Consider the following 114172-nt stretch of genomic DNA (forward strand, 5'->3'; position numbering starts at 1 on the left):
TTCACTGTCGGCGAAGGTAAGTTGATGACTCATGATGAACCCTGTTCCATGGCTACAGATGACAAACATGATCTCATATCAGGGACTTGTTCGCACCTTCCCTAAAGAAAAATGGACTTCATCCGCCATCATTTCCCAGCCTGATGCGGCGCAAATTGCCACCTATGCAAACGCGTTGAACATCCTTTATGGCGGTGCCGCACCTTCTATGCTGGACATTCAGAATCGCGCCATTGGCCGTTTCAACTCTTCCTTCTCCGCATTAGCGCAGGCACTTGATAATCAGGAAGATCCGGAGAAACTTACTATCGAACCGACCGTGAAAGGCCAGGCATTACCCTTAACCGTTAGCTATCAGGGTGAATCGGCTGAGGCAGCACAGAAGCAGCTGGCGCAGTATATTCAGCAGATCGATGAGCAAACGGCTAAAGAACTGGCGCTTGACCTCAGAGACAACCTCAAGCAGCAGATTATTACATTGAACGATTCCCTCAAAAATGAGGAGAAAGTCGTACAGGAGCAAAAAGATCTGCGTATCAAGCAGATTTCAGAGGCGCTTAAAAACGCAGAAGCCGCAAAAATTAGCACACCGCAGCTTCAGCAAACTCAGGATGTGACCCAGGAAACGATGTTTCTGTTAGGTACTGTTGCCCTCAAATCAATGGTTGATAACGAAGCATCTCGCCCGCTGGTGTTCTCGGGCTCTTACTATCAGACCAAAAAGAATTTACTGGATATTCAGAACCTCAACGTTAATCCTGATACCATTCATGTCTATCGTTACGTTATGAAACCGGACCTTCCTTTCCGCCGTGATAGTCCTAAAAAGGCCGTAACCCTCATCCTCGCGATACTGCTTGGTGGTGTTATCGGTTCTGCTGTCGTCCTTGGCCGCAACGCGCTGAGAAACTACAAACCAAGAGCCTGATTTACAAAAAAAAGACCGGGTCGTCCCTAATACCGATCATTTAAGGATCGGTTGACCGATCCAGTGGCTGGTGTAAAAAGGGTTCATGTCTCTTCATGGACCCTTTTTAAATGGAACTTTCTCAGGCTCCCGGCATTATTCATCTCAGCGCACCGGAACATGCCTGTTCCCTTTCCGAACTCATCCACGCAGAACTTATCCGGTAAGCCTTCAGGCTGACCGATACCGTGACGCTCCGTAAACGTAAACCACCCTTGAATCAATGACATGGCTTATTGTCGGCATATCTGTTTTCTGTGACAGGCCGATGACCAATTTTGTTAATCTCATGGATATCACTGACCGTTCGGGCGCGCCATTCACCGCACGAAGCGCCATTATCCAGCGCGGCAAAAAGCTCGGCGAGGGGGCTGTCCGGGAGCTTTTTGATATCACAGCAATACTGGAAGCAGCAGGCGTCACACCCGCAATGGCACGGACTGAACCTGTTTGCGGTGGATGGTGTGGTCTGGAGAACGCCTGATATGCGGGAGAACAGCGAAGCGTTCAGCAAACACGGCAACCAGCACAGCGAAGGCAACTATCCGCAGGTGCGCATGGTCTGTCTGATGGAGCTCAGCAGCCATCTGATTAACGCCAGCGCTTTCGACAGTGAGAGCGTCAGCGAAATGCGTCTGGCGGCACAGTTAACGGACCGGGTACCGGACAACAGTATCCCCCTGTTCGACAAGGGATATTACTCCCCGGGGCTGCTGCATCACTGGCAGCACGCCGAATAGAACCGGCACTGGCTGCTGCCCCTGATAAAGAATACGGAGTATAAGGTCGTGTGCCGTCTGGGGCGGGGTGACGAGCGGGTGAAGCTGAAAACGAGCCCGCAGGCCCGGAAACAATGGCCTGGACTGCCGGAAGAGGTCGCTGCCAGACTTCTGAGCCGGAAAGTGGACGGAAAGGAGAGGAAAGTCCTCACGTCTCTGGAAGACCCCTGTCGTTATCCGGCGGGTGCGGCGAGCGAGCTGTACCGTCACCGTACGAACAGGCGAGATGGCTGGTATTACCGGGAAGACAGGAGCGAAGTTACCCGAGAGAGCTCAGGGTGAAGGGCAAGAAATACCCGGATAAAAAAACTGCTGGTCACCTTAAGTGACCAGCATTAGGGTTTCCCCGGTCTTTTTTTATTTATGCCGTTTCCGCAAATTCTCAATCACCGTCGTTAAATCCAGCTCCTGATCCTGAAGCAGCACCAGCAGGTGATACATTAAATCCGACGCTTCGTTCGTCAGCTCCTCCCGATCCTGCACGGTGGCCGCCAGCGCCGTTTCAACGCCTTCCTCACCCACTTTCTGCGCAATCCGTTTGGTGCCGCTGGCGTACAGCTTCGCCGTGTACGAGCTCTCGGGATCCGCTGATTTACGCTCTGCCAGCAGCTGTTCCAGCTGATAGAGGAACAGCCACTGGTGGCTCGCCTCGCCGAAGCAGCTGCTGGTGCCTTTGTGGCAGGTCGGCCCAATCGGGTTGACCAGCACCAGCAGGGTGTCGTTGTCGCAGTCTGGCGTAATGCTGACCACATTCAGGAAGTGACCCGAAGTTTCCCCTTTCGTCCACAGGCGCTGTTTGGTGCGCGAGAAAAACGTCACCTTGCCGCTGTCGAGCGTTTTTGCCAGTGCCTCCTGGTTCATGTATCCCAGCATCAGCACTTCGCCTGAAACGGCATGCTGTACAACCACCGGCAGTAATCCGTCAGTTTTTTCCCAGTCCAGCTGCGCCTGTTGTTGCTCTGTTAACATACCCTGATCTCCACGCCCTGGTCGGCCAGGTACGTTTTTAACTCACCAATATTGATAATCTGTTTGTGGAACACGGAAGCGGCCAGCGCGCCGTCTACGTTCGCATCGCGGAAGGCTTCAAGGAAGTGTTCCATGGTGCCTGCGCCGCCGGAGGCAATCAGCGGAACCTGGCACACCGCGCGCACTTTTTTCAGCTGCTCGAGGTCGTAACCGTTGCGTACGCCGTCCTGGTTCATCATGTTCAGCACGATTTCACCTGCACCGCGTTTTTGTACTTCCTGCACCCAGTCCAGCGTCTCCCATTGGGTGACGCGCGTGCGGCTTTCATCGCCGGTGTACTGGTTAACGTGATATTTGCCCGTCGCGGTATCAAACCAGGTGTCGATCCCCACGACAATGCACTGCACGCCAAAGCGGTCCGCCAGACGCGTAATCAGCTCCGGATCTGCGAGTGCAGGGGAGTTAATCGAAATTTTGTCCGCACCGAAAGAGAGAATCTTCGCCGCATCGTCAGCAGATTTAATCCCGCCCGCCACGCAGAAGGGAATATCAATCACCTCTGCCACGCGCGCCACCCAGCTTTTGTCCACCACGCGGCCATCGCTGGAGGCGGTGATATCGTAAAATACCAGTTCGTCTGCGCCTTCTTCGGCATAGCGTTTAGCCAGGGGAACGATGTCGCCAATGATCTCGTGGTTGCGGAACTGCACGCCTTTTACAACCTGACCATCACGCACGTCCAGGCAGGGAATTATCCGTTTTGCCAGCATTGAATCGCCTCCTTCACCGTAAATTTGCCTTCAAGCAGCGCGCGACCCACGATCACGCCGCGTACACCGGTTCCGCGCAGAGCGGCGATATCCGCCAGGTCGCCGATACCGCCAGAGGACTGAAACGCCACCTGCGGATAACGCGCGCAAACCTCTTCATACAGCGAGACGTTAGAGCCTGCGAGCGTACCATCGCGTGAAATATCCGTGCACAGCACATGCTTCAGCCCTACGGGGAGATACATCCCGACCAGCTCTTCCAGCGTTACGCCGGAGTTTTCCTGCCAGCCGCTGACCGCGACCTGCTTGTTACCTTGCGCGTCAATGCGCACATCCAGCGCCAGCACCAGCGCATCCGCACCGAAGCGGCGGAACCAGCCCTTGACACTCTCAGGATCTTTCACAGCGGTCGAACCGACTACCACGCGCGCCACGCCCGCGTCCAGTAAGGCGGCAACATCGGCTTCCGTACGCACGCCGCCGCCCACCTGCACCGGGACGTCCACGCCAGCCACCAGTGTTTTAAGCAGCGGGATCTGGCGTTTGGCCGGATCTTTCGCGCCGGTCAGATCGACCAGATGCAACACCTCAGCGCCCTCGGCGGCGTAAGCCTGTAACCGCGGCAGCGGGTCGTTGCCGTAGTCGCGCTGCTGTCCGTAATCGCCCTGGTGGAGACGAACAACCGTGCCGTCAATTAAATCTAAAGCGGGAATTATCATCACATCTCCAGGAAATTTTTCAGCAGTTGCGCACCGGCGGCGCCGGAGCGTTCCGGGTGAAACTGCACGCCGTAAAAGTTATCTTTCTGCACGGCGGCGGTGAACGCCTCGCCGTAATTGCACTGGGCGATGGTGTAGGCATTCACGGGCATGGCGTAGCTGTGGACGAAATAGAAGTACGCGCCGTCTTCAATACCCTGGAACAGCCTGTTGCCCGCCTTCGGATAAACGCGGTTCCAGCCCATGTGCGGCAGCGGCAGGCCGTGGTCGGTCATTTTCGGCACGTCTTCTTCAATAATGCCCAGCAGATCAACGCCGTTGCTCTCTTCGCTGCGGCGGCCAAGCAGCTGCATGCCGAGGCAAATGCCCAGCACCGGCTGAGTACAGGCTTTGATGAGATCTACCAGCTCGCGCTCATGGATCTGATCCATCGCCGCCTGGGCGGTGCCAACGCCCGGCAGAAAGAGTTTATCCGCACGCAGCACCACGTCCGGGTCGCGGCTCACTACCGGCTCGTAGCCGTGGCGCATAATCGCCGACTGTACGGAGTTCAGGTTGGCGCATCCGGTGTCCAGAATCACCACGTTCATTACAGCACTCCTTTCGACGAGGGCAGGGCGTCACCTTCCACGCGGATCGCCTGGCGCAGGGTACGGCCAAAGGCTTTGAACAGGCTCTCGACGCGGTGGTGATCGTTTTTGCCTTTGGTTTTCAGGTGCAGCGTCAGGCCCATGGTGTAAGAAAGCGAGCGGAAGAAGTGTTCCACCATCTCGGTGCTGAGATCGCCCACGCGCTGGTAGGTAAAGTCGGCTTTGTATTCCAGGTGCGGACGCCCGGAGATATCCATCGCGCAGCGCGCCAGGCACTCGTCCATAGGCAGAACAAAGCCGAAGCGGTTGATGCCGCGCTTGTCGCCGAGCGCCAGCTTCAGGGCTTCGCCCAGCGCCAGGCCGGTATCTTCCACGGTGTGGTGATCGTCGATATACAGGTCGCCCTTAACGGTGATCTCCATGCGGAAGCCGCCGTGCGTGGCGATTTGATCCAGCATGTGGTCAAAGAAACCGACACCGGTGTGGATCTTGCTGCCGCCTTCGCGGTCGAGCCAGACCTTCACGTCGATCTGCGTCTCTTTGGTGTTGCGTTCAACGTGGGAATAGCGGTCGCGTCGGGTGAGCTGCTCGCCAATCATCTCCCAGTTTAGCGTGTCGCGGTTATAGCGCAGGCCCGCAATGCCCATGTTGTCCGCCAGCGTGATATCCGTGACGCGATCGCCGATCACATAGCTGTTGGCTTTATCCAGCGCCTCTTCCGCCAGATAACGTTCAACAAGCTTCACTTTTGGCTTGCGGCAGTCGCACTCGTCGGCAGGCATATGCGGGCAGATCAGCACTTCGTCGAAGGCGATGCCCTGCGAGGTCAGCACCTGCATCATCAGGTTGTGCGGGCCGTCAAAGTCTACCTGCGGGAAGCTGTCGGTGCCCAGACCGTCCTGGTTGGTGATCATCACCAGCTTATAGCCTGCTTTCTGAAGCTTCAGCAGCACCGGGACCACGTCGGGTTCAAACGCCAGCTTGTCGAAACGATCGACCTGAAAATCGCTGGGTGGCTCCGAGATGATGGTGCCGTCACGATCGATAAAGAGATACTTCTGACTCATACTTTCTCCGCTTTCAGGGCGTCAATCACGCGCTGGCTCTCTGCACGGGTGCCGACGGTAATACGCAGGCAGCCGCTCAGGGTAGGTTGTTTATTCTGGTCTCGTAAGATAATGCCCTGATCCCACAACGATTTAAATATCGCGCTTGAGGCGGTGAAGCGCACCAGGATGTAGTTGGTTTCCGAGTCGAACACCTGCTCCACGCACGGAATCGTTTTAAGGGCATCAACAAGATACTGACGCTCTTCCAGGATCTGCGCCACACGCTCGCGCATCGCGCTGATGCCCTGCGGGGCCAGCGCCTGTGCCGCAATATCGGCAACCGGCGTTGAGAGCGGATACGGGGCAATCACTTTCAGCAGCAGGTCGATAACCGCTTTATTCGCCAGCGTAAATCCACAGCGAAGGCCAGCGAGGGCGAAGGCTTTGGAAAGGGTACGCAGCACAACGAGATGCGGATACTCCTCAAGCCAGCCTGTCAGCGTCGCCTGCGGGCAGAACTCAATGTAGGCTTCATCAGCGACGACCAGCGCCTTGCCGCGCGTCATCTCCAGCAGGGTGCGGATATCCTGCGGATGAATAATCTGCCCGGTGGGGTTATTCGGGCTACAGACAAACACCACCTTCACGCCGTCTAGGTTATCGGCGATGCCCTGCAAATCCAGCTGCCAGTTGTCGAGCGCCTGCACGTTGCGGCAGGCCACGCCAAAGGTTTCGGCGCTCACGCTGTACATCCCGTAGGTGGGCTGGCAGTACATCACCGCGTCTTTACCCGGTTCGCAGAACGCGCGGATCAGCAGCTCAATCCCTTCATCCGCCCCACGGCTGACCAGCACCTGCTCAGGCTTCACGCCTGCATACTGGGCATAGTTCTCGATCACCGCTTTCGGCTGACACTCCGGGTAGCGGTTCAGCGTCTGCTGCAAAAGCTCAAAGGCCACCGCCGTGGGATATTCGTTGGCATTCAGCCAGACGTCGCCGTTCCCGCCCAGACGACGCGCAGACTGATAGGGCGTCAGGCGACGGACATTTTCGCGGGCTAATTCTTCGATGTTCATGCTTGCTCCTTCAGGGCGGCAACGCGCAGCGTCACGGCATTTTTGTGGGCAGTCAGGCGCTCGGCGGCGGCAAGGGTTTCAATGGTCGACGCCAGCGAGGCAAATCCCTCGCGGGAGAGTTCCTGCACGGTCATGCGCTTCTGGAAATCCGCCAGCCCCAGGCTGGAGCAGGTTGAGGTATAGCCATACGTCGGCAGCACGTGGTTGGTGCCGGAGGCGTAATCCCCGGCGGATTCCGGTGACCAGTCGCCGAGGAACACCGAACCTGCGTTGGTTATGCTGTCGACCAGATCGCGCGCATTGCGGGTCTGAATAATCAGGTGCTCAGGACCGTACTGGTTGGAGATGGCGATGCACTGGTCAAGATCGCGGGCCACAATCAGGCGGCTGGCGGATAGCGCCTGACGCGCCGTTTCCGCCCGCGGCAGGTCAGCCAGCTGACGCTCAACGGCGTCGCCCACGCGTTTTGCCATGTCGGCATCTGGCGTCAGTAAAATCACCTGCGAATCAGGGCCGTGTTCGGCCTGCGATAGCAGGTCAGAGGCCACGAAATCCGGGGTAGCGCCGCTGTCGGCAATCACCAGCACTTCAGACGGACCGGCAGGCATATCAATCGCCGCGCCGTCCAGACGCTGGCTGACCTGGCGTTTCGCCTCGGTCACGTAGGCATTGCCCGGGCCAAAGATTTTGTCGACCTTCGGAATGGATCCCGTCCCGAACGCCAGGGCAGAAATCGCCTGCGCACCGCCCACTTTATAGATCGCCTGCACGCCGCACAGCTTCGCCGCATACAGGATCTCGTCGGCGATCGGTGGCGGAGAGCAGAGCACCACCTTCTGACAACCGGCAATACGCGCCGGGGTGGCCAGCATCAGGACGGTCGAAAACAGCGGGGCAGAGCCGCCAGGAATATAGAGGCCGACGGACGCCACCGGGCGCGTCACCTGCTGGCAGCGTACGCCGGGCAGGGTTTCCACATCCACCGCCTGCAATTTCTGCGCGGTGTGGAAGGTATCAATATTCTTCACCGCGACGGCCATCGCCTGTTTGATGTCATCACCCAGACGATTGCTGGCATCAATAATTTCCTGCCCGGTAACCTGTAAAGCGCCGACTTCCGTCTTGTCAAACTTCGCGCTGTACTCGCGCAGCGCGTCGTCCCCGCGGGCTTTGACGTTATCGAGGATCTCCGCCACGGTGCGGGTGATGCTCTCCGAGGCGGAAATTGCCGGGCGCATCAGCAGCTCACGCTGTTGCGCGTCGCTACAGGTATTCCAGTCGATGATTGTGTTAAAGCTCATGGTCGTTACTCCATCATCTTCTCAATTGGCAGCACCAGAATGGAGCTTGCGCCCAGCGCCTTCAGTTTTTCCATCGTTTCCCAGAACAGGGTTTCGCTGCTGACCATGTGCATCGCCACGCGCTGCTGGTCGCCCGCCAGCGGCAGAATGGTTGGGCGCTCAGCGCCCGGCAGCAGGGCAATCACTTCGTCCAGACGCTCGGTTGGCGCATGCATCATGATGTATTTGGATTCACGCGCCTGAATCACGCCCTGAATGCGGGTCAGCAGTTTGTCGATGAGCTGCTGTTTGGCGTCGGCCATCTCGCCGTCGCGCTGGATAAGGCACGCTTTGGAGCGGTAGATCACCTCCACTTCGCGCAGGCCGTTCGCTTCCAGCGTGGCGCCGGTGGAGACGAGGTCACAGATGGCATCGGCCAGGCCCGCACGCGGCGCCACTTCAACAGAGCCATTCAGCAGACAGGATTTAAACTGCACGCCTTTTTGATCGAGGTAACGCTTCAGCAGGTGAGGGTAAGAGGTGGCGATACGTTTGCCGTTCAGCGCGGCCGGGCCGTCCCAGGCTTCATCGACCGGCGTGGCCAGCGACAGGCGGCAGCCGCCGAAGTCCAGACGACGCAGGGTAAAGTAGCGCGGATCTTCGCCCTGCGCGCGGCGGGTTAACAACTCTTCTTCCAGTACGTTTTCGCCGATGATGCCAAGGTCAACGACGCCATCCATCACCAGGCCCGGGATATCGTCATCACGTACGCGCAGAATGTCGATCGGCATATTTTCAGCCAGGGCGATCAGGCGTTGGGTGTGCAGGTTGATTTTAATCCCGCAGCGGGCCAGCAGTTCGCGTGAATCGTCGCTTAAACGCCCTGATTTTTGAATAGCTATGCGTAAACGTGAGTTATCTAACATTCTGTGTTCCTCGTTAACCTGTTTTAACCTGTCTGAATGCGGTCCAAAAAAAAGCCCCCGGAAGAAGATCTTCCGGGGGCTTTTTCATGCGTTCATGCACCACTGGAAGATCCAAACGTCTTCCAGCACACATCGCCTGAAAGACTAGTCAGGATGATGGTGATGATGGTGGTTTTTAAAAGGAACGCGGGTCATATAAATTCTCGTTGAATGCTTATGCATTTGATGTCTTTTAACCTAAACCAGTTGTACGCCATAAAGCAAGGGCTTTTTTTGATCATTAATTCATTTCATATTGATGGTATGAATTGTGCGTTCCACCAGGCTGGCGTAGCCTTATAACAAGCGTCGTTAAGCGGAGAATGTCATGAAAAAGGTCGCGATTGTCGGGTTAGGGTGGTTAGGAATGCCACTGGCGATGTCATTAGCCGCGAAAGGCTGGCAGGTGACAGGGAGTAAGACCACCCGGGATGGGGTTGAAGCGGCACGCATGTGCGGCATTGATGGTGTCGAGCTGCGTCTCGAACCCGAGCTTATCTGCGATACCGACGAGCTGGATGAACTGATGAATGTGGACGCGCTGGTCATTACCTTACCGGCGCGGCGCAGCGGCCCGGGTGAGTCTTTTTACTTGCAGGCGGTGCAGGAGATCGTCGACAGCGCCCTGGCGCACCATATCCCGCGTATCATTTTCACCAGCTCCACCTCCGTCTATGGCGATATCGACGGTACGGCGAAAGAAAACACCGAGCGCCGTCCGGTGACCGCCAGCGGCCGGGTGCTGAAAGAGCTGGAAGACTGGCTGCACAATCTGCCTGGTACGCAGGTGGATATCTTACGTCTGGCCGGGCTGGTGGGGCCGGGCCGTCATCCGGGGCGCTTCTTTGCCGGTAAATCCGCGCCGGATGGCCAGCACGGGGTTAATCTTGTGCATCTTGAGGATGTTATCGGCGCCATAGAACTGCTTTTGCAGGCTCCGAAAGGGGGGCACATCTATAATATATGTGCGCCTTCGCATCCGCCGCGCAGTACCTTTTATCCGCTGATGGCGCGCCAGCTGGGTCTGGCGCCGCCGGTATTCAGTGAGGCGCAGGGGGAACGCAAAGGCAAAATTATTGATGGCAATCGTATTTGCCATGAACTGGGATTTGAATATCAGTATCCCGATCCGCTGGTTATGCCCATGGAATAATTGCGCCGGCGGAGACAATCGCACACCGCAAGGGGGCGAAGATGAAACCGCTGCTGGATGTTCTTGTTATTCTGGATGCGCTGGAAAAAGAGGGGAGCTTTGCCGCCGCCTCGGCGAAGCTCTATAAAACCCCTTCGGCTCTGAGCTACACCGTGCAAAAGCTCGAGAGCGATCTTAATATCCAAATCCTTGACCGCACCGGGCATCGCGCGCGTTTCACCCGCACAGGGCAGATGCTGCTGGAAAAAGGGCGTGACGTGCTGCATACGGTTCGCGAGCTGGAAAAACAGGCCGTCAAACTTCACCAGGGCTGGGAAAATGAGCTGGTGATTGGGGTTGATGATACTTTCCCTTTCTCCCTGCTTACTCCGCTTATTGAGGCGTTCTATCAGCGCCATAGCGTCACGCGGCTGGTTTTTATTAATGGCGTGCTGGGCGGTTCCTGGGAGGCCCTGACGCAGGGCAGGGCGGATATCATCGTTGGGGCGCTGCATGAGCCTCCCCAGTTAAGTGAATTTGGTTTTGCGCGGCTGGGCGTTCTGGAGCAGGTTTTTGCCGTTGCGCCTCATCACCCGCTGGCGAATGAACCGGAGCCTGTTACCCGACGCGTCATTAAAAACTATCGTGCCATTGTGGTTGGAGACAGTTCTCGCCCCGAATGCGGCATTTCATCGCAGCTGCTGGATGAGCAGGAGGCCATCACCGTTTTTGATTTTAAAACCAAGCTGGAGCTGCAAATAAGCGGCCTGGGGTGCGGTTACCTTCCCCGTTATTTAGCGCAGCGGTTTATTGACAGCGGAGCGCTGGTGGAAAAACAGGTTTTAGCGCAGAGCAGTAACGAATCGGTATGGGTGGGCTGGAATGAACAGACCGCCGGGCTTGCCAGCGCCTGGTGGCGAGACGAAATTTTAGCAAATAGTGCTATCGCTACAGTTTACACTCAGGCAGGTGATGGGAAATCAATCAGTTAGTAAAATTAATTTATGGGCAGGTTTCTCAATGTATTGCCTTTTGTATCTGGAATAGGGCAAAATGCCGCCGCTGCAAACAAATGAATAATCGACGATATAAAAGGCGTCGGTTATTTTTTTTTGCATGTACGAAACGAAACTAAAAACCAAGAGGCCGGGCTTCGTACCGGATAGATATTTACTAAAATCCGACAGTTGTTGTCGCTGAGGAAGAAAGAAATGGGGCAATTTTTCGCTTACGTGGCGGTTATTACCGTAAAGGAGAATAACTATGTCGCATAACGCAACTCCAAACACCTCTCGCGTGGAATTACGTAAAACGCTTACGTTGATTCCGGTTGTTATGATGGGCCTTGCCTATATGCAACCGATGACGCTGTTCGATACATTCGGTATCGTATCAGGCCTTACTGACGGTCACGTTGCAACGGCGTACGCCTTTGCGCTGGTCGCCATCCTCTTTACAGCGCTGAGCTACGGTAAACTGGTTCGCCGTTTCCCGTCCGCAGGCTCTGCGTATACCTATGCTCAGAAATCCATTAGCCCGGCGGTTGGCTTTATGGTGGGCTGGTCATCACTGCTGGACTACCTGTTCATGCCGATGATCAACATTCTGCTGGCAAAAATTTACTTCGAAGCGCTGGTACCTTCCGTGCCGTCGTGGATCTTCGTTGTGGCGCTGGTGGCCTTTATGACCATCTCTAACCTGCGCAGCATCAAGACCGTGGCTAACTTCAACACCCTGATTGTGATCCTTCAGATGGGGATTGTTGCGGTTATCGTTGGCCTGATCATCTACGGCGTTTCCCACGGTGAAGGCGCAGGTACGCTGACCAGCACCCGTCCGTTCTGGTCTGAAGGCGCGCACGTAGTGCCGATGATCACCGGTGCGACTATCCTTTGCTTCTCGTTCCTGGGCTTCGACGGTATCTCTTCTCTGTCTGAAGAGACCAAAGACGCTGAGCGCGTGATCCCGAAAGCGATTTTCCTGACCGCGCTGATTGGCGGCCTGATCTTCATCGGTGCGTCTTACTTCTTACAGCTGTACTTCCCGGATATCTCTCGCTTTAAAGATCCGGATGCATCACAGCCTGAAATTATGCTGTACGTGGCGGGTAAAACCTTCCAGTGGGGCGTGCTGATCTTCTCCAGCGTCACCGTACTGGCTTCCGGTATGGCAGCGCACGCGGGCGTTTCTCGTCTGATGTACGTGATGGGCCGTGACGGTGTGTTCCCAACCCGCTTCTTCGGTTACGTGCATCCTAAATGGCGTACCCCGGCGTGGAACGTGCTGCTGGTGGGTGCTATTGCCCTGCTGGCGATTAAATTCGACCTGGTAACGGCCACTGCGCTGATTAACTTTGGTGCGCTGGTGGCGTTCACCTTCGTTAACCTCTCCGTGATTTCGCAGTTCTGGATCCGTGAGAAGCGCAACAAGACGCTGAAGGACCACATCAACTATCTGGTGCTGCCAGTGTGTGGTGCCCTGACGGTGGGCGCCCTGTGGATCAACCTGGAAGAGAGCTCAATGGTTCTGGGTCTGATCTGGGGTGCAATCGGCCTGATTTACCTGGCTTGCGTGACCAGAAGCTTCCGCAACCCGGTTCCTCAGTACGAAGACGTCGCGTAAGACTGTGTCGGGTGGCGGCTATGCTCAACCCGACCAACAGTTTCGTAGGCCGGGTAAGCGTTAGCGCCACCCGGCAAAAAAAGCCGGAGACATCGCCTCCGGCTTTTTTGTACCCGCTATTCAGACAATCTCTTGCGCATACTGGAACAGCGCTTTCAGCAGCGCCTGCTTCTCAGCATTCCCTTCATACTGACCGTAAAGCATCTCCAGCTCCTGGGCGTAGCTATTAAGAAACTCCGGCGTAAACACGTTGCGCCGATGCTGTAACCAGCGTTCCTGCTCTGCTTCATCCAGCGTGCCGGGATAGTTACGCGCGCGATAATTAAATATCAGCTTCTCAATGCGCTTATCTGCGAAGGTGATATCCAGCGCGGGCAGGTTACGCGGGTCGGTTTGCAGCACGATGTTCATCGCCGCGCGATCGGCATCGCTGAAGAAGCCGTTATAAAGCTGCGCATCCACATTCTCAGACGGCACGAACGGCTCTGCTTCGGCAAAAATGGCGACGACTTTCTCGCGCACCTGCGGGTTGTCGCGCAGCACTTTCAGGTTGTCGAGGCAGTGCTGACGGTTAACCCCCAGCCGGTCGGCGTCTTCCGGGCGCAGCGTGTTGGCCTGCGCCAGTACCGGGCACTTATTGATGTGCACCAGTTTTACCGGTACGGCTGGCAGGTCACCCAGCGCCTCTTTCGGGGTATAGAGCCGTTCACGTAAGGTGTCGCTGTCAAGCTCAAGCAGCGGCGAGATATCCCCGGCGAGATCCACCATGATGACGGCGTTACGGTTGTCCGGATGCCAGGCAAGCGGCGCCACCCAGCTTGTGTTCCCGCGCCACGCTCCAAACATCCCTGAAATATGCACCAGCGGTTTCATCTGCGGCACGTCAATCAGCGTCATCAGCTTTTGCTTACTGCGATGGCTCAACAGATACTCAAACAGGCGCGGCTGCGCGGTTTTTACAAGTTTCGCCATAGCGATGGTCGCGTAAACGTCTGCCATCGCGTCATGGGCGTTGCTGTGCTCGATGCCGTTGGCCCGCGTCAGGTGCTCGAGCCTGAAGCTCGGCAAGCCGTCGTCGTTCTCCGGCCAGTTAATCCCCTCCGGGCGCAGCGCATAGCAGGCGCGCATGATATCCAGCAAATCCCAGCGTGAATTACGGTTCTGCCAGCTCCATGCATACGGATCGTAGAAGTTGCGGTAGAAGATATTGCGCGTCACTTCATCGTCAAAACGGATGTTGTTGTAACCCACCACGCAGGTATTGGGCACCGTGAACAGGTCGTGGATGCGACGGGCAAATTCTGCTTCGCTAACGCCTTTATCCCGCGCTTCCTGAGGCGTGATGCCCGTCACCATCACCGCGCCCGGCTGCGGCAGATAGTCATCGGCGGGCTTACAGTAAAACACCTCGGGTTCACCGATGACGTCAAATTCGTCATCGGTACGGATAGCCGCAAACTGCGCCGGTCGGTCCAGCGCCGGATGGGTGCCAAAGGTTTCGTAATCGTGGAACAAAAAAGTCGGGCGCGCGGCAGAGTCAGACACCAGTAATCTCATCCTGTTAAAAATTGACTTCTCTATGGTAAACGATTGGGGTGAGCAGTCCGAATAAAAAGCACGGTCAGGCAAGAAATTTGCGAGATTTGTTCCGAAAAAATCTGCGCGTTGTCACATTTTTTTGCAATTAAGGCAGGTAACGACATCAGAACTCCCGTAAAAAGGTCATCGATTTTTACTGACCTGAGGATATACCGTTGAAACGCCGTCTGTTTATTGCTGTTTCTTTACTCGCTTCGAGTATTTCATCCGCGCTGGCTGCCGAGCCGCTGGATTTTTCACCTCAGCCGCCTGCCATCCAGGCTGGCTCCTGGGTATTGATGGATTACACCACGGGTCAAATCTTAACGGCGGGCAACGAACATCAGCAGCGTAATCCGGCGAGCCTGACCAAACTGATGACGGGGTACGTTGTCGATCGTGCCATTGATAGCCACCGCATCAGCCCCGATGACATTGTGACGGTCGGACGTGACGCCTGGGCAAAAGGCAATCCGGTCTTTGACGGTTCGTCGCTGATGTTTCTGAAGGAGGGCGATCGGGTTTCCGTGCGCGATCTCAGCCGCGGCCTGATTGTTGATTCCGGCAATGACGCCTGCGTGGCGCTGGCGGATCACGTGGCGGGCGGTCAGCCGCAGTTCGTCAGGATGATGAATGACTACGTTGAAAAGCTGAACCTGCGCGATACCCACTTCGAAACCGTACACGGGCTGGATGCACCGGGTCAGCACAGCTCCGCTTACGATCTCGCCGTGCTTTCCCGGGCCATCATTCACGGCGAGCCTGAGTTCTACCACATGTACAGCGAAAAGAGCCTGACCTGGAACGGCATCACCCAGCAGAACCGCAACGGCCTGCTGTGGGATAAGACCATGAACGTGGATGGCCTGAAAACGGGACACACCTCGGGCGCGGGCTTTAACCTGATTGCCTCTGCGGTGGACGGTCAGCGTCGACTGATTGCGGTGGTGATGGGGGCAGACAGCCCGAAAGGACGTGAAGATCAGGCGCGCAAGCTGCTGCACTGGGGACAGCAAAATTTTGATACGGTGCAGATCCTGCATAACGGTAAAAAAGTGGGAACCGAGCGCATCTGGTACGGCGATAAAGAGCAGATCGCGCTGGGCACGGATCAGGACTTCTGGCTGGCATTACCCAAATCGGAAGTGCCGAACATCAAGGCGAAATACGTGATGGATAAAAAAGAGCTGGAAGCGCCGATCGCCGCGCATCAGCGGGTAGGGGAGATCCAGCTGTACGATCGTGACAAGGTGGTCGCGCACTGGCCATTGGTTACGCTGGAAAGCGTTGAAAAGGGCGGCCTTTTCTCCCGCCTCGGCGATTATCTGCATCATAAGCTCTGACCTTTTTGGGCAGACTGGCAGTGTTGCGAGTCTGCTCACATAATAAACACTCCTGGTTTGCCGATAATCTCGATTCTGCTTTATAGTGTATATATATACAGTAATGAACGGAGGCAGCATGGACTACAGCATCAGGCAGCAACAGAAACGTACGATCGCTGGCTTTCATCTCGTGGGGCCGTGGGAAAAGACGGTCAAGCAGGGATTCGAACAGCTGGTCATGTGGGTAGACGGGCGTCATATTCAGCCGCAGGAGTGGGTGGCCGTTTATTATGACAATCCGGATGACGTTCCGGCAGAAAAGCTCCGCTGCGTTACCGCCGTAACGGTAGCGGACGATTTCACTATCCCTGAGAACAGTGAAGGGGTGATGATAACCGAAATTGCTGCCGGAGAGTACGCTATTGCCGCCGCGCGCGTTGAAAATCATGATTTCGCCACTCCGTGGTATCAGTTCTTCAACTCCCTGCTGGAAGACAGCAAATTCCAGATCGCGGCAAAACCCTGCTTCGAACGCTATCTGAACGATGGCAATGCTGACGGCTACTGGGATATTGAGATGTTTGTACCGGTAGAGCACAAAGTGAGATAATCCTGCGGAATGCAGGGTTTTTCAGCCGGGCGCGATCCACCCGGCTGAAAACACAGTACAATTGTGGTTTGCCGTAGAGCTGGAGACGGGTGTGCGCCCCGACAAGTCATTAACCCCTTTTGAAATTCGGTTATACAAACATTATCGCGTGGTGCACGGTTGCCGCATTGCGCTGGCGTTTGTGTTGACCTTCGTACTGGTTCGTCTGCTGGATATCCCGGAAGGGACGTGGCCGCTGATCACGCTGGTGGTGGTGATGGGGCCGATCTCATTCTGGGGGAACGTGGTCCCGCGCGCTTTCGAACGCATAGGCGGCACCGTTTTAGGCTCAGCGCTTGGGCTTATCGCCCTGAAGCTGGAGCTGATCTCGTTTCCGGTCATGTTGCTGTGGTGCGCGGTGGCGATGTTTCTTTGCGGGTGGCTGGCCCTCGGCAAGAAACCGTATCAGGCGCTGCTGATTGGCATTACGCTCGCGGTTGTGGTCGGCGCACCGGCGGGCGATATGACCACCGCATTGTGGCGAAGCGGGGACGTGATCCTCGGCTCGTTGCTCGCCATGCTGTTTACCGGCATCTGGCCGCAGCGTGCCTTCCTGCACTGGCGCATTCAGATGGCAAACTACGTCACGGCATTTAATCGGGTCTACCAGGCCGGGTTTTCGCCGAATCTGATTGAGCGCCCGCGGCTGGAAAAGCACCTGCAAAAAATCCTCAATGATGTGGTCAAAATGCGTGGGTTAATTACGCCAGCAAGCAAAGAAACCCATATCCAGAAAGCCATTTTTGAAGCTATTCAGACGGTCAGCCGTAATCTGGTCTGTATGCTTGAACTGCAAATCAATGCCCACTGGGCCTCACGTCCCAGCCATCTTCTGATGCTCAACGCGCATACGCTGAAAGAGACGCAGCAGATGACGCAACAGACCCTGCTGACCATCGCTCATGCGCTCTATGAAGGTAACCCGCAGCCGATACGGGCGAACAGCGAGCGGCTGAACGAAATCGTCGCCGAGCTCAAACAGCTGATGAATGAGCGCCAGGGCGACAATGTGGCGGAAACGCCCATCCACGGTTATGTCTGGCTGAGTATGGAGCTGGCGCGACAGCTGGAGTTGTTATCGCAGCTGATTTGCCGGGCACTGCGCAAATAAAAAGCGTATGTGATGCCTGCTGCTTCGATTCAGCAACAATTAGGGTTATGATGGTTTTAAACGATATACTCATTGTCATTCGCAGCCGCTGTCTGTTAAAACGGTTGCTTTAACGAATCCGAATCTCACATTATCAGGGGTGTAAAAATGGAAACTACCAAGCCTTCGTTCCAGGATGTTCTGGAGTTCGTCCGCCTGTTCCGCCGCAAAAACAAGCTACAGCGCGAAATCCAGGACGTAGAGAAGAAGATCCGTGACAACCAGAAACGTGTCCTGCTGCTGGACAACCTGAGCGACTACATCAAGCCTGGCATGAGCGTTGAAGCTATTCAGGGCATCATCGCCAGCATGAAGAGCGATTATGAAGATCGCGTTGATGACTACATCATCAAAAACGCTGAGCTGTCCAAAGAGCGTCGCGACATCTCCAAGAAGCTGAAAGTGATGGGCGAAATCAAAAACGTCGACGCTAAAGGCGAGTAATCGCACACTCTGTTGCCCGGTGGCGCTGCGCTTACCGGGTCTACAGGACTGTTATCACGTAGGTCGGGTAAGGCGAAGCCGCCACCCGACAATTTTACCGAACGCAGAAAAGCAAAAAGCCTGCTCTAAAAGCAGGCTTTTTAAATTTGGCTCCTCTGACTGGACTCGAACCAGTGACATACGGATTAACAGTCCGCCGTTCTACCGACTGAACTACAGAGGAATCATTGTGGAGGCTTATCTTAGCGGCGAAAAAACTTTTGTCAAACCTGATCTCAGGCAAAAGCGTTTGTTTGATGATTCTGTCGTCATTTTGTTGTAAATCCAAACATAATTTTATGGAAAATACTTTGCAGGATACGCATTTCTGCCCCATCATTTGAAATGGAGTTTCAACTTTCTCGCTAAGGTCCATTTTGAACGTCACCGCACCCCTACGCCAGGCGATTATGCGCACGCCCTGGTATGCAAAACGTAAGAGTTATCGAGTTCTCTTCTGGCGTGAAATCACCCCCCTTGCCGTGCCTATTTTCCTGGAGAATACCTGTGTCCTGTTGATGGGCGTGCTGAGCACCTTTCTGGTGAGCTGGCTCGGTAAAGAAGCCATGGCCGGGGTAGGGCTGGCGGACAGTTTCAATATGGTGGTGATGTCCTTCTTTGCCGCTATCGATCTCGGTACGACGGTGGTGGTGGCGTTTAGCCTGGGCAAGCTCGATCCGAAGCGTGCCCGCGAAGCGGCCAGACAGTCGCTGATGATCATGACCCTCTTTTCGATCATCCTTGCGGCGGTTATCCATTATTACGGCAAAGAAATTATCGATTTTGTCGCGGGAGAAGCGACCAGTGAAGTGAAGGATCTGGCTCTCACCTACCTGGAAATGACGGTGCTGAGTTATCCGGCGGCTGCCATCGCGCTGATTGGTAGCGGTGCGCTTCGTGGTGCAGGGAATACCAAAATCCCGCTGCTGATCAACGGCGGCATGAACATCCTGAACATCATTATCAGCAGCGTTTTGATTTACGGCGTCTTTTCCTGGGAGGGGCTGGGCTTTGTCGGCGCGGGTTTAGGGCTGACCATTTCCCGCTATATTGGTGCGGCGGCGATAATCGGCGTACTGATGGCGGGAATTACGCCATCGCTGCGCCTGACGCTGAAAAGCTATTTCCGTCCGCTTAACTTCGCCATTATCTGGGAAGTGATGGGGATTGGGATCCCGGCCAGCATCGAATCCGTGTTGTTTAACGGTGGGAAACTGCTGACGCAGATGTTTGTTGCCGGGATGGGAACAGACGTCATCGCCGGCAACTTTATTGCCTTCTCCATCGCCTCACTCATTAACCTGCCGGGAAACGCGCTGGGGTCGGCGTCGACGATCATCACCGGCAGACGTCTCGGAAAGGGGCAGATAGGGCAGGCGGAACGGCAGCTTCGGCATGTCTTCTGGCTTTCAACCATTGGGCTGACGGCGATTGCGTGGGGAACTGCGCCTTTTGCCGGGCTGATGGCCTCGTTTTATACGCATGAAAATGACGTGAAAGAGGTCGTGAAGGTGCTCATTTGGCTCAACGCGGCGTTTATGCCAATTTGGGCCGCGTCCTGGGTACTTCCTGCCGGATTGAAAGGGGCGCGCGATGCCCGGTTTGCGATGTGGGTCTCCATGCTCGGCATGTGGGGCTGTCGCGTCGTGGCGGGCTACACGCTGGGGGTAATGTTAGGTATGGGCGTTGTCGGCGTCTGGCTGGGGATGTTCCTTGACTGGGCCGTGCGCGGGGCGCTGTTCTACTGGCGCATGGTGAGCGGGCGCTGGCTGTGGAAATATCCGCGGAAAAAACCGGAGCAGGAGGTTTCGGAAACGGCAAGTGCCTGACAAATGTGCGAAGTGGAGAATAAATCGGCAAACGATTGAAAATCTGCATTCACCCTTTGACATCCTCAGGGCGCATCGATAATATGCGCCCCGTTCACACGATTCCTCTGTAGTTCAGTCGGTAGAACGGCGGACTGTTAATCCGTATGTCACTGGTTCGAGTCCAGTCAGAGGAGCCAAATTTAAAAAGCCTGCTTTTAAAGCAGGCTTTTTGCTTTTCTGCGTTCGTGAAATTGTCGGGTGGCGCTCCGCTTACCCGACCTACGGAATCCCAGGCCGGGTGAGTGGTGTGCGTGATGTGTCCTTGTTATCAGCGGAACGGTGGCTCATTAAAGGTGCGCAGCTTGCGGGAATGCAGTTTGTCGCCCTCTGCACGCAGTAAATCGATGGCGCGAATACCAATCTGAAGATGCTCTGAGATCGCCCCTTCGTAAAAACGGTTCGCCTGGCCCGGCAGTTTGATCTCGCCGTGCAGCGGTTTATCGGACACGCACAGCAGCGTGCCGTAAGGGACGCGGAAGCGGTAGCCCTGGGCGGCAATGGTGGCGCTTTCCATATCGATTGCGACCGCACGGCTGAGATTGAAACGCAGGGCGGAGGCGGAATAGCGCAGCTCCCAGTTACGATCGTCGGTGGTGACGACCGTACCGGTACGCAGGCGCTGCTTCACCTCTTCACCCGGCATGCCGCTCACCTCTTTAGTGGCGTCGTACAGAGCGCGCTGCACTTCCGCGATACTCGGGATAGGAATATCCGGCGGCAGAACCGCGTCAAGGACATGGTCGTCACGCAGATAAGCGTGGGCGAGGACGTAATCGCCAATCAGCTGGCTTTCACGAAGGCCGCCGCAGTGGCCGATCATCAGCCAGACGTCCGGGCGCAGTACCGCCAGATGGTCGCAGATGGTTTTCGCATTCGACGGGCCAACGCCGATGTTAATCAGCGTAATGCCCTGACCGTCGGCGGTGATCAGGTGCCAGGCTGGCATCTGGTGCTTTTTCCACGCCAGGTCGGAGATGGCTTCTTCCGGTGCTTCGGTTTCGGCGGTGATCCAGATCCCGCCCGCGCAGGAGAGGGCGATGTAAGGGCTGTCCGGATCGAGGATCTGGCTACAGCCCCAGCGGACAAATTCGTCTACGTAGCGGGTGTAATTGGTAAACAGCACGAACGGCTGGAAATGTTCGGCAGGGGTGCCGGTGTAGTGACGCAGGCGTGCCAGCGAGAAATCGACACGGCGGGCATCAAAGTGCGACAGCGGTGAAAACTCTGCCGGGTGATAGATCCCGTCCGCCGTCTCATCGCCAATCTGCGACAGCTCAGTGGTCGGGAAATGGCGGGTCAGTCCCGCGCTCATGGAGCGATCCAGCGTCAGCGCCGAGCCGTCTATCACGTACGGATAAGGGATCTCATGCAGGGACGGCTCAACGCTGATATGCGCGCCGTAATCCTGATACAGCAGGGTAAGCTGCTCTTCCAGATAGGGGCGGAACAGCGCAGGTCGCGTGATGGTCGTGCTGTAACAGCCGGAGTGGGTGAAACGCGCATAGGCGCGGGTTTTTGGATTGCTGCTGGCGCTGCCGTCCCAGGTGACAGAGAGCGATGGATAAACAAAAAGGCCCTGGGTTCTGGCCTTTTCATCGGGAAGTTTCCCTGTTTCGATATAGTCACTGATGGCGCTGCGCAGTGCATTGACGGACTGTTCATACAGCGCGTCGAGTTTTTCCAGCGCCTGAGCCGGGGTCAGGCTGGAGCCCTTATTATTCATGTCTGTCTCCTTGTTCCACAGGTGTGCGGCTATACCCGATAGTATGTCACACGCCTGTGAAACAAAAGTGAGGAGATCAGCTGTGCGCGGTTTCCTTCATCAACAGGGCGGTGGCGGCAGAAAGCAGGCAACCCGCCAGCAGATAAATCGCCACGCTGTGCCAGTTACCGCCCGAGAACGTCACCAGCGCGGCGGCGATAAACGGCGTAAACCCGCCGCCGACCACGCTCGCCACCTGATATCCCACGCCCGCGCCGCTGTAGCGGTAGCTTGCGCCAAACAGCTCGGTGAACATTGGCTGCTGCACGCAGACCACCATATCGTGAGCGATGTTCGCAAGCATGATCGCGAAGAAGACAATCCAGAAGACCGACTGTGCCTCCAGCGCCATAAAGAACGGCCAGGCGCTGAGTGTGCCGATGAGCGCCCCGGTGATATACACCCGTCGACGGCCAAAGCGATCCGCCAGCCAGGCGAAGCAGGGGATGGTCAGGCAGCTGATCCCGCCCACTACCAGGCCAATATTCAGGAACAATTCCCGCGGCAGGCCGAGGTTTTGCGTGGAATAGTTCAGGGCAAAGGCGGTGACGATATACATCGTCAGCAGTTCGCACAGGCGCAGGGCGATGATTTTCAGAAAAGCGCCAGGGTGCTGCACCAGCGCTTCCATCACCGGCAGCCGTTTTTTCGCGACCGGTTTTTCGCGCTGCTGTCGTTCAAACTCAGCTGACTCTTCCATGCCGTTACGGATCCACTGGGCCACCACGACCAGCACAATGCTGAAGATAAACGGAATACGCCAGCCCCAGCTCAGGAACTGCTCGTCTGTCGTGAGCTGGCTTATTAGCGACACCAGGCCCGTGGAGAGCAGCAGACCCACGCCATAACCCACCTGCACGCCGCTGCTGTAAAACGCTTTCTTGTTCTTCGGCGCGCTTTCCACGGACAGCAATGCCGCACCGCCCCATTCACCGCCGACGGCAAAGCCCTGAATGGCGCGCAGCGTCACCAGCAACACCGGAGCCCACCAGCCAATCGAGGCAAAGGAGGGCAAAATACCGATCAGCGCGGTGGCAATGCCCATCATCCAGACGGTGAGCATCAGCATACGTTTCCGGCCAAGGCGGTCACCGAAGTGGCCGAAAATTACCCCACCCAGCGGACGAAACAGAAAACCGACGCCGAAGGTGGCAAACGCAGCAAGCGTGCCCATGGCGGGGCTGATCTGTGGAAAGAATTCACGGTTAAAGACCAGCGCAGCGGTTATACCGTAGAGCAGAAAGTCATACCAGTCGACGACGGCGCCTGCGAAGCTACCTAAAGCGGCGCGGCGGGCGCGGTTAAGCGAAGGTGTCTCCTCGTTGCGGCGAGCGGAGATAAGGGTGGAGTCCATAGTTGTCCTGTCTGTACTGATTTTTAATTATTGGTATAAGAAAAGGTCACTCACATCGCGGCCGTCATATTGACGGAATGTATGAGACTACCGCGACAGGCGGCCTGAGAAAACGTTTTTATCTTTCCTGAAAGCGCTAAATAAATATATTTCATCTTACCCCGCCCCAACATAAATCAGCCTGTTTGGCTCCGGTTAGGTCTGGATGGTTTACAGTAATAACGATCGCAACGTGACGTAAGCTGAGGGAATAACCATGCAACGCCTCTTTCCTGCACTCTGGGTCGTTCTGTTTTTAGTGGTTTCGCCGCTGCATGCGGAGCCTAAAGTTTATGGCGAGCAGCGCATTCACCGCTGGTGGGACGCGCTGACGGACGATATTTCTCAGACCTGGGAGCAGCCGGAGCGTTACGATCTCTATCTGCCGTTTCTGAGCTGGCACGCTCGCTTTATGTACGATAAAGAAAAAACGGACAATTACAACGAAATGCCGTGGGGCGGGGGGCTGGGCATATCTCGCTACAGCGACGAGGGCAACTGGAGCGCGCTCTTTGCCATGATGTTTAAAGATTCCCACAACGAGTGGCAGCCCGCGATGGGCTACGGCTGGGAAAAAGGGTGGTATCTCGATAACGCGAAAGATTTCCGCCTGGGGCTGGGCGCCGCGGCGGGCATCACGGCCCGCGACGACTTTGCTAACTATGTTCCGCTTCCGTTTATCTTTCCCCTGTTCTCCGCCGGGTACAAGCGCGTTACCGTTCAGTTCACCTATATTCCCGGAACCTACAACAACGGCAACGTGCTGTTTGCCTGGCTGCGGCTGGGCTTTTAAAGGGTGATCACTTTTTTAGCCACCGCGTTGGAGAGGATCAGCAGAGAAAACAGGACCGACGTTATAAAGGTGAGCACGATCAGGGCAAGCTTGATGCTCAGCGAGGTCACCGGAATAAGGGCCGTCAGCAGGTGAAACACCGAGTAGTGCATAATATATACCCCGGTCATCGTTTTGCTGATGGCGGCCAGCACGGACTCCTTAAACTCCGCATTGCGGCGAAAGCGTACGCCATTTGCCGCAATCACCAGCGCGATAATCAGAATGTAGATTTGCGATCCGGTGAGAATAAAGGCGTTTCTGTCTGCTTTAAATAGCGCAAAAAAGAAGTGCCGCTCGTAAAACCACGTGAAGAGATAAATAAACGGTATGGCAATCACCGCGGTCCTGACCACATTTTTGCGGCCGATCCACGCCGCGATCTGCGGATCGCAAAAGAGCTGCCCCGTCAGATAAAACAGCAGCCACGTCCACAGGCGATACTGCGGCGACAATGAAAGGACGTGGGCATCAGGATAGAGGGCTGACAGCAAATCGTACCCGTATGAGAAAAGCAGCAGGGCGGCAATAACCCCGCAAAAGAGCGTTCGTCGCTGGCTGAGCCACTCCACCACCGGGTGAAACGTGTAAATCACGATAAACGCGAACACGAACCAGGGCTGGATCAGATATCCGCGCTGATAGGGCTCCCACAGGTAGTAAATCGTTACCCAGAACAGAAAGACGATCACCAGGCTTTTGATCTTATCCAGCTGCCAGCGCGTGCCGTGTCGGGATTGCCCGTCCAGATACCCTGCAACCACAAAAAATAACGGCGTGGCGATGGTCGAAATGAAGGTTAAAAAACCGAGGATCCAGTGATAGTCATAATCGTAATGATCCCAGGTGTTGTAGATGGTGAAAAAGGTGACCGCCGTCATACAGCCCAGCGTCTTGATGATATTCAGCCCTGTCGCATTCATTGTTGTTCAGCTTTGTCCTTACGATGGAAACACGCGTAAATTACGGGGAGTACCAGCAGCGTCAGGATTGTAGCAAACCCAAGCCCAAACATAATCACAACGGCCATGCTCTGGAAGAACACATCCAGCAGCAGAGGGGCGAGGCCGAGTACGGTCGTAAAGGCGGTGAGCAGGATGGGACGCAGGCGCGACGTGGCGGCGTACACGATAGCACTGTGCTGATCCTGCTGCGCTTTCTGCTGTTCTATCTCTTCCACCAACACAATGCCGTTGCGGATCAGCATCCCGCTCAGGCTCAACAGGCCAATCAACGCCATAAAGCCAAAGGGGATGCCGGTAATTAAAAACCCCGGCGTCACGCCGATCAGCGCCAGCGGCACGGTCAGCCAGATAGCGACGGCGTTTTTCACCGAACTGAACATCAGCACCGTGATCACAAACATCACCAGATACCCGAGCGGCAGCGTGGTAAATAGCCCCTGCTGCGCTTCGCTGGAGTTCTCCGCGTCCCCGCCCCACTCAATGCTGTAGCCGTGAGGCAGGGGCAGGGCATCTATTTGCGGCTTCACGCGGGCGAGAATATCGCCGGAGGTTTGCTGGCTCAACGGGTCAGGGTCGGTCTGCACGGTCAGCACGCGCGAGCGGTCACGGCGCAGGATCAGCGGATCTTCCCACTCCAGCGCGAAGCCGCTGACGACGTTGCTCAGCGGAATATACTGCTGCCGGGTCTGGCTCCAGACCAGGACGTTGTTCAGGTGGTTGGCGTCCAGCCGCTCGCTTTCCGGCGGGCGCACTACCACGGGCAGCAGATCGCTTCCTTCACGGTACAGTCCTGCCCGGCTGCCGGAGAAATTCATCTCCAGTGCGTTATCGACGTCCTGCTTATCCACGCCAAGCTCACGTCCGAGCGCGGTGACGTACTGCGGGCGGATCACTTTGCTGCGGTTTTGCCAGTCGTTCCTGACGCTGTCCGTCGCCGGATCGCGCGTAAGAATGTTGTCTACCTGGCTGGCGATCAGACGCAACCTGTCGGGATCGGGGCCTTTAATACGTATTTCAATGGCGCTGTCGCCGGAGGGGCCAAACATCACCCGCTTCGTGCTGGCGTTAACCTGCGGATAGTTCCGTGCGATGTACTCATCAACGTGGCGAGTCAGGGCGGGGATGTTACGCTGGTCGTCCATTCTCACCATGATTTGCGCATAGTTGCTGTACTGCCGCTGTCCGCTGTAGGTCAAAATAAATCGCATACTTCCCTGACCAATCGTCGAGACCGTGGTTTCCACGCCAGGCTGGCCGTTAATGGTTTTCTCGATATCACCGGTCATCTTCTCGGTCCAGTTAATGTCGGTACCGTAAGGGAGCCAGAGGTCGACAAAGAAAATTGGCGTACTGGAGGAGGGGAAGAAGTTCTGCCGCACCGAGCCAAAGCCCCAGATGGCGGCGGCCAGCAGTGCGGCCATCACTACCAGCGTTGGCGCTTTACGCCGTAACAGCGCGTTGAGTACCCCCTGATAGATCCGATAGATGCGTTTGTCATAGGGATCTGTTTCGTCGGCCTTTGGCGGTGCAGCATCTCGTTTAAACAGCCACCAATTAATCAGCACTGGCGTAATCGTGAGGGCTGAGAACCAGCTCAGCATGAGCGAAATCAGCAGAACCTGAAACAGCGACTTACAGTATTCGCCGGTGGAATCCTGCGACAGCCCGACGGGCGCAAAGGCCAGGATGGCAATGACCGTCGCTCCCAGCAGCGGCAGCGCAGAACGGCGAATAATGTCGCTAATGGCGTTCATCAGGGACGAGCCCTGCTGCCGGGCTACCAGTACCCCTTCGACAATAACAATGGCATTGTCGACCAGCATGCTGAGGGCGATGATCAGCGCACCCAGTGAAATGCGCTGTAGTTCAATACCCCAGAGATACATGATCAGCAGCGTGCCCAGCACGTTGAGGGCGAGGGAAAAGGCGATAATGATCCCGCTGCGTAAGCCCATAAAGATCAACAACACACCGATGACAATCGCCAGCGCCATCAGGAAGTTAATGATAAATCCGTTAACGGAATGCCCGACCTCTGCCGCCTGATCGTAAAACAGGTCGATGTGGATACCTGCCGGTTTCTCGGCTGACATCTGCTCTAGCTTCGCCTCCAGGGCATGTCCCACGTCGATCACGTTAACGCCGGGGATAAAGGAGACGCCCATGGTAACGGCTTTTCTGCCGTTGGCATGGTAGATGCTGGCAGGGGAGGCATCCAGCCCGCGTGACAGGGTGGCAATATCCCGTAAGCGGGTAGCCGCCCCAACGCCCGGCGGGGTCACGATGAGATCGGCCAGCTCGTCAATACTTTCGAATTCACCGGTAGGATGCAGGCGAATTGACTCAGTACCGGAGGGGATCTCTCCCGCGCTGGAGACCACGTTCAGCCTGCTGAGCTGGGCAGAAAGCTGGTTCAGCGTTATCCCGCGTGCGGCCATTTTGCTCAGAGAAATGTCCACGTTAATCTGCTGGGTGAGGGCTCCGCCGATGGCCACTTTGCCCACGCCTGGCACGAGGACCAACTCCCGGCGCAGCTGCTCGGCATAGCGAACCAGTTCCGGATTGCTGAATTCATCTCCGGAAATGGCAAAGAAAAAGCCGAACACATCGCCAAAATCGTCATTCACAAACGGGGTCACTACGCCGGGTGGAAACTGTCGGGCGGCATCTCCCACCCGGCGACGCAGTTCATCCCAGATTTGCGGCAGTGCATTTGAGTGGTAGCGCGAGGCTATGTTGACGGTGATCTGCGACAGGCCGTTGGAGGAGATGGAGCTGACGTTATCCAGGTAAGGTAACTGCTGAAGCGCGTTTTCCAGCGGCAGGGTGACCTCTTCCTCAACCTGCTGTGCCGACGCGCCCGGATAATGGGTGATCACCACCGCCGTTTTGATGGTAAACGCCGGATCTTCCAGTCTGCCGATGTTCAACAGGGCAATAATGCCGCCTACGCCCAGCAGCAAAATCGTCAGCCAGACGCGAACCGGGTTGCTGATAAACTGACGAGAGATATCCATTACAGTCCCCGTTCACGCGTCCAGATACGTACCGGCTGGTTGGGATGTAACTCCCCAACGCCTGCGGCCACCACGCGTTCACCCGCCTTAAGCCCACCGACGATGACGACGCCCTCAGCGCTGACTTGCCCCACGCTAACCTTACGATCTTCAAGGTGCAACGTATCGCCTTCGCCCGTCACCACCCAGACATGTGGCTCATTGCGCGGGCGGTTATCCGGGTTAAAGACCGCTTCAACCGGCACTACCAGCGCCTCACTGCCCACGCCAGCCGGAAGGTTGGTTAAATTGATGGTGACCGTTCCGCTGACGCCGCCCACGACGGGAAAATCATCCGGGCGGGGCATGGTTAAAATCACCTGCCAGGTCAATGTGTTGCTGTCGCTACTGCCTGAGTGCTCTTTGTACACAGCGGTAAACTCGCGACCGGGCAGGGCGTTGATCCTCACTACCGGTTTGTACTGCGCATTGCGGATATCGAAGGTGTTAAACAGGTTCTCTGGAAGGCTGAACACCACGTCCAGCAGGTCGGTACGGGTCAAAGTGACGACGGGCTGGCCGGCGGAGACGACCTGATGATTTCGCACATGTACGCTGGCCGCTGTCCCGCTAAAGGGGGCGACGAGCGTCATCTGGCTTAATTCTTCGCGCGCAATCTGTAGCGCGGCGTTTGCTGAATCGCGGTTGGCGCGCTGGACATCCATCTCGGCTTTCGACACGGCCTGGCGTCCCGCCAGGGTCTGGAAGCGGTCGAATTGCCGCTGAGCCAGGGTCGCCGCCGTTTGCCTGTCGTTCAGGCGCTGCCGGGCTTCACGGGCGTTGAGGCTGGCGAGTCGTTGCCCCTGTTTGACAATGGCACCCTGGCGAATGTCCAGGGTCTCAATCTGCCCGGCACGTTTGAACGCGAGATCCGTGGCGTCGCCGGATTCGATACGGGCGGGGAAGACGCGCTGCTGCGCGTTGCCAGCCTTCACCACCTCTGCGACTTTTACCATTTTCGGCAGGGGCGCGGCGCGGTCGGATTTCGGATCGCACGCCGTCAGCAGCAATAAAACAACAGGCAGAAGAGAGAGGTAGCGCTTCACAGTATTCCCCTGATAATAATTGTTTTATTTATTTCGTCATCAATGCTGGGGTGGCGCTATTCTGCCAGGGCCGAGACGACCACATAGGTAAATAAACCGATTGCTGTGCTGGCGATAATGGCGAGCGCAATAAACAAACCAAGGCGAATCAGGCTTAAACCGTACATGCATTCCTCCATGAGGTTGAAGGTGGCGCGGGATAAAGAGAATGAACGTGTTGCATGCCTGACTATGAGCATAGTCGGTGAATAAATAAATGTTAAATAACCATTATTAGTGGCGTGACATACTCAGGCGAAACAAGCGTTACGATAGCGTATCTCCTTTGAATAACATCCTGATATTCCTGTGCTACGTTTAATAGCATCCATTCCTTTTTTCCGTAAAAGGCATTCGCGCCTGTACCCATGGGGTTGATGCGATCTCTCCTGATTCACTCACTGTTGTGTTGGTTATAAAAAAGGATGCTTGATATGTATAAAACGATTCTGGTGCCGGTGGACGTATACGAAACAGCGTTGTCTGACAAAGCGCTACAGCATGCCCAATTCCTGGCGCAAAGCGCATCGGGTGATGTCCATCTGCTGTACGTTATGCCAAAGTTCTCGGCAGAACTGACCCGCGGTTTTATTGCAGACGCGAGAAAGATGGATGAATATATGATTAATAATGCTAAAGAAAAACTGGCTGCGCTGGTAAAAAAAATCAACCTGCCGGAAGCGAATGTCCATCTTCATGTTCGCAGCGGGAATATACGTGATGAGGTAATCAAACTGGCGGATGAACTTAACGTCGGTGCGATTATTGTGGGATCGCGTAATCCCAATATTCAAACCCATTTATTAGGGTCAGAGGCGGCGAGTATCGTTCGTTATGCGCATGTTCCTGTTTTCGTTATTCGTTAATGACATGAAAGCAAGGTGATTTCTGAAAAGAACCTGAGGAAGGAACGATGATAACAGAAAAGCCTCACCGCCCGTATTATCAACAGACCGTTGATGAAACCCTGACAAATATCCAATCCAGCCTCGACGGACTCAGCAGTACAGAAGCGACCGCCAGGCTGGAAAAATACGGCGAAAATGCCTTACCGCAAAAACCGGGTAAACCTGGCTGGCTGCGCTTTCTGGCCCATTTCAACGATGTCCTTATTTACGTTCTTCTGGCGGCAGCGCTGCTGAAGCTGATTATGGGACACTGGGTGGATATGTTTGTCATTCTTGGGGTAGCCATCATTAACGCCCTGATTGGCCATATTCAGGAGAGCAATGCGGAGAAATCGCTGCAAAGCATTCGCAATATGCTCTCCAGCGAGGCTGTGGTCATCCGGCAGGGCAACCATGAAACTATCCCGACGACAGCGCTGGTGCCCGGAGATATCGTCGTGATACGCGCCGGGGATCGCATTCCTGCCGATCTTCGCGTGACAGAGGCGCACAACCTGCGGGTGGAAGAAGCTATTCTCACCGGCGAATCCACGGTAGTGGAGAAAAGCAGCGATGCGCTCCACGGGGAGTTGCCGTTAGGCGACCGTTACAACCTGCTTTATTCTGGCACCACCGTCAGCTCCGGCGGAGGAAAAGGGCTGGTGGTGGCGACCGGTGGGGAGACTGAACTCGGCCATATCAACCAGATGATGTCAGACATTGAAAAACACCGTACCCCGTTGATGGTGCAAATGGACAAGCTCGGCAAGACCATTTTTATCACCATTCTGGTAATGATGCTGGCGCTGTTCGTTTTCAGTCTTATCTTCCGTGATATGCCCGTATCAGAGCTGGTGCTGTCGCTGATTAGCCTTGCGGTAGCGGCGGTGCCGGAAGGATTACCGGCCATTATCTCGATCATCCTCTCGCTGGGCGTGCAGGCGATGGCGCGTCGTAAGGCGATTATTCGCAAGCTGCCTACCGTGGAAACGCTGGGGGCGATGACGGTTATCTGCTCGGATAAAACCGGCACCCTGACCATGAATGAGATGACGGTAAAAGCGGTGATTACCGCGGACGCCACCTACCGCGTGGAGGGAGACAGCTACGAGCCGGTGGGCGCGATTCACCCCGTTGACGATCCGACACCGGTCACCGTGACCCAGGGATCTGTGCTGGAGCGCTATCTGCGCACCGTCGATCTATGTAATGACAGCCAGCTGATCAAAGATGAGCAGGGGCTGTGGAAAATCACCGGTGGGCCAACTGAAGGCGCGCTGAAGGTGCTGGCCGCCAAAATCCCGCTTCCGGCAATTGACGCCGAACTGCGCAGTAAAATCCCATTCGATTCGCAATATAAATACATGTCCACCCTCTATCGCCTGGGTGACGAAGAGGTGATGTTAATCACCGGTGCGCCGGACGTCCTTTTCCGTCTTTGCCAGCACCAGCAGACCCAAAACGGGCTGGAGCCGTTCAACCTGCACTACTGGGAAGAGAAGATTGAAGAGTATGCGCGCGAAGGATTGCGCATGGTGGCTGCGGCCTGGAAACCGGCCGCCAGCGGGCAGCGCGAGCTGACGCATGCGGATCTGCAAGAGGGGGTCATCCTGCTCGGCATTGCGGGCATGATGGATCCCCCGCGCCCGGAAGCCATTTCGGCCATTGCCGACTGCTTGCAGGCGGGCATTCGCGTGAAAATGATTACCGGGGATCATCCACAAACGGCGATGAGCATTGGGCAGATGCTGGGTATTGGCAACGCGGCGAGCGCCATTACCGGGCGCGAGCTGGAGGCGATGGACGACCATCAGTTGAGCGAGGCGGCGCAAAAATACGATATCTTTGCCAGAACCAGCCCGGAAGATAAATTCCGCCTGGTGCAGGCGCTGCAAAGTAAGCAGGAAGTGGTCGGGATGACCGGGGACGGGGTGAACGATGCGCCGGCGCTGAAGCGGGCGGATGTCGGCATCGCGATGGGGATCAAAGGTACTGAAGTCACCAAAGAAGCCGCCGATATGGTGTTAACGGATGATAACTTTGCCACCATTGCCCGGGCGGTCCATGAAGGGCGTCGGGTCTACGACAACCTGAAAAAGACCATTTTGTTCGTTATCCCGAGCAACATCGCCCAGGCCTTGCTGATCATAATTGCCCTGCTGGCGGGAAACCTGATCCCATTAACACCGGTACTGATCCTGTGGATGAACATGGCAACCTCGGCAACGCTGTCGTTTGGCCTGGCGTTTGAAGCGGGTGAGAAGGACATCATGAACCGGCCGCCGCGTAAGTCTAACCTGCATGTGATGGACGGTTATGCCATCTGGCGAGTGGTGTTTGTCGGCCTGATGATTGCCATCAGCGCCTTTGTGCTGGAGGCCTGGCTGCAACCTCGCGGCTACTCTCCGGAGTTCATCCGCACCGTGTTGCTGCAAACGCTGGTCACCGCCCAGTGGTTTTACATGCTCAACTGCCGCGTCACCGACGGCTTCTCCCTGAGTAAAGGTCTGCTGGCTAACAAGGGGATATGGATCGTGAGCGGCGTGCTGCTGGCCCTTCAGCTTCTGATCATCTATGCGCCGTTCATGCAAATGCTGTTCGGTACCGAAGCGCTACCGTTCCGCTACTGGATCATCACCTTCCTGATTGGGTTTGCGATGTTCATGATTGTTGAAGCAGAAAAAGTCCTTACCCGGAGATGGCGCACGACGAAAAGATGACTGAATGAGCAGGCTAAGCCTGCCCACCGGCAGGCTTTCTCTTTGACTGAGTACAGAACACTATGATTCGATTTGCCTCGTTCGTTTTTACGCTTGGTATTCTGGTTCCCGCTGCATCTGCTGTAACCTACCCCCTCCCTCCCGAGGGCAGCCGCCTGGTGGGGGCGCCAGTCACCATCACCGTGCTTGAGGGCAATACCCTGCCGCTCGAAGCGTTTGCAGCGCAGCACGGGCAGGGGTTGAGCAATATGCTGGAAGCCAACCCGGGGGTAGATCCGTTTTTACCGCGAGCCGGAACACAGCTGGTGGTGCCGCAGCAGCTTATTCTGCCGCCAACGGTACGCGAGGGGATTGTGGTGAACGTCGCGGAAATGCGACTTTACTATTATCCACCCGGCAGCAACACGGTTGAGGTGCTGCCTATTGGCATCGGCCAGGCCGGGCGCGAAACGCCGCGTAACTGGGTAACCGCCGTTGAGCGCAAACAGGAAGGCCCAACCTGGTCACCCACGCCAAATACGCGACGCGCTTACGCGAAAGAGGGGAAAATGTTGCCCGCGTTCGTTCCCGCCGGGCCGGATAACCCGATGGGGTTGTATGCCCTCTATATCGGCAGGCTGTACGCGATCCACGGTACCAACTCAAATTTCGGCATTGGTCTGCGCGTCAGCCAGGGCTGCATTCGCCTGCGTAATAACGATATCAAATACCTGTTCGATAACGTTTCGGTGGGGACGCGGGTACAGCTTATCGATCAGCCCGTAAAAGTGACCACCGAGCCGGACGGTAGCCGCTGGGTAGAGATTCATGAGCCGCTTTCACGCAATCGCGCGGAATTTGAATCGACAAATAAGGTGCCGCTGCCCATTTCAGCCACGCAAAGGACGCAGCTGATAAGTGAAGGGGCGGGCGCTGAGCTGGAACGGCGGTCGGGGATGCCGGTGAAACTTGCTATGTCTGGTAGTGCCTCGCTTACCGGGCCTTGAGTACCGTAGGTCGGGTAAGCGCAGCGCCACCCGACAAACTGACCGAACGCAGAAAAGCAAAAAGCCTGCTTTAAAAGCAGGCTTTTCAAATTTGGCTCCTCTGACTGGACTCGAACCAGTGACATACGGATTAACAGTCCGCCGTTCTACCGACTGAACTACAGAGGAATCGTGTGAACGGGGCGCATATTATCGACCTGCGTACGCCTTGTCAAAGGATGGATCGCCGACTTTGCACTGTTTGCTGACAAAACCAGCAAAGTGACGTTTTTGCCAACGGAATGCACCATAATTGTGCAGATATACCCCGAATGGGGCAGATCGGAAACCGTTGTCCCCGTCTCAAAACAGGCATCAGTGATTGGCTTTCCTTATTTTCAGCCGCTTAGCAAAGACATACACCCGCTGCAAAAAACTGGCATCCATATTGCAAAACCTGTTTAACAACACAGCCGTTACCGGCACGCTATTTTCGAACAGGGGGCAACATGAACTTAAGACGACTGAAATACTTCGTAAAAATCGTCGATATCGGCAGCCTGACCCAGGCGGCTGAAGTGCTGCATATCGCGCAGCCTGCGCTGAGCCAGCAGGTCGCGACTCTGGAAGGCGAAATGGACCAGCAACTGTTGATCCGCACCAAGCGCGGCGTAACGCCTACCGAAGCGGGAAAAATTTTATATACCCATGCCCGCACGATCCTGCGTCAGTGTGAACAGGCGCAGCTGGCCGTGCACAATGTGGGGCAGACCCTGAGTGGCCATGTCTCCATCGGCCTGGCGCCGGGAACGGCTGCATCGTCGGTAACCATGCCGCTGCTACAGGCGGTGCGCGCGGAGCTACCGGAAGTGCTGGTTTATCTGCATGAGAACAGTGGTTCCGTGCTCAATGACAAACTGCTCAGCGGTCAGCTGGATATGGCGGTGTTGTACGATCGCTCCCCGGTTGCCGGGATCACCAGCCAGCCGCTGCTGAAGGAAGATCTTTACCTGGTCGGTACCCGTGATTGCCCCGGTCAGAGCATTGATTTAACCGCTGTGGCAGAGATGAACCTGTTCCTGCCGCGTGACTACAGTGCCGTGCGCGTGCGCGTTGACGAAGCGTTCTCGCTGCGTCGTCTGACGGCCAAAATTATCGGCGAGATTGATTCTATTTCCACGCTGACTGCCGCCATTGCCAGCGGCATGGGGGTAACGGTTCTGCCCGAGTCTGCCGCACGTTCACTGTGCAGCGCGGCGAACGGCTGGATGGCCCGCATCACCACGCCATCCATGAGCTTACCGCTGTCGTTGAATATGTCTGCGCGCGGCTCCCTGTCACCGCAGGCGCAGGCGGTGAAGGAGATCCTGATGTCTCTGGTCAGTAAGCCGTCGCTGGAAAATCGCGAGCTGCAACTCGTCAGCTGATATTCCAAATAAGCATAAGATGCTGGTTTTTATTATTTGTTCTCCAGCCCGGCTGACTCTAACAATAGTCTTATGTCAGATGCGCCGGAGTGAATTGTGAATTTCCAGCAACTTAAAATTATTCGTGAGGCGGCCAGGCGGGATTACAACCTGACCGAAGTCGCCAATATGCTTTACACCTCTCAGTCGGGCGTCAGCCGACATATCCGCGAGCTGGAGGAGGAGTTAGGCATTGAGATTTTTATCCGTCGCGGCAAGCGCCTGTTGGGTATGACCGAGCCAGGCAAGGCATTGCTGACCATCGCTGAGCGCATTCTCAACGAGGCCAGCAACGTTCGTCGGCTGGCGGATCTCTTTACCAACGATGCTTCGGGTGTGCTGACTATCGCCACCACCCATACGCAGGCGCGTTACAGCCTTCCGACGGTTATCAAAGCATTTCGTGAGATCTTCCCGGACGTACGTCTCGAACTGATCCAGGGCACGCCTCAGGAAATTGAAGTGCTGCTGCATAACGGCGGGGCCGATATCGGTATCGCCAGTGAACGGCTGAGCAACGACCCGCTGCTGGTGGCGTTCCCGTGGTTCCGCTGGCACCACAGCCTGCTGTTACCCGCCGATCACCCGCTGAATCAGGTTTCGCCGTTGACGCTGGAAGAGATCGTCAAATGGCCGCTTATCACCTACCGGCAGGGCATTACCGGACGTTCGCGCATTGATGAAGCATTCAAGCGTAAAGGGCTCACCCCGGACGTGGTGCTGAGCGCGCAGGACTCCGACGTGATCAAAACCTACGTCGAGTTAGGACTGGGGATTGGCCTGGTGGCCGAGCAGTCTGGCGGCGAATATGAAGCCGGAAATCTGGTGCGTCTGGATACGCGTCACCTGTTCGATGCGAATACCGTCTGGCTGGGGCTAAAGCGCGGGCAGCTTCAGCGTAACTACGTGTGGCGTTTCATCGAGCTGTGCAATGCGGGGCTCTCCGTGGATGAGATCAAACGCCAGGTGATGGAGCCGGAAGAAGTGGCGATTGATTATCAGATTTAGTCGTTAATCATTAGGCCGGGTAAGGCGCAGTCGCCACCCGGCAAATTTACCGAACCCACAAAAGCAAAAAGCCTGCTTTAAAAGCAGGCTTTTCAAATTTGGCTCCTCTGACTGGACTCGAACCAGTGACATACGGATTAACAGTCCGCCGTTCTACCGACTGAACTACAGAGGAATCGTGTGAACGAGGCGCATATTATCGACCTGCGTGCGCCTTGTCAAAGGGGAAAACACCGTTTTTATTCGTTTGCCGACAATTTCAGCAAACCGATGATTTAATAGCAAATTTGCTTTCAAATTGCACAGCAAATCGCGCCGCCCGCAAGCAGGCGGCGCGCAGGATCAGAACAGTACGGAGTAGTTCAGACCAAAGGTACGTCCACGGCCTTTATACGTATAAAGACCCGGTGCGCCGTAGGTTGGGCTATACAGCCCCGGTGCGCGCTGGCCCCAGGCGGTGGTGTAGTCTTTGTCCAGCAGGTTTTCCACGCTGAAGCTGACTTTCCCCACCGGCAGGGCGTAGCTGCCCAGGAAATCAACGGTGTTATAGCCATCAATCTTCTTACCGTCGGCGTCAGACACGTCGAAGGTTTGTGTGCTCTGCACGCGCAGGGCCCAGTCGCCCGGCGCCCAGTTGACCCATGCGCTGGCTTTAGACGGGCTGGCGCTGTCGACCGTCAGCTTCTCCCATTTCCCGTTTTCACGCGTTTCGGACTTGATGGCGTTAAAGTTCGCCCCAGTGCTCCAGTCGCTGTCGGTGAAGAAATAGTCCACCTGGCCTTCAACCCCGTAGATACGACGTTTGTCGTCCTCCAGGTTGATGGTCATGTCGCTCTTGTTGATGGTGATGATTTTATCAGAGAGCGAGTAGTAGGCCGCCACCTGGGTACGCAGGTTATCGCCGGTGAAGCGCCAGCCCAGCTCGTAAGCATTGACCTTAATACCGTCCAGCGTTGAGTCGTTCACGTTGACGCTGTTTTGCAGGCGATAGTGACCATCGACCAGCTGATAGGTGCCGGAGCCGTAGTACTTCGCCAGGTCCGGGATCTCGAAGCCCTGGGAGAAGTTAAACCACAGCTGCTGCTGTTCGGTAAGACGTCCAAGGATCCCGGCGTTAAACAGGAAGTTGTTGTAGTCGGTTTTCCCGCCCGGCACCGCGTCAGCGGAGGTCGCTTTGCCGGTTGCGATTGCCTGCTGCTGGGCGTAGCCGACAAAATCGTCCACCTTGTTTTCGGTGTACTGGTAACGCACGCCGCCGCTCAGGGTGATGGCGTCAATGTCATAGCTGGCTTGCAGGAACGGCGCGAGGTTGGTAATGCTGTAACCCGGATAACGGCCCACGTTGTAGGCGTTATCCAGCTCCATGCCGCCGCTCGCCGCCGCTTTGCTTAAGTCGAAGAACTGCTGGTTGGCATCGAACGTTTCATGGTCGGCGTCTACACCCCAGGTGAGGGTCAGGTCGTCCATCGGCTTGCTGTTCAGCGTCAGCTTGCCGCCGTAAAAATCGGTTTTCTGCTGGGAAGCGCCAATGCTGGTCACCGCGCCTTTGCTCAGCGTCGGGAACGGGTAGTAGGTCAGGCTCTCGTCACGGTAGTAAATCTGCGCAACCAGATCCTGGCCCCAGAAATCGGTGTTCGAGTATTGCAGGTTAATCAGGTGACGCTCTGTGCCCGGGATACGGTCAGAGTTCAGGTTGTCTTTGTTGTAGGCTTTGGCATCGCCCGTGACCGCAGCGAAATTCTCCCCAAGGAACAGGCCGTGCTTGCCGTCGGATTCGCTCTTGTAGTACTGCGTGGTTAACTGGAGCTGCTGATGATCGTCGATGTTGATGGTGCCTGTCCCCATCACGTCGATACGGTCGGAATACTGCAAGCCGGTCTGGGTGTTATCGATAATCACCTCGTCGCCGTTGCCGTCATACCAGCCGCCGTAGCGCTGATAGGAGATCGACAGACGACCAGAGGCGTTGTCATTGCCGCCGCTCACGGCTGCCGATACGTTCTCATCATGGTCGTTATGGCTGTTAAACCCGCTTTTTGCCCCGGTCTGGAACTCCACTTCGGTCTCCGGCTGGCCTTTTTTGGTGACGATGTTCACCAGCCCGCCGGTACTGCCGCCGCCGTACAGCGAGGTGGCGCCGGAAATGACTTCGATACGGTCAATGTTGAACGGATCGATAGAGTCGAGCTGGCGGCTGTCGCTGCGGGACGAGTTCAGACGTACGCCGTCCACCATCACCATCATGGAGCGCCCGCGCAGGTTCATGCCGTAGTTGGTACGTCCCTGGCTGCTGACGTCCATGCCGGGGATCAGCTGGGCCAGCACGTCTTTAATCTCTTTCCCGCCCTGAACCTGCTGCTCAATTTCCGCCCGCTCAATAACCCAGGTGGTTTGCGCCATCTCTGCCACGCTGCGATGTGCCCGGCTGGCGGAGACCACAATATCTTCTTCCTTTTGTTCTTCCGCCCACGCAGAGGTAGAAAGCATGGCAAGCAAGCACGGATTTAAAACCCAAAGATGAGAACGTTTCATTGTTATGTTGATCCTGAATGTGTGTGTCAGTACTCGGTGGTCTTCATTAATGATTTAAAAACCTGGCTGCTCTCCGGGCTGGTGGTGCTCCGCCAGTGGATCACGCCGGGGGTGGTTGCCAGCTCAAACGGCTCGTCATCGTGAGCGCGATTCAAAATTCGCGCCGCGCGCCAGGCCATCAGGCTGAGCTGGGGTTCGGCAATACCGAGACGGTGCATCCCGGCATTGACGGCAAACAGGCGGTTGCTCTGCGGGCCGTCCCATTCAAGGGTGAAATCGTTGTTGATGCAGAAGGCTTCATCCTCATCCAGACGCAGTCGGGAAGAGAGCGGGGCGAGAAACGCGGGCTGCACGGCGCTGTAGCCGGTGGCGAAAATCACCACGTCGCTCTCCAGCTGTTCGCGCCCGCCGTCCAGGTGATGCTGGATGCTGAGGCGATGTCCGGTTTCCTGGCGCGTCAGCGCCGTCACCGAGCGGGACGGCAACAGATGCGCCCAGGGTTTTTCGCGCAGCACTTCGAAGCGGTGATACATGGCGCGATAGATGGCCAGCAGCGACTCCGTGGTGATCCCGTCGGAGGTCATCTTCTGCTCCTGCAACATCTGACGTCGGGCGTCGTCACCAAGGGTCGAGAAGCTGTCCACGTACTCCGGCGTGAAATACTCGTTAGCAAACGCGGCTTCATCCAGCGCGTTGTAGTTGTTGCGGCGCGACACCCAGTTGAGGCTCAGTGGCTGTCCCCATTCCCCACGGAAGATATTTAAAAACAGATCCGCACCGCTCTGGCCGCCGCCGACGACGGTGACGCGCTTGCCCGCTAAATCCGGCGTGCGCAGCATCATTTCGCTGGCGTGGAAGCAGGTATCGTCCTGCGCGGTGACGCAGTCTGGGAGATTGATCTGCTTCCCAATCCCCACGCAGACGTGGCGCGCCAGGAAGCGATCCCGCTGGGTCACGACCTCAAACAGACCGTTTTGCTCATCAAAGCTGACCTGCTGTACCTGCTGGCTGAAGGCCAGGTTAGTGAGGTTATCCGCCGCCCAGCACAGGTAGTCGGCAAACTCCTCGCGCGAGACGGTGCGCTGCTCGGTAGTGAGGAAACGGTAGAACTTTTTGCGCTGTACCAGGTAGTTCAGGAAGCTGTGGCGGTTGGTTGGCTCCACGGCGCTCACCAGATCCTTCAGAAAGCTGGTCTGCATATGGCAGTCCGGCACCATCATCCCCGGGTGCCAGGAGAAGTGCGGCTTGCGTTCAAGAAACAGCGAGCTAAAACCGTCCAGCTCCTCTGCCAGCGCGGCAATACTGAGGTTGAACGGACCGATACCAATGCCGATGAAATCATAGGTTTTCATTGCGCTGACTCCTGGGAGACCAGAAAAAGAGGGTTATCAAGATCGCAGACGTAGTTCGGCAGCATGCGGCTACCGCCGTCGTGTTCAGAGAAGGTCAGTTTGACGGGGTTGAGGATCACGCGAATAATCTGCGGCTTAAACAGGTCGAACTTCGCGAAGCGCGCTGCAAGATCCGGATGGGCGGCCATATAGCGACGTAACACCAGCGCCAGGATCTGATAGAAGCGGGTTTCGCTCACGCCGCATTGCAGGGTGAGGCGGGATATAAAGCGCAGTACCGTGACAAAGTTGCCGGTTTGCAGGTCGTGGATGATGTAATCCGCGCTGAGGCGCGCCGTCACCGCTTTTACCTGCTCCGGCAGGCTCTGCATCTGCGGGAAATTTTCATCCACCAGGCGCATGTCGCCCTGGAAATCCTTCAGCAAAATGCGCTGCGGAACGTAATCTTTCATCACCAGCGTGACGTTCTGGCCGTGGGCGATGAGCGCCACCCCGTAGCGACAGAGCAGGTGGTAGAAGGGGATCACCGTCGCCTCAAACAGCTTTTCCAGCCATGCGTCAGGGGTTAACCCCGAGCGTTTGATCCACGCGTCAATCAGCGGGCGCCCCTGGTTATCGGTTTCCATCAGCGCCGCCATCAGCACCGCCTGTTCGCCATCCTGTAAATAGCAGGATGGGTTCTCGCGCCAGATCACCCCCAGCATCTCCTGATAGCGGTACGGCGCCTCAGGCAAAGCGGCATAACCCGGATGCGACAGATATCCGGCAGCGGGTTCGCCAAGCACCTGCGCCCCGGAGCGAATCAGCGTGGCATCGCTGGCGAACTGCTGCTGTAGCCAGCGCGAGGCCAGCGGACCGGCGGCGATATATTTGCCCGGAATACCGCGATAGCAGGAGGTGTTGTAGATAGTCAGCGGCAGCTTGATGTCATACGGCGCGCGACGGCTGGCGTTGGTCAGCGTGCGCAGGGACTGCTGCGCCAGATACTCATCGCCGAACTCACCCAGCTCCACCATCTCACCGCGCGCGAGCTGCGCCAGGAAATGAATGGCAATTTTTTGCTGCCACTGCCACGGGTGCAGCGGCACCGGCAGCCAGCTGTCGTCCAGCTCCAGCTCCTGCCAGCGGGCGTTGAACCGTTCGCGCTCGGCATCGTCCATGGCGCTGGCGAGCAGGGCGTTAATATCGCAATCGGCGTCGCTGCTCCAGACCAGACGCTCGCGCTGCACGGCGACCCAGTGCAGGCGAAAACGCCCGCGATATTCCGGCGCGTACCGGCGCAGGGCATCCAGCCCCCAGCCGCGGCGTCCCTTGTTGAAAATAAACTTCGGGTGACCGCGCATCAGGCACTGTAGTTCGTCCGGGTCAAGGTGGATCAGTGCATCGGCATCCAGCGTTTCACGCGCCTGCAACAGCTGCATATCACCCCGCAGCGTGGCGTAGAGATCTTCCATGTGCTCCGCCGTTTGCGCGTCGCTCATCTCCAGCACGCTGGCCAGTTGCAGCAGCGCGTTTTCCGCTTCAACCGCCGCGCCGCTGGTGGTGGTCAGGGTATCAGGGTCAATATGCAGCCAGCCCCAGATCCCACGCGTGGCGCGGAACTGCCAGCAGGCGTTGCCCATGGTGATGCGCCAGTGGTCCGCTGAAACCGGCTCGGCGCGCAGGGTGCGTTCATATTCCAGTTCGGCGAGGATCTTCGCCACCATCTCGCGGTTCACTTTCTGCCAGAGTGCGTTCACAGTTCCACCTCGTGGAAGAAGCGATGACGCTCGCTCATGATGAGACGGGAGCGTTTGTGCGGGAAGTCGAACTCTTTCACCGTATCGAAACCAGCGGACGCCAGATGGCGGAACAGACGCTGGTTGTCGAAGCGCGGCTCGGCCACAATGCGCGCCGTGCGCGGTTCATCGAGATACAGATAGTGGCTGAGGCCACGCAGCCAGCTGCGGATATACTGCGCCCCGCGCCAGTTCTCTTCGCCCACCAGCATGTGCAGCCCACGGTCAAAGGGCTGCCAGCGGTAGTGGCGGCCAATGCGGTCTTCTGCCGCCCAGTAGAGTTCAAAATAGCCGAACGGCTGATCGTCAAAGCAGCCGATCACCGGATAACAATAAGTCGAGTCGAGCTGGCGACGCAGGTAGTTCTCCTGCTCGGCCTGCGGACCGGCCATCTCCCAGAAGGCATTTACGCGCGGGTTGTTCATCCAGCGGGTAAAACGCTCGCCGTCCAGCGCCACGTCCGCCACGCGGAAGCTCAGGGTGCGCTTAATCTGCGGATCGTAACGGCGGTACACCTCGCCCTGCGGGCGGTGAGGGCGCAGCGGGAAGTACAGCTGACGGCTTTCGTCAAACTGCATTCCGCCGCTCGCCTGCGGACGTTCGCCTTTCAGCCACAGCGGCAGCTGCCAGAAAATTTCACGCGCCAGATAATCCCCGCTTACGAGGCTAAACAGCGCCTGCGCCTGAGGTTCATCCTGCCAGGCAGCCCACGGCAGGGTTATGCCTGTCAGGGCGGGCGCGGCAACAAACAGCTGGTCGAGGGCGTCCACCAGCCAGCCGTCCGGGAGCCCGGTCAGCCGCTCCAGCACCGCGCTGCCGTCAAGACCCAGCGTCAGCGGCAGGTTTTGTTCCGTGACCGTGCAGCGAAAGCCGTAGCCGGAATGGACGATATTCGCGTTTGCCATCACGCCTTCTCCTTATAAAACGGGTTGCTAAAGTCGAAATAGATCACCGCCGGATCGACGATGGTGTTTTCGTTGCGATCGTGCAGGTAGCAGAAGAAGTTGCCTTTGCAGTTCCAGGTCGGGCTGTCGAGCACATAATCAAGGCAGCGGGTCTGCTTCGCCGTCGTGCGCAGTTCGGCCAGCGCGTCACGCACGCGGGACATCAGGTTCTCTTCGCTGTCGAAACCGGCAGCGGCGAGCGCGGCGGTGACGGCAAGGGTAGAGTTCAGCAGCAGGTAATAAGGGAAGTAGCGCAGCAGCTGGCTCTCACCGAAGCGGTTTTCCACCTCGGTTTCACCTGCCTCTTTCAGCCACGCGTCGGCCCCTTCGGTCCAGGCGCTGCCCTGGCAGTCGCGGTAGATCAGCCCGACGGGGAAATCCTGCTGCATCTCAACGAGGATATTTTGCTGGTGCGCCAGCAGGACCAGACCGTAGTCCGCCTCGGCGCTGAACAGCGGCAGCAATACCCGGTCGCAGTAGGCGTCCAGCCAGCAGCGCGCGGCCTGGGCGAGCGGGAGATCCAGACGCTGGCTCAGACGACGGACCGCCGCGGCGAGCAGGCTGTCGCCGCCGTCCGGCGCGGCCTGGGTCAGGCTCACCAGCACGTTGGTTTGCGTATCAGGGGTATCGAACAGCAGGTTGACGCGCAGGGCCATCAGGCTCTCTTCCTGAACGACGCCGTGCTCATCGCGCAGCCCCGCCCAGCCATCCTCCTGCATCACGCGCATGGTCGGGTAGCGCGCCTGAAGTTCCTGCCAGCGTGCCGTTTTCGCCAGCCGTGCCAGGCGCATGCCGCGCTTAACCTCTTTCACCGACAGCGTGCGCACGGAGTTGGTCAGCCGCACGCTCAGGGAAAACTTAATCATGTCGCTGTTGGTTTCGCTGTACAGCGAGCGGGAAGAGCTGGTGGGCAGCCATTGCGCACCCGCTTCGCCCAGATCGCGCAGGGCGCCTTTTTCTACCAGACGCTGGCACCAGTCCTGCTCCAGCAGATAGTCGGCCTGCCACGGGTGCATCGGCAGCAGCCAGCAGGTGTCGGTGAAGTGACCGAGAAGGGCCGGTGCGCTCTGTGCGGCGAAGCGCAGCAGACGCTCGCGCAGGGAGACATTCAGGCTGTCGCCGGTAACCAGCTCATGCTCAACCGCAAACCAGCGCAGCGGGAAGCGGGAGGCGAAATCCGGCAGATAGCGGCGCGCCTCGGCCTCGTTAAACGGCTCGTGCGACTTTGGGGCAGGATGAAAAGCATGGCCGACCAGCAGCGCCTGTTCCGCTTCGGCAAAGGTCAGCGGCTTATCGCGCAGGTTTGCCCAGTTGTGGCGTAAATCAATGGCCTGCCAGGTATGCGTATGGCTTTCCAGGACGCGCTGCTTAAAGCGAGCCAGCGTATCGGCATCCAGAGCGCCTTTTACTGTTTCTTTTTCAAGAATTAAATCAATCAGTTGATGGAATGTGACCGTGTCACCGCCGTCGCTGTCGGCCTGAATCAGCGTTGCCGGAAAACGATACTGGTGATGCTGCGTGGGGGAGAAATAGCGTACCGGAACCCGAATGGCCTGGGTTGGGGAGAGCGGGATATGAATCTGTGATAACTCATCCGCACGGGTTGCGGGAAGATAGTGCCAGTCCTTCGTTTCGCGCAGCAGCGCGTTCAAAAAACACTGGGCCGCAACATCTGTACCGGCGGAGCGGGGCAGAGTACGCATAGTTGTACCTCATTCCATGACTGATAATAATTCTCGTTATGATATTCATTCTGTTTACAGTGGCAACTATTTTTGCAATATTTGTTTTCATAAACTTCATAATTTCCACACATTTATTGACATTATCTTCACAATTTTATGCGCACCCGTACTGAGAATCTCACTGACGTTGCGGCCCCCAAAACTAACTGGCCCCTGGCATTGGGCGCCGGTTTATTAGGTATTGGGCAAAACGGTTTGCTGGTCATGCTGCCGCAGCTGGTCTCCATGACCGGACTGTCGCTCTCCGTCTGGGCCGGGCTGCTGATGTTCGGCTCGATGCTCTTTTTACCCGCATCGCCCTGGTGGGGACGCCAGAGCGAGCGGCACGGCTGTAAGATCGTTATGCTGGCCTCGCTGGGCGGCTATCTGGCGAGCTTCGTCGTGATGGCGCTGGTGGTCTGGGCGATGGCGAACGGCGCGCTGAATGCCCTCTGGGGAATGGCGGGCCTGGTGCTGTCGCGCATGCTGTACGGCCTGACGGTATCAGGGCTGGTGCCTGCGGCCCAGACGTGGGCCATTCAACGCGCGGGGCTGGATAAAAGGATGGCGGCGCTGGCGACGATAAGCTCTGGCCTGAGCTGCGGGCGTCTGCTGGGACCGCCTCTGGCCGCGCTGATGCTCAGCGTCAGCCCGGTCGCACCGCTCTGGCTGATGGCGCTGGCGCCGTTGATCGCGCTGCTGCTGGTGCTGCGCGAAGCCGCCGATCCCCCGCTGCCGCCGGTGGCGCAGCAGTCGACGCGGTTACAGGCCTCCATGCTGCCTTTCCTGGTGCTGGCGCTGCTGCTGGCGGCGCTGGTCAGCCTGATGCAGCTTGGTTTATCGCCACATCTTCACCCGTTATTTAATGGCGATGCCGTGCAAATCAGCCATCATGTCGCGCTGCTACTAAGTTTGGCCGCGCTGACGACCCTGGCGGCGCAGTTTCTGGTGGTACGCCCGCAGCATTTTACCCCGAGAGTGTTACTCTTGATTGCCGCAGTACTGATGGTGGCGGGTCTTGGGCTGATGTGTTTCGCCAGTTTAGCCCTGTTCTACGTGGGCATTGTCATCACTTCGCTGGGGGCCGCCATGGCAACGCCGGGATACCAGCTTTTGCTCAACGATCGGCTGACGACGGGCAAAGGCGCAGGGGTGATCGCCACCAGCCATACGCTGGGGTACGGGGCCAGCGCGCTGCTGGTACCCGTGGTGACGCGCGTTTACGGTGAGCAGTTTTTGATTACTGCCGCATGGGGAATGGCGCTGCTGTTTCTTGCGGTGAGCGTGTGGGTACGATCGACCGATCGTACCCCTTAAACATCAGTGGAACGGATGAGAGGAGGTGCTGGCTGCGTCCTCACTTTGCCGCAGACGCTGGAGCGGATCCTGCTGATAAAACTGGCAAAAACGCTGCCACAGCGCCGGGAAGCGCGGGGCGAAAAGCTCAGGTGCGCTAAAGAAATACTCGGACAGCACCGCAAAGCACTCGGCGGGATCGGTCGCGGCATAGGCATCAATGCTGGCCGCGCTTTCACCCACCAGGTCTATCTCATCCTGAATGTTTTCCATCGCCGCGTGCAGGTCGTGCTCCCATCCCGCGACTTCACGCAGCGGGATCAGCGGCACGCCGCTGGCGCGATCGCCGTTGCGGGTATCCAGCTTGTGCGCCACTTCGTGAATGATCAGGTTGAAGCCCGAGGCATCGAACGAGTCCTGAATATCCAGCCAGTTGAGGATGATTGGCCCTTGCTGCCAGCTCTGCCCGGACTGCACCATACGCTGGTTGTGCACCAGCCCGATGTCATCCTCCCACTCATCATCGACGATAAACGGCGCCGGGTAGATCAGCACTTCGTGGAAGCCATCCAGCCATTCGATACCCAGCTCCAGCACCGGCAAGCAGAAGAGCAGGGCGATGCGGGAATTTTTAAGCGGATCCAGTTCGAAGCCCTGTAGCGGCACCAGCCGTTTTTGCTGTAAAAAACGCTCGGCCAGCTGAATCAGCTTTGATTGCTCTTCAGGCAAGAGATTCGCCAGCACGGGGATCGCCAGAGCCTCATCCCAGGGCAGCGCCATATTTCGACCAGCGTCGTTCGTTTTCCAGGGCCACTTAATCATCGCTTTGCTCGTTACTCGCACGTGAACAAAATGGAAAGGTCAGGGGCTGTTAGCATGCCAACATACTCTGTTAAGCAGTATGACACTCCTCTTCGGCTGCATGCAGACTGGCAGCCTGTTTAAGAGGGATCCAGCCCGCATAAACTATCACTATGTGCCGTCAGGTTGATAGCGCTTTAGGGGTATCCCCTTCATTTTGTGAAGTATGTCGTGCGCGACTATGATAAATCTCTTCTTACCCTACCGTGCTTAAGGATCCCGTCAGTATGCCCGTCAATTTTGACCTCAACGATCTCTATGCCTTCCGCGCTTTACTGGAATACGGCAATTTCCGTCTTGCGGCGGAGTCTATCTGCCTTTCCCAGTCGGCGTTGAGTCGCAGGATTGAAAAGCTGGAGGCGGCACTGGGGACAAAACTGTTCGACAGAACCACCCGGCGCGTCACGCTGACCCTGTATGGACAGACCTTTGCCGACCGGTGCGGACAGCTGCTTGCTGATGTGGAGTCCATGCTTTCGGATATCGATAAGGCCAGCGAGGAGCGTACGGGGCTGATCACCGTGGCGACGGTGCCGTCCGCCGCCTGTTACTTTATGCCGGATGTGATCCGCCGCTTTCAGTCCCGTTACCCCCGCGTGCGCATAAAACTGATCGACAGCAGCGCCGGAAATGTTATCGAGGCCGTCACCCGCGGACAGGCGGATTTTGGTATCTGCTTTGCACGGAGCTTGCAGCCCGACATCGAGTTTGTCCCGCTGGTGGAGGATGTCTACGTGGCCGCCTGCCGACGCGACAGCCCGCTTGCAAAAAGAAAAAGCCTGACGTGGCAGGCTTTTTATCAGCAGGATTATATCGGTCTGGATAAGACCTCCGGCAACCGCAATCTTCTCGACCAGCGGGTCGGGCATATTCGGCCTGAGCGCCCCAGCATCTGCGAAACGCGGCACGTGACGACCATGCTGGGGATGGTTGAAGCCGGGATCGGTATTGCGGCCGTTCCCGCCATGTCAATGCCCCGCGCCGAGCATTCGCTGCTGACGTCGGTGCCTTTAACCGAGCCTGAAGTCAGGCGAACCGTGGGGCTGATCCGCCGCCGCGGGCGGATCCAGTCCTATATTGCTGCCGAACTCGAAACGTTGATTACCGAGCAGTATCGCGAGGTGCACTGACGGGCGTTAAGCCCGTTGCCGTAATGACGCTGGCGGCCTGTGGCGAGGCGAGAAAAGTCAGCAGCGCTTTTCCCTGTTCGGGATGGTCGGCCTTCTGCGTGACGGCTCCGGCGAAACGGGTAATGTACTGCATGTCGTCAGGCAACTTACCGACAAACGTCACCCCCGGGACCGGCAGAAGCTCGCTCACCTGCTGAAAGCCGAGATCGTATTTCCCTTTTGCCACTTCAGACGCCACCGGGATACGCTCAACCCGGTGCGCTTTATCGTGAACCTGGCCGTCGATACCCAGCTTACGGAACAGCTGGCTCTCAACATACCGGCCGCTGGCGCTGTCGGAATAAGCCATGGAGTGCGCCTTCAGCAGCGTTTGCCGCAGGGCAGGCACCGTACTGATATCCGGCACCGGCGCGCCCGCTTTGACGACCATCCCGACGGGCGAATCCGCCAGCTCCACGCGGGAGCCTGGCGCGGTCCTGCGATCCTGTTCCAGTTTCGCCAGCGCATCGCCCACCATAATCACCACGTCCGCTTTTTCGCCCCGGGCGAGCCGGGCCGGAATGGCCTGCGGCGTTTTGCCCATCGACGGGCCGGAGATCACAATGAGCCTGTCGCCGCTTTGCGCTTCGTACTGCGGCGTCAGCTTCTCCAGCGCCGCTTTGAAGCCGCCAGAAATCATCACCGTCACATCCTGCGCAAGCGCGCCCGCGCTGAGGGTGGCGAAGGTCAGGGCGGCAATCACCGTTCTGAATGTAAGCATGAGGGATCACTCCTTAACGGCAGTTTGCAGGATTAACGTGCGACGACGATAGAGATAAAGCGTTGCCAGCAGGGCGCACACGGCGGCAAAGCTCATCCAGTAGCCCGGGGAGGCTTTGTCGCCGGTGTACTCAATTAAGGCGGTCGAAATCACCGGCGTGAAACCGCCAAAGACCGCCGTTGCCAGGCTGTAAGCCAGCGAGAAGCCCGCCACGCGCACCTCTGCTGGCATGATCTCCGTCAGGGCCGGGATCATCGCGCCGTTATACAGGCCGTAGAGGAAAGAGAGCCACAGCAGCACGGTCAGCATCATTGAGAAGCTCGGGGCTGCGGCCAGCATCGTCAGCGCCGGATAGCTGGTCGCCAGCGCCAGCAGCGTCATGGCGATCAGCACCGGTTTACGCCCGAAGCGATCCGACAGCGCGCCGCCCACCGGCAGCCAGATGAAGTTGGACACCGCCACCAGCAGCGTGACCAGAAGACTGTCCGACGCGCTGAGCATCAGGACTTTTTTACCGAAGGTCGGTGCATAAACGGTGATCAGGTAAAACGCGGTGGTGGTCATCGCCACCATCAGCATGCCCGCGACGACTACCGGCCAGTTGGCGAGCAGTGTTGTGAAGACCTGACGCATCGCCAGATGGTGGCGACGGGCGCTGAATTCCTCGGTCTCTTCCAGCTTGCGGCGCAGGAAAAAGATAAACGGCACAATCAGACAGCCAAACAGGAACGGAATACGCCACCCCCATTCGCGAATGGCACTCTCCTCCAGCACCACATTCAGCGCAAAGCCCATCGCCGCCGCGATCATAATGGCGACCTGCTGGCTACCCGACTGCCAGCTGGTGTAGAAACCCTTGCGGCCCGGCGTGGCGATCTCCGCCAGATAAACCGAAACCCCGCCCAGCTCGGCGCCTGCCGAAAAACCCTGCAACAGGCGGCCGGTCAGCACCAGCAGCGGCGCCCACAGGCCAATGCTCTGATAAGACGGGATCAGCACGATCAGGAACGTTCCGGCGGCCATAATCGACAGGGTGACGATCAGCCCTTTACGGCGACCCACTTTATCAATGTAAGCCCCCAGCACAATGGCTCCGATCGGACGCATCAGGAAGCCCGCGCCAAAGACGGCGAAGGTCATCATCAGTGACGCAAATTCACTGCTTGCCGGGAAAAAAGTATGGGCGATGTAGGTGGCATAAAAGCCGAACAGAAAGAAGTCGAATTGCTCAAGAAAGTTGCCCGACGTGACGCGGAAAATCGCGCCCGCTTTGGCACGAACCGTTGCAGGTGAGGTTGAGGAAACCATGATTATCTCCAGTTTTATAGTGACGTTATGCTCGTCTGTTTCTGAAAACTGGATCAGGATCTGGAAATTAATAAGCGCAAATAGCGCATGAACTGATGCGCGTGGTGCATTAATGACAAAGCGTTGACCAGTATTTACATACTCAACAATAACTTAACATTTCAGTGATCTTTTATTTACTCGATTTCGCTAAGTTGCTGATATATCAGTTTTGTGACATCGCGCAGGTGAGAAGCCAGGCGGGGCCTGGCTCGGGATTATCAGCGCAGCGCGTTCGCAATCGCGCTAAACATCAGCGACGCTTCCAGCGGCTGGGCGCTGAATGACGGCTCTGCCTGCGGCCAGGTGGACCACTGGACGATAACCAGATTTTCTTTCTGATTAACCATGATCATCTGACCAAAAATACCCAGCGCCCACAGGGAATCCTTCAGCGAATTTTCGACTTTCGGCTCCACGTGTGTGGCGGTGGCTGGCACTTCGTTGTTCCACCACTGGTAGCCGTACAACCCCTTCGGATGCGCGTCGGACACCGATCCTTTGGCCTGTGTCCAGGCTGAGGACTGTTTCACCCAGCCCTCGGGGAGGATCTGTTTTCCGTCCGGCAGCGTACCGTTATGCAGGATAAACTCCCCGAAACGCCCCCAGTCTTCCAGCGTGGCGTTAAACCCATGCGCACCCACGTCGTGCTGGCCTTTGCTGTAGGCATGCCACACGCCGTCGCTCGCCATGCCGTACGGCTGCCAGATGCTTTTCTCCAGATACGCCGCGAGCGTCATGCCGGTGGCGCGCTCAAGCACATCGCCTAACAGCCAGGCGCCACCCGAGGAATAGGACCAGTTTTCGCCCGCCGGGTGTTCACGGTGTAACCCCTTGACCAGGGTGCGCACGCAGTCGTAGGTGCCCGGCTTCGCTTCGCATTCGGTAAGCCGGGCGAAGTCAGATTGCGGGTTGGTGTAATCTTCGTTCCACGCCACGCCAGAGGTGTGGGTGATGAGCTGTTTCAGCGTTACGCCCTCCCAGGCGGTGCCTTTTAAATCCGGTTCGTATTGGGTGACAAGGTCGTCCAGGGAGTGGATTTTCCCTTCTTTAATTGCAACACCCACCAGCGCGGAGACCACCGATTTGCCCACGGAGCGCGACGTCCAGAACGTGGAGTCGGTATTGCCTTCTCCCAGGTATTTATAGGCCACTTTGCCGTTTTTCAGCACCAGCATGCCGCTGACGTTCTGGCGTTTCAGGTAATCCTGAAGAGTGTAACTCTTACCCTTCACCTGATAGCGGGCATCGGTGAGCGGTTTTTCTGCGGGCAGCAGCGGCGTAGCGTTGCCGTGGCGGAACACGTCCCCCGCGTAGTTGCGGTAGTCATTGCGAAAGCCCACCACGCGATCGGCCTGGCTCCAGGTGAGCATGGTATGGGCGTCCGGGAGTCTGGCGTCGAAAGGCGCCGGACAGGTGGTGAGGTCGGTACCCTTGCAGGCCGCCATGACGGCGGGCGAGAGCAGGCTGCTGACAACCAGCGCCGCGAGCAGTGTGCGGTTTGTTTTGATTTTCATATTTATCTCGTTTGGCTCAGGAAGGACTTCAGTTTAAGAACCTGCGGCCTATAATAAAAAACGCGTAATGGGGGAAAATCCCCCGGAAAAATCGCGTGGAGAATGACGTGGCATCACTGATCTATTCCTTTGCCCAGCTTGAAGCGTTCACTGCCGTCGCTGAACACGGCAGCCTGATGAAGGCGGCGAGTAAACTCGGCAAAGATCGTACTACCCTGCGGGATCTGATCGATTTCCTTGAGGATGGGCTGGGCTACGCTCTGTTCCTGCGGGAGGGGCGCAGCCTGCGCCTGACGCCGGAGGGGGAGCAGCTTCAGCGGCAGGCGCACCTGCTGATGCGGCAGGTCAAAGCGTTTGAGGCGTTTGCCAGATCGGTACCGTACAGCGCGACGCAGGACATTGCCCTCGTTTACGATCCGTTCACCCCCAGAGCTTTTTTACAGGCGCTGATTATCACACTGGCGGCGAAAAAGATCCGCCTGAGCCTGACCAGCGCGTCACGCGATGAGGCGGAAGCCATGCTGGCGAGCGGTCAGGCCGATCTGGGCATCTGCCAGGCGCGCAACCGCAGCGTGGGCAATGAGATGGAGTGGCGGGCGCTGGGGGCGATCGAAATGGATTTTTACGCCGCAACGGCGCTTTTTGCGGAGGTGGCATCGCCGGTGTCGCTGCTCGATCTCTCTCTGGTGCCACAGGTGATTATGCATGCCGCATCAGACGAGCCGGTCGCCCGTCGCCTGCAAATTTCAGGGCACACCCTTTTCACTAACGAACTGGAGATGCTGCGCGGCCTGCTGGAGCAGGGCTGCGGCTGGGGGTTTTTGCCGACCCATCTTCAGGCAACGCAGTGGAAAAATGTAAAAAGGCTGCCCACCGAAGTGGGCAGCCAGGGGATAAGCCAGACGATGGTCACTATCTGGAAGCCGGGCAGCGACAAGCGCGGGTTGATCAACGATACGCTGTCGCTGCTTCCGGCGTTATGGAAACGCTCAGCGCTGTGAGCACCCTTTGCACTGTTTATTCTGGATCTGCTGGAAGAAGTCGTTGCCTTTGTCATCCACCAGGATAAACGCCGGGAAGTTCTCCACTTCAATTTTCCAGATCGCTTCCATTCCCAGTTCAGGATACGCCACGCACTCCAGGCTCTTGATGCTGTTTTGCGCCAGCACCGCCGCCGGGCCGCCGATGCTGCCGAGGTAGAAGCCGCCGTGCTTATGGCAGGCGTCGGTGACCTGCTGGCTACGGTTACCTTTGGCCAGCATGATCATGCTCGCACCGTGGGATTGCAGTAAGTCCACGTAGGAGTCCATACGCCCGGCGGTGGTTGGGCCTAAGGAGCCAGACGCGTAGCCTTCTGGCGTTTTCGCCGGGCCTGCGTAGTAAATCGGGTGATCTTTAACGTACTGCGGCAGTTCTTCCCCGTTATCGAGCAGCTCTTTCAGCTTCGCGTGGGCGATATCGCGCGCCACGATGATGGTGCCGCTCAGCGACAGGCGGGTGGATACCGGGTGCGCGGAAAGCTGCGCCAGAATGTCGGGCATCGGCTTGTTCAGATCAATGCTTACCACGTCGCCTTCTCCCTGCTGGCGCAGGGATTCAGGAATATACTGGCCCGGATTGTGCTCCAGCTTCTCAATCCAGATCCCCTCGCGGTTAATCTTCGCCTTGATGTTGCGGTCAGCGGAGCAGGAGACGCCCATGCCGATCGGGCAGGAGGCGCCGTGGCGCGGCAGACGGATCACGCGAATATCGTGCGCGAAGTATTTCCCGCCAAACTGCGCGCCAAGGCCGAGGTTTTGCGCTTCCTGAAGCAGTTCCTGCTCAAGCTGGACGTCGCGGAACGCCTGGCCGTGCGCGTTGCCTTCGGTTGGCAGGCCATCGTAATAGCGCGCAGAGGCGAGCTTGACGGTTTTCAGCGTGGCTTCCGCTGAGGTGCCGCCGATAACGAAGGCGATATGGTAAGGCGGGCAGGCCGCGGTGCCCAGGGTCCGCATCTTCTCAACCAGATAATTTTTCAGCTTCGCCGGGGTGATCAGCGCTTTGGTTTCCTGATACAGATAAGTTTTGTTGGCGGAACCGCCGCCTTTCGCCATGCACAGGAATTTATACTCGTCACCATCAACGCTGTAGAGGTCGATCTGCGCGGGCAGGTTGGTGCCGGTGTTCACCTCTTTATACATATCCAGCGCCGCATTCTGCGAGTAGCGCAGGTTGTCTTCAATATAGGTGTTATACACGCCCTGACTCAGCGCCGCTTCGTCGCCGCCGCCGGTCCAGACGCGCTGGCCTTTCTTACCCATAATGATTGCCGTGCCGGTATCCTGACAGGTGGGCAGCACGCCTTTCGCCGCAATCTCGGAGTTGCGCAGGAATTGCAGGGCAACGTACTTATCGTTCTCGCTGGCTTCCGGGTCGCTCAGAATAGCCGCAACCTGCTTCTGGTGAGAGGTGCGCAGCATAAATGCCGCGTCGTGGAAGGCCTGCTGTGCCAGCAGGGTCAGCGCCTCTGGCTCGACTTTCAGCACTTCCTGACCGTCGAACTCGGCAACGGAAACGTGCTCTTTGGTCAGCAGATAATATTCGGTATCGTCATGCGCGAGGGGGAAGGGGGTCTGGTAGATAAAGGGTTTGTTTGACATAGCTTGCTCCACAAAAATTTAACCGCCGGAGGAAATGTCCGGCGGTCAGGAATCAGAACATCATGGACATCCACGGGTAGCCAATCAGCAGCAGAGCTGCCAGGAAGATGGCGCCGAAGATGGTGCCGAGGCGCCAGTAGTCTTTGGTTGGCAGGTAGCCGCTACCGTAGTAAATCGGGCTTGGACCGGTACCGTAGGGGGTGATGATCCCCATCACGCCCAGCGAGGTTACCATCAGCAGAACGAACACTTCCATATTCATGCCCGGAATGGTGGAGGCGATGGTCAGCATCGCAGGCAGCAGCGCCGTGGTGTGCGCAGTGGTGCTGGCGAACAGGTAGTGCAGCAGGTAGAACGCCAGCAGCAGCACGATGGTGGCGACACCCGGAGAGATACCGCTCATCAGCAGGCCGCCTTCTTTACCCAGCCAGCTGATAAAACCGGTGGAGGAGAGGCCATCCGCCAGCGCCACCAGGGTAGCGAACCAGACGAAGGTATTCCACGCGGCTTTGTTACCGGTGATATCGTTCCACTCCAGCACGCCGGTCCACAGCATCAGGCCAACGATCAGCAGGGCAGCCATGGCCGGTTCAATCCACGCCGCGGCGAAGATCCACATCAACAGCGCACAGCACACGAACACCAGCAGCAGGATCTCATTGCGCGACAGTTTGCCCAGTTTTTCCAGCTCACGGGTCGCCCACAGCGGGACTTCGTTATTCACTTTCACTTCCGGCGGGTAGAACCAGTAGGCCAGCAGCGGCATGGTCAGGATCAGCAGGATGCCCAGTGGCAGGAAGGCGAGGAACCAGGTCCCCCAGGAGATATCAATTCCGACCGTGCTTTTTACCAGCGCCAGCGCCAGCAGGTTAGGTGCCAGAGCGGAAAGGAACATCGAGCTGGTGATACAGGCCGCGGTGATGGCTACCCACATCAGATACGAACCGATTTTGCGCGCGCTTGGGTCATTGGGTTTTGAACCGTACAGCGGCGGCAGGTTGGCGATGATCGGGTAGATGGTCCCACCGCTGCGCGCGGTGTTGGACGGGGTGAACGGTGCGAGCAGCAGGTCTGCGAAGGTAATCGCGTAGCCGAGCGTCAGGCTGCGACGGCCCAGGTACTTCACCAGAATCAGCGCCAGACGGCGGCCGAAGCGGGTTTTGTCGTAGCCTGCGGCGAACATAAAGGCACCGAAAATCAGCCAGACGGTGGAGTTACCAAACCCGCTGACCGCCCATTTAAAGGAGGCGCCCGCCAGCTTGAATTTTGGGTCAGCCAGCTGTTCCGGGCTAAAGAGCACCCACTGGCTGCACAGCGCAATCGCCACGACGCCGGTAAGACCGATTACGGCGCCCGGCAGCGGTTCGAAAATTAACCCGACGATGACGCCGACAAAGATGGCGAAGTAGTGCCACGCATATGGCGGCAGCCCTTCCGGAACGGGGACAAACAACAGCAGGACGGCAACAATGACGGGCAGAGCCATCATCAGCAGTCGTTTTGCTGTTCCATTTGATGCCAGATTCGCCGCAGGAGGCGTTACAGCAGTTTTTGTATTCATAGTTTCACGTCTTAAGTTGTCAAAAATTCGTCGCCCGGCGAAAACACAAATTCGATTGAAATATCCTTTTTGCTTTTTTTAGTTATTTAAGGTGCGGTTTTGTGTTTTCACTAATAGCGATTTAACGCATTTTGGTTTGCGCTAAATAAAAAATGATGATGTTTTTATATTGCTCTTTTGAATGCCATAACTATTGATCGCGATCAAAAAAACGGAACTGAATGGCTATTTTTATACTTTTTATAATAACCACTCTGGGTAGTGTGGTTATTCGCTGATTTTACGCATTTTATGTATCAAAGCTATAACATTTAAATTTTGGTGTTTTTGTTTGCTCTTGTTTTATAAGGTTTTATATTAATCATGGTGTATTGGTTTGACCTTTTATAATTTAACTTTTTTTAAATTATTGTGAACAGGTGAAACATTCCCGCTAACACCAATGTGTTATTAATGTTATCGAAGGAATTAAATAGTTTATTAACTAACGTAATGGCTTTAGAAACTAAAAAAAGCTTTATATTACTATCATGACATCGGCAAAAAATACGAAATAAAAAATCATCCCGATAACGAATTCTTAATTTTTAAAGTTTGGAGTTTCTATTATGAGCACTAACGAACGTATTTTAAGCCCCTTCACATTACCGAATGGTACTGAACTGAAAAACCGTTTGTTAATGGCCCCGATGACAACCTGTACAGGTTATTACGATGGCACCGTGACCAGCGAGCTGGTGGAGTACTACCGCGCCCGCGCGGGCAGCATCGGCACGATTATCGTTGAGTGCTGTTTTGTTGACGATCTCGGCCTGGCGTTCCCGGGCGCAATTGGTATTGATAACGACGAGAAAATCGCCGGGCTGGCAAAAATCGCTGACGCCATCAAGTCAAAAGGCTCCAAAGCCCTGCTGCAAATCTACCACGGCGGCCGCATGGTCGACCCAAAACTGATCGGGGGCCGCACGCCGGTTGGCCCAAGCGCCGTTGCCGCGCCGCGTGACGGTGCCGCCACGCCGGTTGCCCTGACCGCGGAAGAGGTGGAAGGCATGATCGGCAAGTTCGGCGAAGCCGTGCGCCGCGCAATCCAGGCCGGGTTCGACGGCGTCGAAATCCACGGGGCGAATACCTATCTGATCCAGCAGTTCTTTTCCCCGAACTCCAACCAGCGCGACGACGAGTGGGGCGGTAGCCGCGAAAACCGCGCGAAATTCCCGCTGGCGGTGCTGGACATTACCCATAAGATGGTGCGCCAGTACGCGGACGACGCGTTTATCATTGGCTACCGTTTCTCTCCGGAAGAGCTGGAAGTCCCGGGCATCCGCTTTGAGGACACCCTGTATCTGCTGGAAAAACTGGCCGCGCGCGGGGTGGATTATCTCCACTTCTCCCTTGGCGCCGCCCTGCGTCCTTCTATTGTCGATACTCAGGACCCGACGCCACTTATCGAAAAATACTGCGCTATGCGCTCTGACACGCTGGCGCAGGTGCCGGTGATGGGCGTTGGCGGCGTGGTGAATGCCACGGATGTGAATGAAGCGCTGGATCACGGTTACGACCTGATTGCCGTTGGCCGCGCCACCATCGCCTATCCGGACTGGACCGATCGCATCGCGGCGGGCGAAAGCCTGGAGCTGTTTATGGACAGCACCAAACGGGAAGAACTGAGCATTCCGGAACCGCTGTGGCGCTTCTCGCTGGTGGAGGCGATGATCCGCGACATGAGCATGGGTGAATCCAAATTCAAACCAGGCACCTTTATTGAAAAAGTGCAGGACGATGCCAACGAACTGGTGATTAACGTCAGCCTCGAAACCGACCGCATCGCCGATATCGAACTGGCCTCCGGCCCGAGTGAAGACGTCGAGTTTGTCACCAGCTTCGAAGAGATCCGTACCCGTATTCTGGATGCCAACACCCCGCACGTGGACGCGATTACGGGCGCGACCAGCCAGAGCGAGGCGGTGAAAAAAGCGGTCTCGAAGGCGATGCTGAAATCCAGTAAAGCGCTGGCGGCAGAAGAGGGCGCTGACCCGAATGAGACTAAAAGCGTGGACGTGGTAGTGGTCGGCAGCGGCGGTGCAGGGCTGGCGGCGGCGATCCAGGCGCACGACGAAGGCGCGAGCGTACTGATCGTCGAGAAAATGCCCACCATCGGCGGGAACACCATTAAAGCCTCGGCCGGGATGAACGCGGCAGAGACCCGCTTCCAGCGCGTGAAGGGTATTCAGGACAGCAAAGAGCTGTTCTACCAGGAAAGTCTGAAAGGCGGTGGCAACAAGAACAACCCTGAACTGCTGCGTCGCTTTGTCGAGAACGCGCCACAGGCCATCGAATGGCTGGCCACGCGCGGCATTATGCTGAACGACATTACCACCACCGGCGGGATGAGCATCGACCGTACGCACCGTCCGAAAGACGGTTCCGCAGTGGGCGGGTATCTGATCAGCGGCCTGGTGCGTAACGTCAACAAGCGTAACATCGAGGTGATGCTGGATACCTCCGTGAGCGACATCATCTTCGAGAACGGCGAAGTGACCGGTGTGCGTCTGACCACCGAAGAGAACGAAACCCTCACCGTGGCAACCAAAAGCGTGATTGTGGCAACGGGCGGCTTCAGCGCCAACAGCCAGATGGTGGTGAAATACCGTCCGGATCTGGCAGGGTTCGTTACCACCAACCACAAAGGGGCGACCGGGGGCGGCATCGCGCTGCTGGAGCGTATCGGTGCGGGCACCGTGGATATGGGCGAAATTCAGATCCACCCAACCGTTGAGCAGAAAACGTCGTATCTGATTTCCGAATCCATCCGCGGCGGCGGGGCGATTCTGGTCAATCAACAGGGGAACCGATTCTTTAACGAAATGGAGACCCGCGATAAAGTCTCGGCGTCAATCATCGCGCTGCCGGAGAAATACGCTTATATCGTCTTTGACGAGCATGTTCGCGCCAAAAACAAAGCCGCGGATGAGTACATCGCGAAAGGGTTTGTTACCAGCGCCAGCTCGCCAAAAGCCCTGGCGGAAGCGCTGGGGATGGATCACCATCAGTTCCTGGCAACGCTGGAACGCTACAACGGCTTTGTGGAGAAACAGCACGACGATGATTTCGGCCGCACCACCGCGCTGCGTGCGCCAATCAACGAAGGGCCGTTCTACGCCATTCAGATTGCACCGGGCGTTCACCACACCATGGGCGGCGTGACCATTAACACAGAAACCTGCGTGCTGGACAGCAACCACAACGTATTGCCAGGAGCGTTTGCTGCGGGTGAGGTTGTCGGGGGCATCCACGGCGGTAACCGTATCGGCGGTAACGCGGTGGCAGATATCATTATTTTTGGTACGCTTGCAGGACATCAGGCGGCTATGCGTTCGAAAACACGGTAAGGCTCCTGTTTCCCCGGCGGCGCGGTGCCTGCCGGGGCTACATCTGAGGACTCATGCAATGCCTGATAGCCATCGCGTTTACAGCTACTCCGCCGTTCTGATGGGATCGCCCATCCTCCTGAAACTCTTTTCCCATGACGAAGCGCTCGCCTCCCGCGTGTTTCGCCTGATCAAACAGTACGAAGATCTGCTTACCGTTAACCGCGCGCATTCCCAGGTAATGGACGTCAACCATGCGGCCGGTCAGCATCCAGTTGCCGTCAGTCGTCCGGTGTTTGAGCTGATCCGCTGCGCGAAAGCGGCAAGCCTGCTTAAAGACAGCGCCTTTAACCTGGCGATCGGCCCGCTGGTGAAGCGCTGGAAAATTGGCTTTAAGGGGGACGCTGTACCGCCCGCGGACGAGATCGCCGCTTTGCTGGGCATCACGGATCCTGCGGACGTGGTGCTGGATGAAGCCAACAGCAGCGTGTTTCTTACACGCCAGGGAATGGAGATCGATCTGGGGGCCATTGCTAAAGGCTATATCGCCGACAGGGTGCGGGATTACCTGCATAAAGAGGGCGTTGAACTCGGGCTGATCAACCTTGGCGGCAACGTTCAGACGTTAGGCTCGCCGGAGGGCGGCTGGCGCGTCGGCCTGAAAAAACCGTTCGCCGGTGATGGGCTGATTGGCGCCATGACGGTCGAAAACCGGTCGGTGGTGACGTCTGGCACCTATGAGCGCTATTTCGAGCAGAACGGCAAACGCTATCACCACATACTTGACCCACGCACCGGCTACCCGCTGGATAACGAACTGGACAGCGTGACGATTATTTCGCAGGACTCTCTCGACGGCGATATCTGGACCACGCTGATCTACGGCATGGGCGTGGAAAAGGGCTGCGCCGCGCTGCGTTCGCGCCCCGATATTGAAGCTATCTTTGTCACCAAAACAAAAGAAGTGGTGATCTCCTCGATGCACCACTTCCGTTTTACCCTTCTGGACGACAGCTACCGAATTACTGGCAGTACTGTTTGAGCAGTCCGACCTGTTCCGGCTGCAAACGGTAGCGATATACCGGCCGGCCGGTGGCGCCGTAGTGAATGCTGGTGAACAGGATATTTATTTGCGCCAGCCAGATCAGGTACTTGCGGCATGACACGCGGGAAATGTTGACCGCATTCGCCAGATCGTCGGTGGAAAATTCTATCTCCGGATGGCTGTCGATCCACTGGCAAATGGTGCGCAGCGTCTGCGGCGTTAGGCCTTTCGGTAATTTTTTGCTGTCGGCCAGCTCCGGCGCGCCACCGTGGATCAGCCTGTCGACGTCGGCCTGTTCATAATACTGATGCGATCCCATCAGGCTGCGCTTTGCCTTCCAGCCGTTCAGCGCCTCTTCAAAACGCGGGAACTGGAACGGTTTAATCAGGTAATCCACCACGCCATAGTGCATCGAGGTCTGGATCGTTGCGGCGTCGGAGGCCGATGAGATCATGATGACGTCAATCGGGCGGCCCGATGCGCGGATGATGGGCAGCAGATCCAGCCCGTTATCCTGCTGCATATAGACATCCAGCAGCACCAGATCGATCGGCTGGCCTGGGTTGGCGATCAACGCCTCGGCCTGGTTGAGCGTGGAAGCGACGCCGCAGCAGCTAAAACCCTCAACGCGGTTAACATACAGACGGTTGAGGTCGGCTACCATGGCGTCATCATCGACAATTAACACATTTATCACGCGATATTCCTCTCGCTATCCCAGGGGATCTGAACAAAAAATTGGGTAAATACGCCAGGCTCCGACTCGACGGTAATATCTCCGCCCAGATTCTGGATCTGCTGACGCGCAAGGAACAGCCCAACGCCGCGGTTTTCACCTTTTGTTGAGTAGCCCTTTGTAAAAATAGCCTCCAGCCGCTCGGGATCAATGCCGGGACCGTCATCGCTGACCTCACCGCTCAGCCAGCCGTTCTGATAATGCAGCAGCAGGCCGATCTCGCCTTCCGGCTGACCTTCCATCGCATCCAGGGCATTTTCGATTAAATTGCCCAGTACGGTGATCAGCACCGCAACCTGCTCTTCATTGGCGGTGTCAGGAAGCTGACTCTCCTCCGCCAGCGTCAGGGTCACCCCGACCTCTTTGGCGCGGTTAATTTTACCCAGCAGGAAGCCCGCAATGACCGGGGATTTAACTTTGCGCTGTATCGCGCCGATATCCGTCTGATAATTCTGCGCAGTCTGGATGATGTACTCCTCCAGCTTATCGTAGCGCTTCATGTGCAGCAGGCCGAGGATCACGTGCAGCTTGTTCATAAATTCGTGCGTATGAGCGCGCAGGGCATCAACGTAGCTGACCATGCCATCGATACGCTGCATTAACTGGCTGATTTCGGTCTTATCGCGGAACGTGCTGATCGCCCCGATCACCTGATTCTGGCTTTTCACGGGGACCATGTTGCACAGCAGCAGCCGCCCGTTACAGCCGATCTCCTGATCCTGGCGGGCAATGCCGGTCCTGGATACTTCGCGCAGGCTGGCCAGCAGCGGTTCACTGCTGCTTTCGGAGTGCTGGCCCGAGGTCAGGAGTAATATTTCTCTGGCGGTGTGGTTAATCATCGTCACGCGCCCGTGCATATCCACGGCCATCACGCCTTCGCGCAGGGACTGCAACATGGCCTGGCGCTGCTCAAAGAGGGCGGAGATCTCGTAAGGCTCCAGCCCGAAGAGGATACGTTTCAGAACCCGGACCAGACCCCATATCGCCACTGAACTCATCAGAACGCTGAATAAGATGGTCCACACGGCGTTGAGCCGCCCGCGGGCAATCTGATCTTCAACTTTATTCAGCGAGATACCCACCACCACCACGCCGATCTGGTCGTGCTGGTCGTCATACACGGGCGTAAAGACGCGCAGCGCTTCCGCGAGCGCGCCGCGGTTAACGGAGACATTCTCTTTCCCTTCCAGGGCGGGCGTCAGATCGTCGCCAATAAAATGCAAACCTAACAGCGCTTCGTTTGGATGGGAATAGCGGATCCCACGCAGGTCGGTGACCACGGTAAACAGCAGGTCGTTGCGCTTCGTCACCGCCTGGGCAATCGGCTGGATGATGCCAGCCTGCGGCGATTCCATCAGGCCACGCTTGATTTCCGGGCTGTCGGCCAGCGTCCGGGCGATACCCAGCGCGGTATCTTTCACGTCATCGCGCGTGGCGCGGGTGATCTGCACAGAGTAAAGCGCGAAAACCACCAGCAGCACCGAGCCGATAATCGCGCACACCATCAGCGTAACCAGCGTATTCAGCTTCATAGGGCGCTTGCGCGTCGGGGGGAAGGGCTGCAAATCGCTCATTAACACTCCGCGATGAAAAAGAAAGGGCTAATTATCGCTGATGACGGGCGTTTCATAAAGCCATGTAAAGAGAGGCGTTTCGTGAGCCTCCTCTCAGGTGACCTATATAAAACACTTTATAGTGTGAGGGTACTCATAATAAGGAGGCAGTTTATGAGCATTATGCTTACCGGTACGGCCAGGGAAAGACGGCACGCCAGCACGATGAACATCGACAGATTATCGACGCTGGATATGCTTAACGTCATACACCAGGATGACGCGCAAATCTCTTCTGCACTTACCCCTCACTTAAGTATGCTGGCCCGCGTGGTGGATAACGCGGCGGCGACGCTTAGCCACGGCGGACGTCTGGTGCTGACCGGCGCGGGCGCGTCCGGACGCGTGGCGGAGCAGGCGGCAGAAGCGTTTGCGCCGGGCAAACACCCCGTCATTGCGTTAACAGCAGGTGATAACGCCGGAAGCTACGCGAGCGGCGTTGCCGACCTTCAGACGATAGAATTTGGCGAGCATGACATGATGCTGGCGCTGTCCGTCAGCGGCAAAACCCCATGGGTATGGGGCGCGATGCGTCATGCGTGGTCCCTGGGCTCAACGGTTGCGCTCATTACGGAGGATGCGCAAAGTGAAGCGGCGCAGCTGGCGAGTATGGTCATTGCCCCCGAACTGGGCGCGGATGTGGTGGCCGGGTATACCAACGCTAAAGCAGGCATTGCGCAAAGCATGATCCTGCATATGATCACCACCGGTCTGGCGGTACGTTCCGGACGGGTGTACAGCAACCTGCGCGTTGATCTGGAGGCAAGCAACACCAGATGGGCCGAACGTCAAATTGCCATTGTGATGGAAGCAGGGGGATGTAGCCGGGCGCAGGCGAAGGCCGCGCTGGAAAGCTGTAACCACCAGTGCAAAACGGCGGTACTGATGGTGCTGACGGGGCTGGATGCCTGGAAAGCGCATGAATTGCTGGCGCAGAATAACGGGTTTGTTCGCCTGGCCTTGCAGGAAGCGCCGTAATATTTCAGCGTCAAATAAAAAAAGCCCGCATCGCGGGCTTTAATATTGAGGGAGATTAGAACTGGTAGGTCATGCCTACGCCAACGATGTCATCGGTAGAAATACCGTTTGCTTCGTAGAAGCGTTCATCGTTGTCCAGCATGTTGATTTTGTAGTCAACATAGGTGGAGAAGTTTTTGTTGAAGCTGTAGGTCATGCCCACGTCGATGTAGTTAACCAGATCCTGGTCTACATAGTCATAGCCATTGCCTGGGTGATAATCGTTACCGCCCAAATCGATGCCTTTAGAATAGACCCACGCCAGGGATGGACGCAGACCGAAGTCAAACTGGTACTGCGCTACGGCTTCAAAGTTCTGGGTTTTGTTGGCTATGCCATCGTTGCCGTACGGAGTCATGTTACGGGTTTCCGCATACATCATGGCCAGGTAGACATCATTAGCATCGTATTTAGCGCCGATTGTCCACGCTTCCGCACGTTCACCGCCAGCATATTTGCTGAAGCGGTTATAGGTGCCAGCGCCGTAAGCGACCTGGTCGTTAGTACGGTCAGAGGAAGAATAAGCCGCACCCAGCGTCAGGCCGAAATCGAAGTCATAGGAGGTGGACATACCGAAGCCGTCGCCGTTCTGGAAACGTACGTCGTTATGGCCGTTTTTGGTGCCTTCCTGGTTTTCATTTGCGTTAGCACCTTCGTTAGCACCCTGATATTGCAGCGCAAAGTGCAGGCCGTCGACCAGACCGAAGAAATCGTTATTACGGTAAGTTGCCAGACCGTTAGCACGACCGTTCATGAAGTTATCGGTCCAGGTGTAAGAATCTCCACCAAATACAGGCAGCATATCGGTCCAGGCTTCTACGTCATACACGACGCCGTAATTACGGCCGTAATCAAATGAGCCGTAGTCGCCAAATTTCAGGCCAGCGTATGCCAGACGGTTGAAAGATTTATCCCCTGCGCTTTCGGTGTTGTTAGCGTAGGTTTTATATTCCCACTGGCCATAACCTGTCAGTTCGTTCGTGATCTGCGTTTCGCCTTTGAAACCCACCTGTACATAGGTTTCATCGCCGTCGTCGCCTGGGTTGTCGGAGAAGGTATGACGCGCATCAACCTTACCGTACAGGTCAACTTTGTTGCCATTCTTGTTATACATTTCCGCCGCATTTGCTGCGCCAGCCATTAATAACGCGGGTACGAGAATTGCCAGAACTTTTCTTTTCATTATATATTCCCTTTAAATATAAATTTTCTGAATATATGTAATTACCCTCCGTAACTACATGGCTGATACTATTCTATGGATTATTATTTAGGTTCAAAAATAAATGTAATTAAAGTGGTAAAAATATTACAAAATATTTCTTTTTATCTCTTTATTTTTCATATGAATTAATTCATTGAAAATATAGCGGGTAATTATTATTAAGTATTTCGTAATTCTATTTATTAAAGATTTTGATTCGGGTGTATTATAATTCACTCTCTTTTGAGCAACAGGATGGGATGATGGAACTTGCGCAGTGGCAGCACCGTTTTGAGCGCTGGCTCGACGAAAATCATTTTACTGATGATGCGGCGCACGATATCGCCCATTTTCGCCGCGTCTGGATTACCGCGCAGGCCATAATGGCTGACGAGGATAGCGATCCGCTGGTTGTGCTGACCGCATGCTACTTCCATGACATTGTCAGCCTGCCGAAAAATCACCCGCAACGCAGCCACTCCTCGCGGCTGGCAGCGCGAGAAACGCGCGAGATCCTCAGTCGCGATTTTCCTGATTTTCCGCCCGATCGTTATGCAGCCGTTGAACATGCCATTGAAGCGCACAGCTTCAGTGCCGGTATCGCGCCGCAAAGCCTGGAGGCCAAAATTGTGCAGGATGCCGACCGGCTGGAGGCGTTAGGCGCTATCGGCCTGGCGCGCGTCTTTGCCGTCTCCGGTGCGCTGGGCGCCGCGCTGTTTGATGCCGACGACCCGTTTGCCGGAACACGAGCGCTGGATGATAAAGCCTTCGCGCTCGACCACTTTCAGACCAAACTCCTGCGCCTGCCGGACACCATGCAAACTGCGCGGGGGCGCGAACTTGCGCGTCACAATGCCGATTTTCTGATCCAGTTTATGGCGAAGCTGAGTGCCGAATTACAGGGCGATTACCTCGGAACCGACAGTCAGATATTGACCCATTTCCGTCGCAGTGTGCGATCCTGAACTGTGGTACTCTGTTTTCTGTCTTTATTGTCCGGTTAAGAGAATGCAGGAAAATCGATCAGTGACTGTGCCCGCGCCTGAGCGGGTTGAGAAATCAACGGCAGCCGTGCAGGCACTCCTGCGTCAGCTGCTGGAAATGTATGATGCTAAAACGCTGGCAAACCAGCTGGTGGCCCATGGCGAGAGCCACTGGAGCCCGGCGATACTCAAGCGGCTGCTGATAAGCGACAGGGCAGGGCACCGCCTGAGCGACGGTGAGTTCCGCTATCTGCAAAATTTGCTGCCGCGTCCTCCTGCTGCGCATCCAAATTATGCCTTTCGCTTTATCGATCTCTTTGCCGGTATCGGCGGCATTCGCCATGGCTTTGAAGCTATTGGCGGGCAGTGTGTGTTCACCAGTGAATGGAATAAACATGCCGTCCGTACCTATAAAGCCAACTGGTACTGCGATCCCGACGCGCACCAGTTCAACGCGGATATTCGTGATGTCACGCTGAGCCACAAAACCGGCGTCAGCGATGAAGAGGCCGCCGAACACATTCGCAATACCATTCCGGCGCATGACGTGCTGCTGGCAGGTTTTCCGTGTCAGCCGTTCTCGCTGGCTGGCGTGTCGAAGAAGAACGCGCTGGGACGCGCACACGGCTTTGCCTGTGATACGCAAGGAACACTCTTCTTTGACGTTGCCCGGATTATTGATGCCCGCCGCCCGGCAATTTTTGTGCTGGAGAACGTCAAGAATTTAAAGAGTCATGACGGCGGTAAAACCTTCCGCATTATCATGCAAACGCTGGATGAACTGGGTTACGACGTGGCGGATGCAGAGGACATGGGGCCGGACGATCCGAAAATTATCGACGGCAAACACTTCCTGCCACAGCATCGCGAACGCATCGTGCTGGTGGGCTTTCGCCGCGATCTCAATCTGAAAGGCGATTTTACGCTGCGTGATTTACCCTCGCTGTACCCGGCGCGCCGACCGACGGTGGCCGATCTGCTGGAGCCCGCCGTCGATGCGAAATTCATTCTGACCCCGGTGCTGTGGAAATACCTCTATCGCTATGCCAAAAAGCATCAGGCCAAAGGCAATGGCTTTGGGTTTGGCATGGTCAATCCGCTTAATCCTGACAGCGTGACGCGTACGCTGTCGGCGCGCTATTACAAAGATGGCGCGGAAATTCTTATCGATCGCGGCTGGGATAAGGCGCTGGGCGAAAAAGATTTTGACGATCCACAGAACCAACAGCACCGACCGCGGCGCTTAACGCCGCGCGAGTGCGCCCGCTTAATGGGCTTTGAGACGCCGCAGGGCTACAGTTTTCGCATCCCGGTGTCGGATACCCAGGCCTATCGTCAGTTTGGCAACTCGGTGGTGGTACCCGCCTTTGCCGCGGTAGCAAAACTGCTGGCCTCACGCATCAGCAAGGCCGTTCAGCTTCGTCAGAGCGAGGCCGTCAATGGCGGACGTTCACAATAAGGCCACGCGCAGTAAAAACATGCGTGCCATCGGCACGCGTGATACCGCGATCGAAAAACGGATCGCGGGCCTCCTGACCGCCGTCGGGTTTGAATTCAGGGTTCAGGATGCCACGCTTGCCGGGCGTCCTGATTTCGTCATCGACGCGTACCAGTGCATCATCTTCACCCACGGCTGTTTCTGGCATCATCATGACTGCTATCTGTTTAAAGTCCCGGCGACACGCACCGACTTCTGGCTCGAGAAGATTGGCAGGAACGTCGAGCGTGATAAACGCGATGTTTCGCAGCTTTACGCTCAGGGCTGGCGGGTGCTGATTGTCTGGGAGTGCGCGCTGCGCGGAAGAATGAAGCTGAATGACGTGGAACTGACGGAGCGGCTGGAAGAGTGGATCTGCGGCGGCGGTCAGGCCGCGCAGATCGATACCCAGGGCATTCACCCGATCACGGTTTCTCCACCTCACACGTCGTAATAATCGGTTTCGCGGGCAGCAAATATTTACCCAGCGTGACCAGCACCACGGCAAAGACAATCACACCCAGCGCCAGCCATTCAATCGTCGACAGCACTTCGCCCGCAAAACCGGTACCCAGCAGCACGGCAACCACCGGGTTAACGTAGGCGTAGCTGGTGGCAACCGCCGGTGAGACGTTGCGGATCAGGTACATATAGGCGTTAATGGCGATAATGGAGCCAAACAGCGCCAGATACCCAACGGCCAGGAAACCTGAAAGGTCTGGCATCGCCGTCAGTTTTTCACCCGTCAACGCGGAGGCCATCAGCAGCACAATGCCTGCCGCGAGCATCTCAATGGCACCCGCCATCATCCCGGAGGGCAGCTCGATGCGAGAGCCGTAGACCGAGCCGAAGGCCCAGCTCATGGAGCCGATCATGATCAGAACGGCAGCCCAGGGGTTCCCGCTCAGGTTACCGCCGCTGTTCAGCAGGATGATACCCACAAGCCCAATCGCGATGCCCAGCCATTCGAGCTTACGGGTGCGGATCCCGAAGAGACGACTAAAGCAGAGCGTAAACAGCGGCACGGTCGCGACGACCACGGCGGCGATGCCCGACGGCACGTTCTGGTGTTCGGCGACGGTTACCGCGCCATTGCCCACCGCCAGCAGCAGCAGGCCAATCAGGGCGGCGTTAAGCAGGGGACGCAGCGGCGGTAGCCTGTGGCCGCGCAGCAATAAAAACGCCATCAGCAGCACGCCAGCCGTAAGGAAACGAATACCGGCCATCATCAGCGGGGGCCAGCTTTCCACGCCTATACGAATGACAAAATAGGTGGATCCCCAGATGATATACAGGGAAAAGAGTGCTCCAATGAGCGGTAGTAAATGCCGAAAACGCATAGTCCCTCACGACGAAATAAAAAGTTCGCTCATAGTTAACGCCAAAACTATCGGGCTGGCGAGTGCTTTAATTGTGTAGTTAATGTGAAATTTTTGTTGACGTGAGGTGCCTGTTTCCGGGCGGTGAGTTTTGTTCCATACTATTCACTTAATTAGCAAAAAAAGAAGGATAGAGATTTTGGCAGGAAGTAGCTTATTAACATTGCTGGACGATATCGCCACCTTGCTGGATGACATTTCGGTTATGGGAAAACTGGCGGCGAAAAAAACCGCCGGGGTACTGGGAGATGATTTGTCGCTTAACGCGCAGCAGGTCAGCGGCGTGCGGGCGAACCGTGAGTTGCCGGTGGTGTGGGGCGTAGCGAAAGGGTCCTTTATTAACAAGGTGATCCTCGTTCCGCTGGCGCTGCTGATTAGCGCCTTTATACCCTGGGCCATTACGCCCCTGCTGATGATTGGCGGGGCGTTCCTGTGCTTCGAGGGTGCCGAAAAAGTGTTGCATATGTTCGCTGCACGCAAAGAGAAAGACACCCCGGAAATGCGCCAGCAGCGTCTGGAAGCGCTGGCCGCGCAGGATCCAAAAACGTTCGAGCGCGATAAGGTCAAAGGCGCGATCCGCACGGACTTCATCCTCTCGGCCGAGATTGTGGCGATTACGCTGGGGATCGTCTCAGATGCCCCTCTGATGAACCAGGTGCTGATCCTGTCCGGCATTGCGATCCTCGTGACGATAGGGGTTTATGGCCTGGTCGGACTGATCGTCAAGCTGGACGATATCGGCTTCTGGCTGGAAAAAAAATCCAGCGCAATTGCGCGCGGCATCGGGAAAAGCCTGCTGGTGCTGGCGCCGTGGCTGATGAAAACCTTGTCGGTGGTGGGAACCCTGGCAATGTTCCTGGTCGGCGGCGGCATTATCGTTCACGGTGTTGCTTCGCTGCATCACATGATTGAACATTTTGCGTCAGGCCAGGGAGCGGTAGTCGCTGCGATCCTGCCCACACTGCTTAATCTCGTACTGGGCTTTATCGTCGGTCTGATTGTGGTAGCCGTTGTTAAGCTGGTTGAAAAAGTACGCGGGAAATCGCATTAATTATTGCTGACCCCGGATGCAAAAAGACCATTCCTCGTCTAAATTGAAAACGTTTCACCCTGATACAGGAGGCAGGTATGGTCTTTTTGATCAGTGATGAAGTTAAGCCTAAAAATGGTGGTCCAGGCATGATCGTCACCGGGTATTCCAGCGGAATGGTGGAGTGTCGGTGGCATGATGGATACGGCATTAAGCGGGAGGCTTTTCGTGAAGACGAGCTTCAGCCTGCGAATAAAAGGCAAAAACGCGACAAGGCTTAATCACACAACGCCCGGCCTTGCCGGGCGTTTTTACTGGCAGAAGACTTATCATATCGGATGGTGAGCGACAATCAGGGAGTGTGTGTGCAGCACGATACCTTTGTTGTAAAACAATCATTTTTGCAGTGGCTGCATAAGCGTAGCAATCCCCGTTTGATTGTTAACCTCTGTTTTATCGTTGTCCTGATCTTTTCCACTCTCCTGACCTGGCGCGAAGTCGTGGTACTGGAAGATGCTTATATCTCCAGCCAGCGTAACCATCTGGAAACGGTTGCCAGTGCGCTGGACAGACAGCTTCAGTTCAGCGTCGATAAAATGCTGTTTTTTCGTCACAGCATGCGTGATGCGCTGGAAACGCCGCTGGCGTTTGGCGCGCTGCATGATGCGGTAAAGCGTTTTGCGCATTTGCGCACGTCTCCCACCTGGCAAATTGCGGTTGATAAACGGCGCACGTTACCGATCAACGGTGTTTCGGATGCTTTCGTTGACAAGACAACCCTTCTGAACCGTGATGATGAGTACCTTGATAATGAACTGTCCGCCGCGCTTGAAGTGGGGTATTTGCTGCGTCTGGCATCCAGCTCTTCCCGCAACGAAGAGCGCGTGATTTATGTCTCTCGCGCCGGATTCTTTCTGGAAACGGATATGCCGGGAAATTCCAGCGATATCGTGCAGCGCTATTACCATCTGGTCACTCAGCCCTGGTTTACCCAACAGTCCGAGCGTGAAAACCGTGCGCGTGCCGTGCGCTGGTTTATCTCGCCGCCTTCCTCCTTTGTGGGCAAAAAGCCGCTGATTACCGCCAGCGTGCCGGTTTACTACAATCACGTCTGGTATGGCGTGGTGGCGATGGATTTCACCTTTGCCACCCTGCGTCGCCTGCTGGTGGAAGCCGTCGGGGATAACCCGGAGGGGGAATACCAGCTGTATGACAGTCGGCTTACCCTGCTTGCGACGTCTGAATCACCGGCTGCGGACGTTAATCATTTTGACGCGCGCGAATTAGCCCAGATAGCGCACGCGATAGAATCGGATTCCGAAGGCGGCATTCGCCTGGGGAGTCGTTTTGTCAGCTGGGAGCGTCTCGACCATTTTGATGGCGTCATCCTGCGCGTACATACCCTGGATGAAGGGGTGCGCGGCGATTTCGGCAGCATCAGCATTGTGCTGGCACTGCTTTGGGCGCTGTTTACCGCGATGCTGCTCATCTCATGGCTGGTGATCCGGCGCATGGTCAGTAATATGTATTCGATGCAGAACTCGCTGCAATGGCAGGCCTGGCATGATCCTCTGACCCGGCTGAATAATCGTGGGTCGCTGTTCGAGCAGGCGAAAATACTGGCGAAGCAGTGTGAACAGCAGTCGCTGCCTTTCTCGGTCATCCAGATCGATCTGGACTGCTTCAAGAGCATCAATGATCGGTTCGGGCATCAGGCGGGTGATAAGGTGTTGTCCCATGCCGCGGGGCTGATTGCCAGCACCCTTCGTGATAAAGATATTGCCGGACGCGTCGGGGGGGAAGAGTTCTGTGTGGTGCTGCCCGGCATGACGCTTGAAGAGGCGGCGGAAGTCGCAGAGCAGATCCGCGAGCGTATCGACAGCAAAGAGATCCTGATTAAGAAAAGTACCACCCTGCGCGTGAGTGCGTCGTTTGGCGTCTCTGGCGCGCAGGAGAAGGGCAATTACCTCTTCGAAAATCTGCAATCCACCGCCGATGCGCGTCTTTATGAGGCGAAACAGCGCGGGCGTAACCGGGTCATCTGGCAGGATCACGTCAAAAAGTAATCAAGCCCCTCGCGCCAGCCGGCTGGCCCGGTGTGCTGAGTGTGATAAACCCGGGCGGGATCGTTGTTCTTTAGGCTGACACCCTCCCGGTTGAAGCCTTTCACCACCACGGCGAAGCCTACGCTGTCCAGCAGCGGGGCATCATTGGGGCCGTCGCCCAGGCCCAGGGTCGTCGGTTCGTAGCCCTCGTGCAGGCGATACTGGTCCACAAGCCAGTGAACCGCCACGTCTTTGCCGCAGCAGGTGTCCAGAATATGCCAGAAGCGTGCTCCCTGGACGATCTTCAGCCCCTGCCGGGCGAGTTCGGCGGCAAAGCGTTTCATTTGTTCATCACTGTCACGCCAGATCAGCGTCACGGAAGCCTCGTGTTTACGCGCAAGCACCGAACGGGGACGGCTCAGCCCGGTCCATTCGGCGACCACGCGCTCGTCCACATCATCGAAGGTGGTGAATTTCAGATGCATGGCCTGGCGTACCCGGGCAATACACTGCCGGATCTCGTCATGCTTCTTTTCTGAGATGAACCGTGCGGCGTTTTCCCACCGTACGTCAGGCTGGATCACCGCGCCGTTTTCCGCAATATAGGGCAGCCCGCCAAGCCCCAGCTCCTGCTGGATGTCATCCATCTCGGACGCGGTTTTGCTGCTGCATAAAATGACCGGTATCTGTTCATCCATTAACTTTTCCAGCCAGGGGGCCGCAGGCTGCCAGTCGAGAGTGTGAAAATCCAACAGCGTGCCGTCGAGGTCGGTAAAGACAAGCAGAGTCTCCTCAAGCGAAGGCATAATGTCTCCCGGATGATAATTTTGCCTAAGAAAAATCTTAAAAAAAATAGGCATTGACGCGCCGTTGAAGTGGTAACGATCCCGACAAACCCACACGCGGCGCATGTTTATACTCATAACCAAAATTCACATGTATAAAACATAATATTCGCTAAGAGAATATATGCTTGTAAGACAATTCTGTTGGGGATAATGTCTTACCTGCATCAGATTTCCTGGTGTAACGAATTTACAAGTGCTTCTTGCATAAGCAAGTTTGATCCCGGTCATCCCCATGACCGGGATTTTTTTCGTCTTAGCGATTCGTCTCCGAGACGCTAAAATCATGGATGTCCAGCTCGAATGCCTCAGCCAGTTCACGGTAGGTATGGTAATCCCGACCATTGACCACGACACGGTCTGAATTATCCTCCGCGCGATGAACTTCGGACTCACTAATTTCATTGATGGCGGCAAGCAGGGCATCGACATCCACTTCAACCTCACGCTTAATGGTGTCGCTGTACTCTTTGTCAGTCTTCATGGCGGGTTCCTCATTTAACCGTCTCAACAGCTAAGTATAGACCGCACACAAAAACGCCATTCGCGCCAGGCGGCGATGCCAGGCAATGTAATTTGTTCTACACTGGCTCAAAACCACAGGAGGAATGTATGAAGGTCAACGATCGGGTAACCGTCAAAACGGACGGTGGGCCGCGCCGCCCGGGCGTGGTGCTGGCAATAGAAGAGTTTAATGAAGGCACAATGTATCTGGTGTCGCTGGAAGATTACCCGCTCGGCATCTGGTTCTTCAACGAACTGGGCCACCCGGATGGGATCTTTGTGGAAACGGCGGAATAGGGCGGCGTCGGGGGCGTCTTCTCCCCGGCTCCGGCTGCTGAAAAGCAAAATCTCTGGCCAGGCCAGAGATCAAGGTAGGGTACAACATGGCCGTGCAAATTAGCGCATATTAACGAAAATCCCATTCGTCACATTATCTGTCAGGCGTACGACATGGTATATGACTTGCTTATTATGCGTTTTAATTTTCCTTTTAATATTTCCTTTGTGTGACGATACTGTTTTTGCCTTGATATTCATCTGGTCTGAGATCTGAATTGTCCCTTGTCCAGCCATCCACATTCTTAGCATACTTGATTCAGTTCTGCTTAATGATAGGGTGGGTAAGTTAACCGCCCCTACATTCTTAACTTCTTTATTCAAATAATCGCCCAGGATATCATCAAGCGACTCTGGTTTAATCGATTTCGAACTGATTAATAAGTTTTTACGCACCAACAAATACTCATCGAAATGAATATTGGCGATCGCCATAAAAACAATAAACAGGGTCTTAGGATGCTGATTAATGATCTGCTTAATGTGCTGACTGTTAGCGGGGTCGTGAATGAAACAGTCCTCATTAATAAACACCACGCCGGGCTTGTGGGCGTCACAAGCGGCTGCGAGTTCTTCAACGGTGTGTGCATCGTTGATGTCTCTCTTTCTTACCCCTCTGCTTGCTAAGTACCCGGTTAACCCTAGCCGGGTGTAGCTGCATAAATCCATAATGATCGTTGACATGGCATACCCTCACTCAATGCGTAACGATAATTCACCACCTGCCTGAGAGCTCATAAACAGCCATACGGGATGGAAAAAATCTAATAAAACCTGTGAGCATGACAAAGACTTTCAGGCGAACTCACTATCCCGTAAAGTTACGTATAATTTGCCAGGAATCATCTTAAAGTAAAGTAAATATTAAGTATTGTGAGGTGGTTAGAAACATTTAAACCGCGTCAGATATATCCTGGTAGATGTTTTTCGAGATTATTTTTAGGAATATCCTCAGAAAGACATTGCAAACACTGCGGGTTATTATTTGCGTGGAAGTTCACTGACAATATCCGCTAACAGATTGAATATCTCGCTGAATAAATGCTCGCAGAAGGGGGCGATAAGTGGCATCAATAATGACATTAATAAAAGGCCAACCGTCAAAGTCACCGGAAAGCCGATGACGAATACCGACAGCTGCGGAGCCATTCGGTTGAGTAAACCTAATGCGAGGTTAACGGTGAGCAGCAGGGTAATGATCGGCAGCGCCAGCATCAGTCCATTGAGGAAGATCAGCCCGGCAGCCCGCACCAGCGCCAGAAACGCGTTGCTGTTTACCGGGTTGTCGCCAATCGGCAGCGTGTGGAAGGTGTCCACCAGCATCGAGATGAGCCACAGGTGGCCGTTGAACGAGAGAAACAACAGCATCGCCAGCAGGTCGATAATACGCGCCAGCACGGGCATATTCAGGTGGCTGCCCGGGTCAACGAACGTCGCGAAAGACAGGCCCATCTGCAAACCGATCAGTTCACCCGCCGTTCGTACCGCGGCGAAGGCGAGCTGCATCGTAAACCCGACCGCCACGCCAATCATCACCTGTTGCAGGGCAATCCAGATCGCATTCGGGGAAAAGATCGGGATATCCACCGCTGGCAGGGTAGGGGCAACGATAATGGTGATAACCATGCCCAGCCCAATTTTGACGCGTTTAGGCACCGACTTTTCACTGAGTATGGGGGCGGTGGAGATCAGCGCCATGATGCGCAGCATCGGCCAGAAATAGATCCCGAGCCACTGAACAAACTGATCGCTGGTGAAATGCAGCATTGTCCGTCAGCCGATGATGTAAGGCAGATTGGTGAACAGGTTGCGCATATAGTCCAGCAGCAAATTGAGCATCCATGGCCCGGCAACGATAATCGCCACGAAGACGGCAATGATCTTCGGGATGAATGACAGGGTCATTTCGTTAATCTGCGTGGCGGCCTGGAGAATACTGATAATCAGACCGGTGACCAGCGCAACCAGCAGCAGGGGCGCGGCGACGGCAATCGCGACTTTCATCGCCTCCGTGCCCATCATCATGACCGACTCAGGCGTCATTGCGCGCTCCTCAACTGTAGAAACTCTGCGCCAGCGAGCTGACCAGCAGCTGCCAGCCGTCGACCAGCACGAACAGCATGATCTTAAAGGGCAGGGCAATGGTTGCGGGCGGGACCATCATCATCCCGAGCGCCATCAGGACGCTGGCGATCACCAGGTCAATAATCAGGAACGGAATGAAAATGGTGAAGCCAATCTGGAATGCCGTTTTCAGCTCACTGGTCACATACGCCGGGAGCAGAATGCGCATCGGCACCGCTTCCGGTCCCTGTAACTCACCGGTGTTAGCGAGACGGGCAAACAGGGCCAGATCCGCTTCGCGCGTCTGGCGAAGCATAAATTCACGTAATGGCTGGGCGCCCTTTTCCAGGGCAACCTGCATGGAAATTTTATCTTCGCTGAACGGCTGGTAGGCCTCGGTGTAAATCTTGTCGATCACCGGCGACATAATGAAAAAGGTCAGGAACAGGGCTAAACCCAGCAGCACCTGATTGGGCGGCGCGGACGGCGTGCCGAGCGCGTTGCGCAGCAGGCCAAACACAATGATGATGCGGGTGAAGCTGGTCATCATCAGCAGGATCGCCGGGATAAAGGTCAGCGAGGTGATGAACACCAGCGTCTGCACGGACAGGGACCAGCTTTGCCCCCCGTTCGCCATCGGCGTGGAAACCAGCCCCGGCAGTTGCGCATACACAGAGGGCGCGAACAGGCTCAGGCCTGCCAGCGTAAGGAATAACAAACGGCGCATCAGGATCTCCCGGGACGCTTGAGCAAACTCTTCATAACGGACTGGAAATCCGCAGGGGCCTGGGCGTTAGCCTCCACCGTGGCAGGCGCAGGGGGGAGCGTGTGAAGAACGTTAATGCTGGAGGCGGTCACGCCCAGCACCAGTCGCGCATCTTCCACCTCCACAATGACCACGCGTTCGCGCGGCCCGAGCGGGGTGCTGGCGCTGACCTTCAACCCGCGGGTACCGGCCGTTTTCCCCGCCAGACCGAAACGCTTTGCCAGCCAGGCGGCGATTAGGATAAAGGCAATAATACCGAACAGCGCGCCGCTCACCTGGAGCAGCGGTGAGCCGGGTACGGCGGAGGGCGCGGACAGTGTTGCCTGGGTTTTCATACTTAACGGCTCAGACGACGCATGCGTTCGGAAGGGGTAATGATGTCGGTGATACGTACGCCGTATTTATCGGCCACCACCACCACTTCGCCCTGTGCAATCAGGTAGCCGTTGATCAGAATATCCAGCGGCTCACCCGCTAAACCGTCAAGCGCCACCACGGAACCCTGTGTCAGGCGCAGCAGCTCTTTAATGGTCATGCGGGTGCGACCCAGCTCAACGGTGAGCTTGACCGGAATGTCCATAATCAGGTCGATGTCCTGCAACGTGCCGCTGACGTCGCCGCCGCCTAACTGCTGAAAGACCGCGTCTGCCGCGCTTTTCGTCGGCGTCGTTTTCTGCTCGTTTAACGCGTCAGCCCACAGATCGTCCAGTGCTCCGCTGTTTTCATCGGACGGATTGTTCATGTCACTCATTTGGGCTGTTCCTCATTCAGCGAATTCAAAATCGGGTTGATCAAGTGCTCAACGCGTAACGCATACTGGCCGTTAATCGTGCCGTACTGGCTTGTCAGCACGGGTACGCCATCCACATGGGCAATAATGCGGTCGGGTTTATCTATCGGCAAAACGTCGCCGGGTTGTAATTTCAGGATCTGCGATAACCGCATGGAGATGTCGGCGAAGTTGGCCACCAGCTCCAGCTGCGAATGCTGCACCTGACGCACCAGGTTTTCACGCCAGTTCTGATCTTCGTGACGTGAGTTCTCCAGCGGCGGGTTCACCAGCAGTTCGCGCAGCGGTTCAATCATGCTGAACGGCAGACAGATGTTGAACTCGCCCGTCAGGTTGCCGATCTCGACGTGGAACGGGGTGTTCACGACGATGTCATTCGGGGAGGTGGTGATGTTGGTAAACTTCACCTGCATCTCGGAACGCACATACTCCACTTCCAGCGGGTTAATCGCTTTCCACGCGTCACTGTAGGATTCCAGCGCCAGCTTCAGCATGCGGTTAATCACGCGCTGTTCGGTATGGGTAAACTCGCGGCCTTCCACTTTGGTCGGGAAACGGCCATCGCCACCGAACAGGTTATCCACCGCGATGAACACCAGGCTTGGCGAGAACACAACCAGGCCGGTACCGCGCAGCGGTTTCAGATGGATCAGGTTAAGGTTGGTTGGCACCGGCAGGTTGCGGGCAAACTCATGATACGGCTGAATGCGGATCGCACCGACGGTGATATCCGGGCTACGACGCAGCAGGTTAAACAGCCCCATACGGAACTGACGTGCGAAACGTTCGTTGATGATCTCCAGCGCCTGTAAACGCTCGCGCACCACGCGACGCTGGGTATTGGGATCGTAGGGACGAATATTATCGTCGCCGGTCAGACCCGGTTTCGGTTCGTCACTTTTATCGCTGTCGCCGTTGAGCAGCGCATCGATTTCTGCCTGAGAAAGAATACTGTCGCCCATGTCGTTACCGCAGAATGAAGGCTGTATACAGAACGTCAGTGACTTCCTGCTTAGGTTGGCCGTTTACCAGCGGGGTCGCCAGCGTCTGTTTTATGGCATCGACCAGCTTTTGCTTGCCCACATCGGTGGCGAGCGCGGAGGCATCCTGACGAGAAAACAGCAGCAGCAGACGGCTACGCACTTCTGGCAGGTAGTCGTTCAGGCGTGCACGGGTCGCTTCATCTTTCAGACGCAGCGTAATACCCACGTAAAGCACGCGATCCGCATCGCCCAGGTTCACGGTGAACGTATCCAGCGGGTAGAAGACCGGCGCCGGTGGAGGCGGCGCTTCAGCTTTGGCGGCCGCGCTGGAGGGTTCCTGCTGCATACGCCAGTAACTGTAGCCTGCGGTGGCGCAGGCCGCGAGGGTAATCAACACCAGCAGCGGGATCCAGATGGAACGCTTGCTTTTTTTGGTGATAGCGGAGTCTGTCATCTGATACGAGCTTCCTGTTTCGGTACAGCTTAATACGGTGATTATCCCGTGTCCGGCTTAGGTCAAAGCGTGGAAAAGACGGGGATAATCACGTTACCTCTGGCGTTTAGGCAAAGATGTCTACGGCACGGCTGCCGCGCGCGGCGGATTGCAGGGCGGCAGGGGCAGGCAATAACTCTTCGCTCTCATCGTTAAACCCACCATGCTGGCCAGAACGCGAAGCGTGCTGTTGCTGCCCGGATGAGGACTGCTGTTGCCCGGCAAAGCCCTCGCTGCTGACGCTGCTTTGGGAAAGCTGAATGCCGTTTTCCGCAAGCTGCGTGCGCAGGATCGGCAGGGCCGCTTCCAGCGCCGCGCGAACGTGGCTGTGGGGCGAAACCATCTGCAACTGCGCCTGGTTGTCGTCCAGCTTAAGCGAAATTTGCACCTGACCCAGATCCTCCGGGTGCAGACGCAGCTCTGCGGTCTGCTGTCCCTGCTTTGTGAACAGGGTGATGTGCTGGCTCAGATTCTGCTGCCATTCGTGCGTGCCCAGCGGCTGGCTTAATACCGGCGCTGTCGCAACGGTAGCGGCAGGCTGTGAAGGCGCCAGGTGACTGACGATGGGGGCCAGCGTCGCGGTTGGGCTGGCGGCAGGCGACGCCGTGCTCGCTACGTCCTGCTTCTCCGCGACGGCGGCGACGGCTGGCGTAACGGCTGCCGTGGCGGGCAGCGACGTGTCGCTGTCCTGAACCGGCATTTTTTCCTGAGCCGTTAACGCCTGGCTAAGCGGCTGATGCTGGGCGTTGTCCGTCTGGGCTAGCGCAGAGGGGAGGGCGGCTCGGGGGGCGATCTCCCCGGTGCTCACAGGCTGCGTCGCTACCGGGGTGGTAGTCTGCTGGTGCGGTAACATCGCCATCAGCGCGCTTAACCCGGCCAGCTCCTCTTCTTCAGTCGTGGTCTCGCTGTTTGCTTTCGCGTCCGGCTGGGTCAGCGTCTTCAGCGCATCGGTATTCGCTGCGGGTTTCAGGCCGGAGACGAGGCTTTGCAGGGAGACGGCGGTATCTTCACCGATCAGGCTTTCCTGACGGGAGAGCAGTTCGGCAATTTTGGCCTGGAGCGTGGTATCACCGTTTCTTTCCTTTGCCGCTGTCGACAGCTTGCTGCCCGCCGCTTTCAGATCCGTCAGCGGGGCATCTTTGCCTTTGTCGGTGGTCTCGGTCAGCGCGCCCGCCAGCAAAGAGAGAAAATCTTGCGCGCCCTCAGCGCCTTTTCCGCTCAGCGTGCCGCCGGACGAGTCGCTGTCGGTCATCAGCAGTTGTTGCAGTGTGATCATTCTGGTTTCCTCATTGATGCGCGCTGGGCAAACTCATCCATTTTTTTCTGATCCAGACGGTTTTCCGCCAGGGTCGAGGCTGCAATCTGCCGGTCCTGTAAGGTTTGCCAGGCCTGCAACCGCTGTTTTTTCTCGCGCCAGAAATTCAGCGCGGTATCGACTTTTTGCGTCCACTGGTTAAGCTGCTGGCGATGCTGTTCAATCGCCTTTTCCAGCGTCTGGATAAACTGCTGATAGTTAATCCAGCGCTGGCTACCAATGCCCTGCGTCATGTCGGTGTTAAGGTTGGTGCGATATTCATGCTGATAGTCGATTAACATCTTCAACTGTTCTTCAGCCTGCTGGCACCCGCGTCGCATTGCGCCAAGCTGCAATGCGGCATCATCAACTTCTTTTTCAGCCAGATCTTTCAGCGTTGATAACGCGCTGTTCTGCGCCATGACCTTCGCCCTCCACCTGTGTTACACCTGCGGGAAAATCAGCTCCAGTGCCTGGAGGGAATCTTCCCAGTCGGCGCGTTCAAAAATACCCTGTTGCAGAAATGCCTCCAGCTGCGGCCAGAGGGCAATCGCTTTATCGAGCATCGGGTCGCTGCCTTTGGCGTACGCCCCGACGCTGACCAGATCGCGGTTGCGCTGGAAGCTGGAGAGCAGTTGTTTGAAGTTACGCACGCGGGCGTAGTGTTGCTCGGTGATCAGGGCCGTCATCGCACGGCTGATCGACGCTTCAATATCAATCGCCGGGTAGTGCCCGGCTTCGGCCAGACGGCGCGACAGCACGATATGGCCGTCGAGGATCGCGCGCGCGGAGTCGGCAATTGGGTCCTGCTGGTCATCGCCTTCGGTCAGTACCGTATAGAACGCGGTGATGGAGCCGCCGCCGCTGATGCCGTTCCCCGCGCGCTCAACCAACGCCGGGAGCTTGGCGAAGACCGACGGCGGGTAACCTTTGGTCGCGGGCGGCTCGCCGATGGCCAGCGCAATCTCACGCTGCGCCATCGCGTAGCGGGTCAGGGAGTCCATAATCAGCAGTACGTGCTGGCCCCGGTCGCGGAAATCTTCCGCAATACGCGTGGCGTAGGCGGCACCCTGCATACGCAGCAGCGGCGACACGTCCGCAGGCGCGGCGATCACCACCGAGCGGGCGCGGCCCTCCGCACCCAGAATGTTTTCGATAAAATCTTTGACTTCGCGACCACGCTCACCAATCAGGCCAACCACGATAACGTCCGCCTGGGTATAACGCGCCATCATGCCGAGCAGGACCGATTTACCCACGCCGGAGCCGGCAAACAGCCCCATACGCTGGCCGCGTCCCACGGTGAGCAGAGCGTTAATCGGCCGCACGCCGGTATCCAGTACGTGCTCGATTGGGGTGCGTTGCAGCGGGTTGAAGGGTTGGGTGATCAGCGCGCCGGTTTCGGTGGTATCAGGGGAGGGCAGGCCATCGAGCGGTTTGCCGCTTCCGTCCAGCACGCGGCCCAGCAGCGCCGGACCGAGCGGGAGCTGTTTGCCGCTTTGCAGGCCGTCGCCGCTGATGTTTTTCGCGTAGACGCGGGCGCCGGGCAAAATCCCTTCCACTTCTTCAAGGGGCATCAGAAACAGGCGCTGACCGTTGAACCCGACCACTTCGCTTTCCACTTCACGCGTCTCCCCCCCGTCCTGCCGCTCAATCACGCAGGTGGCGCCGAGCGGAAGTTGCAGCCCCGTGGCTTCCAGGACCAGACCGGTGGCGCGCGTCAGGCGTCCATAACGACGAACGGATGGCAGCTGCGCCATCTTCGTTTCAAAATTATCGAGCGTGTTAAGCCAGCGCGTAAGGCGAGCGGTCATCAGACGACTCCCGGCGCCGCCAGGCGGCACAGTTCCTGCCAGCGGGTCGCAACGCTGGCATCCAGATCGCCCTCATCCGCCGAGACCTTACAGCCTCCGTGATGGAGCGACGGATCGCCGCGCAGCCGCCAGCCGTGCAGGCTCAGCGTCGCGCCGAGGCTCTCTTCCACGCGCTGCAAATCATCAGGATGAACGCGCAGCTGCGGTTTGCCGCTGAACAGCGGCTCCTGCTGGAGCAGCCCCTGGATCTGCTTAATCAGCGCGGCGTTATCCACTACCGGCGTCTGGCCGATCACCTGACGGGCCGCCTCCAGCGCCATCTGCATCAGGCGCGAGGCGATCACGCTGTCGAGCGCATCCAGCGTGTGCTGAAACTCGCTCACCAGCTGCTGCATGCGGGCATGCAGCGGCGCCTGCTGCTGGCGCGCCTGCTCGATGCCCTGCTCTAAACCTTTCGCCAGCCCTTCCTGATAACCCTGTGCGTGCCCGGTCTGACGGCCTTCGTTCATCCCGGCGTTGAAGCCCTGCTCGTGCGCCTGCATTTGCATCTGGGCCAGCATCTGGGCGCGCTGTTCCTCTTCACTCAGCTCGGGGATACCCGCCCCGGCGTCGCCCTCGTCGGACGACACAACGGCAGGGGTGAACTCTGCGGTGGGAGGGGAGAGGTCGTCAGGCGTCCAGCGCTTCCACGACAGTTCATCAGACATAGGTGTCGTCTCCGCTGCCAATCACCATCTCGCCGGTTTCTGCCAGACGACGAACAATAAGCAGGATCGCTTTCTGTTCGTTTTCCACCTGAGACAGACGCACCGGGCCACGGTTGGCCAGGTCGTCGCGCAGGATATCGGCCGCACGCTGGGACATGTTGCGCAGGAACTTCTCGCGCAGCGGCTGCTCGGCGCCTTTGAGGGCGATAAGCAGCGATTCGGAGTCCACCTCCTGGAGCAGGCGCTGGATGCTGCGATCGTCCACTTCGACCAGGTTTTCGAACAGGAACATCTCGTCAATAATTTTCTGCGCCAGTTCGCCGTCGAACTCGCGTACCGCCGTAATAACCGCCTCTTCCTGCTGCGTTTTCATCAGGTTGATGATTTCCGCTGCCGTTCTCACGCCGCCCATTTTGCTGCGCTTGAGGTTCTGGCCGTCGAGCAGGTTGTTCAGCACTTCGGTCAGCTCCGCCAGCGCGGCTGGCTGGACGCCGCCGAAGGTGGCGATACGCAGCATTACGTCGTGGCGCAGGCGCTCGTCGAACAGCGCCAGAATATCGGCTGCCTGACCCCGTTTGAGGTGGACCAGAATGGTGGCGATAATCTGCGGGTGCTCGTCGCGAATAAGATCGGCGGCGCTTTGCGGCTCCATAAAGTTGAGCGTTTCGATCCCGCTGGCGGTGTCGCGCGTTTCGAGAATATCTTCCAGCAGGCTGGCGGCGCGCTCTTCGCCGAGCGCCTTAACCAGCACGGAGCGCAGGTATTCGTTGGCGTTGACGTTGAGCGCCGCAAACTGCTCGGCTTCCTGCTCAAACTCCGCCAGCACTTCGGTCAGCTGCTTGTTGGAGATCTGGCGCACGTTGGCCATCGCCGCGCTGAGGATCTGCACTTCTCGCTGGGAGAGGTGTTTAAACACCTCCGCCGCGCGATCTTCGCCAATAGTCATCAGCAGGATGACGCTCTTATCGGTGCCTGTAAGCGTATTACTCATGTTCGTTACCCATCCAACCGCGGATGACCAGCGCGACGACGCGCGGATCGTTATCTGACATTTCGCGAATGCGCTGGCTCATCACCTCTGCGCCCATGCGCTGGTTAGCACGACGCTGCTGCATCTGTTCATCTTTGCTGAGACGAACTTCAACCGCTTCTTCCTCATCCGGACGCGCGTTCTTCTGTTCCAGCGCGGCTTTCTCGGCTTCAGCACGACGCTGTAGCTGAGGACGGACACCCTTACGCCACAGCAGCCACGCGACAATCAGCACCAGCAGCCAGCGGCCTGCGGACATCAGCTGATCGAAGAACGCCTGCTGTTGCCAGAACGGCAGTTCGCCACCGGACTCATCCACCGGGTTGAACGGTGAGTTCACAACGTTGAGGGTATCGCCACGTTTTTCAGAGAAGCCCATCGCTTCGCGGGTCAAATCTTCGATCTGCTTCATCTGCTCCGCCGTGAGCGGCAGCGGTTTACCGTCCGGCAGCGTTTTGTAGTTCACCACCACGGCAACAGAGAGACGCTGAATATCGCCCGTGTTCAGTTTGGTATGGCGGATAGTCCGGTCGACTTCGTAGTTGGTCGTTTCGTTACGGCTGCTGTTACGCGGGCCGGTACTGTTCGCGGTCGAGGTCGTCTGCTGATTCGTTTGCTGACCGTTCTGCGGGTTTGCCGGCGGGGTGGAGATTGGCGCGGCGTTGGCAGGCGCAGGCTGGTTAGAGAGCGCGCCCGGCACACCGCCAGGATACTGGCCGCCGACCTGTTCCGTCTCATTGATTTGACGCGAGCGTAACACGGCACGGGAGGCATCCCCGTTCGGAGCGTACTGCTCTTCGGTCTGTTCTTTATTCGAGAAATCAATCTGCGCGGTGACCTGCGCGTGTACGTTGCTGCTGCCGACCACCGGGCCCAGAATCGCTTCGATGCGGCGCTGGAGACGGCCTTCCACATCGGCGGCGTATTTCAGCTGAGCGTCATTGAGATCGCGCCCGGTGGTGTTGGACTGCGTCAGCAGATGACCACTCTGATCCACCAGCGTAACGTTACCCGGCGGCAGACCGGCCACCGCACTGGAGACCAGGTGCGTGACGGCGCTGATCTGCCCTTCATCCAGCGCACGGCCAGGTTCGAGGTTAACGGTCACAGAGGCAGAAGGGGACTTTTGTTCGCGGACAAACAGGGACGGCTTAGGCATCGCCAGGTGCACACGGGCACTTTTCACCGGGCCTAAGGTTTCAATCGTACGGGCCAGTTCACCTTCCAGTGCGCGCTGATAGTTAACCTGCTCGCTGAACTGACTGATGCCGAATTTTTCCTGATCCAGCAGCTCAAACCCAACCGCGCCGCCTTTTGGCAGCCCCTGCTGGGCGAGACGCAGGCGAAGCTCGTGCACTTTATCTGCCGGTACTTCAAGCGCACCGCCGTTATCGGCAAAGCGATACGGGATGTTCATCTGGGTCAGCTGGGTGACGATGGCGCCGCCATCCTGATCGGAAAGGTTGCTGTAGAGCGTGCGGTAATCCGGGCTTTTTGCCCATAAGACCATCGCGACAACGATCGCAATGGCGGCAGCGCCTGCCACAATCAACGGGATCTTAGGGTTGGCGCGAAGGCGGTTCATCCACTCGAGTGATTTATTCTGCGGCGCTGTCGATGCTGCTGTCGCACTCATTGCGCACCTCTTAAATCCTGGTGGTTTACGTTATTCGTGTAGAGAAACAAAACTGACTCCCGGGTCGGCAAACACGACAAAAGTTCCATACTGATGGCCCTGCCATTATTTGATGATTCGGGATTTTCTATGCGTCAAATAACCTGGTTTTTTAACGCTATTTACCGCCATTATCTTATTGACAAGCTGTTAGTCTTGACCTCGTAAAAAACCATCCAGGGGAGAGTCATGGCTATACAGGGCATTGAAGGGGTACTCAGTCAGTTACAGGCAACGGCGATGACCGCCCGTAACCAGAGCGTGGCTGACCAGCCGCCGGGCGTTAGCTTCGCCGGTCAACTGCATGCGGCGCTGGACCGGATCAGCGACAAGCAAAACGCGGCCCGTACCCAGGCTGAGAGATTTACCCTTGGCGAACCCGGCGTGGCGCTCAACGATGTGATGGCCGATCTGCAAAAAGCGTCGGTGTCATTGCAGATGGGGTTGCAGGTGCGTAACAAGCTGGTGTCGGCATACCAGGAAGTGATGGGGATGCAGGTTTAATCAATACCTATCTTACGCTGGCAGCCTGATGGCTTTAATGCCACAATATTTTTTTCTTCGCATGCAGGAAAGATGATGAAAAAAGTAGCAATTGTGGCTGCGATGCTGACGTTAGCGGGATGTGTTCAGGTCGATAACTATCAGGAAGTAATTAAGCACCCGGTACCTTCGCAACTGGCAGGTTACTGGCAGTCGAAAGGGCCGCAGAGCGCGATGGTGAGCCCGGAAGCGATCGCCACGCTGGTGGTGACGCCAGAGGGGGATACGCTGGATTGCCGTCAGTGGCAGCGCGTTATCGCGGTGCCGGGTAAGATCATGCTGCGTTCAGATGATTATTATAACGTGACGCGTAAGCTGGATGTCTATCCGCTGGAGCGTGATGGGGCGGCGCTGGAGTATGACGGTATGGAACTGTACAAGGTTGACCGTCCAACGGTGGAATGCGCAGATTACCTGAGCAAGAATTCGCTGGAGAGTAAGCTTCCGTAACTTTTAACCCGAAGCAAAAAACTTGTTTGAGAACGACTGAAGGCTTTCAGCGATGCTCTGGTCCGGCTGTAAATCGCTGAGGCGTTTCCTGTAGGCCGGGGCGAGGCGCAGGGATGCGCCGAGAGGGCGGGCTTTACAGGGATGTTACCTCCGCCCGTCCCCGATAAGCCGGAAGGAATAAGCCGAAGGCACCGCGAAGCGGCGATTTTCCGCCGGAAGCCCGGGTCGCCAGGGTGGTGGCGACTGAGCCACCCTGGCACGTTCACCGGTTATGTTGTGACAGAGTAGCAAGGACATAAAGTGAACGGAATGACCACCAGAGCCGTATGTTCCCCCTCACCCCAGCCCTCTCCCTCAAGGGAGAGGGGGCCGTCTGTGCAGACATTATTTTGTGAGGATGGCGTACGCTTCGGGAGCGGGTCCGCAGACCGCACTGTTCCAGCACTACAGCGCGTCCTCAATCACCCAGACGCTGACGCTGCCCCCGTTACAGAAGAACGTCCCTTCGCCATCCGCCGCCGTGGTCACGGTTTCCTCGCGGTTGCCTAAAAAATCACGCCAGGTCTTGTTGCCGTAATTCTCCCCGAGGCAGATCGTCTTCTCGCCGTCATCGCCATTCGACAGCACCACCACACAGCCCGGGTGTTCCTCAGTCCCGCTGCGGCTAAACGCAATACAGTTTGGATGATCGAAAAACAGCGTCTGCACGCCGTGGGCAAAACGCTGCCGGGCGAGGATCAGCTCGTGGAGTTGTTCAATCACCGGCATATCGATGTGATACGTCTCGCCATCCCCGCCGGTGTCGTCATAGCTGGCGCCAAAAAGATCCGGGTAGAACACGCTCGGCACGCCGTTTTCACGCAGCAGGATGAGCGCGTACGCCAACGGTTTGAACCAGGCTTCAACCGGGGCTTCCAGCGCCTGCAAGGGTTGGGTGTCGTGGTTGGCTACCAGCGTCACGGCATGGAACGGATCGGCTTCCACCAGCGTACCGGTGAAAATCTGGCTCATATCGTAGTCGCGTCCCTGGCGTGAGGCTTCGTGAAATTTCATTTGCAGTGGCGCATCAAACAGCATGGTTTTGCCGTCCACCTGATTGATGTAGTGCTGCAATTTATCCACTTCGTGAGACCAGTATTCCGCCACAATAAACAGCGGCTGCGGGGCCACCTCCTGAACGTGCTCAATCCACTCTTTATAGAACCAGGCCGGGATGTGTTTTACCGCGTCCAGGCGGAAGCCGTCGCAGTGGGTTTGCTCCATCACCCAGCGCGCCCAGTATTTGATCTCCTCCGTCACCGCGTGGTTGCGAAAATCAATATTTTCACCCATCAGGTAATCGAAATTGCCCATCTCGTCGTCGACCTGATCGTTCCAGCCTTCGCCGGTGTAGTCGTTCACGATTTTGAAGATACCGTCCTCATTGGGGTTTTCAATGTGGTCGATACCGCTGAAGCATTTGTAATCCCAGATGAACTGTGAATACTGCCCGGCCCGAACGGGGAAGGTGTAGCGCGTCCAGGCTTCACATTCGATGATCTCATCGCTGATTTGGGTGCGATCCTGAGCATCCACGCGCTGCACGCGGACGGGTTCCTTTTCATCGGCCCCCATTTTGTGGTTGACCACCACGTCCAGAAGCACCGCAATCTGGTTGCTTTTTAAGGCGTTGATGGCCTCCAGCAGCTGGGCTTTATCGCCGTATTTGGTGGCGACGCTGCCTTTCTGGTCAAACTCACCGAGGTCGAAAAGATCATAAGAGTCATACCCGACGGAATAGCCGCCGGATGCCCCTTTGTAGGCTGGCGGTAACCAGACCATATTGATGCCGATTTCGTTCAGGTTGGGGGCTAATGCCGTGACTTCTCGCCACAGTTCACCGCCGGTGGGGTAGTACCAGTGAAAACATTGTAAAAGTGTTGGGTTGCGCATGCACCATCTCCATGAGGTCGCGAAACTCAAGTATGGAGCAGGTTTGGCAGAAATGCCTGGCGAACGAAACGGTTAACGTTTGCCCGCCAGTTAAATGGCTAATTGATATCGCTATTACTTTGCGGAACCAGGACATGACCGCCCTGGTTACCGTAGGTGGAGAGAACGGTTTTCTGGATGGAAGATTGCCCGACCAGCTTCGCCAGCTCATCCATTCTGGCTTGCAGCAACGTTTTTACCTGGCCTTCGTTGTCCAGGATCACCCGCAGCGTCGGGCGAAGCTGCTCCTGAATCTGCATCGAAGGTTCACTTTCCTGAGTGAGACGAGCCAGTGAGTGCACCGCATTAACATAGTCGGTTTCACAGATGATCAGATCATCCCATAGTCCCTGCCGGGCCAGTCGCAACATCAACTGGCTCTGCTCAAGGAGTTGCTGATAAAGGGCATAAAGTTGCGGTGCGTTACTCATTAGACGGCGTCCTGCATCAGTTGTGGCGTACCGGCAACCTCCTTCCACCCGTCAGCGATATTGCGCAGCAAGGTTTCCACCTCTTCGATGGCGCTGGCGTCGTTATTCACGTTGGCGTGCAGGAGGCGACGTACCATATAGGCATAAAGGGCAATCAGGTTTTGCGTAAGCTCATCCCCGTTATTTTCCACCAGGCCAACCTTCAGCCCGTTTTCGATAATGTTGATGGCTTTTGAAAGCGCCAGCCCTTTTGCCGGGATATTACCGTCTGCCAGGAACAGACGCGCGCGTACCAGCGCGCTGAGGGCTCCATCAAATAGCATGATAACCAGCTGCTGCTGGCTGGCGCTCATCACCGCGCTTTCAACTTCTATCTTTGCGTAGGCTTGCGTGCCTTTTGCGCCGTACATGTTATCCCCCTCGGGTCTGATTAGCGTTTACTACTTGTTGCTGGACGTATTTTCGAACTGCTGCGTCAGGTAGCTGCTGGTGTTGTTCAGCGAGGTCATCAGTACGTCCAGCTGGGTAAACTGGGCTTTGTACTGTGCCACTCTTGCGTCAATACGTTCGCTAACTGAGTTATATTGATCCGTCAGCTTGTTCAGCGTTTTGCTGACGCCATCTTTGGCCGCCTGGATAATGCCTTTACTGGAAAGCCAGTCAGTCAGATGGGTGGCCATGGTGGTGGTGATCCCGGTGGTTTTACCGTCACCCACAACCAAATCTTTCACGGCAGACGGGTTATCCGTCAGCGCTTTTTTCAGCTTGTCGCTGTCCAGCTCCAGCTTGCCCGTGCTTGGATCTGAAGTAATGCCGACCTGAGACAGCGTTTTATAGGCGGTTCCGCCGACGGAGTTGCCCAGCATGGTTTTCAGCTGCGTCTGAATAGTACGCAGCGTGCTATCCCCGAGCAGGGCGCCGTTGCTGGAGTCCTGCGCATCTGTACCCGCATCAACTGCCGTATATTTGGTTAATGATGCAAAGCTGTCCTGAAGGGTGTTGTAGGCATCCACCCAGGCTTTCATCGCCGTTTCCGCTTTCGACGTATCTTTAGCGATCGTCAGCGTCTGGTTACCGGTGGTGACGTCGTTCAGGTTCAGGGTGATATCTTCCAGCGCATCGCTGATAGTGTTGCTGCTGTTTTCGATATCAACGTTATTCACCTTCAGCTTCGCGTTCTGCGCGGTGACGCTTTCCGTCATGCCGTTGCTGGCGTCGGTGCTGGTGCCGTTGTAACCCATAAAGGATTGCAGGGCGCTGTCGCCGCTTACGCTGATGCTGACCGCGTTGTCCGCCCCGGTTTCGGTGGAGGTGATGGACAGACGATACTGACCATTACCGACGTTAATAATACTGGCGGTCACGCCGGCGTCAGCTTTGTTAATCGCATCGCGAATGCCGGTCAGCGAGGAGTTTGCCGCGCTGATATCGACGGTGACCGGATCTTTACCGTTACCGGCGGTAAAGGTGATCTTGCTGTCAGCTGTAGCAATGGCCGTTTTGGTATCCGGCTGCGCGTTTTTTGTCGTCAGGGTTTGCGCCTGCGCCAGCTGCGACACGCTGATGGTGTATTTACCGGCAATCGCGCTGCCGGTGGTGGTGGCGCTGAATGCCGTGGAGCTGCTCGACGTGCTGGTCGCCGTAAACAGGTCGGCTTTATTCAGCGCGGTGTTGGCGGTCTGAAACGCTTCCAGTGAACTCTTCAACGTGCCGTAAGCGCTCAGCTTGGCGGTATAAGATGACTGTTGTTTGGAAATCGGCGTCAGCTGCTCTTTTTCGGCCTTGGTCAGACTATCCAGAATGTCTGCTAACTTAAGACCCGATCCAATCCCCAATGATGAAATACTTGCCATATTTATTCCTTAATCTATCGACACGTAGAACGAATAGTGGGGTTATCGGCCTTAATGGGGGAAAGTTTACGGTTAATTTCTTTTTTTTAATGGCGGGAATAACGGTAATAGAGAAGAGCTTTTCCGTGGCTAAAAAAATTAACGCGATCCTGAAAAAAAATCTAAAGGTTGTTTTGGACCAGACGATAACACCTTTGACGGCGATGAAGCCGAAGGGTGGAAACCCAAATCTAACCAAACAGATTTGATGAACAACAGGAATCGAAATCATGGCACAAGTCATTAATACCAACAGCCTCTCGCTGATCACTCAGAACAACATCAACAAGAACCAGTCCGCTCTGTCTTCTTCTATCGAGCGCCTGTCTTCTGGTCTGCGTATCAACAGCGCGAAAGATGACGCTGCGGGCCAGGCTATCGCTAACCGCTTCACCTCTAACATCAAAGGTCTGACTCAGGCTGCACGTAACGCTAACGACGGTATCTCTCTGGCGCAGACCACTGAAGGCGCACTGTCTGAAATCAACAACAACCTTCAGCGTGTTCGTGAACTGACCGTTCAGGCAACGACCGGTACTAACTCTGATTCTGACCTGTCTTCAATCCAGGACGAAATCAAATCCCGTCTGTCTGAAATCGACCGCGTATCTGGTCAGACTCAGTTCAACGGCGTGAACGTACTGGCTAAAGACGGTACCATGAAGATTCAGGTTGGTGCGAATGATGGTCAGACTATTTCCATCGATCTGCAAAAAATCGACTCTTCTACTCTCGGCCTGAACGGCTTCTCAGTGTCTAAAAATGCTCTCGAAACTGGCGAAGCGATCACTCAACTGCCGAACGGAGCTAATGCGCCAATCGCTGTTAAGATGGATGCGTCTGTTCTGACCGATCTTAACATTACTGATGCCTCAGCTGTTTCTCTGCACAACGTAACTAAAGGTGGCGTAGCAACGCCTACTTATGTTGTTCAGTATGGCGATAAGAGCTATGCAGCATCTGTTGATGCGGCTGGCACAGTTAAACTGAACAAAGCCGACGTAACTTATAATGACGCAGCGAATGGTGTTGCTAATGCCACCCAAGCTGGTAGCCTGGTTCAGGTTGGTGCTGATGCAAAAAACAATGCAGTTGGTTTTGTTACCGTGCAGGGTAAAAACTATGTTGCTGATGGCTCATTAGTGAATGCTAATGGCGCTGCTGGCGCTGCCGCTACTAAAGTAACAATTGATGGAGATACAGCTGCTGGTAATCAGGCTAAAATTGAACTTAGCCAAAATGGTACTACTGCTGCAACAGCAGAATTCGCAGGCGCATCTACCAACGATCCGCTGGCTCTGCTGGACAAAGCTATCGCGTCCGTAGACAAATTCCGTTCTTCACTGGGTGCGGTCCAGAACCGTCTGAGCTCTGCCGTAACCAACCTGAACAACACCACCACCAACCTGTCTGAAGCGCAGTCCCGTATCCAGGACGCCGACTATGCGACCGAAGTGTCCAACATGTCTAAAGCGCAGATCGTTCAGCAGGCCGGTAACTCCGTGCTGTCCAAAGCTAACCAGGTTCCTCAGCAGGTTCTGTCTCTGCTGCAAGGCTAATCGCCTGATTACGCTCAAACCCCGCTTCGGCGGGGTTTTTTCTATCCACGCATAAGCGTAACCCCCCAAATAACCCCTCATTTCACCCACTATTCACCCGATTAAAACCCCTCCAGAATCGGATAATCATGCCGATAACTCAACTAACGCAGGGCTGTTTATCGTGAATTCACTCTATACCGCTGAAGGTGTAATGGATAAACACTCGCTGTGGCAGCGTTATGTTCCGCTGGTGCGTCACGAAGCATTGCGCCTCCAGGTGCGTTTGCCGGCGAGCGTGGAACTGGACGATCTGCTACAGGCGGGCGGTATCGGGTTATTGAATGCAGTTGACCGGTACGACGCTCTGCAAGGAACGGCATTTACGACTTACGCAGTGCAGCGTATTCGTGGTGCGATGCTGGACGAGCTGCGCAGCCGCGACTGGGTGCCGCGCAGCGTTCGCCGCAACGCGCGCGAAGTGGCGCATGCGATGGGGCAGCTGGAACAGGAGCTGGGGCGCAACGCGACGGAAACCGAAGTGGCGGAACGTCTGGGCATTCCTGTTGAAGAGTATCGCCAGATGTTGCTCGATACCAATAACAGCCAACTCTTCTCTTATGATGAGTGGCGCGAAGAGCATGGCGATAGCATCGAGCTGGTGACGGATGAACACCAGCAAGAAAACCCGTTACACCATTTACTGGAAGGGAATTTACGCCAGCGCGTGATGGAAGCAATTGAAGCTTTACCGGAACGTGAGCAACTGGTGTTAACCCTCTATTACCAGGAAGAGCTCAATCTCAAAGAGATTGGCGCCGTGCTGGAGGTGGGCGAGTCACGGGTGAGCCAGCTGCACAGCCAGGCCATTAAACGCCTGCGCACAAAACTGGGTAAGTTATAGGTGAGTTATTCGCCTTGGAAATGCCGCACAACGTATTGACAACCAGGAGTTATCATGACGGTGCAGCAATCTAAAAGACGGCCTTTAAGCCGCTACCTGAAAGACTTTAAACACAGCCAGACGCATTGCGCCCACTGTAAAAAATTACTCGACCGCATCACGCTGGTTCGTCGCGGTGAAATCGTGAACAAGATTGCGATTTCCCGCCTCGACACGCTGATGGATGAAGCCGCCTGGCTTGAAGAGCAAAAAGAGTGGGTAGCGCTTTGCCGTTTCTGTGGCGATCTCCATTGCAAAGAGCAAAGCGACTTCTTCGATATTATCGGCTTCAAGCAATTCCTGTTTGAACAAACGGAGATGAGTCACGGCACCGTGCGTGAATACGTGGTTCGCCTGCGCCGCCTGGGTCAGCATTTGACCATGCAAAATATCTCCCGCGATCTGCTGACGACCGGATACCTGGATGAAAATCTGGAACCCTGGTTGCCCGCCACAAGTACCAATAATTACCGCATCGCGTTGCGAAAGTACGCGCAATTTAAAGTCCAGATGCCGGGCGTCATAAAGCAGAAAGTCCGCGCCGGAACAACTTCTGATATATATTAAAAAAGAATAAGATGTAGCGCAGCCGCCTTTGACGTTGCAGGCGATTTCTCTACACTACTCAAAAATTCCACTGTATCGGGGTACTTATGAAATTAGCACTTCTGGGTCGTCAGGCGCTGATGGGGATGATGGCCGTTGCGCTGGTCGCGGGGATGAGCGTGAAAACGTTCGCGGCAGAGAGTCTGCTCAACAAAGTTAAAGAGCGCGGCACGCTGCTGGTTGGGCTGGAAGGAACCTATCCTCCGTTCAGCTTCCAGGGCGACGACGGTAAACTGACCGGTTTTGAAGTGGAGTTTGCGCAGGAGTTGGCGAAACACCTCGGCGTTAAAGCCTCCCTGAAACCCACCAAATGGGACGGGATGCTGGCGTCACTGGACTCCAGACGTATTGACGTGGTGATTAACCAGGTAACCATTTCTGACGAGCGTAAGAAGAAGTATGACTTCTCCACGCCGTACACCGTGTCCGGTATTCAGGCGCTGGTGAAGAAAGGTAACGAAGGCAGCATCAAGTCCGCAGCGGACCTGAAAGGTAAGAAAGTCGGCGTCGGTCTGGGCACCAACTACGAAGAGTGGCTGCGCCAGAACGTGCAGGGCGTGGACATCCGTACCTACGATGATGACCCGACGAAATACCAGGATCTGCGCGTAGGCCGTATTGACGCCATTCTGGTGGACCGCCTGGCAGCGCTGGATCTGGTGAAGAAAACCAACAATACCCTGGCAGTTGCGGGTGATGCGTTCTCCCGTCAGGAGTCCGGCGTGGCGGTGCGTAAAGGTAACGAGGATCTGCTGAAAGCCATCGACGGCGCCATTGCTGAGATGCAGAAAGACGGCAGCCTTAAAGCGCTTTCTGAGAAGTGGTTCGGCGCAGACGTGACGAAATAAGTCTCTGACTGACAAAAAAAGGCGCTTTTAAAAGCGCCTTTTTTATTTCTCGCGCGTCTGCGTGCATAATGAAATAACAATTGTTTGCGTGACCGGAGGAACCATGTCACTACAGAATTTAACGCGCTTTCCCCGTCTTGAATTTATCGGCGCACCCACGCCGCTGGAGTACCTGCCGCGATTTTCTGACTATCTGGGGCGCGATATTTTCATTAAGCGTGACGATGTGACGCCCATGGCGATGGGCGGAAATAAGCTGCGCAAGCTGGAATTTCTCGCCGCCGATGCCCTGCGCGAGGGGGCGGACACGCTGATCACCGCCGGGGCAATTCAGTCTAACCACGTTCGCCAGACGGCGGCAGTGGCGGCGAAGCTGGGACTCCACTGCGTAGCCCTGCTGGAGAATCCGATCGGCACGCAGGCAGAGAATTACCTGACTAACGGTAACCGTCTGCTGCTGGATCTGTTCAACGTGCAGGTTGAAATGGTCGACGCGTTGACCGACCCGGCTGCACAGCTCGACGAGCTGGCGACGCGGCTGGAAGCGCAGGGTTTTCGTCCGTACGTGATCCCGGTTGGCGGCTCGAATGCGCTGGGTGCCCTCGGCTATGTTGAGAGCGCGCTGGAAATCGCTCAGCAGTGCGAAGGCGCGGTAAGTTTATCCTCGGTGGTGGTGGCGTCCGGCAGTGCGGGGACCCATGCCGGTTTAGCGGTCGGGCTTGAACAGCTGATGCCGGAGGTCGAACTGATTGGCGTGACGGTTTCCAGAAGCGTTGCGGACCAGAAGCCGAAAGTCGTCACCCTGCAACAGGCGGTGTCTGAACAGCTTGCGCTTCAGGCGAAGGCGGAAATAGTGCTGTGGGATGACTATTTCGCGCCGGGCTATGGCACCCCCAATGATGAAGGGATGGAGGCGGTTAAGCTGTTGGCCCGTCTCGAAGGTATTCTGCTCGACCCGGTCTATACCGGCAAGGCAATGGCGGGCCTGATCGACGGCATCGCCCGCAAGCGCTTTAAGGATGAAGGACCCATTTTGTTTGTTCATACTGGCGGAGCGCCTGCGCTGTTTGCCTATCATCCTCATGTCTAAAAATCAGGTAGAAAAATAATAATGCAAGAAAGTATTCAACTGGTTATTGATTCGCTGCCGTTCTTGCTTAAGGGCGCGGTGTTTACTTTACAGCTCAGTATCGGCGGGATGTTCTTCGGGCTGGTGCTCGGGTTTGTGCTGGCACTGATGCGTATGTCCAACATCTGGCCGGTGCGTTGGCTGGCGCGGTTTTACATCTCCGTGTTCCGCGGAACGCCGCTTATCGCCCAGCTGTTTATGATTTACTACGGTCTGCCACAGTTCGGTATTGAGCTGGATCCGATCCCGGCGGCGATGATTGGCCTGTCGCTGAATACGGCGGCGTACACCTCTGAAACGCTGCGTGCGGCGATCTCCTCCATCGATAAAGGGCAGTGGGAAGCGGCGGCCAGTATCGGGATGACCCCGTGGCAAACGCTGCGCCGGGCGATCCTGCCCCAGGCGGCGCGCGTGGCGCTGCCGCCGCTGAGCAACAGCTTTATCAGCCTCGTGAAAGACACCTCGCTTGCGGCGACCATTCAGGTGCCGGAGCTGTTCCGTCAGGCGCAGCTGATCACCTCGCGCACGCTGGAAGTGTTTACCATGTATCTGGCGGCCTCGCTGATTTACTGGGTGATGGCGACGGTACTGTCCGCTCTGCAAAACTATTTTGAAAACCAGCTTAACCGCCAGGAGCGTGATCCAAAATGAGTGCAATTGACGTCAAAAACCTGGTGAAAAAATTCCACGGGCAAACGGTGCTGCATGGCATTGACCTTGAGGTTGAGCAGGGCGAAGTGGTGGCCATTATCGGCCCGAGCGGGTCAGGCAAAACCACGCTGCTGCGCAGCATCAATTTACTGGAGCAGCCCGAAGGCGGGACGATCCGCGTGGGTGATATCACCATTGATACCGGGAAACCCATCAGCCAGCAAAAAGGGTTGATTCGCCGCCTGCGCCAGCATGTCGGCTTCGTGTTCCAGAGCTTTAACCTTTTTCCGCACCGTACGGTGCTGGAAAACATTATTGAAGGGCCGGTCATCGTCAAGGGTGAATCAAAGGAAGACGCGACGGCCCGCGCCCGCGAGCTGCTGGCGAAGGTTGGCCTGGCAGGGAAGGAGACGAGCTATCCGCGTCGCTTATCTGGCGGGCAGCAGCAGCGTGTCGCCATTGCGCGCGCGCTGGCGATGCGCCCGGATGTGATCCTGTTTGACGAACCCACGTCCGCGCTCGATCCTGAGCTGGTCGGGGAAGTACTGAACACGATCCGACAGCTGGCGCAGGAGAAACGCACGATGGTGATTGTGACGCATGAAATGAGCTTCGCTCACGACGTTGCCGATCGGGCTATTTTCATGGATCAGGGGAGAATAGTTGAGCAGGGGCCGGCTAAAGCGCTGTTTGCCAATCCGCAGCAGCCCCGTACCCGTCAGTTCCTTGAAAAATTCTTAATGCAGTAGCATTTTAGCGTTCAATTTGCTCCAGATGCCGCTTCTGGAGCAAATTATCCTCCCTTAAACTCCGTTCTGTTGCTTTTTTATTCCGCCTGATGTGGGTAAGCCATCGCCAAATTAAAGATAATCTCCCTGTGGCCGATATTTTATATAAATAATCATGCTTTATGTGTTAGGTTATATTCACCATAATAATGATTATCTTTATCAGAGGCTTCATTCAGTAAGTATGAGGGATATAGACTTTTTCACCTGGCGACGGGAATGCTTCCTCCGGTTTCAGGAAATGACCTGTGCCGAAGAGGTATATCAGGAACTTCAGCGACAAACGCAGGCGCTTGAATTCGATTATTATGCGCTTTGTGTTCGACACCCTGTGCCATTTACCCGCCCGCGAACATCCGTCCATTCCAGTTATCCGCAACAATGGATGGCGCAATATCAGTCCGAGAATTATTTCGCCATTGACCCGGTGCTGAAGCCGGAGAATTTCATTCAGGGACATTTGCCCTGGACAGATGAATTATTCACGGATGCCCAGCAATTATGGGACGGCGCGCGGGACCACGGTTTACGCAAGGGAATAACGCAGTGTCTGATGATGCCAAATCATGCGCTCGGTTTCCTCTCCGTGTCATGTACCAGCTTACAGGCACACTCGATATCCAGTGAAGAAATTGAGCTGCGTTTACAAATGCTGGTCCAGATGGCGCTCACTACGCTGCTGCGCTTTGAACATGAGACGGTGATGCCGCCTGAAATGAAATTCAGCAAGCGTGAGCGGGAAATTCTGAAGTGGACCGCAGAAGGGAAGACGTCGGCAGAAATCGCCATCATTCTCTCCATCTCGGAAAATACCGTCAATTTCCATCAAAAGAATATGCAGAAGAAATTCAACGCACCGAATAAGATCCAGATAGCGTGTTATGCCGCGGCGACGGGGCTTATCTGACTGATATCACGTTCTGCGTGTCAGACGAGAAAACGGCTGAATGCTTTGCATCCAGCCGTTTTTGTTACTGGCGGTAGGCTTGTTTAATTTGCTTAACCGTATTGGCAAAAACAGCGGATTCAGCCTGGTCTTCCATCTGCGCGATCTGTTTTTCCATTTTAATGATCACACGACCAGCATCAGCCTGGCCCATCGCCTGTAGCATAAGCGTCAGCAGCGACTTCAGGCAGTTTACTTCCTGTGCCAGTTCCTGGTTATTCTCGGCAGTGGCAAATTCAGGTGTGCTCATTTATTTTCCTCATTATAAAACAGCGCATGAGCGCGACGATGAAAGTTAAGGCGGCGGAGTATACCACAAGCTACGGCAAAAAATGCAGTGGTTGTTTTTTATACTTATCACGCCGTGATTATTGGGCGGCGCGGATTATGAAGGTACTCTGTCCAATATGTTAGCGACAATTAAATGTTTATCCCCGGTTCGCCATTCGTTAATTGTTGTTACAAAAAATCGCGCGCTCTTTTTCGTCAGAGTTAACAACTGTTTTAGTAACTTTTTGAATGTCGATGCTAAAAAATAGCGGTAAAAGCCCAGCGGACAAGGGTTTTCTTTCCACTTGCTGTACAGCCTAATTTCCAAAAACGAGACCAGAATCGTATAGACGATTTTTTAGCGTTTTAATCTTGCATGGAAAACCGTTAATATAAACCCAATTAGCAGTCAGTAGCGTTATCCCTATTCTGGAGACATTTCCTTTGATCAACGTCCTTCTTGTTGATGACCACGAACTGGTGCGCGCAGGGATACGACGCATTCTTGAAGATATAAAGGGTATTAAAGTTGCCGGCGAGGCGTGCTGTGGCGAAGATGCCGTCAAATGGTGTCGCGCTAACTCCGCAGACGTGGTGCTGATGGATATGAACATGCCCGGTATTGGCGGGCTTGAAGCCACGCGCAAAATCGCGCGCATGTTCGTTGATACCAAAGTTATCATGCTGACCGTCCATACCGAAAATCCGCTGCCTGCCAGGGTTATGCAGGCGGGTGCTGCCGGGTATCTCAGTAAAGGCGCCGCGCCGCAGGAAGTTGTCAATGCGATCCGCACCGTACACGCCGGGCAGCGCTACATCGCTTCTGATATTGCTCAACAGATGGCTCTGAGTCAGATTGAACCGGAAAAAACGGAATCTCCGTTTGCCAGTTTGTCTGAGCGCGAATTGCAGATTATGCTGATGATCACTAAAGGTCAGAAGGTGAATGAGATTTCAGAGCAGCTGAACCTCAGCCCGAAAACGGTCAACAGCTATCGCTATCGAATGTTCAGTAAACTGAACATTCACGGTGATGTCGAACTGACTCATCTGGCCATTCGCCATGGTTTGTGCAATGCGGAGTCGTTAATAAGTCAGTGAGTGAAGCGTTCGATTCAAAAGCATTTCTGAAAACCGTCACCAGCCAGCCAGGCGTCTACCGTATGTACGATGCTGGCGGTACGGTTATCTATGTCGGTAAGGCGAAAGATCTGAAGAAACGCCTTTCCAGCTATTTCCGCAGCAACCTTGCCTCCCGTAAAACCGAAGCGCTGGTCGCACTTATACACAACATTGATGTCACCGTAACGCATACGGAAACGGAAGCGCTGCTCCTTGAGCACAACTACATTAAGTTGTATCAGCCGCGCTACAACGTTCTGCTGCGCGATGACAAGTCCTATCCGTTTATCTTTCTGAGCGGCGACACGCACCCGCGGCTGGCGATGCATCGTGGCGCTAAGCATGCGAAAGGTGAATATTTCGGCCCCTTCCCGAACGGTTATGCCGTGCGGGAAACGCTGGCGCTTTTGCAAAAAATCTTTCCCGTTCGCCAGTGCGAAAACAGTGTTTATCGCAACCGTTCGCGGCCATGCCTGCAATATCAGATTGGCCGCTGCCTGGGGCCGTGCGTAGAAGGGCTGGTGAGCGAAGAAGAGTACGCGCAGCAGGTGGAATATGTCCGCCTGTTTTTAGCCGGGAAAGACGATCAGGTGCTGACGCAACTGATTGCCCGTATGGAAAAAGCCAGCGCGGCGCTGGAATTTGAGGAGGCCGCACGCATCCGCGACCAGATCCAGGCGGTGCGCAGGGTGACCGAGAAGCAGTTTGTTTCCAATACGGGCGACGACCTCGATGTTATCGGCGTAGCCTTTGACGCCGGTCTGGCCTGCGTTCATGTGCTGTTTATTCGTCAGGGCAAAGTGCTCGGCAGCCGCAGCTACTTCCCGAAAGTGCCTGGCGGCACTGAGCTGGGTGAAGTGGTGGAGACCTTTGTCGGCCAGTTTTATTTGCAGGGCAGCCAGATGCGTACGCTGCCCTCGGAGATCCTGCTCGACTTCACGCTCGATGATAAAACCCTGCTGGCGGAGTCGCTTTCAGAGCTGGCAGGCCGCCGGGTGAATGTTCAGACGAAACCGCGCGGCGATCGCGCGCGTTATCTGAAGCTGGCGCGAACCAATGCCGCCACGGCGCTGACCACTAAACTGTCCCAGCAGTCGACTGTGAGCCAGCGTTTAACCGCGCTTGCTACGCTGCTTAAGCTGCCGGAAGTGAAACGCATGGAATGCTTCGACATCAGCCATACGATGGGTGAGCAGACCGTGGCGTCGTGTGTGGTCTTTGATGCCAACGGTCCGCTGCGGGCAGAGTATCGTCGCTATAACATCACCGGCATTACGCCTGGTGACGATTATGCCGCCATGAACCAGGTGCTGCGCCGTCGCTATGGTAAAGCGATTGAAGAGAGCAAAATCCCGGACGTTATCCTTATCGACGGCGGGAAAGGGCAGTTGGGGCAGGCGAAGGCGGTATTTGAATCGCTCGACGTGGAGTGGGATAAGAATCATCCGCTGCTGCTGGGGGTAGCGAAAGGGGCAGACCGTAAGGCTGGCCTGGAAACGCTGTTCTTTGAGCCGGAAGGCGAGGGCTTTAGCCTGCCGCCGGATTCCCCTGCGCTGCATGTGATCCAGCATATCCGCGATGAGTCGCACGATCATGCCATCAGTGGGCACCGTAAAAAACGGGCGAAAGTGAAAAATACCAGTACCCTTGAGACGATTGAAGGCGTCGGGCCAAAACGTCGCCAGATGCTGTTGAAGTATATGGGCGGATTGCAAGGATTACTCAACGCCAGTATGGAAGAAATTGCAAAAGTGCCGGGTATTTCGCAAGGGCTGGCAGAAAAGATCTACTACTCGTTGAAACATTGAGGGCTCTGTAGCAACATAGAGCTAAATTTTACTGACAACAGACAGTTACCGTCATCATGCGATTTAATATCCCTACGTTGCTCACTCTCTTTCGCGTTGTGCTCATTCCGTTCTTCGTCCTGGCATTTTACCTGCCGGTCGTCTGGGCGCCTTTTGCCTGTGCGCTTATTTTCCTGATCGCTGCCGTGACGGACTGGTTTGACGGTTATCTGGCGCGTCGCTGGAACCAGAGTACCCGCTTTGGCGCGTTCCTCGATCCGGTTGCCGATAAGGTGATGGTGGCAATCGCGATGGTGCTGGTGGCGGAACATTATCATACCTGGTGGGTGACGCTGCCTGCCGCAACCATGATTGGCCGTGAGATTATTATCTCTGCCCTGCGCGAGTGGATGGCGGAGCTGGGTAAACGCAGCAGCGTGGCGGTGTCCTGGATCGGTAAAGTTAAAACCACCGCACAGATGGCGGCGCTGGTATGGATGCTGTGGCGTCCCAATGCCTGGGTAGAGTGGGCTGGCATTGGTCTGCTGTGGGTTGCGGCGGTGCTGACGCTGTGGTCAATGCTGCAATATTTGAACGCTGCGCGTGGTGATTTGCTTGAACAGTGATCGTTTCGGCTTAATTTTCAGCAAACGATCCTGAGATGCAAAAAATAACGTTGACTCATAACGTCATATCAGTAGAATGCAACGCATCGAACGGCGGCACAGTTAGCCGGACGACAATGAAATCAAGTGGTTAGGAAGTGGTTAAATAGTTACTTGATGACATGCGGGAATAGCTCAGTTGGTAGAGCACGACCTTGCCAAGGTCGGGGTCGCGAGTTCGAGTCTCGTTTCCCGCTCCAGATTAGTGCATCGGCAGTTTGCGGGTGCAGGTCGAAAGACAACAGATTTAAGGCGCGTTAGCAAAGCGGTTATGTAGCGGATTGCAAATCCGTCTAGTCCGGTTCGACTCCGGAACGCGCCTCCACTTTCTTCCCTGGCCGGATGGTGGAATCGGTAGACACAAGGGATTTAAAATCCCTCGGCGTTCGCGCTGTGTGGGTTCAAGTCCCACTCCGGCTACCATGGGAAAAAGCAGAATAATCAAAGCAATGAGCAGTGTCGTGAAACCACCTACGGGTGGTTTTTTTGTGCCTGAAATTCATGTCCTGTGCATATCCTGTGCTCACGGGGGGCAATGAGCTGCAATCTCCAGCCTGGCAATGCCGAATCGAACGTGTCGCCTCCAGCATAGAGAACCAGGTCGCTTTGCCTGTTTTCCGGTACTCTTCCGGGAAGGGGGGCCTGCTGAGCAAGTTGTAATGCTCTAGCCGCCCTTAGTACAAAGTTGCTTAATTCGTGCAATCACCTCATCTCTGTACTTCTGGTGTCCGCGCATAGCCCTTGGATGGGCAATTCTGAAACAGATTGCATTACCTGTTTTGAACTCCCATAGCTTCCCCGGAATGACTGAAGAAGTCTCATAGCCGCCCAGCTCAGTAAGCACCTGTTTTATGATGTAGTCTGTTCTCCGGGCTCCAGATGCAAAGATGATGAAATCAGGCTCAAGGTGTTTAATTTGTACCGCCAGCAGCTTCAGCGAGGCTAATATGACTTCCTGCAATTCATTTTGAGGGCGATTGAGAGGGGTCAGTCCGTCGTAATCCCACGCCAGTAGATTGGCATACACGATTGCCTGGGGAAGAATATTAAGCTCCCGGGCCAGCCTGAAATGATATTGCGTGAAGCGGCTACGTGATTTGAGGTTGGTGGTGCCATCATTTTGTACCGGAAGATGTTTCCTGTAACGATCTACAGCTTCTTCAACCACTTGCCCGATGGTGACGTCAGGTATAAGTCCCAACACCCGTGATATCGTATTCTTACCATTCAGCGTATTCCAGCCTGCGGTTTCTCGTCCAACCAGCATGATTTTTACCGGTGAATGCCAGTATTCTTCAAACGGCACGGGTAAAAAGACGCCTGAGTATTTATCTTCATTCAGGTTAAATGACTGGGCGTCAACTTCCTGTAATATCCGTTTGTACGCGTCTAATAGCCTTTCCATTCTTCAATCCTGCCCCGTAATAAAAACACCTTCAGATATATATTATTTTCATGATATCAATCAGATATATGAGGATAAATATGCAAAAATCCTTCCGATTCACCAATTCATCCATCAAAGCCCTTCCGGCAAACACAGATACCCGATCTACAGAGCTTGAGGTATCTGATACCGAGGTCATTGGCCTCAAATGCCTCTCAGGTCGAACGGGTAACAAACGTTTCCTCCTGCGATACACATTCCACGGTACCAAAAAAAGTATCAGTATTGGCAGATTCCCTGAAATTGATGTGGGGACAGCCCGTCAGATAGCCCGCCGTCACAAGGAGGCGATTGCACTGGGAAATGACCCTAAGGCAGAACGCGATAATTATCGTGCTATGCCAACGCTTAGTGAGTTTTTTCACCAGACCTATGTTCCGTTCATCAAGCGCCATAAAAAGTCCTGGGATAAGGATGTTCAGCGTTTCACGCAATACATTGAACCTCGTCTGGGGAAGATACGTTACTGCGACCTTCGGGCCCGGGAAATCCAGCAGGTGCTTTTCGACATGCTTGAGGGTCGTATTCACGGCCAGCAGTATGCACCGTCTACCTGTAACAGGGCACTGGCTATTCTGAAAACTATGGGGCGTTATGCGCTACGACAGGATGTCCTGGAGAAGAATGAAGCCGATAAGATCCCTTTGCTGAAGGAGAATAATCAGCGGACGCGCTTTTTTGACGCCGATGAGATCAGAAGGATCCTCGACGCTGCGGCACGATACCCCAATAAGGCAGCCGGGGGACTGATAGCCATGCTGCTGTTAACCGGTACACGCAAATCAGAAATGCTGAATGTCATGCACAAACATATTGATCGGGATAACAGGTCGTTATTCATTCCTTATACTAAGAATGGTCGCAGCAGAACTGTGTATCTCAGTGATGTTGCATTATCTATTATTGATTCGATCCCACGGGCTGGCAGCAACCCCTATCTGTTTGCCGTAAAAGATAATGGAAAACCAATATCAGAACCCCGGTGGGCCTATGAAAAAATACTGGCAGAGTGCGGGATAGATAAAAGTGAAGTCTGTTTCCACACTACGCGCCATTCCGTCGCATCATTACTTGTCTCCAGCGGACAGTACAGTCTGTATGACGTTAAAGCCCAGCTTGCGCATGCCAGTATTCAGAGTACGGAGCGCTACGCAAAACTGACACCAGAGCGAATGCGTCAGACCGGGCAGGGTGTTACCGACCTTCTTTTACCCCCCGTAGCTACCAGTAAAGAACAGTGATTTTTGCATCTCTTAAACGTGGAGAATGATTATGCCGTTAAAGTGCCCTAAGTGCGGTAGTCGGAATACAGTCACAGAAACTGCCGGAAATATAGCAAAGGTGACTCGCGATGACCGGTTTCTGACATCGACATCCGGTTATATTAGCCCGGAGCAATTACCAGAATTGCTTAAAGAAATCATCAGGGCGATACAGCGTCTATTTGGATTCCTTGAACAGCGTGAAAGGAATAATGCGCCAGTGCTTATCTGCAAGGATTGTGGATATTATGAAAGAATATAGATGACCACTGAAGGCAATTCCAGATTCTTTACCCTGTCTATGTAATCCCGATACTTAAAACGTATCGGGTTTTTTGTTTATGAGGATTATTCAATGAAATTTATCTCGAACTGGCAAGACCTGCCGTCGCTCCTTCTTTCCGATTCAGTTATGTCTGTTTTGAGAAAAGAACTGATACTTCCATTTGATGATGAACTTTCCGCAATGAATTTTTGGGGCGAGGTGGGTGTAACATTAATGTACATTGAACCCGGTGATGTTCCCGAAGATATTAAACGACACGTACTGGATGTAATTCATCATTTAATTGCAAACCCTGAGTTCGTGGTCCATCTGACAGATGAATATTACTTGATGCTATCAATTACAGAAGATAATGGAAATGGTATTTATCTGCTATTTCATCCGGAATGCCCTTTGAAGGGGATTGACACATTAATGTCTATGGCGGAATCACGTCTGTAAATCATATTAAAATCAGGAGATGAAAATGAGAAAATCAAAGTTAGGGAAAAATAATAATGAACACGAGAAGCAGGAGTTAAATAATGATTTAAGTGATATTGAAAAAGGTATCACTGAAGATGGCCAAATATTACCTGAAGAGAGTTATAAGCTGCTAATTGAATCAGGTCAGGCGGAAAAAATCAGCCCTAAAGCCAGCGGTATTCTGACATGGCAACTGGCTATGTCTGAAACGGATAATGAACTTTACCTGCGTCTCATGGCAAATGGCAGCGGAGGATTGTTCTCTAAGGACTGGATTTCACTTTCTAAAATTGAAAGTGTGCTCGAAGTACAACCAACGACGGGCTTCACATCTGGTGTATTCAGACCGCTGTTTAAAGGGGCTAGTGCCAATAATGCTGGTTTTCTGGCTGCTGTTCTACGCTCGCCAGATATATGCCTGCTGGAGGCGCATCCGGAGAAATTATTTACGCATGTTTTATATGCTGACTGGCGGGTAAGACTGAAAACACTCAGCAAAATTGGTGATCGAGAATAGATCTCGGAGGATTAATTCTTTATCCGTACGTTCATACAACCAGAAACAGCTACTCACCACCATTCATCTTTTTCAGGAATATTCATTATGCAAACCCAGTATGTCTTAAAACAGGCAGGATTATCGCTGCCTGTCACTAAATTATTTCAGCAGCACATCGTTACGCTTCTGGCAGAACAATCTCAGCAAACATCGGTCAGGGCAGTAGTCATTAATTTTCGTGACCCGGACTACAGTGCAGAATCCGGCGGATTTCATCCGGTTGAAATGCGGTTCATCCGCCAGGATAACGAATGGTATTTCGATTATGTCACAGACTTTAGTTACATGGGACGAGTCTATCCGGAGCTGGAAAAGGAAATGGACTTTTGTTGGTCAGGTCAATACGTCTTCCATTATCTGGCTGGGGATATTTCACTGGCGGCAGAGAGGAATGAACTCTGGTCCTTATGGGAGGGTAATTTTATGGATTACCTGTCTATGGGGATTTACCGGGTAACGGTAACTGTGGAAAGTTGTTGACCTGTTATGAACAGGAAGAAAACGGGCATCTTTGTAATCCTCTTCATGCGCAGTACATCGCAGCATGATGATGATACTGGTTGTACCGGACCGTTCGCATAAACATGTGCAGACGCGGGGGATCTCAGATCCCTCGTGGTTTTACCAACATTCCCCCTAAATGACCAATCAGGGGGATGTCTGTTAATCATTACCCCAACGGACGTTTTACACCCTTAAAATTATGTCGATATTACAGTTGGTTAGACGCAATTGTGAGTGAGGGTTCTTAATTTCAAATCCATAAAGGTACGGACTATGCACCGAACACGAGGCGAGAAAATAGCCGAGAGACTGGGATGGATCTTACTTCAGCTTTATACGGGCAATACCCTGTCAGTCGATGACATTTGCCAGCAGTTTTCCGTGTGCCATCGCACAGGGCAGCGTGACTTATTGAGAGTGGAAACCGTAACAGAGGTGATTGCACCCGGCAAAGTGCGACTGGCCCCTCTGATAAGAGAGCGCGTCAGACAGGGTATCTGAGGGTTTTTTATTAATGCCAGATAATACAGACCGGCTGAAAGCAGATATTTTTGGAACCCCCTAAGAACGAGGTATCGAAATATTTTTATCAACCAGGACATAACCTGTCCCTCCCTCATATTACCCTTCGTCTGACATATATATCACACGCATAATTTACCGAGGCTTCATATCATGAAAAAGATTGTTATTACATTTTTTGTTATAGGATTTTCTACCACCTCGTTTGCAGCCAAAATATCGCTTGAAACGGCAGGGCTCTGCTATGAAGCGACCCGACAATCAACAAAAATGGCCATGCTATTAGACCCGGACGCTGCTGAATATAAACATCTCAATAACAATACGAAAGAGTTATTCGGAACGCTGTCGGGGGGCGTGGGAGAAAAGGATTCAAAGAAAATACGGGATGCCTGGAAAACCGTCCTGGATAATGCCGGAATGGAAGGTCGCATGGCTAAATCTGATGGATATCGGGAAATGAACCGATATCCACAGGAGGTGATTATGCAGGAAGCCAATAAATGTGTCCGTCTGGCTCTTAAAGCAGGACTTGTTAAACTCTGAGTCCTTAAGAATAATATCGGGAGCATAAGCTCCCGTATTCTTCAGGCACAATATAATGCCAGTCAGATTTTTCGTTTTTCCAGATGACACTGATAAGATGTTCCACCTTGGTCGGCGATAAACCAGTCTACCGCTTCTCCCGTAAGTCTGTTAATCGAGACATGTGATACACCCCCCCAATTTTTTTTATCTCTTGAACCCTCGATCACATACTCTATTTTTTCATCAGTGATTATGGGATGTACAACCCGGAACCAGGTATCATCCCGTCCTTGTGGTTCGCCATCAATATCAACAATTACGGCTTCAGTAAACCAGGAAGTACTTTTCCCGTTAGCAACACACGTACTACCTGAATTGGCACTTATGTTGAAACAGAGTTTGTTTTGTGACAAATAGGGACTCGGCCAAATACTTGCAGAGTCATCCCCACTTTTGTCTTTAGGGCTGCACGCAATAAGGGATGATTCAGCCAGGGCAGGCAAGCTTACGAGTAGGGATAACGCAAGATATTTAAATTTCATGGGGGGAGATGTCCTTATAGGTGGTTCTGCTTCCAGGTGCAAAGCTAAACCACCATTCTTAGCTTTACAGATATAATTTGAAAACCTTGTGGGATCTTCGGGTTAGGTTGTGTCTCTTAACCTGAGATAACTTACACGGGAGCCATCGCCCCCGCTATGTTTTTATATATTCAGCCGAAAATCCAGTTCCAGGCCTTTTTTAATCCACTGACTACGGCCTTTTTGGCGGCTTTTACGACCACGCGCAAAGGCGCTGGCAGGGTATTATCAATAATATCATCAAGAACGCGATCAACGGTATCACCAAATCCTTCCGTTGCCTCTTCTGTAACTGTACGGGTTTTGTGCTCGTCTCTCACCTGAGACGCAACGCCGCTTTGAGCGTGCTTTGGGAGCGCACGAACCATTGCCTCCACCAAATGGGTCACATTGTATCCCTCACTGGCGGCGACAGCGATCACCGGATGGTCAGTAAACCCAAATCGCTGTGTGATATATGCTTCTTTATCGAGGATATTTTGCATCTGGGATGGAGAAGGCCGGGCGTTGACAACATCCCACTCACGGAATGGCTCAATTTTGTCGACCTGATTAAGCACAAACAGTGTTTTAGCCTCACCGCCAGCAGGGGCCAGCACATTTTTGTAGAAATGTTCATCCGCAGAAAAGGCGCGATCATCGCCTTTAATCACCCAGAGAACCAGATCCAGCTGTGGTAACAGATCACGATAAAGTTGTTCATATTCAGCGTCACGCTCAGCATTTTCGCCCACACCCGGAATATCAATCAACCGCACTGAGCGTTTGCCAAACTGGATGCGCATTTCCTGCGTTTCACGGGTACAGGCGGCGACATCGCTGACTGCACAAATATCACCCTTAAAAATCGCATTACATAAGCTGGACTTCCCGGCTCCGGTCTTTCCCATAATGCCAATGACCGGCTCATAACTGATAACGTCATTGATGCGTCGGGCAATACTGTCCCTGATATTTTCAGGTAATATTTCAAGAGCATCCTTCACAGGATTTCGATTTTTAGTTTCTGTATTATTCATCTTGAGCACCATTCTCCATTCTCGCTTTAATTAAGGCACACTCGTAATAAGAAATAATTACTTTTAGCAAGGCATTCACTTTTTCCAGATCACGGGGTGCCGCGTAACCGACGATCCCTTTTTTCATAGGGCTGAAGCGTTCCTTGCGGGAAAGGTTCATTGCGGCCAGTTGATCATCAATACCGTGCATTAACAAATGACCGTTTTCACCAGCACTGAAGTGATTGCAAATCATCTCGGCATGCCTGAGTAGGTTTTCGGGAACTACATTGAATGGCGCGTCAAGCCAGGCTTTAAGATGCGCATTCTGTTCATTATCATTGGCGTCAAGAAGACCGCTGAGTAAGTCCGTTGCTATGTTTTCGAAAAAATTCTCGAGCGCTTTTTCATCTTTATTCATTAGAGGTATCTCCGGTTGATTCCGTACTTTCATTCTGCTCGTATCGTTTCAGGGCAAGGCGTATGTCTTGCGTAACCTGATTACGAATCGATGCTGGTTTTAGAACTTCAACCTCGGGCATCCAGTATTTGATGAGAGGGATAATTTGGCCGAAGTGAGCCACCCGTGAAATCACGAGCAAATCACCGCTTGCGGAAGTGTGAATAATTTCCTGACCCGGCAACAGCGCGCGGCGCAAGAACCACGGGGCTACACGTGCAGAAACTGACATCAGTACTTCAGTAAGCTCTGCGCCATACCAGATACTTTCCGCATTCTCGATTTGCAGATGAATCTCCGGCGACATGGTAAACGACACGTTACTGGGGAGAACCTTTTTCATGTCTGAAATGACGAAACTCTTCAGCACTCCTCCCTCAATGGCAGCGAGATACCAGATCCCTCTGTCACTGACGAGACGATAGGGTTCAATGGCGCTGTAACTTTTCGCTTTATACATAAAGCTTATTTTTTTGCTGCCGCGAATCGCGTCTGACAATGTATTCAACGTTGACATAAAAACCCCACAATTTTCGTAGGGACGCTGTTTGATCAGAAACGGATTATTTTCGGCATTGCCCAGCAATATGCCTAACAGGCGGTCATCCCAGCGTGGAAATAACCCTTCAATACCCAGAATACGCGTAAAGCGGCGCAAGTCAGTATTGCTGCGCTGTCCCAGAACACCAACGGGAAGATGATATTTCTTACCACTGCGAAGAAGGTTGAGATAAGCCAGCCGCTGCGTAAGATCACGCCGGATGGTCTTATCACAGACATTAAACTCTTCAGCGAGCCCACTCACCGTGACTGATTCACCGTTGTTAAGGCGAGTCAGTATCAATCCAAGGCGATACCCAAGTTTGTCATGCTTATCCATTCAGGCATCCAATCAATTGAAGCTGGAAGGATATTTTCAGCAGGGTGCTGGACAAGATGAGTCCAGGCTGAAGCAGGATTTCTAAAAAATAAAAACCATAAAATTCAGTGATATATTTTCTGTATGGTTTTTGTGGACTCAACCTGTCCATGTTGTGTTGGTTGCGGGAAGCAGCTTTATTACCGGTGCCTCATTACCCCCAAACAGTAAAGCCCACGACAGGGAGAGTGGGCTTAGCAAACAGGTATTCAGCGTGAAGGATTTACAACACTGCCGAGGGCAATGCGAAGCCGGGATATACCAGCTTTATAAGGTCCATCAGGCGATTCATTCGGGCAGTCAGGGAATCAAAGATAATGGGTGGGAGCTTAGCCCGACCTGCATTTTTAACATCACTGGGTGTCACAGAGTAGCCTGCTTCGACCAGCCATGCAGCTATCTCAACACTGGTTTGTCGCTTTCTGTCGTCCGGCGTGAGCCCCCATTGATGTTGAGCCCGGGCCCGCAGGAAAAGGCGAACAAGGACATCATCGCTTCGATTTTGTCCTACTTTTAGTTTCAGTGGGGTAAAAACGTTTCTGCAATAGAGGAAATCACACCAGTCTTCCCAGTCGGCTTCATCTTTCAAAGCATGTGTCTGCCGCCAGTCATCGAATAGCTGGCGTTGCTTAAGTGCCTGTGACATATCATCCCACGGACGGGAATGCATTAACAAATGCCCTTCATTCATAGTGGGTGTTATCAATTGGCGTTTGAAGTCGAATTCCAGGTTTAACCTGATCTCGGACTCAACAGCGACCAGATCGCTTTCATTCAACCACATATCACGGGTTGAAATGAGTGACCCCCTGCGAAGTTTCTGACCCGGAGCCCTGTTCATATAGAGATCTACCATATAACGGTTATAGCCGTCGCGTGGAATATCAGCAGGGGGTTTAACGCCTGCACGTGCGTGGACGATTGGGAAGCCTTCTGATTCCTTATAGGTCAACTGCCCCCGGGTTTTCATGGCGACCAGTTGTCGGACCTGATGTTTACAGGTCAGCATGGACGAGCCCGGATCCGCAATGTCGCATAACGCCTGAAAACGTGAAGATAGCGGACCAGACATATCGATATTCTCGAGAGAGACATCTGTCAGAAAACCATCTGTAGTCACACTGACCACGGTTGCATTCGGCGGAAGTGCATTCATCAACTCGCCCACCACCGCGCGGACAAATCCCGTGACATGTGCAGCAAAAAATGGCTGGGTGACTGACGAAGGCGGCAGAGGGCTGTTCAGCCCACGGGCGGTATCAAATGCAGTCTTTGCGTGAAGACCCTGAGCGAGTTTTCCATACAAAGAATTTCCGATCTCTTTCCAGAATTTCTCCTCCAGAGACCCTTTATCATGGCGATTACGATTTTCGCGAACCTGTTGCACAAAGGGTAAAAACACGGAGCTTGCTGGTTTTGTCGGGGACGAGGCATTATCAGATTTATATTGACGCCATGGGATTATAATACCGTGCTGAATAGCTATTTCCGCACCCAGAGACAGTGCGAGGGCTATTTCCGGGGCGGTCGCCCATGACTCGCCTGTCAAAGGGAAAAACAATCCGTACTGGTCGGTTCTGACAGGCAGACAGGGGTAACGTACTGTGTCGGGGAATCTAAAACTGACCAGCGCAAATCCCATGGTATGTCCGCAAAATTCCTCAGGATTTTGGCTCGTATAAAGATTGTCATAATCGGGTTGCAAAACATCTAACAGGCCTGTGGTGTATGCGCCTGCCAAATCGTAGTCATACCATTGGCTTTCAGGGGTGATGCCCATCATAAAGCACTCATTTCGACCGCCGTGATAGCAGTTTATGGCGAACGTCTCATAGAGTTCCCTTGCGGGTATACTCTGCGTCGATTTTAACGTTCTGAATCCATGAGTATCCGGATTCCAGCACTGTTGCGATATTGTCCGGGTACCCATACAGACTTCAGGAGACTGGCCGCTTTCCTTAATGGTCTTGAGAAACCGGGAAACTGCCATCGCACCAATCGTGGTGGGGACGCGCTCAATCATCAGACTTTCAGTGCAGAACGATTTCACCTGTAAGGCATAGCGCACGGCAATTTCGGCATCACGAACTGCATAAGCTTCGAAACCGCGTCGATCGCCTTTTAAATACTGGCGCATATCGCTGATTGAATAAGGTGCTGGGATGGTGAGTTTCGGCAGGCCAAGTAATTGGCCACATTCCGCCAGCCCCATCCCACCCGGCGTGATCAACAACGTATCGGTGAACGTCACATTGCTGCAACGGGGCGGGCTGGTCCGTTTATCAAACATGATTAGGCTGTTTTTTTCACGACGAGTTTCGACTTCATCAAAATCAATACCGTAGCGGTTTTTAAAACTGCTGACTGTACTGCGAATTCCTTTCAGCAATATTTTGTGATCGCTCCAGAAATCGGCAAACGAGGCAACATCAGCCCGCAGGAAATGAGCATACAGCGTAATCGAACCCGGCCATTCGTTAATCTGCTCATTCTTCAATAGTGGCGTCAGGGTTTTCGCGAGAAAGTTTTTCAGCGACAGGCGATCTTTTTTGTGGGCGCTGGCGGGGTACAGGATTCCGGGAACACCCGTTCCATCAGGCAGCACGACATAGCTCTGATAAGACAGAATGTCGTTTTGCTTTGTATGTGGGTTATAGACATATTCAGTATCAAAGCCGATATCTAGATGTAGCTCGCTGCTGACGTCCAGTCGATTTTTTGACTTTTGAGGTATTAACGGAAAGTTATCAAGTGTTTTAGCTGACCGGGCGACAGGTTGCGTCACTCCCGCCGCATCTGCGAGCAGCGCATTCATGTCAAACATTGGGGCTTCTCTTATTCAGGTGAGCGGTGCCATTACTGGCACCGAGAAGTAAGGGGAAATCAGACGAGGGCTGTACGAATCTCAGCAAACAGTTGTTCTTTTTGTTCTTCGTCTTTCGTTGCTACGAAAGATACGAAGTTATCGTTGACTTTAATGACGACGCCATTCGGGGTCTTTTCTACCATCGGCAAGAGTCGCGAGGAGAGAAGACAATTAGCATGCAACCAACGAAAGCCCATTCCTTCAAATTCGCGACCACCAAGAGTGGTAGCCAGTTCCTGAAATGCCTCATCAAGAGTGTCAGGTTTGGCTGATTCACTGACGAGCGTTCCGCCATAACGGTTAGTGAGCGTCAGGATACCCCGCTCTGCGTTCTGGAACAGGCTGATGCCGTAGACGAACTTAAGTCGGGCAATGCAGTTATTACCCCGGTAGACAGCCTCTTCAGGCAGGTTACTTTCGAAGTTGCGGGCATAGGTGTTAAACGCAGTTTTCGCTGCTTCATCCGTATCAAAAGACTCGGTGTGCAGCAGGCGGCACGCCCGACTAATAAAATTGAGACGGTTTTCAACGAGACTGATGCTGATGACATCAGAGACAGGGATAAGTATGTCGCTGGCGTTAACCAGGTAGTCAAAGCTGAGTATTTTTGAGGTTTTCATTGTTTTTACTCCTTGAAAGTCAAATTAGCGCGAAGTTTGTGTATTTGTGATGTGCTGTTTTTCCCAGGCTTCCACCTCAGCAATGGGAAAACGGATCGCACGTCCCAGCCGGATGAACGGAGGGAGCTTGCTCGGGTTACGGGTCACGTCGCTAGCAATAGAGCTGGGTGAAACGCCCCAGCGGAGAGCAAGCTGTTTGCTATTTATGTACATATCAGGGCTCCTCTGAGCTAAAAGTCGTTAGGGTTTTATCAGTCACTGCCGGGCCCTGCAGTGGTGTGCTCTAACCATACGAGCTGCGCAGTTTGATTACACGCCATAAAACTCACAGCTCATGCTGTCAGATTTGCTTTATTTAAATGTATCAACAACTTGTGATACTACCGCCTGAGAGTCTGCTGCATTATGAAAGGCATACCGGCGGGTGGCCGTGAGTGAATGGTGATTCAGTAAACGGGAGGCCATGGCGATATCGCTGGTTGCCTGTAGCACGCGGGTGGCAAACGTCCGGCGAAGGTCATGCATGCGCAGGTTTTGTACGCGAGCATCCCGACAAATCCGGGTAAAGGTTTCACGCGGATAGCTCAACTGGCGAGTCGTGTCGGTAATGCGCGGGAAAATCCAGGTCGTGCTGAGTGCCAGTTGTGCTTGTCGCTGAATAATAGCCACTGCGGGATTTGCAAGCGGGCAGGTGAATGGGTGCCCTGATTTCGTATCCGGGAGAAGCAACTGCTGAGCATCGGGATGCCAGTATTCCCACTTCAGGGTACAAACTTCACCAATACGCATACCGGTATAGAGTGCGAGCAATATGGCATCAGCA

General features: G+C 55.2%; 107 protein-coding genes, 7 tRNA genes, 2 pseudogenes and 1 other annotated feature (1 of these 117 cut by a window edge). Of the genes and pseudogenes, 52 read left to right on the forward strand and 64 right to left on the reverse strand.

Going from position 1 to position 114172, the window contains the following annotated elements:
- The first annotated feature begins 31 nt into the window (after window positions 1-31).
- Window positions 32-928 carry an LPS O-antigen chain length determinant protein WzzB gene (wzzB, locus tag ACOTW6_RS10350; RefSeq protein ID WP_421766246.1) on the forward strand — a complete coding sequence of 299 codons (897 nt, stop codon included), beginning with the start codon at window positions 32-34 and terminating at the stop codon, window positions 926-928.
- A 110-nt stretch (window positions 929-1038) separates the two neighbouring features.
- Window positions 1039-1998 (forward strand): annotated as a pseudogene (locus ACOTW6_RS10355) (IS4 family transposase); the annotation flags it as partial.
- Between the two features lie 105 nt (window positions 1999-2103).
- On the opposite strand, the gene hisIE reads toward ACOTW6_RS10355, so the two are convergent.
- The 9 genes from hisIE to hisL all read right to left on the reverse strand — a co-directional run bounded on the left by hisIE (window position 2104) and on the right by hisL (window position 9320).
- Complete coding sequence (hisIE, locus tag ACOTW6_RS10360; RefSeq protein ID WP_213789149.1) at window positions 2104-2715, reverse strand: bifunctional phosphoribosyl-AMP cyclohydrolase/phosphoribosyl-ATP diphosphatase HisIE; 612 nt, start codon at window positions 2713-2715, stop codon at window positions 2104-2106.
- Window positions 2709-3485: an imidazole glycerol phosphate synthase subunit HisF gene (gene hisF, locus ACOTW6_RS10365; protein ID WP_003859481.1), complete on the reverse strand. Its 777-nt coding sequence runs from the start codon at window positions 3483-3485 to the stop codon at window positions 2709-2711. The genes hisIE and hisF overlap by 7 nt, the downstream gene beginning before the upstream one ends.
- On the reverse strand, window positions 3467-4204 hold the full coding sequence (hisA, locus tag ACOTW6_RS10370; protein ID WP_015572395.1) for a 1-(5-phosphoribosyl)-5-[(5-phosphoribosylamino)methylideneamino]imidazole-4-carboxamide isomerase: 738 nt from the start codon (window positions 4202-4204) through the stop codon (window positions 3467-3469). Before hisA ends, hisF begins: the two co-directional genes overlap by 19 nt.
- Window positions 4204-4794, reverse strand: a complete 591-nt coding sequence (gene hisH, locus ACOTW6_RS10375; RefSeq protein ID WP_015572396.1) for an imidazole glycerol phosphate synthase subunit HisH — start codon at window positions 4792-4794, stop codon at window positions 4204-4206. Before hisH ends, hisA begins: the two co-directional genes overlap by 1 nt.
- Window positions 4794-5861, reverse strand: a complete 1068-nt coding sequence (gene hisB, locus ACOTW6_RS10380; RefSeq protein WP_032669539.1) for a bifunctional histidinol-phosphatase/imidazoleglycerol-phosphate dehydratase HisB — start codon at window positions 5859-5861, stop codon at window positions 4794-4796. The genes hisH and hisB overlap by 1 nt, the downstream gene beginning before the upstream one ends.
- Window positions 5858-6919, reverse strand: coding sequence for a histidinol-phosphate transaminase (gene hisC / locus ACOTW6_RS10385; RefSeq protein ID WP_062932831.1), 1062 nt, complete (start codon window positions 6917-6919; stop codon window positions 5858-5860). The genes hisB and hisC overlap by 4 nt, the downstream gene beginning before the upstream one ends.
- On the reverse strand, window positions 6916-8220 hold the full coding sequence (hisD, locus tag ACOTW6_RS10390) for a histidinol dehydrogenase (protein WP_062932832.1): 1305 nt from the start codon (window positions 8218-8220) through the stop codon (window positions 6916-6918). Before hisD ends, hisC begins: the two co-directional genes overlap by 4 nt.
- A gap of 5 nt (window positions 8221-8225) precedes the next feature.
- Window positions 8226-9125, reverse strand: a complete 900-nt coding sequence (hisG, locus tag ACOTW6_RS10395) for an ATP phosphoribosyltransferase (protein WP_000886595.1) — start codon at window positions 9123-9125, stop codon at window positions 8226-8228.
- 45 nt (window positions 9126-9170) lie between these two features.
- Window positions 9171-9294 (reverse strand) — a sequence feature (His leader region).
- Window positions 9270-9320 carry a his operon leader peptide gene (gene hisL / locus ACOTW6_RS10400; protein ID WP_099516347.1) on the reverse strand — a complete coding sequence of 17 codons (51 nt, stop codon included), beginning with the start codon at window positions 9318-9320 and terminating at the stop codon, window positions 9270-9272. (Overlaps the previous feature by 25 nt.)
- Window positions 9321-9492: 172 nt before the next feature.
- Here hisL and ACOTW6_RS10405 point away from each other — a divergent pair, with 172 nt between their 5' ends.
- The 4 genes from ACOTW6_RS10405 to ACOTW6_RS10420 all read left to right on the forward strand — a co-directional run bounded on the left by ACOTW6_RS10405 (window position 9493) and on the right by ACOTW6_RS10420 (window position 12918).
- Window positions 9493-10317, forward strand: a complete 825-nt coding sequence (locus tag ACOTW6_RS10405) for an SDR family oxidoreductase (protein WP_017383300.1) — start codon at window positions 9493-9495, stop codon at window positions 10315-10317.
- A gap of 41 nt (window positions 10318-10358) precedes the next feature.
- Window positions 10359-11288, forward strand: a complete 930-nt coding sequence (locus ACOTW6_RS10410; RefSeq protein WP_047728942.1) for a LysR substrate-binding domain-containing protein — start codon at window positions 10359-10361, stop codon at window positions 11286-11288.
- A 219-nt stretch (window positions 11289-11507) separates the two neighbouring features.
- A complete protein-coding gene (gene yoeI / locus ACOTW6_RS10415) occupies window positions 11508-11570 on the forward strand; it encodes a membrane protein YoeI (protein WP_099458931.1) in 63 nt (20 codons plus the stop codon).
- Window positions 11560-12918, forward strand: a complete 1359-nt coding sequence (locus ACOTW6_RS10420) for an APC family permease (RefSeq protein ID WP_006811203.1) — start codon at window positions 11560-11562, stop codon at window positions 12916-12918. Before yoeI ends, ACOTW6_RS10420 begins: the two co-directional genes overlap by 11 nt.
- A gap of 120 nt (window positions 12919-13038) precedes the next feature.
- Here ACOTW6_RS10420 and sbcB read toward each other — a convergent pair whose 3' ends face one another.
- Window positions 13039-14475: an exodeoxyribonuclease I gene (gene sbcB, locus ACOTW6_RS10425; protein WP_407057591.1), complete on the reverse strand. Its 1437-nt coding sequence runs from the start codon at window positions 14473-14475 to the stop codon at window positions 13039-13041.
- Between the two features lie 191 nt (window positions 14476-14666).
- On the opposite strand from sbcB, the gene dacD reads away from it, so the two are divergent.
- The 4 genes from dacD to ACOTW6_RS10445 all read left to right on the forward strand — a co-directional run bounded on the left by dacD (window position 14667) and on the right by ACOTW6_RS10445 (window position 18064).
- Window positions 14667-15839: a serine-type D-Ala-D-Ala carboxypeptidase DacD gene (gene dacD / locus ACOTW6_RS10430; RefSeq protein ID WP_047740833.1), complete on the forward strand. Its 1173-nt coding sequence runs from the start codon at window positions 14667-14669 to the stop codon at window positions 15837-15839.
- A gap of 118 nt (window positions 15840-15957) precedes the next feature.
- Window positions 15958-16431: a DNA gyrase inhibitor SbmC gene (sbmC, locus tag ACOTW6_RS10435; RefSeq protein WP_062932884.1), complete on the forward strand. Its 474-nt coding sequence runs from the start codon at window positions 15958-15960 to the stop codon at window positions 16429-16431.
- A 91-nt stretch (window positions 16432-16522) separates the two neighbouring features.
- Entirely contained in the window at window positions 16523-17581 is a 1059-nt protein-coding gene (locus ACOTW6_RS10440; RefSeq protein ID WP_017693112.1) for an FUSC family protein, read from the forward strand.
- A 147-nt stretch (window positions 17582-17728) separates the two neighbouring features.
- A complete protein-coding gene (locus ACOTW6_RS10445; protein ID WP_000450410.1) occupies window positions 17729-18064 on the forward strand; it encodes a DUF496 family protein in 336 nt (111 codons plus the stop codon).
- Window positions 18065-18211: 147 nt separating this feature from the next.
- Here ACOTW6_RS10445 and ACOTW6_RS10450 read toward each other — a convergent pair.
- Window positions 18212-18287 (reverse strand) — tRNA-Asn (locus ACOTW6_RS10450).
- A gap of 226 nt (window positions 18288-18513) precedes the next feature.
- Between ACOTW6_RS10450 and emmdR the strand changes: the two genes are divergently transcribed.
- The gene (gene emmdR, locus ACOTW6_RS10455) at window positions 18514-19932 is read left to right on the forward strand and encodes a multidrug efflux MATE transporter EmmdR (RefSeq protein ID WP_023324934.1); all 1419 of its coding nucleotides are present in this window, start codon (window positions 18514-18516) and stop codon (window positions 19930-19932) included.
- A 103-nt stretch (window positions 19933-20035) separates the two neighbouring features.
- Window positions 20036-20111, forward strand: a tRNA-Asn gene (locus ACOTW6_RS10460).
- A gap of 131 nt (window positions 20112-20242) precedes the next feature.
- Here the strand turns inward: ACOTW6_RS10460 and ACOTW6_RS10465 are convergent.
- Window positions 20243-21697 carry an AMP nucleosidase gene (locus ACOTW6_RS10465; protein ID WP_015572404.1) on the reverse strand — a complete coding sequence of 485 codons (1455 nt, stop codon included), beginning with the start codon at window positions 21695-21697 and terminating at the stop codon, window positions 20243-20245.
- A gap of 76 nt (window positions 21698-21773) precedes the next feature.
- Complete coding sequence (gene shiA / locus ACOTW6_RS10470) at window positions 21774-23090, reverse strand: shikimate transporter (protein ID WP_062932885.1); 1317 nt, start codon at window positions 23088-23090, stop codon at window positions 21774-21776.
- 256 nt (window positions 23091-23346) lie between these two features.
- On the opposite strand from shiA, the gene pagP reads away from it, so the two are divergent.
- A complete protein-coding gene (gene pagP, locus ACOTW6_RS10475; RefSeq protein ID WP_062932886.1) occupies window positions 23347-23922 on the forward strand; it encodes a lipid IV(A) palmitoyltransferase PagP in 576 nt (191 codons plus the stop codon).
- Here the strand turns inward: pagP and ACOTW6_RS10480 are convergent.
- From ACOTW6_RS10480 to ACOTW6_RS10490, 3 genes are read right to left on the reverse strand one after another with little or no spacing between them, the layout of a single operon-like run.
- Window positions 23919-24884: an acyltransferase gene (locus ACOTW6_RS10480; RefSeq protein WP_062932887.1), complete on the reverse strand. Its 966-nt coding sequence runs from the start codon at window positions 24882-24884 to the stop codon at window positions 23919-23921. The genes pagP and ACOTW6_RS10480 overlap by 4 nt on opposite strands.
- Complete coding sequence (locus ACOTW6_RS10485; protein WP_121478794.1) at window positions 24881-27943, reverse strand: efflux RND transporter permease subunit; 3063 nt, start codon at window positions 27941-27943, stop codon at window positions 24881-24883. Before ACOTW6_RS10485 ends, ACOTW6_RS10480 begins: the two co-directional genes overlap by 4 nt.
- The gene (locus ACOTW6_RS10490) at window positions 27943-29028 is read right to left on the reverse strand and encodes an efflux RND transporter periplasmic adaptor subunit (protein WP_176691869.1); all 1086 of its coding nucleotides are present in this window, start codon (window positions 29026-29028) and stop codon (window positions 27943-27945) included. The genes ACOTW6_RS10485 and ACOTW6_RS10490 overlap by 1 nt, the downstream gene beginning before the upstream one ends.
- 473 nt (window positions 29029-29501) lie before the next feature.
- Here ACOTW6_RS10490 and ACOTW6_RS10495 point away from each other — a divergent pair, with 473 nt between their 5' ends.
- From ACOTW6_RS10495 to ldtA, 3 genes are all read left to right on the forward strand, one after another.
- Window positions 29502-29933, forward strand: a complete 432-nt coding sequence (locus ACOTW6_RS10495; RefSeq protein WP_023303952.1) for a universal stress protein — start codon at window positions 29502-29504, stop codon at window positions 29931-29933.
- 47 nt (window positions 29934-29980) lie between these two features.
- Window positions 29981-32674 (forward strand): cation-transporting P-type ATPase, encoded by a 2694-nt coding sequence (locus ACOTW6_RS10500; protein WP_121478795.1) that lies wholly within the window; start codon window positions 29981-29983, stop codon window positions 32672-32674.
- A 62-nt stretch (window positions 32675-32736) separates the two neighbouring features.
- Complete coding sequence (gene ldtA, locus ACOTW6_RS10505; protein WP_213789150.1) at window positions 32737-33660, forward strand: L,D-transpeptidase; 924 nt, start codon at window positions 32737-32739, stop codon at window positions 33658-33660.
- A gap of 92 nt (window positions 33661-33752) precedes the next feature.
- Here the strand turns inward: ldtA and ACOTW6_RS10510 are convergent.
- Window positions 33753-33828, reverse strand: a tRNA-Asn gene (locus ACOTW6_RS10510).
- A gap of 320 nt (window positions 33829-34148) precedes the next feature.
- Here ACOTW6_RS10510 and nac point away from each other — a divergent pair.
- Window positions 34149-35066, forward strand: a complete 918-nt coding sequence (gene nac, locus ACOTW6_RS10515; protein WP_045142650.1) for a nitrogen assimilation transcriptional regulator NAC — start codon at window positions 34149-34151, stop codon at window positions 35064-35066.
- 96 nt (window positions 35067-35162) lie between these two features.
- Complete coding sequence (gene cbl, locus ACOTW6_RS10520) at window positions 35163-36113, forward strand: HTH-type transcriptional regulator Cbl (RefSeq protein WP_003859532.1); 951 nt, start codon at window positions 35163-35165, stop codon at window positions 36111-36113.
- 99 nt (window positions 36114-36212) lie between these two features.
- Here cbl and ACOTW6_RS10525 read toward each other — a convergent pair.
- The 6 genes from ACOTW6_RS10525 to ACOTW6_RS10550 all read right to left on the reverse strand — a co-directional run bounded on the left by ACOTW6_RS10525 (window position 36213) and on the right by ACOTW6_RS10550 (window position 44422).
- A tRNA-Asn gene (locus ACOTW6_RS10525) sits at window positions 36213-36288 on the reverse strand.
- Window positions 36289-36455: 167 nt separating this feature from the next.
- Window positions 36456-38645 (reverse strand): TonB-dependent siderophore receptor, encoded by a 2190-nt coding sequence (locus tag ACOTW6_RS10530; RefSeq protein ID WP_213789151.1) that lies wholly within the window; start codon window positions 38643-38645, stop codon window positions 36456-36458.
- 26 nt (window positions 38646-38671) lie between these two features.
- A complete protein-coding gene (locus ACOTW6_RS10535; RefSeq protein ID WP_121478798.1) occupies window positions 38672-39997 on the reverse strand; it encodes a lysine N(6)-hydroxylase/L-ornithine N(5)-oxygenase family protein in 1326 nt (441 codons plus the stop codon).
- Window positions 39994-41736: an aerobactin synthase IucC gene (gene iucC, locus ACOTW6_RS10540; protein WP_276521166.1), complete on the reverse strand. Its 1743-nt coding sequence runs from the start codon at window positions 41734-41736 to the stop codon at window positions 39994-39996. Before iucC ends, ACOTW6_RS10535 begins: the two co-directional genes overlap by 4 nt.
- Window positions 41733-42680 carry a GNAT family N-acetyltransferase gene (locus ACOTW6_RS10545; protein ID WP_121478800.1) on the reverse strand — a complete coding sequence of 316 codons (948 nt, stop codon included), beginning with the start codon at window positions 42678-42680 and terminating at the stop codon, window positions 41733-41735. The genes iucC and ACOTW6_RS10545 overlap by 4 nt, the downstream gene beginning before the upstream one ends.
- A complete protein-coding gene (locus ACOTW6_RS10550; protein WP_121478801.1) occupies window positions 42680-44422 on the reverse strand; it encodes an IucA/IucC family protein in 1743 nt (580 codons plus the stop codon). Before ACOTW6_RS10550 ends, ACOTW6_RS10545 begins: the two co-directional genes overlap by 1 nt.
- 138 nt (window positions 44423-44560) lie before the next feature.
- On the opposite strand from ACOTW6_RS10550, the gene ACOTW6_RS10555 reads away from it, so the two are divergent.
- Window positions 44561-45760 carry an MFS transporter gene (locus ACOTW6_RS10555; RefSeq protein ID WP_163324203.1) on the forward strand — a complete coding sequence of 400 codons (1200 nt, stop codon included), beginning with the start codon at window positions 44561-44563 and terminating at the stop codon, window positions 45758-45760.
- A gap of 3 nt (window positions 45761-45763) precedes the next feature.
- Here the strand turns inward: ACOTW6_RS10555 and mtfA are convergent, their stop codons facing one another.
- A complete protein-coding gene (gene mtfA / locus ACOTW6_RS10560; RefSeq protein ID WP_003859539.1) occupies window positions 45764-46561 on the reverse strand; it encodes a DgsA anti-repressor MtfA in 798 nt (265 codons plus the stop codon).
- A gap of 266 nt (window positions 46562-46827) precedes the next feature.
- Here mtfA and ACOTW6_RS10565 point away from each other — a divergent pair, with 266 nt between their 5' ends.
- The gene (locus tag ACOTW6_RS10565) at window positions 46828-47730 is read left to right on the forward strand and encodes a LysR family transcriptional regulator (protein WP_003859540.1); all 903 of its coding nucleotides are present in this window, start codon (window positions 46828-46830) and stop codon (window positions 47728-47730) included.
- Here ACOTW6_RS10565 and ACOTW6_RS10570 read toward each other — a convergent pair.
- The 3 genes from ACOTW6_RS10570 to ACOTW6_RS10580 all read right to left on the reverse strand — a co-directional run bounded on the left by ACOTW6_RS10570 (window position 47702) and on the right by ACOTW6_RS10580 (window position 51354).
- Window positions 47702-48490 (reverse strand): substrate-binding domain-containing protein, encoded by a 789-nt coding sequence (locus ACOTW6_RS10570; protein WP_121478804.1) that lies wholly within the window; start codon window positions 48488-48490, stop codon window positions 47702-47704. The genes ACOTW6_RS10565 and ACOTW6_RS10570 overlap by 29 nt on opposite strands.
- 6 nt (window positions 48491-48496) lie before the next feature.
- Window positions 48497-49798, reverse strand: coding sequence for an MFS transporter (locus tag ACOTW6_RS10575; RefSeq protein ID WP_003859542.1), 1302 nt, complete (start codon window positions 49796-49798; stop codon window positions 48497-48499).
- 260 nt (window positions 49799-50058) lie between these two features.
- On the reverse strand, window positions 50059-51354 hold the full coding sequence (locus tag ACOTW6_RS10580; protein ID WP_163324205.1) for a serine hydrolase domain-containing protein: 1296 nt from the start codon (window positions 51352-51354) through the stop codon (window positions 50059-50061).
- Window positions 51355-51449: 95 nt separating this feature from the next.
- On the opposite strand from ACOTW6_RS10580, the gene ACOTW6_RS10585 reads away from it, so the two are divergent.
- Window positions 51450-52355 (forward strand): LysR family transcriptional regulator, encoded by a 906-nt coding sequence (locus tag ACOTW6_RS10585; protein WP_062932900.1) that lies wholly within the window; start codon window positions 51450-51452, stop codon window positions 52353-52355.
- On the opposite strand, the gene fumA is transcribed toward ACOTW6_RS10585, so the two are convergent.
- Both fumA and ACOTW6_RS10595 read right to left on the reverse strand, forming a co-directional pair.
- Entirely contained in the window at window positions 52344-53993 is a 1650-nt protein-coding gene (fumA, locus tag ACOTW6_RS10590; RefSeq protein ID WP_062932901.1) for a class I fumarate hydratase FumA, read from the reverse strand. The genes ACOTW6_RS10585 and fumA overlap by 12 nt on opposite strands.
- Window positions 53994-54045: 52 nt before the next feature.
- Window positions 54046-55554 carry an anion permease gene (locus ACOTW6_RS10595; protein ID WP_017383327.1) on the reverse strand — a complete coding sequence of 503 codons (1509 nt, stop codon included), beginning with the start codon at window positions 55552-55554 and terminating at the stop codon, window positions 54046-54048.
- 608 nt (window positions 55555-56162) lie between these two features.
- Here ACOTW6_RS10595 and ACOTW6_RS10600 point away from each other — a divergent pair.
- Window positions 56163-58943, forward strand: a complete 2781-nt coding sequence (locus tag ACOTW6_RS10600) for a flavocytochrome c (protein WP_116329871.1) — start codon at window positions 56163-56165, stop codon at window positions 58941-58943.
- A gap of 58 nt (window positions 58944-59001) precedes the next feature.
- Window positions 59002-59964, forward strand: coding sequence for an FAD:protein FMN transferase (locus ACOTW6_RS10605; protein WP_213789153.1), 963 nt, complete (start codon window positions 59002-59004; stop codon window positions 59962-59964).
- On the opposite strand, the gene dcuR is transcribed toward ACOTW6_RS10605, so the two are convergent.
- Entirely contained in the window at window positions 59945-60664 is a 720-nt protein-coding gene (gene dcuR / locus ACOTW6_RS10610; RefSeq protein WP_003859556.1) for a two-component system response regulator DcuR, read from the reverse strand. The two genes, ACOTW6_RS10605 and dcuR, sit on opposite strands and share 20 nt — an antisense overlap.
- Window positions 60661-62277 (reverse strand): sensor histidine kinase, encoded by a 1617-nt coding sequence (locus ACOTW6_RS10615; protein WP_047053551.1) that lies wholly within the window; start codon window positions 62275-62277, stop codon window positions 60661-60663. The genes dcuR and ACOTW6_RS10615 overlap by 4 nt, the downstream gene beginning before the upstream one ends.
- Before the next feature lie 153 nt (window positions 62278-62430).
- Between ACOTW6_RS10615 and ACOTW6_RS10620 the strand changes: the two genes are divergently transcribed.
- Window positions 62431-63294, forward strand: a complete 864-nt coding sequence (locus tag ACOTW6_RS10620; RefSeq protein WP_062932904.1) for an N-acetylmuramic acid 6-phosphate etherase — start codon at window positions 62431-62433, stop codon at window positions 63292-63294.
- A gap of 55 nt (window positions 63295-63349) precedes the next feature.
- On the opposite strand, the gene ompC is transcribed toward ACOTW6_RS10620, so the two are convergent.
- Window positions 63350-64516: a porin OmpC gene (ompC, locus tag ACOTW6_RS10625; RefSeq protein ID WP_062932905.1), complete on the reverse strand. Its 1167-nt coding sequence runs from the start codon at window positions 64514-64516 to the stop codon at window positions 63350-63352.
- A gap of 284 nt (window positions 64517-64800) precedes the next feature.
- Between ompC and ACOTW6_RS10630 the strand changes: the two genes are divergently transcribed.
- The 3 genes from ACOTW6_RS10630 to ACOTW6_RS10640 are packed head-to-tail and all read left to right on the forward strand — an operon-like array spanning window position 64801 to window position 67451.
- A complete protein-coding gene (locus tag ACOTW6_RS10630; protein ID WP_062932906.1) occupies window positions 64801-65502 on the forward strand; it encodes a phosphohydrolase in 702 nt (233 codons plus the stop codon).
- A gap of 43 nt (window positions 65503-65545) precedes the next feature.
- Entirely contained in the window at window positions 65546-66979 is a 1434-nt protein-coding gene (locus ACOTW6_RS10635; RefSeq protein WP_094058366.1) for a DNA cytosine methyltransferase, read from the forward strand.
- Window positions 66960-67451: a very short patch repair endonuclease gene (locus tag ACOTW6_RS10640; RefSeq protein ID WP_017693140.1), complete on the forward strand. Its 492-nt coding sequence runs from the start codon at window positions 66960-66962 to the stop codon at window positions 67449-67451. The genes ACOTW6_RS10635 and ACOTW6_RS10640 overlap by 20 nt, the downstream gene beginning before the upstream one ends.
- Here the strand turns inward: ACOTW6_RS10640 and yedA are convergent.
- On the reverse strand, window positions 67423-68337 hold the full coding sequence (gene yedA / locus ACOTW6_RS10645) for a drug/metabolite exporter YedA (protein WP_047053558.1): 915 nt from the start codon (window positions 68335-68337) through the stop codon (window positions 67423-67425). The genes ACOTW6_RS10640 and yedA overlap by 29 nt on opposite strands.
- 178 nt (window positions 68338-68515) lie before the next feature.
- Between yedA and ACOTW6_RS10650 the strand changes: the two genes are divergently transcribed.
- The 3 genes from ACOTW6_RS10650 to dgcQ all read left to right on the forward strand — a co-directional run bounded on the left by ACOTW6_RS10650 (window position 68516) and on the right by dgcQ (window position 71472).
- Window positions 68516-69427: a DUF808 domain-containing protein gene (locus ACOTW6_RS10650; protein ID WP_017383336.1), complete on the forward strand. Its 912-nt coding sequence runs from the start codon at window positions 68516-68518 to the stop codon at window positions 69425-69427.
- A 77-nt stretch (window positions 69428-69504) separates the two neighbouring features.
- A complete protein-coding gene (locus ACOTW6_RS10655) occupies window positions 69505-69687 on the forward strand; it encodes a YodC family protein (protein WP_003859574.1) in 183 nt (60 codons plus the stop codon).
- Window positions 69688-69771: 84 nt separating this feature from the next.
- The gene (gene dgcQ / locus ACOTW6_RS10660; protein ID WP_213789154.1) at window positions 69772-71472 is read left to right on the forward strand and encodes a cellulose biosynthesis regulator diguanylate cyclase DgcQ; all 1701 of its coding nucleotides are present in this window, start codon (window positions 69772-69774) and stop codon (window positions 71470-71472) included.
- On the opposite strand, the gene ACOTW6_RS10665 is transcribed toward dgcQ, so the two are convergent.
- Window positions 71457-72257: a mannosyl-3-phosphoglycerate phosphatase-related protein gene (locus tag ACOTW6_RS10665; protein ID WP_062932909.1), complete on the reverse strand. Its 801-nt coding sequence runs from the start codon at window positions 72255-72257 to the stop codon at window positions 71457-71459. The two genes, dgcQ and ACOTW6_RS10665, sit on opposite strands and share 16 nt — an antisense overlap.
- A gap of 295 nt (window positions 72258-72552) precedes the next feature.
- The gene (gene yodD / locus ACOTW6_RS10670) at window positions 72553-72780 is read right to left on the reverse strand and encodes a YodD family peroxide/acid resistance protein (RefSeq protein WP_017383339.1); all 228 of its coding nucleotides are present in this window, start codon (window positions 72778-72780) and stop codon (window positions 72553-72555) included.
- A gap of 128 nt (window positions 72781-72908) precedes the next feature.
- Here yodD and dsrB point away from each other — a divergent pair, with 128 nt between their 5' ends.
- A complete protein-coding gene (gene dsrB / locus ACOTW6_RS10675) occupies window positions 72909-73097 on the forward strand; it encodes a protein DsrB (RefSeq protein ID WP_003859583.1) in 189 nt (62 codons plus the stop codon).
- A 99-nt stretch (window positions 73098-73196) separates the two neighbouring features.
- Here the strand turns inward: dsrB and rcsA are convergent, their stop codons facing one another.
- The 14 genes and pseudogenes from rcsA to fliF all read right to left on the reverse strand — a co-directional run bounded on the left by rcsA (window position 73197) and on the right by fliF (window position 84713).
- A complete protein-coding gene (gene rcsA, locus ACOTW6_RS10680; protein ID WP_017383340.1) occupies window positions 73197-73820 on the reverse strand; it encodes a transcriptional regulator RcsA in 624 nt (207 codons plus the stop codon).
- Window positions 73821-74110: 290 nt separating this feature from the next.
- Window positions 74111-74903: pseudogene (gene fliR / locus ACOTW6_RS10685) on the reverse strand (flagellar biosynthetic protein FliR); the annotation flags it as partial.
- Between the two features lie 6 nt (window positions 74904-74909).
- Window positions 74910-75179: a flagellar biosynthesis protein FliQ gene (fliQ, locus tag ACOTW6_RS10690; RefSeq protein ID WP_003859587.1), complete on the reverse strand. Its 270-nt coding sequence runs from the start codon at window positions 75177-75179 to the stop codon at window positions 74910-74912.
- Window positions 75180-75189: 10 nt separating this feature from the next.
- Window positions 75190-75927, reverse strand: coding sequence for a flagellar type III secretion system pore protein FliP (gene fliP / locus ACOTW6_RS10695; RefSeq protein WP_213789155.1), 738 nt, complete (start codon window positions 75925-75927; stop codon window positions 75190-75192).
- Window positions 75927-76301 (reverse strand): flagellar biosynthetic protein FliO, encoded by a 375-nt coding sequence (gene fliO, locus ACOTW6_RS10700; RefSeq protein ID WP_003859591.1) that lies wholly within the window; start codon window positions 76299-76301, stop codon window positions 75927-75929. The genes fliP and fliO overlap by 1 nt, the downstream gene beginning before the upstream one ends.
- 2 nt (window positions 76302-76303) lie before the next feature.
- Complete coding sequence (fliN, locus tag ACOTW6_RS10705) at window positions 76304-76717, reverse strand: flagellar motor switch protein FliN (RefSeq protein WP_003859592.1); 414 nt, start codon at window positions 76715-76717, stop codon at window positions 76304-76306.
- Window positions 76714-77718, reverse strand: coding sequence for a flagellar motor switch protein FliM (gene fliM / locus ACOTW6_RS10710; RefSeq protein ID WP_003859594.1), 1005 nt, complete (start codon window positions 77716-77718; stop codon window positions 76714-76716). Before fliM ends, fliN begins: the two co-directional genes overlap by 4 nt.
- A gap of 4 nt (window positions 77719-77722) precedes the next feature.
- Window positions 77723-78193: a flagellar basal body-associated protein FliL gene (gene fliL / locus ACOTW6_RS10715; protein WP_003859598.1), complete on the reverse strand. Its 471-nt coding sequence runs from the start codon at window positions 78191-78193 to the stop codon at window positions 77723-77725.
- 106 nt (window positions 78194-78299) lie between these two features.
- The gene (fliK, locus tag ACOTW6_RS10720) at window positions 78300-79508 is read right to left on the reverse strand and encodes a flagellar hook length control protein FliK (protein ID WP_213789156.1); all 1209 of its coding nucleotides are present in this window, start codon (window positions 79506-79508) and stop codon (window positions 78300-78302) included.
- On the reverse strand, window positions 79505-79948 hold the full coding sequence (gene fliJ, locus ACOTW6_RS10725) for a flagellar export protein FliJ (RefSeq protein WP_006811155.1): 444 nt from the start codon (window positions 79946-79948) through the stop codon (window positions 79505-79507). The genes fliK and fliJ overlap by 4 nt, the downstream gene beginning before the upstream one ends.
- Window positions 79949-79969: 21 nt before the next feature.
- Window positions 79970-81340 carry a flagellar protein export ATPase FliI gene (fliI, locus tag ACOTW6_RS10730; protein ID WP_017693144.1) on the reverse strand — a complete coding sequence of 457 codons (1371 nt, stop codon included), beginning with the start codon at window positions 81338-81340 and terminating at the stop codon, window positions 79970-79972.
- Window positions 81340-82047, reverse strand: coding sequence for a flagellar assembly protein FliH (gene fliH, locus ACOTW6_RS10735; protein ID WP_017693145.1), 708 nt, complete (start codon window positions 82045-82047; stop codon window positions 81340-81342). Before fliH ends, fliI begins: the two co-directional genes overlap by 1 nt.
- A complete protein-coding gene (fliG, locus tag ACOTW6_RS10740) occupies window positions 82040-83038 on the reverse strand; it encodes a flagellar motor switch protein FliG (RefSeq protein ID WP_003859608.1) in 999 nt (332 codons plus the stop codon). The genes fliH and fliG overlap by 8 nt, the downstream gene beginning before the upstream one ends.
- Entirely contained in the window at window positions 83031-84713 is a 1683-nt protein-coding gene (gene fliF / locus ACOTW6_RS10745; protein WP_062932912.1) for a flagellar basal-body MS-ring/collar protein FliF, read from the reverse strand. The genes fliG and fliF overlap by 8 nt, the downstream gene beginning before the upstream one ends.
- Window positions 84714-84941: 228 nt before the next feature.
- Here fliF and fliE point away from each other — a divergent pair, with 228 nt between their 5' ends.
- A complete protein-coding gene (fliE, locus tag ACOTW6_RS10750) occupies window positions 84942-85256 on the forward strand; it encodes a flagellar hook-basal body complex protein FliE (protein ID WP_003859612.1) in 315 nt (104 codons plus the stop codon).
- A gap of 75 nt (window positions 85257-85331) precedes the next feature.
- The gene (gene yedD / locus ACOTW6_RS10755) at window positions 85332-85745 is read left to right on the forward strand and encodes a lipoprotein YedD (protein ID WP_062932913.1); all 414 of its coding nucleotides are present in this window, start codon (window positions 85332-85334) and stop codon (window positions 85743-85745) included.
- Between the two features lie 444 nt (window positions 85746-86189).
- Here the strand turns inward: yedD and amyA are convergent, their stop codons facing one another.
- From amyA to fliD, 4 genes are all read right to left on the reverse strand, one after another.
- On the reverse strand, window positions 86190-87677 hold the full coding sequence (amyA, locus tag ACOTW6_RS10760) for an alpha-amylase (RefSeq protein WP_003859614.1): 1488 nt from the start codon (window positions 87675-87677) through the stop codon (window positions 86190-86192).
- A gap of 98 nt (window positions 87678-87775) precedes the next feature.
- The gene (gene fliT / locus ACOTW6_RS10765) at window positions 87776-88147 is read right to left on the reverse strand and encodes a flagella biosynthesis regulatory protein FliT (RefSeq protein ID WP_006811148.1); all 372 of its coding nucleotides are present in this window, start codon (window positions 88145-88147) and stop codon (window positions 87776-87778) included.
- Complete coding sequence (fliS, locus tag ACOTW6_RS10770) at window positions 88147-88557, reverse strand: flagellar export chaperone FliS (protein WP_047063139.1); 411 nt, start codon at window positions 88555-88557, stop codon at window positions 88147-88149. Before fliS ends, fliT begins: the two co-directional genes overlap by 1 nt.
- 30 nt (window positions 88558-88587) lie before the next feature.
- A complete protein-coding gene (fliD, locus tag ACOTW6_RS10775; RefSeq protein WP_062933817.1) occupies window positions 88588-90000 on the reverse strand; it encodes a flagellar filament capping protein FliD in 1413 nt (470 codons plus the stop codon).
- Between the two features lie 269 nt (window positions 90001-90269).
- Here fliD and ACOTW6_RS10780 point away from each other — a divergent pair, with 269 nt between their 5' ends.
- From ACOTW6_RS10780 to sdiA, 8 genes are all read left to right on the forward strand, one after another.
- A complete protein-coding gene (locus ACOTW6_RS10780; RefSeq protein ID WP_062933818.1) occupies window positions 90270-91598 on the forward strand; it encodes a flagellin in 1329 nt (442 codons plus the stop codon).
- Window positions 91599-91761: 163 nt separating this feature from the next.
- Entirely contained in the window at window positions 91762-92481 is a 720-nt protein-coding gene (locus tag ACOTW6_RS10785; RefSeq protein ID WP_003859623.1) for an RNA polymerase sigma factor FliA, read from the forward strand.
- Window positions 92482-92535: 54 nt separating this feature from the next.
- The gene (fliZ, locus tag ACOTW6_RS10790) at window positions 92536-93087 is read left to right on the forward strand and encodes a flagella biosynthesis regulatory protein FliZ (protein ID WP_062933819.1); all 552 of its coding nucleotides are present in this window, start codon (window positions 92536-92538) and stop codon (window positions 93085-93087) included.
- Window positions 93088-93173: 86 nt separating this feature from the next.
- The gene (tcyJ, locus tag ACOTW6_RS10795; protein WP_062933820.1) at window positions 93174-93974 is read left to right on the forward strand and encodes a cystine ABC transporter substrate-binding protein; all 801 of its coding nucleotides are present in this window, start codon (window positions 93174-93176) and stop codon (window positions 93972-93974) included.
- Window positions 93975-94077: 103 nt separating this feature from the next.
- Complete coding sequence (dcyD, locus tag ACOTW6_RS10800) at window positions 94078-95064, forward strand: D-cysteine desulfhydrase (RefSeq protein WP_062933821.1); 987 nt, start codon at window positions 94078-94080, stop codon at window positions 95062-95064.
- A 21-nt stretch (window positions 95065-95085) separates the two neighbouring features.
- A complete protein-coding gene (gene tcyL / locus ACOTW6_RS10805) occupies window positions 95086-95754 on the forward strand; it encodes a cystine ABC transporter permease (RefSeq protein ID WP_003859632.1) in 669 nt (222 codons plus the stop codon).
- Complete coding sequence (gene tcyN / locus ACOTW6_RS10810; RefSeq protein WP_062933822.1) at window positions 95751-96503, forward strand: L-cystine ABC transporter ATP-binding protein TcyN; 753 nt, start codon at window positions 95751-95753, stop codon at window positions 96501-96503. The genes tcyL and tcyN overlap by 4 nt, the downstream gene beginning before the upstream one ends.
- Before the next feature lie 223 nt (window positions 96504-96726).
- On the forward strand, window positions 96727-97449 hold the full coding sequence (sdiA, locus tag ACOTW6_RS10815; RefSeq protein ID WP_045333304.1) for a transcriptional regulator SdiA: 723 nt from the start codon (window positions 96727-96729) through the stop codon (window positions 97447-97449).
- A 64-nt stretch (window positions 97450-97513) separates the two neighbouring features.
- Here the strand turns inward: sdiA and ACOTW6_RS10820 are convergent, their stop codons facing one another.
- Together ACOTW6_RS10820 and ACOTW6_RS10825 are read right to left on the reverse strand one after the other, a co-directional pair.
- On the reverse strand, window positions 97514-97738 hold the full coding sequence (locus ACOTW6_RS10820) for a DUF2594 family protein (RefSeq protein ID WP_003859644.1): 225 nt from the start codon (window positions 97736-97738) through the stop codon (window positions 97514-97516).
- Window positions 97725-97805, reverse strand: a complete 81-nt coding sequence (locus ACOTW6_RS10825; protein ID WP_418235935.1) for a hypothetical protein — start codon at window positions 97803-97805, stop codon at window positions 97725-97727. The genes ACOTW6_RS10820 and ACOTW6_RS10825 overlap by 14 nt, the downstream gene beginning before the upstream one ends.
- Window positions 97806-98202: 397 nt before the next feature.
- On the opposite strand from ACOTW6_RS10825, the gene uvrY reads away from it, so the two are divergent.
- The 6 genes from uvrY (at window position 98203) to ACOTW6_RS10855 (ending at window position 101755) form a co-directional block, all read left to right on the forward strand.
- The gene (uvrY, locus tag ACOTW6_RS10830) at window positions 98203-98859 is read left to right on the forward strand and encodes a UvrY/SirA/GacA family response regulator transcription factor (protein ID WP_017384478.1); all 657 of its coding nucleotides are present in this window, start codon (window positions 98203-98205) and stop codon (window positions 98857-98859) included.
- On the forward strand, window positions 98856-100688 hold the full coding sequence (gene uvrC / locus ACOTW6_RS10835) for an excinuclease ABC subunit UvrC (RefSeq protein WP_017384477.1): 1833 nt from the start codon (window positions 98856-98858) through the stop codon (window positions 100686-100688). The genes uvrY and uvrC overlap by 4 nt, the downstream gene beginning before the upstream one ends.
- A gap of 56 nt (window positions 100689-100744) precedes the next feature.
- Complete coding sequence (gene pgsA / locus ACOTW6_RS10840; protein WP_003859652.1) at window positions 100745-101293, forward strand: CDP-diacylglycerol--glycerol-3-phosphate 3-phosphatidyltransferase; 549 nt, start codon at window positions 100745-100747, stop codon at window positions 101291-101293.
- A gap of 163 nt (window positions 101294-101456) precedes the next feature.
- Window positions 101457-101532, forward strand: a tRNA-Gly gene (locus ACOTW6_RS10845).
- A gap of 51 nt (window positions 101533-101583) precedes the next feature.
- Window positions 101584-101657 (forward strand) — tRNA-Cys (locus tag ACOTW6_RS10850).
- Window positions 101658-101668: 11 nt separating this feature from the next.
- Window positions 101669-101755: transfer RNA gene (locus ACOTW6_RS10855), tRNA-Leu, on the forward strand.
- A 241-nt stretch (window positions 101756-101996) separates the two neighbouring features.
- Here the strand turns inward: ACOTW6_RS10855 and ACOTW6_RS10860 are convergent.
- On the reverse strand, window positions 101997-102737 hold the full coding sequence (locus ACOTW6_RS10860; protein WP_252007484.1) for a hypothetical protein: 741 nt from the start codon (window positions 102735-102737) through the stop codon (window positions 101997-101999).
- A gap of 80 nt (window positions 102738-102817) precedes the next feature.
- On the opposite strand from ACOTW6_RS10860, the gene ACOTW6_RS10865 reads away from it, so the two are divergent.
- The 5 genes from ACOTW6_RS10865 (at window position 102818) to ACOTW6_RS10885 (ending at window position 106923) form a co-directional block, all read left to right on the forward strand.
- Entirely contained in the window at window positions 102818-104020 is a 1203-nt protein-coding gene (locus tag ACOTW6_RS10865) for a site-specific integrase (RefSeq protein ID WP_001721489.1), read from the forward strand.
- A gap of 376 nt (window positions 104021-104396) precedes the next feature.
- On the forward strand, window positions 104397-104768 hold the full coding sequence (locus ACOTW6_RS10870; protein WP_421766247.1) for a hypothetical protein: 372 nt from the start codon (window positions 104397-104399) through the stop codon (window positions 104766-104768).
- 25 nt (window positions 104769-104793) lie between these two features.
- Complete coding sequence (locus ACOTW6_RS10875) at window positions 104794-105309, forward strand: hypothetical protein (protein WP_038416315.1); 516 nt, start codon at window positions 104794-104796, stop codon at window positions 105307-105309.
- Between the two features lie 87 nt (window positions 105310-105396).
- The gene (locus ACOTW6_RS10880; RefSeq protein WP_021536921.1) at window positions 105397-105831 is read left to right on the forward strand and encodes a DUF2787 family protein; all 435 of its coding nucleotides are present in this window, start codon (window positions 105397-105399) and stop codon (window positions 105829-105831) included.
- A 699-nt stretch (window positions 105832-106530) separates the two neighbouring features.
- Window positions 106531-106923, forward strand: a complete 393-nt coding sequence (locus tag ACOTW6_RS10885) for a hypothetical protein (RefSeq protein WP_021536923.1) — start codon at window positions 106531-106533, stop codon at window positions 106921-106923.
- A 62-nt stretch (window positions 106924-106985) separates the two neighbouring features.
- Here the strand turns inward: ACOTW6_RS10885 and ACOTW6_RS10890 are convergent, their stop codons facing one another.
- The 8 genes from ACOTW6_RS10890 to ACOTW6_RS10925 form a co-directional block, all read right to left on the reverse strand.
- On the reverse strand, window positions 106986-107447 hold the full coding sequence (locus ACOTW6_RS10890; protein ID WP_021536924.1) for a hypothetical protein: 462 nt from the start codon (window positions 107445-107447) through the stop codon (window positions 106986-106988).
- 170 nt (window positions 107448-107617) lie between these two features.
- Complete coding sequence (locus tag ACOTW6_RS10895; RefSeq protein ID WP_063160729.1) at window positions 107618-108505, reverse strand: GTPase family protein; 888 nt, start codon at window positions 108503-108505, stop codon at window positions 107618-107620.
- Window positions 108498-108905 (reverse strand): hypothetical protein, encoded by a 408-nt coding sequence (locus ACOTW6_RS10900; protein ID WP_021536926.1) that lies wholly within the window; start codon window positions 108903-108905, stop codon window positions 108498-108500. Before ACOTW6_RS10900 ends, ACOTW6_RS10895 begins: the two co-directional genes overlap by 8 nt.
- On the reverse strand, window positions 108898-109824 hold the full coding sequence (locus ACOTW6_RS10905; protein WP_049042961.1) for a helix-turn-helix transcriptional regulator: 927 nt from the start codon (window positions 109822-109824) through the stop codon (window positions 108898-108900). The genes ACOTW6_RS10900 and ACOTW6_RS10905 overlap by 8 nt, the downstream gene beginning before the upstream one ends.
- Window positions 109825-110086: 262 nt before the next feature.
- Window positions 110087-112687: a hypothetical protein gene (locus ACOTW6_RS10910; RefSeq protein ID WP_421766248.1), complete on the reverse strand. Its 2601-nt coding sequence runs from the start codon at window positions 112685-112687 to the stop codon at window positions 110087-110089.
- A 59-nt stretch (window positions 112688-112746) separates the two neighbouring features.
- Complete coding sequence (locus tag ACOTW6_RS10915) at window positions 112747-113349, reverse strand: hypothetical protein (protein WP_214575101.1); 603 nt, start codon at window positions 113347-113349, stop codon at window positions 112747-112749.
- Window positions 113350-113373: 24 nt separating this feature from the next.
- Entirely contained in the window at window positions 113374-113562 is a 189-nt protein-coding gene (locus ACOTW6_RS10920) for a helix-turn-helix transcriptional regulator (protein ID WP_049017471.1), read from the reverse strand.
- A gap of 138 nt (window positions 113563-113700) precedes the next feature.
- Window positions 113701-114172, reverse strand: partial view of a tyrosine-type recombinase/integrase gene (locus tag ACOTW6_RS10925; protein WP_049017472.1) — the 3' portion only. 650 nt of this gene lie beyond the right edge of the window; only the last 472 of its 1122 coding nucleotides appear in the window; the start codon falls outside the window, past its right edge — the gene reads right to left on this strand; its stop codon occupies window positions 113701-113703.

Source organism: Enterobacter cloacae complex sp. IR5403 (assembly GCF_049238705.1).
GTDB classification, from domain to species: domain Bacteria; phylum Pseudomonadota; class Gammaproteobacteria; order Enterobacterales; family Enterobacteriaceae; genus Enterobacter; species Enterobacter hormaechei_C.

Bases quoted from the DNA above. Each gene is read 5' to 3' on its own strand.
- wzzB (WP_421766246.1), top strand. From the start codon at position 32: ATGATGAACCCTGTTCCATGGCTACAGATGACAAACATGATCTCATAT.
- hisIE (WP_213789149.1), bottom strand. From the start codon at position 2,715: ATGTTAACAGAGCAACAACAGGCGCAGCTGGACTGGGAAAAAACTGAC.
- hisF (WP_003859481.1), bottom strand. From the start codon at position 3,485: ATGCTGGCAAAACGGATAATTCCCTGCCTGGACGTGCGTGATGGTCAG.
- hisA (WP_015572395.1), bottom strand. From the start codon at position 4,204: ATGATAATTCCCGCTTTAGATTTAATTGACGGCACGGTTGTTCGTCTC.
- hisH (WP_015572396.1), bottom strand. From the start codon at position 4,794: ATGAACGTGGTGATTCTGGACACCGGATGCGCCAACCTGAACTCCGTA.
- hisB (WP_032669539.1), bottom strand. From the start codon at position 5,861: ATGAGTCAGAAGTATCTCTTTATCGATCGTGACGGCACCATCATCTCG.
- hisC (WP_062932831.1), bottom strand. From the start codon at position 6,919: ATGAACATCGAAGAATTAGCCCGCGAAAATGTCCGTCGCCTGACGCCC.
- hisD (WP_062932832.1), bottom strand. From the start codon at position 8,220: ATGAGCTTTAACACAATCATCGACTGGAATACCTGTAGCGACGCGCAA.
- hisG (WP_000886595.1), bottom strand. From the start codon at position 9,125: ATGTTAGATAACTCACGTTTACGCATAGCTATTCAAAAATCAGGGCGT.
- ACOTW6_RS10405 (WP_017383300.1), top strand. From the start codon at position 9,493: ATGAAAAAGGTCGCGATTGTCGGGTTAGGGTGGTTAGGAATGCCACTG.
- ACOTW6_RS10410 (WP_047728942.1), top strand. From the start codon at position 10,359: ATGAAACCGCTGCTGGATGTTCTTGTTATTCTGGATGCGCTGGAAAAA.
- ACOTW6_RS10420 (WP_006811203.1), top strand. From the start codon at position 11,560: ATGTCGCATAACGCAACTCCAAACACCTCTCGCGTGGAATTACGTAAA.
- sbcB (WP_407057591.1), bottom strand. From the start codon at position 14,475: ATGAGATTACTGGTGTCTGACTCTGCCGCGCGCCCGACTTTTTTGTTC.
- sbmC (WP_062932884.1), top strand. From the start codon at position 15,958: ATGGACTACAGCATCAGGCAGCAACAGAAACGTACGATCGCTGGCTTT.
- ACOTW6_RS10445 (WP_000450410.1), top strand. From the start codon at position 17,729: ATGGAAACTACCAAGCCTTCGTTCCAGGATGTTCTGGAGTTCGTCCGC.
- emmdR (WP_023324934.1), top strand. From the start codon at position 18,514: ATGCGCACGCCCTGGTATGCAAAACGTAAGAGTTATCGAGTTCTCTTC.
- ACOTW6_RS10465 (WP_015572404.1), bottom strand. From the start codon at position 21,697: ATGAATAATAAGGGCTCCAGCCTGACCCCGGCTCAGGCGCTGGAAAAA.
- shiA (WP_062932885.1), bottom strand. From the start codon at position 23,090: ATGGACTCCACCCTTATCTCCGCTCGCCGCAACGAGGAGACACCTTCG.
- pagP (WP_062932886.1), top strand. From the start codon at position 23,347: ATGCAACGCCTCTTTCCTGCACTCTGGGTCGTTCTGTTTTTAGTGGTT.
- ACOTW6_RS10480 (WP_062932887.1), bottom strand. From the start codon at position 24,884: ATGAATGCGACAGGGCTGAATATCATCAAGACGCTGGGCTGTATGACG.
- ACOTW6_RS10485 (WP_121478794.1), bottom strand. From the start codon at position 27,943: ATGGATATCTCTCGTCAGTTTATCAGCAACCCGGTTCGCGTCTGGCTG.
- ACOTW6_RS10495 (WP_023303952.1), top strand. From the start codon at position 29,502: ATGTATAAAACGATTCTGGTGCCGGTGGACGTATACGAAACAGCGTTG.
- ACOTW6_RS10500 (WP_121478795.1), top strand. From the start codon at position 29,981: ATGATAACAGAAAAGCCTCACCGCCCGTATTATCAACAGACCGTTGAT.
- ldtA (WP_213789150.1), top strand. From the start codon at position 32,737: ATGATTCGATTTGCCTCGTTCGTTTTTACGCTTGGTATTCTGGTTCCC.
- nac (WP_045142650.1), top strand. From the start codon at position 34,149: ATGAACTTAAGACGACTGAAATACTTCGTAAAAATCGTCGATATCGGC.
- ACOTW6_RS10530 (WP_213789151.1), bottom strand. From the start codon at position 38,645: ATGAAACGTTCTCATCTTTGGGTTTTAAATCCGTGCTTGCTTGCCATG.
- ACOTW6_RS10535 (WP_121478798.1), bottom strand. From the start codon at position 39,997: ATGAAAACCTATGATTTCATCGGCATTGGTATCGGTCCGTTCAACCTC.
- ACOTW6_RS10545 (WP_121478800.1), bottom strand. From the start codon at position 42,680: ATGGCAAACGCGAATATCGTCCATTCCGGCTACGGCTTTCGCTGCACG.
- ACOTW6_RS10550 (WP_121478801.1), bottom strand. From the start codon at position 44,422: ATGCGTACTCTGCCCCGCTCCGCCGGTACAGATGTTGCGGCCCAGTGT.
- ACOTW6_RS10555 (WP_163324203.1), top strand. From the start codon at position 44,561: ATGCGCACCCGTACTGAGAATCTCACTGACGTTGCGGCCCCCAAAACT.
- mtfA (WP_003859539.1), bottom strand. From the start codon at position 46,561: ATGATTAAGTGGCCCTGGAAAACGAACGACGCTGGTCGAAATATGGCG.
- ACOTW6_RS10565 (WP_003859540.1), top strand. From the start codon at position 46,828: ATGCCCGTCAATTTTGACCTCAACGATCTCTATGCCTTCCGCGCTTTA.
- ACOTW6_RS10570 (WP_121478804.1), bottom strand. From the start codon at position 48,490: ATGCTTACATTCAGAACGGTGATTGCCGCCCTGACCTTCGCCACCCTC.
- ACOTW6_RS10575 (WP_003859542.1), bottom strand. From the start codon at position 49,798: ATGGTTTCCTCAACCTCACCTGCAACGGTTCGTGCCAAAGCGGGCGCG.
- ACOTW6_RS10580 (WP_163324205.1), bottom strand. From the start codon at position 51,354: ATGAAAATCAAAACAAACCGCACACTGCTCGCGGCGCTGGTTGTCAGC.
- fumA (WP_062932901.1), bottom strand. From the start codon at position 53,993: ATGTCAAACAAACCCTTTATCTACCAGACCCCCTTCCCCCTCGCGCAT.
- ACOTW6_RS10595 (WP_017383327.1), bottom strand. From the start codon at position 55,554: ATGAATACAAAAACTGCTGTAACGCCTCCTGCGGCGAATCTGGCATCA.
- ACOTW6_RS10600 (WP_116329871.1), top strand. From the start codon at position 56,163: ATGAGCACTAACGAACGTATTTTAAGCCCCTTCACATTACCGAATGGT.
- ACOTW6_RS10605 (WP_213789153.1), top strand. From the start codon at position 59,002: ATGCCTGATAGCCATCGCGTTTACAGCTACTCCGCCGTTCTGATGGGA.
- ACOTW6_RS10615 (WP_047053551.1), bottom strand. From the start codon at position 62,277: ATGAGCGATTTGCAGCCCTTCCCCCCGACGCGCAAGCGCCCTATGAAG.
- ACOTW6_RS10620 (WP_062932904.1), top strand. From the start codon at position 62,431: ATGAGCATTATGCTTACCGGTACGGCCAGGGAAAGACGGCACGCCAGC.
- ompC (WP_062932905.1), bottom strand. From the start codon at position 64,516: ATGAAAAGAAAAGTTCTGGCAATTCTCGTACCCGCGTTATTAATGGCT.
- ACOTW6_RS10630 (WP_062932906.1), top strand. From the start codon at position 64,801: ATGGAACTTGCGCAGTGGCAGCACCGTTTTGAGCGCTGGCTCGACGAA.
- ACOTW6_RS10635 (WP_094058366.1), top strand. From the start codon at position 65,546: ATGCAGGAAAATCGATCAGTGACTGTGCCCGCGCCTGAGCGGGTTGAG.
- ACOTW6_RS10640 (WP_017693140.1), top strand. From the start codon at position 66,960: ATGGCGGACGTTCACAATAAGGCCACGCGCAGTAAAAACATGCGTGCC.
- yedA (WP_047053558.1), bottom strand. From the start codon at position 68,337: ATGCGTTTTCGGCATTTACTACCGCTCATTGGAGCACTCTTTTCCCTG.
- ACOTW6_RS10655 (WP_003859574.1), top strand. From the start codon at position 69,505: ATGGTCTTTTTGATCAGTGATGAAGTTAAGCCTAAAAATGGTGGTCCA.
- ACOTW6_RS10665 (WP_062932909.1), bottom strand. From the start codon at position 72,257: ATGCCTTCGCTTGAGGAGACTCTGCTTGTCTTTACCGACCTCGACGGC.
- yodD (WP_017383339.1), bottom strand. From the start codon at position 72,780: ATGAAGACTGACAAAGAGTACAGCGACACCATTAAGCGTGAGGTTGAA.
- dsrB (WP_003859583.1), top strand. From the start codon at position 72,909: ATGAAGGTCAACGATCGGGTAACCGTCAAAACGGACGGTGGGCCGCGC.
- rcsA (WP_017383340.1), bottom strand. From the start codon at position 73,820: ATGTCAACGATCATTATGGATTTATGCAGCTACACCCGGCTAGGGTTA.
- fliQ (WP_003859587.1), bottom strand. From the start codon at position 75,179: ATGACGCCTGAGTCGGTCATGATGATGGGCACGGAGGCGATGAAAGTC.
- fliP (WP_213789155.1), bottom strand. From the start codon at position 75,927: ATGCGCCGTTTGTTATTCCTTACGCTGGCAGGCCTGAGCCTGTTCGCG.
- fliO (WP_003859591.1), bottom strand. From the start codon at position 76,301: ATGAAAACCCAGGCAACACTGTCCGCGCCCTCCGCCGTACCCGGCTCA.
- fliN (WP_003859592.1), bottom strand. From the start codon at position 76,717: ATGAGTGACATGAACAATCCGTCCGATGAAAACAGCGGAGCACTGGAC.
- fliM (WP_003859594.1), bottom strand. From the start codon at position 77,718: ATGGGCGACAGTATTCTTTCTCAGGCAGAAATCGATGCGCTGCTCAAC.
- fliL (WP_003859598.1), bottom strand. From the start codon at position 78,193: ATGACAGACTCCGCTATCACCAAAAAAAGCAAGCGTTCCATCTGGATC.
- fliK (WP_213789156.1), bottom strand. From the start codon at position 79,508: ATGATCACACTGCAACAACTGCTGATGACCGACAGCGACTCGTCCGGC.
- fliJ (WP_006811155.1), bottom strand. From the start codon at position 79,948: ATGGCGCAGAACAGCGCGTTATCAACGCTGAAAGATCTGGCTGAAAAA.
- fliI (WP_017693144.1), bottom strand. From the start codon at position 81,340: ATGACCGCTCGCCTTACGCGCTGGCTTAACACGCTCGATAATTTTGAA.
- fliH (WP_017693145.1), bottom strand. From the start codon at position 82,047: ATGTCTGATGAACTGTCGTGGAAGCGCTGGACGCCTGACGACCTCTCC.
- fliG (WP_003859608.1), bottom strand. From the start codon at position 83,038: ATGAGTAATACGCTTACAGGCACCGATAAGAGCGTCATCCTGCTGATG.
- fliF (WP_062932912.1), bottom strand. From the start codon at position 84,713: ATGAGTGCGACAGCAGCATCGACAGCGCCGCAGAATAAATCACTCGAG.
- fliE (WP_003859612.1), top strand. From the start codon at position 84,942: ATGGCTATACAGGGCATTGAAGGGGTACTCAGTCAGTTACAGGCAACG.
- yedD (WP_062932913.1), top strand. From the start codon at position 85,332: ATGAAAAAAGTAGCAATTGTGGCTGCGATGCTGACGTTAGCGGGATGT.
- amyA (WP_003859614.1), bottom strand. From the start codon at position 87,677: ATGCGCAACCCAACACTTTTACAATGTTTTCACTGGTACTACCCCACC.
- fliT (WP_006811148.1), bottom strand. From the start codon at position 88,147: ATGAGTAACGCACCGCAACTTTATGCCCTTTATCAGCAACTCCTTGAG.
- fliS (WP_047063139.1), bottom strand. From the start codon at position 88,557: ATGTACGGCGCAAAAGGCACGCAAGCCTACGCAAAGATAGAAGTTGAA.
- fliD (WP_062933817.1), bottom strand. From the start codon at position 90,000: ATGGCAAGTATTTCATCATTGGGGATTGGATCGGGTCTTAAGTTAGCA.
- ACOTW6_RS10780 (WP_062933818.1), top strand. From the start codon at position 90,270: ATGGCACAAGTCATTAATACCAACAGCCTCTCGCTGATCACTCAGAAC.
- fliZ (WP_062933819.1), top strand. From the start codon at position 92,536: ATGACGGTGCAGCAATCTAAAAGACGGCCTTTAAGCCGCTACCTGAAA.
- tcyJ (WP_062933820.1), top strand. From the start codon at position 93,174: ATGAAATTAGCACTTCTGGGTCGTCAGGCGCTGATGGGGATGATGGCC.
- dcyD (WP_062933821.1), top strand. From the start codon at position 94,078: ATGTCACTACAGAATTTAACGCGCTTTCCCCGTCTTGAATTTATCGGC.
- tcyL (WP_003859632.1), top strand. From the start codon at position 95,086: ATGCAAGAAAGTATTCAACTGGTTATTGATTCGCTGCCGTTCTTGCTT.
- tcyN (WP_062933822.1), top strand. From the start codon at position 95,751: ATGAGTGCAATTGACGTCAAAAACCTGGTGAAAAAATTCCACGGGCAA.
- sdiA (WP_045333304.1), top strand. From the start codon at position 96,727: ATGAGGGATATAGACTTTTTCACCTGGCGACGGGAATGCTTCCTCCGG.
- ACOTW6_RS10820 (WP_003859644.1), bottom strand. From the start codon at position 97,738: ATGAGCACACCTGAATTTGCCACTGCCGAGAATAACCAGGAACTGGCA.
- pgsA (WP_003859652.1), top strand. From the start codon at position 100,745: ATGCGATTTAATATCCCTACGTTGCTCACTCTCTTTCGCGTTGTGCTC.
- ACOTW6_RS10860 (WP_252007484.1), bottom strand. From the start codon at position 102,737: ATGGAAAGGCTATTAGACGCGTACAAACGGATATTACAGGAAGTTGAC.
- ACOTW6_RS10865 (WP_001721489.1), top strand. From the start codon at position 102,818: ATGCAAAAATCCTTCCGATTCACCAATTCATCCATCAAAGCCCTTCCG.
- ACOTW6_RS10870 (WP_421766247.1), top strand. From the start codon at position 104,397: ATGAAATTTATCTCGAACTGGCAAGACCTGCCGTCGCTCCTTCTTTCC.
- ACOTW6_RS10875 (WP_038416315.1), top strand. From the start codon at position 104,794: ATGAGAAAATCAAAGTTAGGGAAAAATAATAATGAACACGAGAAGCAG.
- ACOTW6_RS10880 (WP_021536921.1), top strand. From the start codon at position 105,397: ATGCAAACCCAGTATGTCTTAAAACAGGCAGGATTATCGCTGCCTGTC.
- ACOTW6_RS10885 (WP_021536923.1), top strand. From the start codon at position 106,531: ATGAAAAAGATTGTTATTACATTTTTTGTTATAGGATTTTCTACCACC.
- ACOTW6_RS10890 (WP_021536924.1), bottom strand. From the start codon at position 107,447: ATGAAATTTAAATATCTTGCGTTATCCCTACTCGTAAGCTTGCCTGCC.
- ACOTW6_RS10895 (WP_063160729.1), bottom strand. From the start codon at position 108,505: ATGAATAATACAGAAACTAAAAATCGAAATCCTGTGAAGGATGCTCTT.
- ACOTW6_RS10900 (WP_021536926.1), bottom strand. From the start codon at position 108,905: ATGAATAAAGATGAAAAAGCGCTCGAGAATTTTTTCGAAAACATAGCA.
- ACOTW6_RS10905 (WP_049042961.1), bottom strand. From the start codon at position 109,824: ATGGATAAGCATGACAAACTTGGGTATCGCCTTGGATTGATACTGACT.
- ACOTW6_RS10910 (WP_421766248.1), bottom strand. From the start codon at position 112,687: ATGTTTGACATGAATGCGCTGCTCGCAGATGCGGCGGGAGTGACGCAA.
- ACOTW6_RS10915 (WP_214575101.1), bottom strand. From the start codon at position 113,349: ATGAAAACCTCAAAAATACTCAGCTTTGACTACCTGGTTAACGCCAGC.
- ACOTW6_RS10920 (WP_049017471.1), bottom strand. From the start codon at position 113,562: ATGTACATAAATAGCAAACAGCTTGCTCTCCGCTGGGGCGTTTCACCC.